The 88280-nt window shown below is 66.7% G+C and carries 82 protein-coding genes, 1 tRNA gene, 1 other RNA gene and 4 pseudogenes (1 of these 88 cut by a window edge); 41 read left to right on the plus strand and 47 right to left on the minus strand.

All coding sequences use genetic code 11. The features are described from left to right. Positions 1-1242, plus strand: partial view of an ATP-dependent DNA helicase gene (locus A5759_RS10055; protein ID WP_068196891.1) — the 3' end only. 1992 nt of this gene lie to the left of the window's left edge; the window shows 1242 of its 3234 coding nt (coding positions 1993-3234); its start codon lies beyond the left edge, outside the window; its stop codon occupies positions 1240-1242. A gap of 13 nt (positions 1243-1255) precedes the next feature. On the opposite strand, the gene A5759_RS10060 is transcribed toward A5759_RS10055, so the two are convergent. Continuing rightward, on the minus strand, positions 1256-1651 hold the full coding sequence (locus tag A5759_RS10060; RefSeq protein ID WP_064394341.1) for a hypothetical protein: 396 nt from the start codon (positions 1649-1651) through the stop codon (positions 1256-1258). A gap of 48 nt (positions 1652-1699) precedes the next feature. Between A5759_RS10060 and A5759_RS10065 the strand changes: the two genes are divergently transcribed. Both A5759_RS10065 and nudC read left to right on the plus strand, forming a co-directional pair. Beyond that, a complete protein-coding gene (locus tag A5759_RS10065; protein WP_068196893.1) occupies positions 1700-2776 on the plus strand; it encodes a TrkA family potassium uptake protein in 1077 nt (358 codons plus the stop codon). A 10-nt stretch (positions 2777-2786) separates the two neighbouring features. Further along, the gene (gene nudC, locus A5759_RS10070; protein WP_068197112.1) at positions 2787-3713 is read left to right on the plus strand and encodes an NAD(+) diphosphatase; all 927 of its coding nucleotides are present in this window, start codon (positions 2787-2789) and stop codon (positions 3711-3713) included. Positions 3714-3717: 4 nt separating this feature from the next. Here the strand turns inward: nudC and A5759_RS10075 are convergent, their stop codons facing one another. Beyond that, positions 3718-3969, minus strand: a complete 252-nt coding sequence (locus A5759_RS10075; RefSeq protein ID WP_064417252.1) for a mycoredoxin — start codon at positions 3967-3969, stop codon at positions 3718-3720. 83 nt (positions 3970-4052) lie between these two features. Between A5759_RS10075 and A5759_RS10080 the strand changes: the two genes are divergently transcribed. The 3 genes from A5759_RS10080 (at position 4053) to A5759_RS10090 (ending at position 6947) form a co-directional block, all read left to right on the plus strand. Further along, the gene (locus tag A5759_RS10080; protein WP_068197116.1) at positions 4053-6176 is read left to right on the plus strand and encodes an ATP-dependent DNA helicase UvrD2; all 2124 of its coding nucleotides are present in this window, start codon (positions 4053-4055) and stop codon (positions 6174-6176) included. 157 nt (positions 6177-6333) lie between these two features. After that, the gene (locus tag A5759_RS10085; protein ID WP_068196897.1) at positions 6334-6525 is read left to right on the plus strand and encodes a hypothetical protein; all 192 of its coding nucleotides are present in this window, start codon (positions 6334-6336) and stop codon (positions 6523-6525) included. Positions 6526-6665: 140 nt separating this feature from the next. Continuing rightward, on the plus strand, positions 6666-6947 hold the full coding sequence (locus tag A5759_RS10090; protein WP_068196900.1) for a WhiB family transcriptional regulator: 282 nt from the start codon (positions 6666-6668) through the stop codon (positions 6945-6947). 131 nt (positions 6948-7078) lie between these two features. Here A5759_RS10090 and A5759_RS10095 read toward each other — a convergent pair whose 3' ends face one another. From A5759_RS10095 to A5759_RS10105, 3 genes are all read right to left on the minus strand, one after another. Further along, complete coding sequence (locus tag A5759_RS10095) at positions 7079-8419, minus strand: AarF/ABC1/UbiB kinase family protein (protein ID WP_068196903.1); 1341 nt, start codon at positions 8417-8419, stop codon at positions 7079-7081. A 42-nt stretch (positions 8420-8461) separates the two neighbouring features. Further along, entirely contained in the window at positions 8462-9292 is an 831-nt protein-coding gene (locus A5759_RS10100; RefSeq protein WP_068196906.1) for a cyclodehydratase, read from the minus strand. 104 nt (positions 9293-9396) lie between these two features. Beyond that, positions 9397-10785 carry a zinc-dependent metalloprotease gene (locus tag A5759_RS10105; RefSeq protein ID WP_068196909.1) on the minus strand — a complete coding sequence of 463 codons (1389 nt, stop codon included), beginning with the start codon at positions 10783-10785 and terminating at the stop codon, positions 9397-9399. Between the two features lie 163 nt (positions 10786-10948). Here A5759_RS10105 and A5759_RS10110 point away from each other — a divergent pair, with 163 nt between their 5' ends. From A5759_RS10110 to A5759_RS10135, 6 genes and pseudogenes are all read left to right on the plus strand, one after another. Beyond that, a complete protein-coding gene (locus tag A5759_RS10110) occupies positions 10949-11971 on the plus strand; it encodes a PDZ domain-containing protein (RefSeq protein WP_068196911.1) in 1023 nt (340 codons plus the stop codon). A 77-nt stretch (positions 11972-12048) separates the two neighbouring features. Then, positions 12049-15060, plus strand: coding sequence for a UPF0182 family protein (locus A5759_RS10115; RefSeq protein WP_068196919.1), 3012 nt, complete (start codon positions 12049-12051; stop codon positions 15058-15060). A gap of 204 nt (positions 15061-15264) precedes the next feature. Continuing rightward, positions 15265-15338, plus strand: a tRNA-Met gene (locus A5759_RS10120). A gap of 163 nt (positions 15339-15501) precedes the next feature. Beyond that, the gene (locus A5759_RS10125; RefSeq protein WP_068196922.1) at positions 15502-16245 is read left to right on the plus strand and encodes an MBL fold metallo-hydrolase; all 744 of its coding nucleotides are present in this window, start codon (positions 15502-15504) and stop codon (positions 16243-16245) included. A gap of 123 nt (positions 16246-16368) precedes the next feature. After that, a pseudogene (gene mbtM / locus A5759_RS10130) lies at positions 16369-17888 on the plus strand (long-chain-fatty acid--ACP ligase MbtM). A gap of 30 nt (positions 17889-17918) precedes the next feature. Continuing rightward, a complete protein-coding gene (locus tag A5759_RS10135; protein WP_068197119.1) occupies positions 17919-18671 on the plus strand; it encodes a S9 family peptidase in 753 nt (250 codons plus the stop codon). On the opposite strand, the gene A5759_RS10140 is transcribed toward A5759_RS10135, so the two are convergent. Continuing rightward, the gene (locus A5759_RS10140; protein ID WP_068197122.1) at positions 18672-19643 is read right to left on the minus strand and encodes an NADPH:quinone oxidoreductase family protein; all 972 of its coding nucleotides are present in this window, start codon (positions 19641-19643) and stop codon (positions 18672-18674) included. Positions 19644-19788: 145 nt separating this feature from the next. Here A5759_RS10140 and A5759_RS10145 point away from each other — a divergent pair, with 145 nt between their 5' ends. Then, positions 19789-20757, plus strand: a complete 969-nt coding sequence (locus tag A5759_RS10145; protein ID WP_068196926.1) for an alpha/beta fold hydrolase — start codon at positions 19789-19791, stop codon at positions 20755-20757. On the opposite strand, the gene A5759_RS10150 is transcribed toward A5759_RS10145, so the two are convergent. After that, on the minus strand, positions 20758-22128 hold the full coding sequence (locus tag A5759_RS10150; RefSeq protein ID WP_068196929.1) for a flavin monoamine oxidase family protein: 1371 nt from the start codon (positions 22126-22128) through the stop codon (positions 20758-20760). It lies immediately after the preceding gene. 19 nt (positions 22129-22147) lie between these two features. Here A5759_RS10150 and A5759_RS10155 point away from each other — a divergent pair, with 19 nt between their 5' ends. Together A5759_RS10155 and A5759_RS10160 are read left to right on the plus strand one after the other, a co-directional pair. Next, positions 22148-23137, plus strand: coding sequence for a TIGR03617 family F420-dependent LLM class oxidoreductase (locus A5759_RS10155; protein ID WP_068196932.1), 990 nt, complete (start codon positions 22148-22150; stop codon positions 23135-23137). Between the two features lie 40 nt (positions 23138-23177). Next, the gene (locus tag A5759_RS10160) at positions 23178-24674 is read left to right on the plus strand and encodes an NAD(P)/FAD-dependent oxidoreductase (protein WP_068196935.1); all 1497 of its coding nucleotides are present in this window, start codon (positions 23178-23180) and stop codon (positions 24672-24674) included. A gap of 69 nt (positions 24675-24743) precedes the next feature. Here the strand turns inward: A5759_RS10160 and A5759_RS10165 are convergent, their stop codons facing one another. Both A5759_RS10165 and A5759_RS10170 read right to left on the minus strand, forming a co-directional pair. Next, positions 24744-25856, minus strand: a complete 1113-nt coding sequence (locus tag A5759_RS10165; RefSeq protein WP_068196941.1) for a hypothetical protein — start codon at positions 25854-25856, stop codon at positions 24744-24746. Further along, positions 25856-26989, minus strand: coding sequence for a phosphotransferase family protein (locus A5759_RS10170; protein ID WP_068196943.1), 1134 nt, complete (start codon positions 26987-26989; stop codon positions 25856-25858). The genes A5759_RS10165 and A5759_RS10170 overlap by 1 nt, the downstream gene beginning before the upstream one ends. A gap of 43 nt (positions 26990-27032) precedes the next feature. On the opposite strand from A5759_RS10170, the gene A5759_RS10175 reads away from it, so the two are divergent. After that, on the plus strand, positions 27033-27635 hold the full coding sequence (locus tag A5759_RS10175) for a TetR/AcrR family transcriptional regulator (RefSeq protein ID WP_068196945.1): 603 nt from the start codon (positions 27033-27035) through the stop codon (positions 27633-27635). A gap of 4 nt (positions 27636-27639) precedes the next feature. Then, entirely contained in the window at positions 27640-28320 is a 681-nt protein-coding gene (locus tag A5759_RS10180; protein WP_068196947.1) for a PIG-L deacetylase family protein, read from the plus strand. Between the two features lie 213 nt (positions 28321-28533). On the opposite strand, the gene A5759_RS10185 is transcribed toward A5759_RS10180, so the two are convergent. After that, positions 28534-29307: an enoyl-CoA hydratase gene (locus A5759_RS10185; protein ID WP_068196950.1), complete on the minus strand. Its 774-nt coding sequence runs from the start codon at positions 29305-29307 to the stop codon at positions 28534-28536. A 78-nt stretch (positions 29308-29385) separates the two neighbouring features. Here A5759_RS10185 and A5759_RS10190 point away from each other — a divergent pair, with 78 nt between their 5' ends. Both A5759_RS10190 and A5759_RS10195 read left to right on the plus strand, forming a co-directional pair. After that, the gene (locus tag A5759_RS10190; RefSeq protein ID WP_068196953.1) at positions 29386-30840 is read left to right on the plus strand and encodes an FAD-dependent monooxygenase; all 1455 of its coding nucleotides are present in this window, start codon (positions 29386-29388) and stop codon (positions 30838-30840) included. Further along, the gene (locus A5759_RS10195) at positions 30837-31442 is read left to right on the plus strand and encodes a TetR/AcrR family transcriptional regulator (RefSeq protein WP_068196955.1); all 606 of its coding nucleotides are present in this window, start codon (positions 30837-30839) and stop codon (positions 31440-31442) included. The genes A5759_RS10190 and A5759_RS10195 overlap by 4 nt, the downstream gene beginning before the upstream one ends. Here the strand turns inward: A5759_RS10195 and nuoN are convergent. The 17 genes from nuoN to A5759_RS10280 form a co-directional block, all read right to left on the minus strand. Next, positions 31439-33013 carry an NADH-quinone oxidoreductase subunit NuoN gene (nuoN, locus tag A5759_RS10200; RefSeq protein ID WP_068196957.1) on the minus strand — a complete coding sequence of 525 codons (1575 nt, stop codon included), beginning with the start codon at positions 33011-33013 and terminating at the stop codon, positions 31439-31441. The two genes, A5759_RS10195 and nuoN, sit on opposite strands and share 4 nt — an antisense overlap. Next, on the minus strand, positions 33010-34575 hold the full coding sequence (locus A5759_RS10205; RefSeq protein WP_369816185.1) for an NADH-quinone oxidoreductase subunit M: 1566 nt from the start codon (positions 34573-34575) through the stop codon (positions 33010-33012). Before A5759_RS10205 ends, nuoN begins: the two co-directional genes overlap by 4 nt. Next, positions 34572-36452: an NADH-quinone oxidoreductase subunit L gene (nuoL, locus tag A5759_RS10210; RefSeq protein WP_068196960.1), complete on the minus strand. Its 1881-nt coding sequence runs from the start codon at positions 36450-36452 to the stop codon at positions 34572-34574. Before nuoL ends, A5759_RS10205 begins: the two co-directional genes overlap by 4 nt. Before the next feature lie 7 nt (positions 36453-36459). Continuing rightward, positions 36460-36759: an NADH-quinone oxidoreductase subunit NuoK gene (nuoK, locus tag A5759_RS10215; RefSeq protein WP_064394367.1), complete on the minus strand. Its 300-nt coding sequence runs from the start codon at positions 36757-36759 to the stop codon at positions 36460-36462. Continuing rightward, positions 36756-37526, minus strand: a complete 771-nt coding sequence (locus A5759_RS10220) for an NADH-quinone oxidoreductase subunit J (RefSeq protein ID WP_066849982.1) — start codon at positions 37524-37526, stop codon at positions 36756-36758. The genes nuoK and A5759_RS10220 overlap by 4 nt, the downstream gene beginning before the upstream one ends. Next, positions 37523-38068: an NADH-quinone oxidoreductase subunit NuoI gene (nuoI, locus tag A5759_RS10225; protein WP_066849980.1), complete on the minus strand. Its 546-nt coding sequence runs from the start codon at positions 38066-38068 to the stop codon at positions 37523-37525. Before nuoI ends, A5759_RS10220 begins: the two co-directional genes overlap by 4 nt. Continuing rightward, complete coding sequence (nuoH, locus tag A5759_RS10230; protein WP_068196963.1) at positions 38061-39302, minus strand: NADH-quinone oxidoreductase subunit NuoH; 1242 nt, start codon at positions 39300-39302, stop codon at positions 38061-38063. The genes nuoI and nuoH overlap by 8 nt, the downstream gene beginning before the upstream one ends. Further along, complete coding sequence (locus tag A5759_RS10235; RefSeq protein ID WP_068196967.1) at positions 39299-41689, minus strand: NADH-quinone oxidoreductase subunit G; 2391 nt, start codon at positions 41687-41689, stop codon at positions 39299-39301. Before A5759_RS10235 ends, nuoH begins: the two co-directional genes overlap by 4 nt. Before the next feature lie 51 nt (positions 41690-41740). Then, entirely contained in the window at positions 41741-43057 is a 1317-nt protein-coding gene (gene nuoF, locus A5759_RS10240) for an NADH-quinone oxidoreductase subunit NuoF (protein ID WP_068196970.1), read from the minus strand. After that, a complete protein-coding gene (gene nuoE / locus A5759_RS10245; protein ID WP_068196973.1) occupies positions 43054-43917 on the minus strand; it encodes an NADH-quinone oxidoreductase subunit NuoE in 864 nt (287 codons plus the stop codon). Before nuoE ends, nuoF begins: the two co-directional genes overlap by 4 nt. Next, entirely contained in the window at positions 43914-45275 is a 1362-nt protein-coding gene (gene nuoD, locus A5759_RS10250) for an NADH dehydrogenase (quinone) subunit D (RefSeq protein WP_068196976.1), read from the minus strand. Before nuoD ends, nuoE begins: the two co-directional genes overlap by 4 nt. Continuing rightward, positions 45275-45991, minus strand: a complete 717-nt coding sequence (locus A5759_RS10255) for an NADH-quinone oxidoreductase subunit C (protein ID WP_068196980.1) — start codon at positions 45989-45991, stop codon at positions 45275-45277. Before A5759_RS10255 ends, nuoD begins: the two co-directional genes overlap by 1 nt. After that, entirely contained in the window at positions 45988-46542 is a 555-nt protein-coding gene (locus A5759_RS10260) for an NADH-quinone oxidoreductase subunit B family protein (protein ID WP_015305533.1), read from the minus strand. The genes A5759_RS10255 and A5759_RS10260 overlap by 4 nt, the downstream gene beginning before the upstream one ends. Further along, the gene (locus tag A5759_RS10265) at positions 46533-46907 is read right to left on the minus strand and encodes an NADH-quinone oxidoreductase subunit A (protein ID WP_064394376.1); all 375 of its coding nucleotides are present in this window, start codon (positions 46905-46907) and stop codon (positions 46533-46535) included. The genes A5759_RS10260 and A5759_RS10265 overlap by 10 nt, the downstream gene beginning before the upstream one ends. Before the next feature lie 166 nt (positions 46908-47073). Beyond that, a complete protein-coding gene (locus A5759_RS10270; protein ID WP_064394377.1) occupies positions 47074-47475 on the minus strand; it encodes a response regulator transcription factor in 402 nt (133 codons plus the stop codon). Between the two features lie 15 nt (positions 47476-47490). Continuing rightward, complete coding sequence (locus A5759_RS10275; RefSeq protein ID WP_068196983.1) at positions 47491-48024, minus strand: YceI family protein; 534 nt, start codon at positions 48022-48024, stop codon at positions 47491-47493. Positions 48025-48079: 55 nt separating this feature from the next. Further along, positions 48080-48472, minus strand: a complete 393-nt coding sequence (locus tag A5759_RS10280) for a nuclear transport factor 2 family protein (RefSeq protein ID WP_068196985.1) — start codon at positions 48470-48472, stop codon at positions 48080-48082. Between the two features lie 48 nt (positions 48473-48520). On the opposite strand from A5759_RS10280, the gene A5759_RS10285 reads away from it, so the two are divergent. Further along, a complete protein-coding gene (locus tag A5759_RS10285; protein ID WP_068196987.1) occupies positions 48521-49147 on the plus strand; it encodes a class I SAM-dependent methyltransferase in 627 nt (208 codons plus the stop codon). A gap of 55 nt (positions 49148-49202) precedes the next feature. On the opposite strand, the gene A5759_RS10290 is transcribed toward A5759_RS10285, so the two are convergent. The 11 genes from A5759_RS10290 to A5759_RS10340 form a co-directional block, all read right to left on the minus strand. After that, positions 49203-49556 (minus strand): DUF6285 domain-containing protein, encoded by a 354-nt coding sequence (locus A5759_RS10290; protein WP_068196990.1) that lies wholly within the window; start codon positions 49554-49556, stop codon positions 49203-49205. Continuing rightward, entirely contained in the window at positions 49553-50524 is a 972-nt protein-coding gene (locus tag A5759_RS10295) for a phosphotransferase family protein (protein WP_068196993.1), read from the minus strand. The genes A5759_RS10290 and A5759_RS10295 overlap by 4 nt, the downstream gene beginning before the upstream one ends. Then, complete coding sequence (locus A5759_RS10300; protein WP_068196996.1) at positions 50521-51759, minus strand: acyl-CoA dehydrogenase family protein; 1239 nt, start codon at positions 51757-51759, stop codon at positions 50521-50523. Before A5759_RS10300 ends, A5759_RS10295 begins: the two co-directional genes overlap by 4 nt. Positions 51760-51779: 20 nt before the next feature. Next, positions 51780-52400: a TetR/AcrR family transcriptional regulator gene (locus A5759_RS10305; RefSeq protein WP_068197005.1), complete on the minus strand. Its 621-nt coding sequence runs from the start codon at positions 52398-52400 to the stop codon at positions 51780-51782. Between the two features lie 6 nt (positions 52401-52406). Beyond that, on the minus strand, positions 52407-53315 hold the full coding sequence (locus tag A5759_RS10310; RefSeq protein WP_066849940.1) for a hydroxymethylglutaryl-CoA lyase: 909 nt from the start codon (positions 53313-53315) through the stop codon (positions 52407-52409). Continuing rightward, positions 53312-54517, minus strand: a complete 1206-nt coding sequence (locus tag A5759_RS10315) for a CaiB/BaiF CoA-transferase family protein (protein ID WP_068197009.1) — start codon at positions 54515-54517, stop codon at positions 53312-53314. Before A5759_RS10315 ends, A5759_RS10310 begins: the two co-directional genes overlap by 4 nt. Next, complete coding sequence (locus tag A5759_RS10320; protein WP_068197012.1) at positions 54514-55707, minus strand: S9 family peptidase; 1194 nt, start codon at positions 55705-55707, stop codon at positions 54514-54516. Before A5759_RS10320 ends, A5759_RS10315 begins: the two co-directional genes overlap by 4 nt. Next, complete coding sequence (locus A5759_RS10325) at positions 55704-56810, minus strand: homogentisate 1,2-dioxygenase (protein ID WP_068197014.1); 1107 nt, start codon at positions 56808-56810, stop codon at positions 55704-55706. The genes A5759_RS10320 and A5759_RS10325 overlap by 4 nt, the downstream gene beginning before the upstream one ends. Before the next feature lie 88 nt (positions 56811-56898). Next, entirely contained in the window at positions 56899-57288 is a 390-nt protein-coding gene (locus A5759_RS10330; RefSeq protein WP_064394389.1) for a nitroreductase/quinone reductase family protein, read from the minus strand. A gap of 14 nt (positions 57289-57302) precedes the next feature. Further along, entirely contained in the window at positions 57303-58466 is a 1164-nt protein-coding gene (locus A5759_RS10335) for an acyl-CoA dehydrogenase (RefSeq protein ID WP_068197017.1), read from the minus strand. Positions 58467-58601: 135 nt separating this feature from the next. Then, positions 58602-59159: a TetR/AcrR family transcriptional regulator gene (locus A5759_RS10340; RefSeq protein WP_068197020.1), complete on the minus strand. Its 558-nt coding sequence runs from the start codon at positions 59157-59159 to the stop codon at positions 58602-58604. Between the two features lie 310 nt (positions 59160-59469). Here A5759_RS10340 and A5759_RS10345 point away from each other — a divergent pair, with 310 nt between their 5' ends. Beyond that, complete coding sequence (locus A5759_RS10345; protein ID WP_066849921.1) at positions 59470-60447, plus strand: esterase family protein; 978 nt, start codon at positions 59470-59472, stop codon at positions 60445-60447. 64 nt (positions 60448-60511) lie between these two features. After that, positions 60512-61156, plus strand: a pseudogene (locus tag A5759_RS10350) (zinc-binding dehydrogenase); the annotation flags it as partial. Positions 61157-61247: 91 nt separating this feature from the next. On the opposite strand, the gene A5759_RS10355 reads toward A5759_RS10350, so the two are convergent. From A5759_RS10355 to hisN, 3 genes are all read right to left on the minus strand, one after another. Further along, positions 61248-62462: an acyl-CoA dehydrogenase family protein gene (locus tag A5759_RS10355; protein WP_068197023.1), complete on the minus strand. Its 1215-nt coding sequence runs from the start codon at positions 62460-62462 to the stop codon at positions 61248-61250. A gap of 22 nt (positions 62463-62484) precedes the next feature. Continuing rightward, a complete protein-coding gene (locus tag A5759_RS10360) occupies positions 62485-63876 on the minus strand; it encodes an acyl-CoA dehydrogenase family protein (RefSeq protein WP_068197027.1) in 1392 nt (463 codons plus the stop codon). A gap of 96 nt (positions 63877-63972) precedes the next feature. Continuing rightward, positions 63973-64767 (minus strand): histidinol-phosphatase, encoded by a 795-nt coding sequence (hisN, locus tag A5759_RS10365; RefSeq protein ID WP_068197030.1) that lies wholly within the window; start codon positions 64765-64767, stop codon positions 63973-63975. Between the two features lie 23 nt (positions 64768-64790). Here hisN and A5759_RS10370 point away from each other — a divergent pair, with 23 nt between their 5' ends. Then, positions 64791-65147 (plus strand): hypothetical protein, encoded by a 357-nt coding sequence (locus A5759_RS10370; protein WP_068197033.1) that lies wholly within the window; start codon positions 64791-64793, stop codon positions 65145-65147. Between the two features lie 32 nt (positions 65148-65179). On the opposite strand, the gene A5759_RS10375 is transcribed toward A5759_RS10370, so the two are convergent. Next, entirely contained in the window at positions 65180-66544 is a 1365-nt protein-coding gene (locus A5759_RS10375) for an FAD-dependent oxidoreductase (protein WP_068197036.1), read from the minus strand. A gap of 163 nt (positions 66545-66707) precedes the next feature. On the opposite strand from A5759_RS10375, the gene prfB reads away from it, so the two are divergent. Continuing rightward, the gene (prfB, locus tag A5759_RS10380) at positions 66708-67814 is read left to right on the plus strand and encodes a peptide chain release factor 2 (RefSeq protein WP_066849904.1); all 1107 of its coding nucleotides are present in this window, start codon (positions 66708-66710) and stop codon (positions 67812-67814) included. Here prfB and A5759_RS26565 read toward each other — a convergent pair. Continuing rightward, positions 67794-67946 (minus strand): annotated as a pseudogene (locus tag A5759_RS26565) (hypothetical protein); the annotation flags it as partial. The gene prfB and the pseudogene A5759_RS26565 overlap by 21 nt on opposite strands. On the opposite strand from A5759_RS26565, the gene A5759_RS10385 reads away from it, so the two are divergent. The 9 genes and pseudogenes from A5759_RS10385 (at position 67882) to ssrA (ending at position 75917) form a co-directional block, all read left to right on the plus strand. Next, positions 67882-68784, plus strand: coding sequence for a mechanosensitive ion channel family protein (locus A5759_RS10385; RefSeq protein WP_369816187.1), 903 nt, complete (start codon positions 67882-67884; stop codon positions 68782-68784). The pseudogene A5759_RS26565 and the gene A5759_RS10385 sit on opposite strands and share 65 nt — an antisense overlap. Beyond that, positions 68781-69197, plus strand: a complete 417-nt coding sequence (locus A5759_RS10390; protein WP_068197048.1) for a hypothetical protein — start codon at positions 68781-68783, stop codon at positions 69195-69197. The genes A5759_RS10385 and A5759_RS10390 overlap by 4 nt, the downstream gene beginning before the upstream one ends. A 36-nt stretch (positions 69198-69233) precedes the next feature. Then, entirely contained in the window at positions 69234-69923 is a 690-nt protein-coding gene (gene ftsE, locus A5759_RS10395) for a cell division ATP-binding protein FtsE (protein WP_064346044.1), read from the plus strand. Then, on the plus strand, positions 69923-70819 hold the full coding sequence (ftsX, locus tag A5759_RS10400) for a permease-like cell division protein FtsX (RefSeq protein ID WP_064394402.1): 897 nt from the start codon (positions 69923-69925) through the stop codon (positions 70817-70819). The genes ftsE and ftsX overlap by 1 nt, the downstream gene beginning before the upstream one ends. A gap of 2 nt (positions 70820-70821) precedes the next feature. Next, complete coding sequence (smpB, locus tag A5759_RS10405; protein WP_064394403.1) at positions 70822-71328, plus strand: SsrA-binding protein SmpB; 507 nt, start codon at positions 70822-70824, stop codon at positions 71326-71328. Positions 71329-71420: 92 nt separating this feature from the next. Next, a pseudogene (locus A5759_RS10410) lies at positions 71421-72203 on the plus strand (EamA family transporter). Between the two features lie 87 nt (positions 72204-72290). Beyond that, positions 72291-74555, plus strand: coding sequence for a bifunctional diguanylate cyclase/phosphodiesterase (locus tag A5759_RS10415; RefSeq protein ID WP_231984606.1), 2265 nt, complete (start codon positions 72291-72293; stop codon positions 74553-74555). A gap of 34 nt (positions 74556-74589) precedes the next feature. Then, a complete protein-coding gene (locus A5759_RS10420; protein WP_068197054.1) occupies positions 74590-75435 on the plus strand; it encodes a maleylpyruvate isomerase family mycothiol-dependent enzyme in 846 nt (281 codons plus the stop codon). A 112-nt stretch (positions 75436-75547) separates the two neighbouring features. Beyond that, positions 75548-75917: a transfer-messenger RNA gene (gene ssrA, locus A5759_RS10425) on the plus strand. Between the two features lie 104 nt (positions 75918-76021). Here ssrA and A5759_RS10430 read toward each other — a convergent pair. Further along, positions 76022-76207, minus strand: a complete 186-nt coding sequence (locus A5759_RS10430; RefSeq protein WP_064417181.1) for a hypothetical protein — start codon at positions 76205-76207, stop codon at positions 76022-76024. 466 nt (positions 76208-76673) lie between these two features. Between A5759_RS10430 and A5759_RS10435 the strand changes: the two genes are divergently transcribed. The 5 genes from A5759_RS10435 (at position 76674) to A5759_RS10455 (ending at position 79664) form a co-directional block, all read left to right on the plus strand. After that, a complete protein-coding gene (locus tag A5759_RS10435) occupies positions 76674-77447 on the plus strand; it encodes an SDR family NAD(P)-dependent oxidoreductase (RefSeq protein ID WP_068197057.1) in 774 nt (257 codons plus the stop codon). 77 nt (positions 77448-77524) lie between these two features. Next, complete coding sequence (locus tag A5759_RS10440; protein ID WP_068197060.1) at positions 77525-78325, plus strand: alpha/beta fold hydrolase; 801 nt, start codon at positions 77525-77527, stop codon at positions 78323-78325. Positions 78326-78366: 41 nt separating this feature from the next. Beyond that, complete coding sequence (locus tag A5759_RS10445; RefSeq protein WP_068197126.1) at positions 78367-78738, plus strand: hypothetical protein; 372 nt, start codon at positions 78367-78369, stop codon at positions 78736-78738. 37 nt (positions 78739-78775) lie between these two features. Beyond that, positions 78776-79279, plus strand: coding sequence for a DUF2505 domain-containing protein (locus tag A5759_RS10450; protein ID WP_068197066.1), 504 nt, complete (start codon positions 78776-78778; stop codon positions 79277-79279). Positions 79280-79412: 133 nt separating this feature from the next. Further along, positions 79413-79664 (plus strand): hypothetical protein, encoded by a 252-nt coding sequence (locus A5759_RS10455; RefSeq protein ID WP_068197069.1) that lies wholly within the window; start codon positions 79413-79415, stop codon positions 79662-79664. Positions 79665-79694: 30 nt separating this feature from the next. Here A5759_RS10455 and ponA2 read toward each other — a convergent pair whose 3' ends face one another. Both ponA2 and A5759_RS10465 read right to left on the minus strand, forming a co-directional pair. Further along, entirely contained in the window at positions 79695-82142 is a 2448-nt protein-coding gene (gene ponA2 / locus A5759_RS10460; protein ID WP_068197072.1) for a transglycosylase/D,D-transpeptidase PonA2, read from the minus strand. Between the two features lie 90 nt (positions 82143-82232). Further along, positions 82233-83045, minus strand: a complete 813-nt coding sequence (locus tag A5759_RS10465) for a DUF1906 domain-containing protein (protein WP_068197075.1) — start codon at positions 83043-83045, stop codon at positions 82233-82235. Positions 83046-83225: 180 nt separating this feature from the next. Here A5759_RS10465 and A5759_RS10470 point away from each other — a divergent pair, with 180 nt between their 5' ends. Beyond that, positions 83226-84776 carry a serine hydrolase gene (locus tag A5759_RS10470; RefSeq protein ID WP_068197131.1) on the plus strand — a complete coding sequence of 517 codons (1551 nt, stop codon included), beginning with the start codon at positions 83226-83228 and terminating at the stop codon, positions 84774-84776. Between the two features lie 11 nt (positions 84777-84787). Beyond that, positions 84788-85513 carry a TIGR02206 family membrane protein gene (locus tag A5759_RS10475; RefSeq protein WP_068197079.1) on the plus strand — a complete coding sequence of 242 codons (726 nt, stop codon included), beginning with the start codon at positions 84788-84790 and terminating at the stop codon, positions 85511-85513. A gap of 430 nt (positions 85514-85943) precedes the next feature. Here A5759_RS10475 and A5759_RS10480 read toward each other — a convergent pair whose 3' ends face one another. Next, positions 85944-86708 (minus strand): SDR family NAD(P)-dependent oxidoreductase, encoded by a 765-nt coding sequence (locus A5759_RS10480; protein ID WP_068197082.1) that lies wholly within the window; start codon positions 86706-86708, stop codon positions 85944-85946. 162 nt (positions 86709-86870) lie between these two features. Here A5759_RS10480 and A5759_RS10485 point away from each other — a divergent pair, with 162 nt between their 5' ends. Further along, positions 86871-88100, plus strand: a complete 1230-nt coding sequence (locus A5759_RS10485) for a TerC family protein (protein WP_068197085.1) — start codon at positions 86871-86873, stop codon at positions 88098-88100. Positions 88101-88280 lie beyond the last annotated feature (180 nt).

Raw genomic sequence — 88280 nt, forward strand, 5'->3', positions numbered from 1 at the left:
CAGGTGGTCGCCGTTCCGCACCTCAGCGGCCGCGTCTTTCCTTCGACCGGCACCGCCCGCACCTGGCTGACCGACGCCGGCGACCTCCCTCCGCTGCTGCGCGGCGACCGGGCCACGCTCTCCGAGCACGGCGTCCCGGTGCTCGACACCAGCGACGTCAACGACCGCAAGCGATTGTCCGACGTGATCGGCGAGCACAAGAGAAGCCTCGAACAGCGCCGCATCGACGAGGAACGCCGCTTGCTCTACGTGGCGCTCACCCGCGCCGAGGACACCCTGTTCCTGTCGGGCCACCACTGGGGAGCCTCGGAGAGCAAGGCCCGCGGCCCGTCGGAGTTCCTCTGCGAGCTCAAAGACATCATCGACAAGTCCGCCGACGAGGGCGAGCCCTGCGGTGTGATCGAACACTGGGCGCCCGCCCCACCCGATGGCGAACCGAACCCGTTGCGAGACAAGGTGGTCGAAGCCGTCTGGCCCGCAGATCCTGCGGGTGTGCGCCGCGCCGACGTGGCGCGCGGGGCGACGCTTGTGGCTGAGGCGATGGCCAACGCCCACGATGACGAACCCCTCGACTCCGCAGAAGGGTGGGAGGCCGATGTCGACGCGCTCATCGCCGAACGCACCCGGGCCGTCGAACCGTCGGCGCCTCCGCTTCCTCTACAGGTGTCGGTCAGCACCATGGTGGAGCTCGGCAAGAACCCCGAAGCCGTCGCGCAGCGGCTGCGCCGTAGGCTGCCGACGCGTCCGGATCCACATGCGTTGCTGGGCACGGCATTTCACGACTGGGTGCAGCGTTTCTATCACGCCGAGCGGTTGTTCGACCTCGACGACCTGCCGGGTGCGGTCGATCATGACGCCGCCGTGGCCGAGGAACTCGCCGAGTTGCAGGCGGCGTTCGCGGTGTCGCCGTGGGCGGCGCGCACCCCGGTCGACGTCGAGGTGCCGTTCGACATGGTGATCGGCGGCCGGGTGGTCCGGGGACGTATCGACGCGGTGTTCGTCGACGACGACGGCGGAGCCACCGTGGTGGACTGGAAGACGGGTGAGCCGCCGAGCACCGCGGAAGCCCTACAGCACAACGCGATTCAGCTCGCGGTGTACCGGTTGGCGTGGGCCGCGCTGCACGGATGTCCGGTCGAGTCGGTGCGGGCGGCGTTTCACTATGTGCGCAGCGGTGTCACCGTCACCCCCGAGACGCTGCCCGGCGTCGACGAACTCGCGGGCCTGCTGGAGGCGGCCTAACGGCCTGGGAGGCCTACGACTCGCGGTAGACCTTCACGGCCTGGACGATCATCGGAATCTGCAGCGGTAGGCGCGCGATCGCGACCAACCGCATCGGCAGCGGCTTGTCCCACCACAGCCGGACCATGTTGACGTTGCCCGGGAACACCGCGACGAACAGCGCTACCGCGGCCAACGCACCGAAGCGTCGCGTCTTCGGCGCCAGCAGCAGGCCCGCCACCCCGAGCTCGGCGACGCCCGAGGCGTATGTGTAGAACCGCGGACTGCCGGGCAGCTCGGCGGGAATGATGTCGTCGAACGGCTTGGGCGCGACGAAGTGCAACGTTCCGATACCCAGCAGGCCGGCCGCCATCCGGTAGGCGCGCGACGGGCTGGCCATTTGCTGCAGTTCGGGCGGGGGAGAGGTCATGATTACATTGTGGCGTGCACACCCCTGCGGGACCGGTAACGGGTCCTCGTGGCAAAAGGTAGGTTGCGGCGCCGGCTCGCCGCTATCGAGCAGGACCTGACTACACAGCCCGACTCGCGGCTCGTCGACATCCTGCGGATCCCAGAACCGTTCATCAGCCCGACCGAGCGGATCATCCGCCGCGTCGTCTACGCGACGCTGGCACTGATGGCCGCCGTGCTCATCGTGTATCTGGACCGCGACGGCTACCGCGACGTTCAGGACAACCAGCTGTCGTTCCTGGACTGCCTGTACTACGCGACGGTCTCGCTGTCGACGACCGGCTACGGCGACATCACCCCGTTCACCCCCGAAGCCCGGTTGATCAACGTCCTGGTGGTCACCCCGCTGCGTGTCGCCTTCCTCATCGTTCTCATCGGCACCACCGTCGAAACGCTGACCAGCCAGTCGCGCGCGGCATTGAAGATCCAGCGATGGAGGAGCAAAGTGCGCAACCACACCGTCGTCATCGGCTACGGCACCAAGGGCAGGACCGCGGTCGCCGCGATGGTCGGTGACGAGGTCGCACCCGCCGACATCGTCGTCGTCGACGAGAACGCGGGTGCTCTCGAACGGGCCCGCAGCGCCGGGTTGGTCACTGTCCACGGCGACGCGACCAAGGCCGACATCCTGCGCCTGGCCAGCGCCCAGCACGCGAAGTCGATCATCGTCGCCACCGACGACGACGCCAGCGCGGTGCTGGTCACCCTGACCGCGCGCGAACTGGCACCCAAGGCCAAGATCATCGCCGCGGCCCGCGAGTCCGACAACCAGCACCTGCTCAAGCAATCGGGCGCCGACTCGACGGTGGTATCGTCGGAAACCGCTGGCCGACTGCTCGGCATCGCCACCCAGACCCCCAGCGTCGTGCAGATCATGGAAGACCTGCTGACGCCGGACGCCGGTTTCGCGATCGCCGAGCGGGAGGTGACGCCCAAAGAGGTGGGCGGATCCCCACGACACCTGCACGACATCGTCCTCGGCGTCGTCCGCGGAGGGGAGTTGCTGCGCGTCGACTCACCGGAGGTGGACACGGTCGAGCCCGGCGATCGGCTGCTCTACATCCGCAATGCGGATGCCGAGTGACAGCCGAAAGATGACGCCGTTTCGTCTCCGCAACATACCGCTGCTGTCCCGAGTCGGCGCCGACCGCGCCGACGCCCTGCGTACCGATATCGACGCCGCTCTGGCCGGATGGCCCGACGCGCTGGTGCTGCGCGTCGACCGCCGCAACCAGGTGCTGATCGCCGACGGCAGCGTCGTTCTCGGCGAGGCATCCAAGCTGGGCGATCGGCCGCCGGAGAACGCGGTCTTCCTCGGCCGGCTCAACGACGGCAGGCATGTGTGGGGGATCCGCGGTGCGCTCGAGGGACCGGAGGACCCCCACACCGAAACCGAGGTGCTCGACCTGCGTCGGGCCGGGCAGGTGTTCGACGACGTCAGCGCGCAACTCGTCGCCACCGCAACGGCGTTGCTCAACTGGCATGACGGCGCGCGGTTCAGCCCCGTGGACGGTGCGCCGACCAAGCCCGTCAGGGCGGGGTGGGCGCGGGTCAACCCGCTCAACGGCCGCGAGGAGTATCCCCGCATCGACCCTGCGGTCATCTGCCTGGTGCACGACGGACACGACCGCGCGGTGCTGGCCCGCCAGGCGGTGTGGCCCGAGCGGCTGTTCTCGATCCTGGCCGGCTTCGTCGAGGCCGGTGAGTCGTTCGAGACCTGCGTGGCCCGCGAGATCTCCGAAGAGATCGGGCTGACGGTCACCGACGTGACCTACCTGGGCAGCCAGCCGTGGCCGTTTCCGCGGTCGTTGATGGTCGGGTTCCACGCCATCGGCGACCCCGAGCAGGAGATGTCGTTCAACGACGGCGAAATCGGCGAGGCCAGCTGGTTCACCCGAGCCGAGATCCGCGAGGCCCTCGACCACGGCGACTGGAGCAGCGACTCGCCGTCACGGCTGCTGCTGCCCGGGTCGATCTCGATCGCGCGGGAAATCATCGAGTCCTGGGCCGCGCTCGACTGATCCCTCAGCCGCCGAGCTTCGCCTTGACCTCACGTGCGGTCGGGTTCGTCAAGGTCGAACCGTCGGGCAGCTTCAGCGTCGGCACGGTCTGGTTGCCGCCGTTGGCGTTGGCGACGAACTCCGCAGCCGCGGGGTCCTTCTCGATGTCGACCTCGGCGAACGCGATGCCCTCGGCCTGCAGCGCCTTCTTCAGACGCACGCAGTAGCCACACCAGGTGGTGGTGTACATGATCACGGGAGTCTGTGCTGCGCTCATAAGGCGTTCAACGTATCCGATGAACCGAACATGCCCGACGCCATACCGGTCATTTGTCACCGGCCCCTGCCAAGATGGACCGCATGTCGGTAGAGGTCGCTTCGGTGGGTAGCCGCCCGGACACCGTCGACGACCTCGACGACGAGCAGCGGGAGGCGGTGCTCGCCCCGCGCGGTCCGGTGTGCGTGCTCGCCGGCGCGGGCACCGGTAAGACCCGCACGATCACCAGGCGCATCGCCCACCTGGTCGCGGCGGGCCACGTCGCTCCCGGGCAGGTTCTCGCGGTCACCTTCACCCAGCGCGCGGCCGGTGAGATGCGGGCCCGGTTGCGTGCGCTCGACGCGGCCTTCGGCGGCGTCGGCACCGGTTCGGTGCAGGCGATGACGTTTCACGCCGCCGCGCGCCGCCAGCTGTCTTACTTCTGGCCCCGCGTCGTCGGCAACACCACGTGGGAACTCCTCGACACCAAATTCGCGGTGGTGGCCCAAGCCGCCAACCGGGCCCGGCTGTCGACCAGCACCGACGACGTGCGCGACCTCGCCGGCGAGATCGAGTGGGCCAAGGCGTCGCTGATCAGTCCCGAGGACTATCCGGACGCGGTCGCACAGGTCGGCCGCGACATCCCGTTCGACGCGGCGAAGGTGGCCGCCGTCTACACCGGCTACGAGGCGCTCAAGGCCCGCAGCGACGGGACCACGCTGCTCGACTTCGACGACCTGCTGCTGCACACCGCCGCGGCAATCGAGAACGACGCCGCGGTGGGCCAGGAGTTCCGCGATCGCTACCGCTGCTTCGTCGTCGACGAGTACCAGGACGTGACGCCCCTGCAGCAGCGGGTGCTTGACGCCTGGCTCGGCGAGCGCGACGACCTCACCGTCGTCGGCGACGCCAACCAGACCATCTACTCCTTCACCGGCGCCACCCCCCGCTACCTCCTCGACTTCTCCCGGCGCTTCCCCGACGCGGCGGTGGTCCGCCTGGAACGCGACTACCGCTCGACCCCGCAGGTGGTGTCGCTGGCCAACCGGGTCATCGCCGGTGCGCGCGGCCGGATGGCGGGCAGCAAGCTGCACCTGGTCGGGCAGCGCGATCCCGGCCCCGCGCCCAGGTTCGCCGAATATCCCGACGAGGTCGCCGAGGCCAAGGCGGTGGCCAAGAACATCAAACGGCTTCTCGAATCCGGCACCGAACCGGCCGAGATCGCGGTGCTCTACCGCATCAACGCCCAGTCGGAGGTCTACGAGGAGGCGCTCACCGAAGCCGGCGTCCCGTTCCAGGTGCGCGGCGGCGAAGGGTTCTTCAGCCGCCAGGAGATCCGCCAGTCGCTGGTGGCGTTGCAGCGCGCGGCCGAACGCGACCTCGACGGACCCCTACCCGAGGTCGTGCGGACGGTGCTCGAACCGCTCGGGCTCACCGCCGAGCCGCCGCCGGGCACCAAGGCGAGGGAACGATGGGAAGCGCTGACATCGCTGGCCGAACTCGTCGACGAGGAAGTTGCGCTGCGTCCCACCCTCGACCTGCGCGCACTGCTCGTCGAACTGCGCCAGCGCGCCGACGCGCGCCACGCTCCGGTCGTGCAGGGCGTCACGCTCGCCTCGCTGCACGCGGCGAAGGGCTTGGAGTGGGATGCGGTGTTCCTGGTCGGCCTCGCCGACGGCACGCTGCCCATTTCCCACGCCCTCGCACACGGTCCCGACAGCGAGGCGGTCGAAGAGGAACGCCGGCTGCTCTACGTCGGAATTACCAGGGCGCGTGTGCATTTGGCGCTCAGCTGGGCGCTCGCCCGGGCTCCCGGCGGACGGCAGAGCCGCAAACCGTCGCGGTTCCTCAACGGCATCGCGCCGCAGTCGTCGAACACCAGCGACATGACGACCAAACCTCGACGTGCGCGCGGCGCCACCCCCCGCTGTCGGGTGTGCAACAGCGTGTTGACCGCACCGGCCGCGATCATGTTGCGCCGCTGCGAAACCTGCCCGTCCGACATCGACGAGCAGCTGCTCAGCAACCTCAAGGACTGGAGATTGCGCACCTCCAAGGAGATGAGCGTGCCGGCGTATGTGGTGTTCACCGACAACACACTGATCGCGATCGCCGAGACGCTGCCCACCGACGACGCCGCGCTGGTCGCGATCCCGGGCATCGGGGCACGCAAGCTCGAGCAGTACGGCGCCGATGTGCTCGCCCTCGTCAAGAGCCGGACCCGGTAGGCGGGCGAGGACAGGCCGGCGACACACACGGCCAAACGTCGTAAAGATCGCGCCAAACCCGCTGGTCAAAAAATCAATTGTCAGCCGCCGCTGTTACGCTTAGCCTCAACATCACACCGCTTGGGTGTCTTTTTGTGCGAAAGGAGGGACCGACATCATGGGTAGCAACTACGCGATCACCGGCGTAGCCGTTGCTGGCATGACGCGGACCCTCCATGTCGCCGCCGCTGCGGCGCATCCCGCGTTCGCCGCCGCGCACCCCGCCGGTGCCGCCGCTGCCATCACCCCGCAGCGCAAGCGCCGCGCCGCCGCCGCGACTGTGTCGTCCGTCGATCGGGGCACCACCTAGGTAAGCCCACGATTTCGCCGAGAAGGCCACGGACCCGCAGTCGGATCCGTGGCCTTGGTCTTTTGGACACCACGCCAAAGCCCTGGTCCCGGATCCAGCAAGGAAAAGATTCGAAACCCACGACCAGGGAAGGACTGGACATGTCACTCGGGACATGCCGAGAGAAGACGAAGCTGGCGGTGCCGTGTCACAGGGGCGATCCCGATATGTGGTTCGCCGAGAATCCCGTCGAACTCGAACGCGCCAAGGCGCTGTGCGCAGAGTGCCCGATCCGGCGTGAGTGCCTGGCCGCAGCGCTGGAACGGCAAGAGCCGTGGGGTGTTTGGGGCGGCGAGATCCTCGAACGGGGCACCGTCATCGCGCGCAAGCGCCCACGTGGCCGGCCGCGCAAGAACGGCGTCGGGAACCCGGCAGCCGCATAGCCGCACACGGGCGACCTGCGCGCGCTCGATTGTGAATCTGGCGACGCTCAACCCACGAAATGCGTCGTCAGATTCACGATCCGTACCGAGGGCGGGCTGGGCGCATCCGACGCGCGCGGGGAGGCGGGGCGTCAGGCGGCTTCGTCGGCGAAGCCCGGAATCAGTTCGGTGGCAAGCCTTCTGGCCGGAACGTGCGCATCGAGCTGGCAGGCGATCGCGACGTTGGACGCGATCACCCGCATCGGAATCGCGAGCTTGGCCGGGATGTCCATCTGCCGTGCGGCCTTGATCTGGCCTGCGGCGCGCTCGGGGCGCATGTTGGCGGTCGTGATCCGCTGCAGCCACTTGCGGTTGTAGTGGAAGACCTCGACCTCGAGCGGTTCGACGTACTGGCGCATCATGTCGTCCATCTCGCGCTTGGACACCTGCTCACCCTTCTGGATGAAGCCGATGCTCTGCATCGTGGTGAGCAGGTTGTCGTAGTCGTCGTTGAGCGCATAGCGCGTCGCCAAACCGATCTCGATCGGAATACCGCCGGGCATCGGGGCCACCGCGCCGAAGTCGATGACACCCATCTTCTCGTCGGGCAACAGCATGAAGTTGCCGGGATGGGTGTCCCCGTGCATCATCTCAAGCCGGCGAGGCGCGTCGTAGGTCAGCTCGAAAAGCCTGGTGCCCATCAGGTCTCGTTGTTCTTGGGTGCCCTCGCGGATGATCACCGACATCGGCACACCCTCGATCCACTCCTGGATCACGACCTTGGGCGCGCTGGCCACGATGCGGGGAACCACGAAGCGCGGGTGGCCTTCGTAGGCCTTGGCGAACGCGCGCTGGTTGTCGGCCTCCAGCCGGTAGTCGAGCTCCATCTCGGTGCGCTCGATGAGCTCTTTGACCACACTGTCGACGTCGGCGCCCGGGGACAGTTGCTTGAGCACGCCCACCATGCGCTGCATCGTTTTCAGGTCGGCCCGCAGCGCCTCGTCGGCGCCGGGGTACTGGATCTTGACCGCGACCTCGCGGCCGTCCGACCACACCGCCTTGTGGACCTGGCCGATGCTGGCCGCCGCCACTGGCTTGTCATCAAACGACGCGAACCGCTCCCGCCACTTGGTGCCCAGTTGCGCGTTGAGCACCCGGTGCACCTTGGCGGCGGGCAGCGGCGGGGCTTCCCGCTGCAGCTTGGTCAGCGCCTCGCGGTACGGCTTGCCGTACTGCTCGGGGATCGCGGCCTCCATCACCGACAGCGCCTGCCCCACTTTCATCGCGCCGCCCTTGAGCTCGCCGAGCACGGTGAAAAGCTGCTGAGCGGCCTTGTCCATCAGTTCGGCGTTGACCTCGTCTTTCGACCGTCCGGTCAATCGTTTGCCGAAGCCCAAGGCGGCCCGGCCGGCCATACCGACGGGCAAGCTCGCCAGCTTGGCGTTGCGCGCGGCCCGGCCCCGCTTGATCTCACTCACCAGACCATCATCCATGACGCGGTTGCCCGCAGCGCAACGACTTGCCAACGGCCGATGTCAACATGCGCAGCGCGGATGCCGCGACCACCGCCGCGCCACCACCGAACCCACATTGACGTCGAACTCCAACGTGGTGTCCAGCGTCGGCGGCGGTTCGGGGGAGTCGTCGACGTCGACGCCGCCCTGCACCGCGGCAAGGACCCGGTCGACCTGGTTGAGCGCCAGCGCCGCGGTGGCCAGCACCGTGGCCCGGTCGGCGCTGCCGACGGTGTGGCGCAGCTGCGCCGCGACGGCAGGCCACGCCGCGTCCCGGTCGCTGCGATGCAGGTCCGCGCAGGCCAAACAACTCGTCACACCCGGAAGGACCAGCGGCCCGACCAGCCCGACACCGTCGCGCACACGCACGGGCAGGTGCGCGACCCCGACCGCATGCAGTTCGCGCACCATACGCGGATCGGCCACCAGATAGTCGGTGAGAACCACGAGATCGGTCGGCTCCGACGGCGCACCGGTGTCGGTACGGGTGCTGAGGCTCAGGCGCGCACCCGAACAACGCAGCGCCGCGGCGAGCAGATCCGACAACGGCCCGCGCCCGTGAATGCGGACCGCGGCCGAACGGCCACGCCGGCGGGCGGCGGCGGTGACGACACCGGCGTCGACCAACGACGTCAGCAGGTTCTTGACGACCGCGCCGTCGGGGGCGAGCGCCGCAAGGTCGGCCACCCGTGCACCGGACTGCAGGCGGCGCAGCATGTCGGCCAGCGTCGCCGTGGGCAGTCCGGCCGGCGGGCGGATCACGACGGCGCGCCGCGGGTCCCAGCCCACCTGCACGGCACCGTCGGGGCGTAGCAGCACCGGCGTCGCGGCGCTCAACGCATAGCGCGTCATCGATCGAGCGTGCCACGCCGGCGGCCGGTCACCGCCGGTTATCCACAGGCGCGATTTGGGTGCGCGTGGTGGCGCTGGGCGCGACGGACTACACCCGAACCGAGCTAGCGGTCTTCGTCCTTGCCGTTCTCCGGTTTCTGGATGTCTTTCTCGAGATCGGCGATCGCCTCCTCGATGGCGCTGTCCATCCCGCTGGTGTCGCCGCCGATCATCCGGTCGATGAACCCGGCCGGTTCGTCGAGATCCTTTGCGCTGGGCAGCAGGTCGGGGTGCTGCCACACTGCGTCGCGGCGGTCGGAGCCGACGGCCTCGGTCAACCTCTCCCACAACGCGGCGGCCTCGCGCATCTTGCGCGGACGCAACTCCAGGCCGACCAGGGTCGCGAACGTCTGCTCGGCGGGCCCGCCGGTGCCGCGGCGTCTGCGCAGCATCTCCGCCAGCGCCGACGTGCCGGGGATGCGGTCGCCGAGCGCGTCGGAGACGACGGTCTGCACCCAACCCTCGATCAGCGCGAGCAGCGTTTCCAGCCGCTCGAGCGCCGCGGTCTGCTCCGGCGTCGCCTTCGGCTCGAAGATGCCCTGGTTGAGCAGCTGTTCCATCTGAGCCGGGTCGGTCAGCGCGGCAGGGTTGAGGCCGGATGCCAGTTCCTCGATGCCGCTCATGTCGATCTTCATCCCGCGGGCGAACGCCTCGACCGCGTTGAGCAGCTGGCTGGCCAGCCATGGCACGTGGCTGAACAGGCGGTGGTGTGCGGCCTCGCGGGCGGCCAGGAACGTCAGGATCTCGCTACGCGGCTGCTCGAGACCCTCCGACAGCGACTCGACCGCCTCGGGCATCAGCGCGGCCACGCCCTTGGGGCCCAAGGGCAGCCCGATGTCGGTGGAGGTCAACACTTCTCGCGACAGCTTGCCCAGCGCCTGACCTAGCTGTGAGCCGAACGCCATGCCGCCCATCTGCGTCATCATCGACAGCAGCGGACCAGCCATGGTGCGCGCCTCCTCGGGAAGCGCCGACACCCACACCGTGGAGATCTGTTCGGCGACCGGGTCGCACAGCCGCTTCCACCTGTCGAGGGTGTTGTCGATCCAGTCCGTCGGCGTCCAGGCCACCGATTTGCTGGTGCCCGCGGGAAGTGCTGTCACGCCGTCGAGCCAGGTCTCGGCCAGGTGCACGGCGTCGACGATCGCCGCGGAGGTCTTCTCCGGAATTGGCGCGACGAAACCGATCTGGCTCGACGCCAACTGGCGGGCCAGGTCGTAGTTCACCGGTCCCGATTGTTTGCCGCCGGCCATCGCGCTGCCGGCGCCGCTGAACATCTCGCCGAGCTTGCTGAAGATCTGCCCCAGCTGGGACATGTCGAATTCGGATCCGCCTTGAAACCCCATGCCGAACGGGTCGCCGGGCCCCCCGGATCCGGAGTCGGGATCCTTCTTGCGCTTGTCGCGCTCGGGGTCGTCGTCGCCGGCGGAGAAGCCGAAAGGCACGTCAGCCATGCCCCCAACGGTACCCACCAGGGCGGGGCCTCGTGGGTGGGCGCCTCACGCTGACAGCGAACCCGCCCTGGACCGCCCGTTTCCGGGTTGCGGCGGGATGACAGGCCCGCCGACGGACGTCGTGGGCACGGTCGCGTGCAGTGCAACCTTTAGATTGGGCGGCGTGAACAGGCGGACTTTGACGTTGATCGTCGCGCTCGTGCCGATTCTGGTGTTCGGCGTGCTGGTGTCGGCGGTGACGGTGCCCTTCGTCTCCCTGGGTCCTGGGCCGACGTTCAACACGCTCGGCGAGTTCGACGGTAAGCCGGTCGTCGAGATCGAAGGCACCGATGTCTATCCGACCTCGGGGCACCTGAACATGACGACGGTGTCGCAGCGCGATCAGCTCAGGCTGGGCGAGGCGATGGCGCTGTGGCTGTCGGGCCGCGAACAACTCGTCCCACGTGACCTGGTCTACCCGCCGGACAAGACCCGCGAAGAGGTCGACGAGGCCAACACCACCGATTTCCGCAACTCCGAACGCAGCGCCGAGTACGCCGCACTGCATTTTCTGGAGTTCCCGATGGCGGTGACGGTGGAAAACGTCAACAATCCGGGCCCGTCGGCGGGAAAGCTGCGCGACGGTGACGCGATCGACGCCGTCAACGGCACGCCGGTGACCACACTCGAGGAGTTCCAGGCCCTCTTGAAGGACACCAAGCCCGGCGACACCGTGAAGCTGGACTACCGCCGCAAGGACGCGCCGTCCGGCGTCGCCACCATCACGCTGGGCAAGCACCCCGATCGCGACCAGGGTCTCCTCGGCATCGGTGTGCTCGACGCGCCGTGGGCTCCGTTCTCGATCGACTTCAACCTCGAAAAGATCGGCGGCCCGTCGGCGGGCTTGATGTTCTCGCTGGCGGTGGTCGACAAGCTGACCACCGGCGACCTCAACGGCGGGAAGTTCGTCGCGGGCAGCGGCACCATCAGCGGAGACGGCGAGGTCGGCTCGATCGGCGGCATCACCCACAAGATGCTGAGCGCGCGCGAGGAGGGCGCCACCATCTTCCTGGTGCCCGCCGACAACTGCGAAGAGGCCAAGACCGCGCCGCAGGACGGTATGGAACTGGTCAAGGTCGACACCCTGTCGCAAGCCGTCGACGCGTTGAAGACCTTGTCCGCCGGTGGCGAACGCCCCCATTGTTAGGTCACCGGCGAAACGCCGTTGCGTAGAGTTGGGGCCACGTCGAGCACGACGTACAGGAACTGGACTGGAGTCAACGAGTGGGTATGCGGCCCGCGGCACGAATGCCGAAGCTGACACGACGTAGCCGAATTCTCATCGCGCTGGGAGCCGTGATCGTGCTCCTGTTGTTGATCGGCCCGCGGCTGATCGACACCTACGTCGACTGGCTGTGGTTCGGCGAACTCGGCTACCGCTCGGTCTTCACCACGGTGCTGTTCACCCAGATCCTGCTGTTCCTCGTCGTGTCGCTGGTGATCGGTTCGATCCTGTTCGCGGGGCTGGCGCTGGCCTACCGGACCCGGCCGGTGTTCGTGCCGACCAACGGCCCCAACGACCCGGTCGCGGCCTACCGCACCGCGGTGATGGCGCGGCTGCGCCTCGTCGGCTTCGGGGTCCCCGCGCTCATCGGCTTGTTCGTCGGGTTGTTCGCGCTGGGCCAGTGGGAGACCGTCCAGTTGTTCCTGCACGGCAACAGCTTCGGGATCACCGACCCGCAGTTCGGCAAGGATCTGGGCTTCTACGCCTTCGACCTGCCGTTCTACCGGATGGTCCTGAACTACCTGTTCGTCGCGACCTTCCTGGCCTTCATCGGAAACCTGTTGGGCCACTATCTGTTCGGCGGTATCCGGCTCTCGGGCCGCGCCGGTGCGTTGAGCCGTGCCGCGCGCATCCAGTTGATCACCCTGGTCGGCATCCTGATGCTGCTCAAGGCGATCGCGTACTGGATGGACCGCTACGAGCTGCTGAGCCACACCCGCGGCGGCAAGCCGTTCACCGGTGCGGGCTACACCGACATCAACGCGGTGCTGCCCGCCAAGCTGATCCTGATGGCGATCGCCGTGATCTGCGCGGCCGCGGTGTTCTCGGCGATCGTGCTGCGCGACCTTCGGATCCCGGCGATCGGCGTGGTGCTGTTGCTGCTCTCGTCGCTGGTTGTCGGCGCGGGCTGGCCACTCGTCGTCGAGCAGTTCAGCGTCAAACCGAATGCGGCGCAGAAGGAAAGCGAATACATCGGCCGAAGCATCTCGGCGACCAGACAGGCCTACGGGCTCACCGACGACGTGGTGAGCTATCGCGACTATCCGGGTAACGCCCCCGCGACCGCAGCCCAGGTGGCCGCTGACCGCGCCACGACGTCGAACATCCGCGTGCTCGACCCCAACATCGTCAGCCCGGCATTCACCCAGTTCCAGCAGGGCAAGAACTTCTACTACTTCCCCGACCAGCTGAACATGGATCGGTACCGGGATGAGGACGGCAACCTGCGCGACTATGTGGTCGCCGCGCGCGAACTCAATCCCGACCGGTTGATCGACAACCAGCGCGACTGGATCAACCGCCACTCGGTCTACACCCACGGCAACGGTTTCATCGCCTCGCCGGCCAACACCGTGCGCGGCGTGGCCAACGACCCCAACCAGAACGGTGGCTACCCGGAGTTTTTGGCCAGTGTGGTCGGCGCGAACGGTGAGGTGATCTCACCCGGACCCGCCCCGCTGGCCCAGCCCCGCATCTACTACGGCCCCGTCATCGCCAACACCCCGGCCGACTACGCCATCGTCGGGGAGAACGGTGCGCCGCGGGAGTACGACTATGAGAACAACGTCGAGACCCGCAACTACACCTACACCGGTGAGGGCGGCGTTCCGATCGGGAGCTGGCTGACGCGCAGCGTGTTCGCCGCGAAGTTCGCCGAGCGAAACTTCTTGTTCTCCAACGTGATCGGAGAGAACAGCAAGCTCCTGTTCAACCGCGACCCGGCCAAGCGGGTCGAGGCGGTGGCGCCGTGGCTGACCACCGACACCGCGGTCTACCCGGCCATCGTCAACGAGCGCATCGTCTGGATCGTCGATGGCTACACCACGCTGGACAACTACCCGTACTCGGAGTTGACGACGTTGTCCTCGGCCACCGTGGACTCCAACGAGGTGGCGCTGAACCGGCTGCAGCCCGACAAGCAGGTGTCCTACATCCGCAACTCGGTCAAGGCCACCGTCGACGCCTACGACGGCACGGTGTCGCTGTACGCGCAGGATGAAGACGATCCGGTGCTGCAGGCGTGGATGAAGGTGTTCCCGGGCACGGTCAAGCCCAAGAGCGAGATCTCCGATGAACTGCAGGAGCATCTGCGCTATCCGGAAGACCTGTTCAAGGTGCAGCGCGCACTGCTGGCGAAGTACCACGTCGACGACCCGATCACGTTCTTCTCGACGTCGGACTTCTGGGATGTTCCGCTGGATCCCAACCCGACCGCGAGCAGCTATCAGCCGCCGTACTACATCGTGGCCAAGGACCTTGCGGCCAACGACCGTGCGGCATCGTTCCAGTTGACCAGTGCGATGAACCGGTTCCGCCGCGACTTCCTGGCCGCGTTCATGAGTGCCAGTTCCGACCCGGACACCTACGGCAAGATCACCGTGTTGACGATCCCGGGACAGGTCAACGGTCCCAAGCTGGCGTTCAACGCGATCAGCACGGATACCGCGGTGTCCCAGGACCTCGGTGTCATCGGCCGCGACAACCAGAACCGCATCCGGTGGGGCAACCTGCTGACGCTGCCGGTCGCCGAGGGTGGATTGCTGTATGTCGCACCGGTATACGCCTCACCCGGGGCCAGCGACGCCGCGTCCTCGTACCCGCGCCTGATCCGCGTGGCGATGATGTACAACGACAAGGTCGGCTACGGCCCGACGGTGCGCGACGCGCTGATCGAGTTGTTCGGTCCCGGCGCGGACGCCACGGCCACCGGCCCCGCGCCGATCGCGGGCACCGGCGGCGAGCAGCCCGCGGCGCAGCCACCGGCCGACGGTGAAGTTCCGACGGCTCGCCCGCCGGCCAACCAGCAGGGCCGGACGCCGCCGCCGCCGGCGGCGGCGGTGCCGCCGGGCGGACCGGTCGAGCTGTCGGGTGCGAAAGCCGCTGCGCTGCAAGAGGTCAACACGGCGCTCGATGGGCTGCGCCAGGCACAGCAGGGCGGTAACTTCGCCGAGTTCGGCGAGGCGCTGCAACGCCTCGACGATGCGATGGAGAAATACCAGTCCGCGAGCTGACACACGCCAAGCCGCTAGCGCTCTCTTGCCGCGCCGCGACCGGCCGTGTTTGCACCGCGACACGCCGACATAGTGCGTACATTTGCGGTCGCTCGCGGGGCGCCAACGGCCCATGCAATCGCAGGCGTGACGCGATTCACCACCATCGGTGACCGCGCGATTTGGAACTGCGCGAGCGCCTTCGGTAACGTTGCGTTCACCCGACGCGGGGTGGAGCAGCTCGGTAGCTCGCTGGGCTCATAACCCAGAGGTCGCAGGTTCGAATCCTGTCCCCGCTACTAGGTGGAACGGCCCTCGGAGGACACTCCGGGGGCCGTTTCTATTGGCTTCTCACTGGCTTCTTGATGGCTACGCCACCCCCGCAACCGTCGGCCCGATGCTTGCCGCAGGAGAGTCCCGCACCGCACACTTCTCACGTGGACCCCACCGAAGGATGCTGCGATGGCGTTGGTCGTTGATCCGCTCGACGACATCGGGGTGATCCGCCTCTCCCGGTGGATCTTCAACTGCTACCTGATCCGTGGCGACCGCGGCGTTGTCGTGGTCGACGCGGGCATGCCCGGCAGCGCCGACGACGTCGCGGGCGTGCTGTCGGTCTACCGCGGCACCGTCAGCGCGGTCGCGGCCACCCACGGCCACAGCGACCACGTCGCCGGGGCGCCGCGACTGGCCGCCGAACACAGCGTGGCGCTACATCTTCCCGAGGTCACTCTCAGCTATCTGGACGGTACGCGGCAACCCCGCACCCCGGCGCTGAACAAGATCGTCCAGATCTGGCCGACCCTGATCAGCCAGCCGATGGACCTGACCGGGCTGCGCGGCTTCGCCGACGGTCCCCGCATCGCCGGGTACGGCGGAAGTAAGGGGATGGTCGGTGACGCCCTTGGCGGGGCGCGACCGCTGGCAGACGGTCAGCAGCTGCCCGGCGCGCCGGGCTGGGAGGTGCTGCACGTGCCCGGCCACACCGACGACTCGACCGCGTTCTGGCATGCCGACAGTCGGACCCTGATCTCCGGCGACGCGGTGCTCAGCGCGGGCGGGCAAGCCTGGTTCACCCCCGAGACCGTCGACACCGCCGCCGCGAAACTCAGCGAGCAGCGCATGCGCGAGCTGCCCGTCGAACACCTACTGCCCGGCCACGGTCTGCCGGTGCACCGGGTCGACGTCTGGGCCGATGCCCGCTGAAGCTGGCCTAGGAACGAAGCCTCCCACCCCGTAGGATCACCGCAAATTCCCGTAAGTTAGCTTAGGCGATATTTACTAGACCGAAAATCGCGAATTGAGCGGGTAAGTACTGCGAGGTTATCTATGAAATCGTTGGCTGCGACCTTTGCCGAGCGGTTGACCAGCTCCGATAACAGCCTCTACGTCTTCGACGACGGCACATGGACGCGCCAGCCGTGGCCGGAAGTGCACGCCCGCGCGGAGAACGTCGCCGACTGGCTGCTCAACGAGGAAGTGGCCGCGCTCGGCCTGGCGAACGAGCCCACCGTCGAACTCATCGCGGCCATCCTCGGCGCCTTCCAGGCCGGCGTGCCGGTGACCATCGCGCCCGGCCCCGTCCGCGGCGCCGACGCCGACAAGTGGGCGCAATCCACGGTGGCCCGGTTCGCGGGCATGGGCGTCAGCCACGTGCTCAGCCGGGGGCGTCAGCTGGAGCAACTCGGCCTCGTCGACAGCGGTCCGATCGTCAAGGAACTGGTTCGGTTGCCCCGCTAACCCGATCGACGAACTTCCGGCGACCCGACCGAGCCGCCGACATCGCGATCCTGCAGGGCACAGCAGGCTCCACAGGCGTGCCGCGCGCGGTGCAGCTGTCACCGGGCGCGGTGCTCGCCAACCTCGACGGTCTGAACACGCGGATCGGGGTCGGGCCGGGTGACGTCGGCTGTTCCTGGCTGCCGCTGTACCACGACATGGGTCTGAGCTTCGTGCTCGCCGGGGCGTTGGCCGGCATCGACGTGTGGCAGGCACCGACCGCGGCGTTTCAGGCCTCGCCGTTTCGGTGGCTGAACTGGCTCACCGAGGGCCGCGCCACGATCACCGCTGCGCCGAACATGGCCTACGGCCTGATCGGGAAGTACTCGCGACGCGTCACCGACGTCGACCTTTCTGACCTGCGGTTCGCGCTCAACGGCGGCGAACCCGTCGACTGCGCGCTCACCGCGCGCTTCGCCGAGGAGATGGCCCGATTCGGATTCGACGCGGGCGCGCTCGCGCCCTCCTACGGCTTGGCCGAATCCACCTGTGCGGTAACGGTTCCCGAACCCGGTAGCGGGCTGATCGTCGACGACGCCGGTCATGCGCTACTGGGCGAGCCGATACCCGGCATGGCGGTGCGCGTCGATGAGCGCGGGGACGACAAGGTCGGCGAGATCTTGATCCGCGGTACCTCGATGATGACGGGCTACCGCGGTGACGCACCGTTGCATCGCGACGACTGGTTCGCCACAGGCGATCTCGGCTACCTCGTCGACGGCAGCCTCGTGGTGTGCGGACGCGCCAAGGAACTGATCACCGTCGCCGGCCGCAACATCTTCCCCGCAGAGGTCGAGCGGGTGGCCGCCGGTGCGTCCGGTGTGCGCGAAGGCGCCGTGGTGGCCGTCGGCGTGGGGGAGCGCTCGATCCGTCCGGGTGTCGCGATCGTCGCGGAGTTCCGCGGGCCCGACGAGGCGGGGTCGCGCGCCGACCTCATCGAGCGCGTCGCATCCGAATGCGGTGTGGTGCCCACCGAGGTCGTCTTCGTCAAACCCGGTACTCTGCCGCGAACCTCGTCGGGCAAGCTGCGCAGGCTCGAGGTGAAACGCGACCTGCTGCAGCAGCAGTGAGCTCGCGGGCCACGTGACAGGATGACGCGCGTGGGTGAACGCGTCAGCTTCGCAAGCGCCAGTGGACCCGCACTGGCGGGCGTGCTCGATCTTCCCGACGGTGACGTACGCGGCTGGGGCGTCTTCGCCCACGGGTTCACGCTCGGCAAGGACTCGCCGGCGGCCAGCCGGATCTGCAAGCAACTCGCCGCCGGGGGCATCGGCATGCTGCGGTTCGACAACCTCGGTCTTGGCGACTCGGAGGGCGACTGGAGCGACGGGTCGTTCTCGCACAAGGTCGCCGACACCGTGCGCGCCGTGGAGTTCATGAACTCCGAGGGCCGCGAGGTGCGCCTGCTGGTCGGACATTCCTTCGGCGGCTCGGCCGTCATCGCCGCCGCCCACGACTGCCCGACGGTGAAGGCGGTCGCCACCATCGCGGCCCCCTACGAACCCGCCCACGTCGAACGGATCTACGACGCGGTCGTGGAGCGGATCGAGGAAGAGGGGGAGGCGCAGTTCCGCATCGGCGGCAAGGCGCTGACGCTGAAGCGGCACTTCGTCGAAGACGTCCGCAATGCCGACCTCCGCGAGCGCATCCACAACCTGCGCCGAGCCCTTCTGGTGATGCATTCGCCGACCGACAACACCGTGGGCATCGCCAACGCCAGCGAGATCTTCCAGTGCGCGCGTCACCCGCGCAGCTTCGTCTCACTCGAAGGCGCCGATCACCTGCTCACCGAAAAGGATCAGGCAGCACGTGCGGCGCGGATCGTCAGCGCCTGGGCCGACCCTTACCTGTAGTCACCGGACGGCGACGACGACCTTGCCCTTCGCCGAGCGATCCTCGAGCGCGGCGATCGCGTCGGCGGCCCGCTCTAACGGGAACACCTGCGGTTGCGGCGCCGACACCTTGCCCGACGCCAGGAGCGGTTCGAGTTCGGCCCACTGCTCGGCGAGGTAATTGGGATGGGTGAAAGTCCAAGCGCCCCAACCGACTCCGACCGCATCGACGTTGTTGAGCAGCAACCGGTTCACCTTGACGGTGGGAATCTCGCCGCCGGTGAAGCCGACCACGAGCAGCCGTCCGCCCGGGGCCAGCGAGCGCAGCGAGTCGGTGAACCGATCCCCGCCGACCGGATCGACGACGATGTCCACACCGCGGCCCTCGGTCAGCTCCTTGACCTTGTCCTTGAACCCCTCGACCGGCACGACGTCGGTCGCGCCTGCCGCCGTGGCCACCGCACCCTTCTCCTCGGTGCTCACCACCGCGATCACCCGAGAGGCACCCCATGCCGGCGCCAACCGCAGCGTCGACGTGCCGATGCCGCCTGCGGCCCCGTGCACCAGCACGGTCTCGCCCTCGGCCAGCCGGCCGCGGGTACGCAACGCGTGGTGCATCGTGAGGTCGTTGAAGAGCAGGCCCGCACCGGCCTCGAAGGAGACGTTGTCGGGCAGCTTGAAGACGCGCTCGGCGGGCAGTGCGACGACCTCGGCCATCGCGCCGCAGAGCATCGTCAACGCCGCGACGCGATCGCCGGCCTTCACATGTGCGCCGTCCGGCGCGCTGCGCACCACGCCGGCGACCTCACCGCCCGGCGTGTAGGGCAGCTCCGGCTTGTACTGATAGAGCCCGCGCGACTGCAGCACATCGGGAAACGCGACCCCGGCCGCGTGCACCTCGATGACGACCGCGCCGTCGCCGTCCGGCTCGTCGACCTCGACGAGTTTGGCGGCTTGTGGTCCGTCGAGGCTGGCAATCTGAATCGCGCGCATGCCCGCCATTTAACTCGACTCGACTGCCGGGCCTCCGCCGCGGCACCGATAGTCGCCAAAACGCGGCGGGGGGTGCCGCAGGAAGCGCACACTGTTAGATAAGCTCACTTATCCGGCAACGTTGCCGAGTTCGAACGGAGCGCACATGAGCAGTGGTCCCCGCAGCCGGTCGAGGGTTTCGGCCTTCGCCCCCGCTCAGTCCCTCCCGCCCGGACGCGCCGTGGAGGTGCGCTCCAGGGACGGCATCCGCCTGCACGCCGAGGTCTTCGGCCGCGAGGACGGTTATCCGATCGTGTTGGCGCACGGCATCACCTGTGCGCTGCGGGTGTGGGCCCATCAGATCGCCGATCTGTCGCGGGACTACCGCGTGATCGCGTTCGACCACCGCGGCCACGGCCGCAGCGCGGTGCCGGTGCGCCGCGGCGCCTACAGCCTCGACCATCTGGCCGCCGACCTCGACTCCGTGCTGGATGCGACGCTGGCCCCCGGTGAACGGGCGGTCATCGCCGGCCATTCGATGGGCGGCATCGCCATCACCTCGTGGGCCGAGCGCCACGCCGAGCGGGTGACCGAACGCGCCGACGGCGTTGCGCTCATCAACACCACCACCGGCGACCTGCTGCGCAACGTCAACTTGCTGCCGGTGCCCGCGCCGCTGGCCAACGTCCGCGTCCGCACCGCGGGGACCTTTCTGAAGACGTTCGGTGCGACGCCTCTGCCGCGCGCCATCTACGGACCGAATCAGCGCTTCGTCTCGATGCTGGCGGTCGGCCGCGACGCCGATCCCGCGATCGCCTCGTTCGTACATGAACTGTTCGCGGCGACCTCGCCGGTCGGCCGCGGCGGCTGGGCCCGCACGCTGGTCGACCATCTCGGACCGCAACACATCGGGCTGAACAACCTGGTCGTGCCGACGCTGGTGATCGGCAGCCGCAAGGACCGGCTGCTGCCGCTGACGTCGTCTCGTCGGATCGCCGAGGTGGCGCCCAATCTGAGCGAGTTCGTGGAGTTGGCGGGCGGGCACTGCGCCATCCTGGAGCGTCCCGACGAGGTGAACATGCATCTGCGTGGCCTGATCGAGTCGGTGACCGCCGAACGCCGCGTCAGTTCCTGATCAACTACTCAGCGCGCGATGCACTTCGTCTGCGGCGCGCCTGCCGGACCGGACGGCGCCGTCCAGGAAACCCGTCCACGCGTCAGCGGTTTCGGTTCCCGCCCAATAGATCCCGTCGATCGGCTTGCGCAGCCACGGGCCGTATGTCGTCCACGAGCCGGGCGGAACGGCCGCCGTCGGCCCTCCCGGCGCGAAATCCTCTGCACCCCAACAGTGGTCGAGATAGTCGATCGGGTCCAGCGCGGCGTTGCCGAACAGCCCCGCGAACCCCGTAAGCGCCCGCTCCCGGCGCTGCTCTGCCGGTAGCGAGTCGAACGAGCGTGAGTCGACGAAACCCAGCAGGATGCCGGGTCCGCCCCCGTTGCCGGACCCATCGTCGGAGGGGCTGACGTCGAACGTGATGAACACCGGTCCTTCGTCGGAAAGCGCCTCTCCCGAAAGCCCTTTCGCGCGCCAGAACGGCTTCTCGTACGCGGCGTACGCCTTGCTCAGATTGCCCTGGGGCCAGTGCTGCGCCAGCTTGCCGTACTCGGCGGGCAGTTCGGGTGAGAATTCGATCGCCTGGCGGTGTTCGGGCGGGATGGCGACGACGACGGCCTTGGCGCACACCGCACCCCGATCGGAGGTCACGGTGAGCGTGCCGTCGCTGTGGCGTTCGATGCTGCGCACGGCGGCGTCGAGTACGACGCGCGAGCCCAACTCCTCGGCCATCCGGATCGCGATCTGCTGGGTGCCGCCAGGGAACCGGCTCTGCTGGGCGCCGCCTTCGACGTCGAGCATGCGGTCGAGCCCGCCTGCGGCCCTGACGTAGCGCACGGCGTGCAGCATCGACACCGCGTCGGGCTCACAACCCCAGGTCACCCGAGACATGATCGCCATCAGGTCCCGCGTTCCGGCGCTCGCGTGCACCGACTTCAACCAGCCGTCGAGCGACAGAGAGTCCAGGGCGTGCGCGTGCGGGGCGGTCCACGGCGCCTCGACGGCCACCCGCCGACATGCGCGCTCGAAGCGCCACTGGATGCGCGACACGTCGAGCAGTTCGATGATCGACAGCCGGGGAATCGTGCTGCGATACGAGCGGACCCGCCCCCGCCACCGGATCAGGTTCTTACCACCGCTGAAGGTGGGCACCGTCTCACAGCCCAGTTCGGCAGCGAGTTCTTCCACGGCGTCCTGCGTGGGTCCGATGAAGGTACCGCCGAGGTCGACGGGCACGCCGGCGATCGTCGCCGTCGACGACCGCCCGCCGACCCGGTCGCGACCTTCGAGGACGACGACGTCGTAGCCGAGCCGATCCAACTCGCGCGCCGCCGCCAAACCGGCGAATCCGGCGCCCACGACGACCGCGTCGGCACTGGCTTGGATGGTCACGCGATTAGGCTCTCACGCCGTGAAGGTCATGACAGCGTTGTTCGGTCCAACCGATGCGATCGAGCGGGCGCAAGCACTGCGCGACGCGGGGGCCAGCGGGGTGTTCACGTTCGAAGGACCCCACGACGTGTTCGCGCCGCTCACGTTGGCGTCGACGGTGGGCGGTCTGGACCTGATGACCAACGTCGCCATTGCGTTTCCGCGCAACCCGATTCAGCTCGCCCACCAGGCCTACGACCATCAGGTGCTGGCCGAGGGCCGCTTCACGCTGGGTCTCGGAACGCAGGTGCGCACGCAGGTCGAGAAGCGATACGGCGCGGCGTTCGATCGCCCGGTCGCCCGCATGAAGGAGATGGTCGCCGCGCTGCGGGCGGTGTTCACCGCATGGGAGACCGGCGAACGTCTCGACTTTCGGGGCGAATACTTCCGGCACACGCTGATGACACCGACGTTCAACCCGGGCCCGAACCCGTATGGCCCTCCGCCGATCTATCTCGGCGCGCTCGGCCCGAAGCTGACCCGCGCCACCGCAGCGGTCGCCGACGGCCTGCTGGTCATGCCGTTCGGCTCGAAGCGGTTCCTGCACGAGGCGACGATGCCCGAGGTGCGCGCAGGCCTGTCGGAGTCGGGACGCTCCCTCGACGACTTCGCGCTGGTGCCCGAGATCATCGTGTCGGTCGGTACGCGCGATGCCGACCACGACGCCGCGCGCCGGCTGTTGGCGTTCTACGGCTCCACTCCGGCCTACCGCCCGGTGCTCGACGTGCACGGCTGGGGCGAACTGCAGCCCGAGCTCAACGCGCTGTCCAAACAGGGCCGGTGGCAGGAGATGGGCACCCTGATCGACGACGAGATGCTGCACACCATCGCGGCGTGCGGCACCCCGGCCGAGATCGCCGCCCACATCCGCGACCGCGTCGACGGGGTGTCCGACCGCGTCTGCCTCTACCAGCCCGGACCCATCGCGATCGATGCGTTGGCCGAGATCGTCGACGCACTGACAGGTTGACTCCTATGGTGGTACTCAGCGGGACCAAAGGAGGTTGCGGATGAGTGCCAATGGGCGCGAAGAGCGTGTTGACGACTACTCCGATGTGCTGATCATCGGGGCGGGCATCTCGGGGATCGGCGCGGCCTACCGCCTGCAGGAGAAGAACCCGCACACGTCCTACAAGGTGCTGGAGCGGCGGGCACGCATCGGCGGCACCTGGGATCTGCACCGCTATCCGGGCATCCGGTCCGACAGCGACATCTTCACGCTGAGCTACCCGTTCGAGCCGTGGACCCGGCCGGAGAACGTGGCCGACGGGCCCGACATCCGCGAGTACCTGGTTCAGACCGCCCGCAAGCACGGCATCGACGAAAACATCCGGTTCAACACCCACGTGTTGTCGGCCGACTGGGACTCGTCGACCGATACGTGGACGGTGCAGACCGAACAGGACGGGACACCCAGGACGTACCGGAGTCGCTTCCTGTTCTTCGGCACCGGTTACTACAACTACGACGAGCCCTACCGTCCGGATTTTCCCGGCCTCGACGAGTTCAGCGGCAACGTCGTGCACCCGCAGCATTGGCCGGAGTCGCTGGACTACAGCGGCAAACGCATCGTGGTCATCGGCAGCGGCGCGACGGCGGTGAGCATGATTCCGTCGCTGACTGAGAAGGCCGGCCACGTGACCATGCTGCAGCGCTCGCCCACCTACATGCTGAGCGGACCGCGGATCAACCCGATCGTGCAGGCGCTGCGCAAGGTGCTGCCCGGCCGGGCCGGTTATTGGGGTGCGCGCATCTACAACACCATCTTCACGGTGTTCATCTATGCGTTCGCCAAAGCGGCGCCCAAGCTCAGCAGGCGCTATATCCGCAACTACGCCAAACGCAATCTGCCCAAGGGTTATCCGGTCGACAAGCACTTCAAGCCGCGTTACGACCCGTGGGACCAACGGTTGTGCGCGATGCTCGACAACGACTTCTACGACGCGATCAACACGGGCCGCCTCGACGTGGTGACCGACCGGATCGACCACATCGATGCGTCCGGCGTCGTGCTGCGGTCCGGGCAGCGGATTGACGCCGACGTGCTCATCACCGCGACCGGCATCCAATTGCAGGCGCTGGGCGGGGTTTTGATCAGCATCGACGGTGAGGAGGTCAAACCGCAGGACCGGTTCGTCTACAAGGAGCACATGCTCGAAGACGTGCCCAACCTGGCCTGGTGCGTCGGCTACATCAACGCGTCGTGGACATTGCGCGCCGACCTGACCGCTCGGGCTTTCGCAAAGCTGATCTCCTACATGGACTCTCACGGCTATACGCACGCATACCCGCATCTCGGGGACAAGCCCATGGCGGAAAAGCCCGCGTGGAACATCAACGCCGGCTACGTACAACGTGCGGGCCATGTGTTGCCGAAGTCGGGCACGCACCGGCCGTGGAACGTCCGGCACAACTATGTGCTCGACGCGATCGACCACCGCCTCGACCGGATCGAGGAGTCGATGGTGTTCGGCCGCGCGCCGGTGCGGGTGACGCCGGTCGCCTGAGAAGCCTGCGATTTCGGCGCGCTACTGATCGCGCAGCGACGGTGAGCGCACCGGCACCGCTCAGTCGGCTCAGTCGGCCAGGGTCAACCAGTCCTTGAAGCCCGACGGATCGTGCCTGCCGAGCGCACCGTGTTCGAACAGGCCCCAGCCTTCGCTGGTCTTGCCCCCTTCGGTGCACTCGGCGCGGCCGACGTGGTCGATGACGCCGAACATACTGCGGCCGTTGACCGCCGGATCGGTCATGTCGTAGGTGAGGCGTTCGCTGAACTTGTCGCCCTTCCACACCCCGTGCAGCCAATCCGAGTCACCGCCGTACCCGCCGCCGATGTGGATCGGTACCGCCAGCTTCGACTCGACCTCGAACACCACCGGCGACCCGTCCGGGGTGGTCGCTTCGATGGTGGCGCCGTAGGGGATTCGGGTGCCCGAGGTGTAGTGGATCTTCACCCGCGGCCAGCCGAGTTGTTCGACGCGGCCGTCGCGCCAGATGCGGGTGCAGTCGTTGAGGCTGCGGAACCCGGTCGGATCCTCCTGGATGATCAGGCAGATTCCGAAGTCGTCGAACGCCATCGGCACGTACAGCCACCACATGCCCTCGAACGGGGGATCGGCGGGGCGGCCCGCGGGTACGGCCTCGCCGATGGGGCGGATGCCCCACGACCGGTCGCGGCTGCCGATCCACACGTCCGGGTCGACGGTGATCTCCTCGCCATCGATCGAGATCACCCCGCTCCAGGACCCGACCTGCGCGAACCGCTGGGCGTCCAATGTGATTCGGGTGCCGGTGCGCAGGACGTGCCGCTGCTCCTGGATGGCGTCGAACAGTCCATTCCAGGTCAGGTCGACGGCGATGCCCTCGGTCTCCTCGAGCACGACCCGCAGTTTGCGCAGCGGTTCGGTGACCTCGACGCGGTAGCCGAGCACGTGCTGGTTGAGCCGGTCGGAGTCGATGCCGTCCGACAGATGCACGGCGGTCTGGGTGTCGCCGCGCCTGGCCAGGACGAAGGCGTCCTTCACGCCCAGGTTCGGGTAGTACCCGATGCCGGTGATCACGAAGATGTCGCCGGTGCGGTCATGGGCGTTGAAGTAGGACCGGTCGTAGAAGTTGCGGTCGGACGATCCCGGCCACGCGATCGGTTGGGGGATCTGGTGAATCGGGAATTCGTCGGTGGGACCGAGCATCAGGAGTCATCTCCAATGAGTCGTTTCAGCAGCGCGCCGTGATAGAACAGCGATTCGACGTCGTCGGGTTGTTCGATCTCGCCGAACCGCACTCGCCGCGCGCTGGTGCGCATGAACACACACGCCCAGATCACGCCGGAGTAGACGTAGAACCAGTTCAGGTCGCCGAGTTCGACCCCGGTCAGCGCCGCATAGGTCTTCTTGACGTCCTCCTCGCGCATGAAGTCGGGCAACCCCGGCAATCCGGCAAGGCCGGCCAGCTCCTGGAAGACGTTGTGCGCGAATATCATCCACGCCGCATCCATCTCGCGCGGCCCGAGTGTGGCCATCTCCCAGTCGAGGACGGCCACCGGTTGGTAGCCGGTGTACAGCACGTTGCCAACGCGGGAGTCGCCCCAGACCAGGACGGGGTCGTTCGCTGCGGCGTCGGCGGGCCAGTTGGCCTCCAGCCAGTCGAGCGCGCGCTCGACCAGCGATGAGCGCCCGATGTCGGGGACGGCGAACTGATACCAGTCCTGGAGCCAGTTGAGGTTGCGCCGCAACGCATTCTGATCGGATTCGTCGTCGAGAAATCCGAACACCGCCTCGGGATGGGGAATCGAATGCAGTTTTGCGATCACGCCGACGGTGGCGTCCTGCAGTTCGCGGCGTTGTTCGGCGGGGGAGTCGGCGAACCAGTTCCCGCCGAACGTGTACGGCATGACATCGGGCGGTACTCTGCCCTCGACGTAGTCCATCAGGAAGAACGGCGTACCGAGCACGTCACCGCTGTTCTCCAGCCAACGCACCTGCGGCACCGGAACGTCCGTTTTCTCCTGCACCAACCGGATCACGTCGAATTGGTGATCCATCCGGTACGACGAGAACACCGGAACGTCCTCGGTGGTCGGCGCCACCCGCGCCACCCATTTCTGGGTCTGCGGTTGCCCGTCGACGGACCATCGTCCGGTCAGGATGATCGTCTCCGAGGACATCCCATTGGCGTCGACGCCACTTTCCACGGTGATCTCCGGTGCCGCCCCGTCCGGCAGGACGGTCGACAGCCATCGGGACATCACACCGGGCAGGGTGGACAGATCGCGACTTGAATGTTCGAGGCGGCTGACGTCTTCGACAGCCGGTTCGTTGGCCACAGCCTCTTCTTTCGCCGATAATTACGATACGGTGGGTAGCGTTATGAAACCAGACGCGTCATCTGTTGACAAGACCCCGGGCGCCGGGCGGCCCCGGGATCCACGCATTGACGCTGCCATATTGCGCGCGACGGCGGATCTCCTTGCGGAGATCGGATATTCGAATCTGACGATCGCCGCGGTGGCCGAGCGGGCGGGCACCACCAAGACCGCGCTGTACCGCCGGTGGTCGAGCAAGGCCGAGCTGGTGCACGAAGCGGCGTTCCCCGCCACGCCGACCGCGATCGCGACCCCGCCGGGGGACATCGCCGCCGACATCCGCGCCATGCTCACCGCCACCCGCGACGTATTCGCCTCTCCGGTCGTGCGGGCGGCGTTGCCCGGTCTGATTGCCGACATGGTCGCCGACGACGAGCTCAACGTCCGTGTGATGGACCGGTTCACCGGTGTGTTCGCGGCCGTGCGCGACCGGGTGGCCGACGCGGTTCGGCGGGGTGAGGTCTATCCCGATGTGGACCCGGACCGGTTGGTCGAGGTGATCGGCGGGGCGACGCTGCTGCGGATGCTGCTGCGGCCGGGCGAGCCGCTCGGCGACGACTGGGTTGAGCAGACCACCGCCATCGTCGTGCACGGTGTGGTGGCATAGAGGCGTGTTTGACGCGTTCCCCTCCGATTGGCGTTCCGCGTTGGTGCTGGTGCCGCACCCCGACGATCCCGAGTACGGGTGCGCCGCGGCGGTGGCGAAATGGACTTCTGAGGGCAGGCGGGTCCATTACGCACTGGCGAGTCGCGGCGAAGCGGGCATCGCGGGGATGGCCCTCGAACAGGCCGGCCCGCTGCGAGAGCACGAACAGATGCGATCGGCAGCGGTCGTCGGTGTGGCCGACGTCCGGTTCTGGGAGTTTCCGGACGGCGAGATCCGCAACAGCCCCGAACTGCGGGCCAGGATCGTCCAGGCGATCAGTGAACTCCAGCCCGATGTGGTGATCAGCATCTACGGAGGTCCCGAGTGGTCGCCCGGCGCGCCCAACCAGCGCGATCACATCGAGTTCGCCGCGGCCGTCGTCGAGGCCTACGACAGCCTGCCCCACCCGCCGCGCTGGCTGTTTCAGAACGGGCCGCAGGCAACGCACGTCGAGGTGATCGACGACGGAGCCTTCGAGCGTGCGGTCACGTCACTTGCCGAGCACAGGGTTTACCTGTCGGTGCTCGACCCGCACATCCCGATCACGGTGCACGCGCGCAAACAGCTGGAGTCGACGACGGCCCCGCGCCCCGAGCTCGGCGGCAGCCGCACAGTCGAATTCATCCTGCTGCGCCAACGCCGCTAACCCCCTGTTGTGCCCGTCGCGCCCGTCCCCCCTCTCGTGGCGCGAGCGTGCGGGTCTGCACATGACACGCCGCGAAAACTCGACACTTTGCGCACGTTCGACGCCCGCGAGCGTGCGAAAACCGTCGCAGAACGCCCGCGTGTCGTCAGCAGACACGCACATTCGCGGCACGGAAGGCGCAGAAGGCACAGAAGGCGCAGAAGGTACAGAGGGTCAGCTGTCGATCTGGCGCTTGTTGCGCTCCAAGATGGCCTGGAACCGGTCGCCGAGGCCGGCGAAATCGCGGTGCTGGGCGAACGCGATCTTCTCCTCGGCGGCCAGCGCGGGATCGATCACCGCGGCCGCGCCCGCCGTGTATATCTCCTTCAGGCCGAGCATGACTGACGCAGGCACCTCGGCGATCTGCGCAGCCAGTTCGACGGCACGGTCGACCAACCGGTCGTGGGCGACGACCTCGGTGACCAGGCCGATGCGCTCGGCGCGCGCGGCATCGACGACCTCACCGGTCATCGACAGCCGCCGTGCCATCGCCAGCCCGACCACCTGGGGGAGTCGGGCCGTCATGCCGCCTCCGGGCAGGATGCCGACCCTAGCGTGCGTGTCGGCGAACACGGCGCGTTCGGAGGCGATGAGGAAATCGCAGCCCAGCGCCATCTCCAGCCCGCCGGTGAAGGTCGCGCCGTTGATGGCGCCGACGATCGGTGTGCGCATCTTGCCCGTCGCGGCGATGCAACTCTGCGACCGGAAATCCTCGAAATAGCTCAGGCCGTCCCGTTGCGCCTCCTTGAGGTCGACGCCGGCGCAGAACGCGGGGTCTGTGCCGGTGAGGACCACGGCGTTGACGGACTCGTCGGCGTCGGCCTCGGTGAGCGCGCTGTAGGTGGCCTTGATCAGTCCGCGACTCAAGGCGTTTCGAGCCTCCGGCCGGTTGAGGGTCAGCACCCGCACGGGACCACGGTCGTCGACGAGCACCAGCGGTTCGGTCATGGGAACCGAATCTAGCGTGCGGCCGGGTTATCACCTACAGTATTTACGAAACGTTACCGTAACGGAAAGAGGGAGGCGATGGTTTCCGACGTTCTCGTGGTCGGGGCAGGGCCGACGGGTCTGGCGGCCGCGTGTGGTCTGCTGCTGCAGGGTGTCCGTGTCCGGGTGATCGATGCGGCGGCCGCGCCCGCCACCACGTCGCGCGCCAACTTCCTGCACGCCCGCGGCTCCGAGGTGCTCGACCGTCTGGGTGCGCTCGGCGACCTTCCCGAAAAGTCGGTGCGGGCGATGAGCATCCTGACCTACCTGGGCGACAAGCCGATCATGCGCATCCGCTTCGGCGACCCCGGTATGGATACCGCCGCACCACCGATGGTGATCTCCCAAGCGGCGGTCGAGGCCGCTCTCCGGGACCGGTTCACCGAACTGGGTGGCCAGATCAGCTGGGACACAGAGCTTACCGATGTCCACCAGCACGGCGGGACCGTCACGGCCGTCCTCGCCGGTGGGAACGACCTCACCGTCGACTGGCTGATCGGCTGCGACGGGGCGAGCAGCGCCACCCGCCGCGCCGCGGGTATCGACTTCCCCGGAGTGCGCCTCACCGAACGCTTCCTGCTCGCCGACCTCCGCATCGACTGGGATCTCGACCGCTCAGGCACGACCGGCTGGCTACATCAGGACGGCATGCTCGGAGCGATGCCGATGCCCGATGGTCTGTGGCGCATCATCGCCTACGATCCGCATTCGGGGCAGCAAAAGCCCACGGACGACGAGATTCTCGCGCGGTTGAACCGGATCATTCCCGAGCGCACCGGCCGCTCTGCGCCGATCGAGCACGCGGAATGGCTGTCGATGTTCAGCGTGCACCGCCGATTGGCGAGAACCTACCGGCGTGGCCGGGTGCTGATCGCAGGGGACGCGGCGCACACGCATGCGCCGTTCGGCGGACAGGGGATGCTGACGGGTCTCGGGGACGCCGAGAACCTTGCGTGGAAACTGGCGCTCGTCACGGCGGGCGCCGCCGACGAGAAGCTGCTCGACTCATACGAGGCTGAACGACGTCCGCTCGCCACGGAGGTGTTGCGCAACACGAGCGCGGTCACCAAAGTCAATGTGGCGCAGAGCAGCATCGGCCGCTTCATTCGCGACCGTGTCGTGGTCCCGGTGATGAACCTGCCCGCAGTGCAGCGTTGGGTGACCTACCGGACCTCGCAGTTGTGGGTGACGTACCGCCGGGGTCCGTTGGCGGATCGGTCTTGCCGGTTGTCAGGCCTGCGTCCGGGGGACCGCGTGCCCGGGATTTCGGGCGACGAACTGCACGGGTGCTGGGGGCTTTTGGGGGCCGACGACAATCTGGCGAGGATCGTGACCGAGCACCTCGGCGAGACCCGGGTCGCCGTCATCGATCGGCGCATCGATGGCGATCCGATGCTGGTGCGCCCCGACGGCCACCTCGCCTGGCGTGGAAGACAGCCAAAGGCGTTGCGCCGATGGTTGAGTCGTGCGCTGGCAACAGGCAGCGTGCGATGACGACGCCGGGTCCGGGCCGGCCACGCAGCAAGGACCTCGACACCACCATCTTGCGGGCGGCGCTCGACGTGTTCGTCGAACGCGGGATCGCGGGTATGAGCATCGAGCAGGTGGCCAAACGCGCCGGCGTCGGCAAACCCACGATCTACCGCCGTTGGTCGGGAAAGGAGCAACTCGTCGCGGATGCGATCGAAACGCATGTGAGCACGGACATACAGTGGCCCACCCGCGAGGAGATCACCGCCGGTGGCATCCATGATCTGGTGCGACACAACATATCCGGAGCCGCTCGCACGGCGACCGATCCTCGCTTCCGCGCATTGATCGCGCAGATCTACGGGTCAGCCGTCACGCATCCGGAGCTGTTGCGGACGTACTGGGACCGCTACATCCAGCCCCGCCGTGACCTTGCCTTCGCCATGCTCGAGCGCGCGCAGCGCGACGGCGCGGTCGACGAGGACGCCGACCTCGACGTTCTCGTGGACATGCTGGCCGGCGCGGTGACCTATCGGGTTCTGCAACCGAATCCGCTGACCGAGCGGCAGATGCGGCGCTACCTCGAATCCGCCTACCGTCAGGTCGGCCTGCTGTCCCGCGACTAACGCAGGAACTGGTCGGCGTTGTTGGCCAGATCCAGAAGCGGTTGCGGCAGCGCGCCCAGTGCGAACGTGACCGCCGCGGTCACCGTCACGACCGTCGTGCTGAGCGCACTCGGCACTACCAGCGTCGGGGGGTTCTCGGGCGGATCGGTGAAGAACATCAACACGATCACCCGCACATAGAAGTACGCGGCGATCGCGCTTGCGAGGACGCCGACAACCACCAACGGCATCGCTCCGCCCTCGCCGGCTGCCTTGAACACCGCGAACTTCGCCACGAAGCCGCTGGTCAGCGGGATCCCGGCGAACGCGAGGAGGAACAGCGAAAACACCACGCCCACAATGGGGTATCGCCGCCCGAGGCCGGCCCACCGGGCCATCGCGGTGTCCTCTTCGCCGGCACCGTCGCGAACCAGGCCGACCACGGCGAACGCTCCCACGGTGCTGAAGCCGTACGCGAACAGATAGAACAGCGTCGACGACAGTCCCGCTTCGTTCGCGGCAATCACACCGGTGAGGATGAAACCGGTGTGCGACACCGCCGAATACGCCAGCATCCGCTTGACGTCGGCCTGGGTCACCGCTGCCACAGTGCCGACCACCATCGTCAGGATCGCGATCGCCCACAGCACGGGTCGCCAGTCGTCGCGCATTTCGGGCAGCGCGACGTAGAACACGCGCAGCAGCGCGCCGAATGCGGCGATCTTCGTCGCCGCAGCCATGAACGCCGTGATCGGAGTCGGCGCACCTTGATACACGTCGGGAACCCAGCTGTGGAACGGGACGGCACCGACTTTGAACAGCACGCCGACCAGTACCAGTCCGATCCCGATCAGGGCCAGCGATGTCTTACCCGATCTCGCGGCGACGGCCTCCGCGATACCGACCAGATCCAACGTACCGGCGTATCCGTACAGCATGGCCACGCCGTAGAGGAAGAACGCCGACGAGAATGCACCCAGCAGAAAGTATTTCAGCGCTGCCTCTTGGGATAGCAGGCGACGCTTGCGCGCCAGACCGCACAACAGGTACAGCGGCAGCGACAGGATCTCCAGCGCGATGAACATGGTCAGCAGGTCATCGGATGCCGGGAACAGCAGCATGCCGCCGATGGCGAACATCGTCAGCGGGAAGACCTCGGTCTGGATCACGCCGGCCTTGGTGGCCACTTGTTCGGCGACGCTGCCGGGTACGGCCGACGCCTGGGGCGTGAATCCGTCCAGGCCGCGGCGACCACCGTCGGCGACCTCGGTGCCGACCTGTCGCTCAGCGATCAGCAGGACGCCGAGCACGCCGACGAGCAGGATGGTGCCCTGCAGGAACAGCGCGGGGGCGTCGATGACGACCGCACCCATCACGGCCGAGCGGCCGATGGAGCCGTGCAGGCTACGTGCGAGCACCACCACGGCGACCAGGGCGGCCGCCAGGCCCCCGAAGCAGAGCACCAGTTGGCTCGCGTACCGGTGCTTCCGCGGCAGGAACGCCTCGACGAGGACGCCCGCGATGGCGACCCCGAACACGATCAGCATGGGGCAGACTAGACCATATTCGACGGTCGGCGGGGTGAGGGTCATGGTCTCGGCCCTTCCGCGACTCTGGGTACGGGATCAGGTTGGTCGATGGTCGTCAGGGTGTGATCGACCGCGGGGTTGATGACGTCGAGTGCGGGTTTCGGATACACCCCCAGCACGATCAGCAGGGCGATCAGCGGTGCGACGACGACGAGTTCGCGCGGCACCAGGTCGCGCACCCGCTCGTTGCCCTCGGTGACGGCTCCGGTCATCATCCGCTGGTACATCCACAGGATGTAGATCGCCGACAGCACCAGCGCCGTGGCCGCGAACACCGCCAGCACCGGGTACCGCGTGAATGTGCCGATGAGCACCAGGAATTCGCTGATGAACGGCGCCAGACCAGGCAGCGACAGCGTCGCCAGTCCGGCAACGAGGAACGTGCCCGCCATCACCGGTGCCACCTTCTGGACGCCACCGAACGCCCGGATCAGTCGAGTGCCCCTGCGCGACACCAGGAACCCGGCGATCAGGAACAGGGCGGCCGTCGACAGACCGTGGTTGATCATGTACAGCGTCGAACCGGACTGGCCCTGGCTGGTCATCACGAAGATGCCCAGGATGATGAACCCGAAGTGGGAGATCGACGTGTAGGCGATCAACCGCATCACGTCGGTCTGGCCGATCGCGAGGATCGCGCCGTAGACGATGCCGATCACCGCCAGCGTGACCACCAGGGGTTGGAAATACGTTGACGCGTCGGGGAACAACTGCAGGCAGTACCGCAGCATCCCGAAGGTTCCGACCTTGTCCATGACCGCCATCATCAGCACCGCGCTGGCCGGGGTGGCCTCGACGGCCGCATCGGGCAGCCAGCGGTGGAACGGCCACAACGGCGCCTTGACCGCGAACGCGAACATGAAGCCACCGAACAGCAGGTTCATTACCGCGGGGTTGACGGCGAACTCGCCGCTGGACACCGCGGTGACGATCTCGCGGAAGTCGAACGTGCCCGCGGCGAACGCGTCGCTCGAGGCCGTCACCACGTACAGCCCGATCACCGCGGCCAGCATGATCAGGCCGCCGAACAGGTTGTACAGCAGGAATTTCACCGCCGCCTTGCTCCGGTTCTCGCCGCCGAAGCCGCCGATGAGGAAGTACATCGGAATCAGCATCGCTTCGAAGAACACGTAGAACAGCAGGATGTCCAGCGACACCAGCGACATCAGGACCATGCCCTCGACGGCCAGCGTCAACGCGAGGTAGGTCTGCACCGACCGACCGCGCAGGCCGGTCTGGGCGTCGGCGTCGTTCCAGCCCGCGATGATCAGCAGCGGCACCAGGACCGCGGTGAGCACCACTATCGCCAGTGCGATGCCGTCGACACCGAGGATGTAGCCGGTGCCGAATGACGGGATCCAGCGGTGGGATTCGACGAACTGGTACTGCTCACCACCGGGTTGGAAGCCGACTGCGACAACGGCGGTGATCGCCAGGACCGCGATCGAGACGGCCAACGCGAACCACTTGGCCAGCACCCGCTGGGCGGCAGGCAGCAGGATCGTCAGGGCGGCGCCGACGGTGGGCGTCGCCCACAGCACCGTGAGCCAGGGGAAGTTGTTCACCAGAGTTGCACCGCCAGGATCGCCGCGACCACCAGAACCGCACCTGAAAGCATCGAAAGCGCATAGGAGCGGGCATAACCCGTCTGTAGGCGCCGCAGACCCGTCGACAGGCGGTTGACCAGCCCTGCCAACCCGGTGGCCGCGCCGTCGACCGCCTCCTCGTCGATCTCGACGAGCCCGCGGGTCAGCAGTTGGCCGGGCCGCATCAGCGCCGCCTCGTTGAACGCATCGCCGTACAGATCGTTGCGCGCCGCGACGGCGAGCGCCGAACCGTCCGGGACGTCCTCTGGCACAGGCTTTCTTCCGTACATGCGGTAGGCGACGAGAATGCCGACGGCGACGACGGTCAGGATCACCGTCGTCACCACCCAGACGGGTGCGACGTGGTGTACCTCGTGCGCACCGACGACCGGTTCGAGCCAGTGCTCCAGCGTGCCGCCGATCGCGAACGCCGCTCCCGAGCCCACGGAGCCGATGGCCAGAAGGATCATCGGCCAGGTCATCACCGCCGGCGCTTCGTGCGGATGCGCATTGGGAGCCCAACGCTTCTCGCCGAAGAACGTCATCAACATCACCCTGGTCATGTAGAACGCGGTGATACCTGCGCCCAGGATCGTCACGCCGCCCAGGATCAAGCCCTTGACGCCGCCGGCGCCGAGCGCCGCTTCGATGATCCCGTCCTTGGAGAAGAACCCGGCCAGCGGCGGCACCCCGATGATCGCGAGGTAGCCCAGGCCGAATGTGACGAACGTGATCGGCAGCGCTTTACGCAGGCCGCCGTAGCGTCGCATGTTGACCTCGTCGTCCATCGCATGCATCACCGAACCGGCGCCCAGGAACAGGCCGGCCTTGAAAAAGCCGTGGGTGAGCAGGTGCATGATCGCGAACGCGTAGCCGACCGGGCCGAGTCCGGCGGCCAGCACCATGTAGCCGATCTGCGACATCGTCGACGCTGCAAGCGCTTTCTTGATGTCGTCCTTCGCGCAGCCGATGATCGCGCCGAACAACAGGGTGACGGCGCCGACGATGACGACGCCCAGTTGCGCGGTGGGTGCGAGGTCGAACACCGGTCCGGAGCGCACGATGAGGTACACACCCGCGGTGACCATGGTGGCGGCGTGGATCAACGCCGAAACCGGTGTCGGACCCTCCATCGCGTCGCCCAGCCAGGACTGCAGCGGCACCTGCGCCGACTTACCGCACGCGGCCAGCAGGAGCAGCAGGCCGATCGCGGTCAGCACGCCCTCGCCGGCGTTCGGCGCGGCGGCGAAGACGCCCGCGTAGGAAATGGAGCCGATGTAGGCGAACATCACCATCATCGCGATGGCCAAGCCCATGTCGCCGACGCGGTTGACGACGAACGCCTTCTTTGCCGCCGTCGCGGCCGACGGTTTGTGCGCCCAGAAACCGATCAGTAGGTAGGACGCCAGACCGACGCCCTCCCAGCCGACGTAGAGGCCGAGGTAGTTGTCGGCGAGCACCAGAAGCAGCATCGCCGACAGGAACAGGTTCAGGTACGCGAAAAACCGTCGCCGCCCGGGGTCTTCGGCCATGTAGCCGATCGAGTAGATGTGGATCAACGAGCCGACACCGGTGATCAGCAACACGAAACACATCGACAGCGGATCGAGTTGCATCCCGAAGTCCACCTGCAGCCCGCCGACCGGAACCCAGGAGAACAACGCCTCGTGGATCGCGCGCTGTTCGGCGTCACGGCCCAGCATGTCGACGAAGAGCACGGCGCCGACCACGAACGACCCGATGGCCGCGGCACAGCCCAACAGGTGGCCCCAGGCGTCGGTCCGTCGTCCCCCGAGGAGCAGGATCGCCGCGCCGGCCAGCGGCAGCGCGATGGTCAGCCAGACAGGAATCGTCATCGCGCCTCTAGTTCTTCAGAAGGCTTGCGTCGTCGACCGAAGCCGACCGGCGGGTACGGAAGATGCTCATGATGATCGCCAGCCCGACCACCACCTCGCAGGCGGCGACCACCATGGTGAAGAACGCGACCACTTGGCCGTTGAGGTGGCCGTGCATGCGGGAGAACGAGACGAACGCGAGGTTGGCCGCGTTCAACATCAGCTCGACGCACATGAACACCACGATCGCGTTGCGGCGCAACAACACTCCTGCCGCGCCTATCGTGAACAACAGCGCCGACAGATAGAGATAGTTGTCGGGATTCACTCCCCGCCTCCTCGGCCGTTCGTCACGGTGACGGTCCGCTTCTGCAGGATGGGGCTGACGGACAGGTCCGAACCGGAACCGTCAGGTAGGCGGGCGGCGATGTCGACGGCGTTGTTGCGCGCGAAGACACCGGGATTGGGCAGCGTCGTCGGATAGCCGCCCGGTTTGAACCGTTCTTCGGCGAGTTCGCGCTGGGTCTTGCGGCGTCCGAAGCGTTCCCGGTGTGCCAGCACCATCGCACCGAGCGCGGCGGTGATCAGCAGTGCACTGGTCAACTCGAACGCCCACAGGTAGCGCACGAAGATGAGCGCCGCCAAGCCCTCGACGTTGCCACCCGCGTTCGCCTGCGCCAGGCCGGTGAAGCCGCCGACCGAGACGTTGCCGATGCCCGCGATGAGCAGCAGACCGAAGCCGACACCGATGACGACACCGGCAACCCGTTGTCCGCGAATCGTTTCCACGAGCGAGTCCGACGAGTCGACACCGATGAGCATCAGCACGAACAGGAAGATCATCATGACGGCACCGGTGTAGACCACCACCTGGACCACGCCGAGGAACAGCGCACCCTGGGCGATGTAGAACACCGCCAACACGATCATCGTCATGGCCAGAAACATCGCGGAGTACACCGCTTTCGGTGCGGCGATCACCCCGAGCGCACCGACGACCGCTACGATCCCCAATACCCAGAACAGCACGGCCTCGGTGGTCGTGGTCTGCCCTGGGTTGTCGGCGGCCACGGCCGCGAGCAGGTCGAGCCTCATCGAACGTCCCCGGTGACCTTCTGGGTTTCCTGCTCGACGGGTCCGATGTTGCCCAGGTAGTAGTCCTCGTCGGTGGCGCCGGGGGCCATCGGATGCGGCGGCGGCAGCATGCCGGACCGCAACGGCGCCAACAACTTGTCCTTACCCCAGATCAGGTCGGCGCGGTTGTCGTCGGCCATCTCGTAGTCGTTGGTCATCGTCAACGCCCGGGTGGGGCAGGCCTCGATGCACAGGCCGCAGCCGATGCATCGCAGATAGTTGATCTGATAGACGCGCCCGTAGCGCTCACCGGGGGAATACCGTTCGTCCTCGGTGTTGTCGTCGCCCTCGACATAGATGGCGTCGGCGGGGCAGGCCCAGGCGCACAGTTCGCAGCCGATGCATTTCTCCAGACCGTCCGGGTACCGGTTCAGTTGGTGCCGGCCGTGATAGCGCTTGGCGACGGGCCCCGGCTTTTCCGGATACTCCTCGGTGATCGGCTTTTTGAACATGGTTCCGAAGGTGACCCCGAAACCTTTCAGCGCGTCGAGGAACTTAGGCATCGGCTGGCTCCTTGGTTGCGGTCTGCGTGCTGCTCGGCAGGGGCGGGGTGGGGAAGATCTCCGGATCCAGGTTCTGCCGTGGGATGGCGCGAACGTTGCGTCGGCGCGCCGACCGCCACAGCGCCACGGCGATCAGCAGCACCGCGATGGCGCCGAGCGAGGCGAGCGTCGTCGTCACCTGACTGAAGCCCTCGTTGCGGAGCGCGCGCGCCGTGGCGACGATCATGATCCAAGCCAACGAGAACGGGATGAGCGCCTTCCATCCCAGCCCCATGAACTGGTCGTAGCGCATTCGGGGCAACGTGGCGCGCAGCCAGAAGAACAGGAACATGAACCCCCACACCTTGGCAACGAACCACAGCAGTGGCCACCACCCGGTATTGGCGCCATCCCACATGTTGATGGGCCACGGGGCGTGCCAGCCGCCCAGGAACATCGTGGTCGCCAGCGCGGAGACGGTGGTCATGTTGACGTACTCGGCGAGCATGAACATCGCGAACTTGATCGACGAGTACTCGGTGTGGAAGCCGCCTACCAGTTCACCCTCGGCTTCGGGGAGATCGAAAGGCGCACGGTTCGTTTCGCCCACCATCGAGACCATGTAAACCAGGAACGACGGCAGCAGCAGGAAGATGAACCAGGTGCCGTCCTGGGCGGCGACGATGCCGGAGGTCGACATCGTACCCGCGTAGATGAACACCGCCACGAACGAGAGCGCCATGGCGATCTCATACGAAATCACTTGCGCGCTCGAGCGAATGCCGCCCAGCAGCGGATACGTCGACCCCGACGCCCACCCGGCCAGCACGATCCCGTACACGCCGATGGAGGTCGCCGCCAGGATGTACAGGACGGCGACGGGCATGTCCGTCAGCTGCAATGCGGTGCGGTGGCCGAAGATCGAGACCTCGCCGCCCATCGGGATGACGGCGAAGGCGATGAAGGCGGGCACCGCGGCGATCACCGGTGCCGCAAGGTAGACGAACTTGTCGACTCCCGCCGGGACCAGACCCTCCTTGAGCGCGAGCTTGACGCCGTCCACCAGCGACTGCAGAAGTCCCCTGGGGCCCACACGGTTAGGTCCGAACCGCATCTGCATGCGGCCCAGCAGTTTGCGCTCGATCAGGATCGCCGAGAGCACCGACAGCATCAGGAACGCGAAAATCGCGAGCGCCTTCGCGAGGATCAGCCACCAGGGGTCATGACCGAACAGGGTGGGATCGGGATGGATCACGGTTCGGCCCGTCCGATCGACACGACATCACCGGTGGACACCCCGAGGCTTCGATGCACCGCCGAACCCGGCGAGTTCAGGGGGAGCCAGATCACGCGGTCACCCATGTCGGTGATGGCCAACGGCAGCGTGATCGTTCCTCGCGGCGTCCTCGCGGTGACCAGATCGCCCTCCGCGGCGCCGATTTCGGCCGCGGTGGCGGCGGAAAGCCGTGCCACCGGGGCACGGGCGGTGCCCGCCAGATGCGGTTCGCCGTCTTGTAGTCGGCCTTCGTCGAGCAGCATCCGCCACCCCGCGAGCACGGCTTGCCCCTCGGCCGGCGCCGTGCGCTTCGGCGGAGCAACGTTCGGTGCCTCGGGCCGTCGACCCGCCCAGATGCCCAAGCGCGATATCTCGTCCCCGGCGGCCGCTGCGGTCGGCAGGTTTAACGCGACACCGATCTCGTCGGCCAGGAAGGTCAACACCCGCAGATCGGGGATGGCGTTGGTCTCCAGTGACGGCTGGAACGGACGAAGTCGGCCCTCCCAGTTCAGGAATGAACCGGCTTTCTCCACCACGGGCGCGATGGGGAAGACGACGTCGGCGACCGCTGTCACCGCGCTATCCCGCAGTTCGAGGCTGACGACGAACGGTGTGGACTCGATCGCGGCCAGTGCCGCTTCGGGATCGGGTAGGTCATCGACCTCGATGCCACCGACGAGCAGGGCGCCCAGTTCGCCACTGCGCGCTGCCTCCAATATCGCGGTGGTGTCGCGACCAGGTTCGGTGGGTAGCTCGCTGACGTGCCATGCCGCCGCAGTCTGCTCGACGGCCACGCTGTCGGCGATCGGCCTGCCACCGGGGAGCAGGTTCGGTAGTGCGCCGGCCTCAGCCGCGCCTCGTTCGCCTGCCCGTCTCGGCACCCACGACAGCCGGGCGCCGGTCGCTTCGGCCAATCTGCTTGCCGCAGAGAGGGCTCCGGGCGATGTGGCCAGACGCTCGCCGACCATGATGATCGCGCCCGGCAGCCGCAGCTGCGGGTCGTCGGCCAGCGCGTCGAGGGCGGCGGCCTCGTCGCCCGGGGCCGCGGTGACCAGGCGGCCGCGCAGCTTGGTCAGGGCGCGGGTGGAGAAGGGGGCGACGGAGATGACCTGCAGCCCCTTGTTGCGCGCGGCCTTGCGCAGCCGCAGGAACACGATCGGGGATTCCTCTTCCGGCTCGAACCCCGCCAGCAGCACCGCCGGCGCATTCTCCAGATCGGTGTAGGTCACCGACATCGGCTGTCCCGCGACATGGGCGGCCAGGAAGTCGGCCTCCTCGGCGCTGTGCGACCGGGCCCGGAAGTCGATGTCGTTGGTGTTGAGCACGATCCGGGCGAACTTGGAGTAGGCGTAGGCGTCCTCGACGGTCATCCGGCCGCCGACCAGCACGCCCGCGCTTCCGGCGGCGGCCGCCAGCCCGGTGCCGGCGACCACGAGAGCCTCCGACCACGAGGCGGGGCGCAACTTGCCATCCTCGTCGCGGATCATCGGGGTGGTGATGCGGTCGCCCTGGGTGGTGTAGGTGAAGGCCCAGCGACCCTTGTCGCAGTTCCATTCCTCGTTGACCTGGGGTTCGTCACCGGCCAAGCGGCGCATGACCTTTCCGCGCCGATGGTCGGTGCGCTGGGCGCATCCCGATGCGCAGTGCTCGCACACGCTGGGGCTCGACACGAGGTCGAACGGCCGGGCCCGGAAGCGGTAGGCCGCCCCGGTCAGCGCGCCAACCGGGCAGATCTGCACGGTGTTGCCAGAGAAGTAGGACTCGAAGGGTTCATCGGTCGCGATGCCGACCTGTTGCAGCGCACCGCGCTCGAGCAATTCGATGAACGGATCGCCGGCGATCTGCTCGGAGAAGCGGGTGCAGCGCGCGCACAGCACACAGCGCTCGCGGTCCAGCAGCACTTGCGAGGAGATGTTGATCGGCTTCGGGAAGGTGCGTTTGACGTCTTCGAAGCGAGTTTCGGCGCGGCCGTTGGACATCGCCTGGTTCTGCAGCGGGCATTCGCCACCCTTGTCGCACACCGGGCAGTCCAGCGGATGGTTGATCAGCAGGAACTCCATGATGCCCTGCTGCGCCTTATCGGCCTCCGGTGAGGTGTACTGCGTGCGCACCACCATGTCCGGGGTGCAGGTCGTCGTGCACGACGCCATCGGTTTGCGCTGGCCCTCGACCTCGACCAGGCACTGCCGGCAGGCCCCCACCGGGTCGAGCAGTGGATGGTCGCAGAATCGCGGGATCTGGATGCCGATCAGTTCTGCGGCCCGAATCACCAACGTGCCCTTCGGAACGCTGACGTCGAAGCCGTCGATGGACAACTGGACCATCTCGACTCCGGTGTCTGCCCCGGTGTCAGCGGTCTGCGTCATTGCGCCCCCTTTTCGCCGCGAACGTGCGGCCACTGCAGAAAATCGCCCCCATCAGGCCCCGACCCCTTCCGTCGCCATCAGCGTGGAGGCGTGCGGATCGAACGGGCACCCGCCGTCGAGGTGGGCGATGTACTCGTCGCGGAAGAACTTGATCGACGACATGATGGGTGCCGCCGCGCCGTCACCCAAAGCGCAGAACGCCTTTCCGAAGATGTTGTCGGAGATGTCGAGCAGCTTGTCGATGTCGGCCTCGGTGCCCGCGCCCGTCTCCAGACGCTCGTAGATCTGAGCCAGCCAGTAGGTGCCCTCGCGGCACGGCGTGCACTTGCCGCACGACTCGTGGGCGTAGAAGTCGGTCCAGCGGCGCACGGCGCGCACCACACAGGTGGTCTCGTCGAAGATCTGCAGCGCCTTGGTGCCGAGCATGGTGCCGACGCCGGCCATGCCCTCGTAATCCAGTGGTACGTCAAGGTGTTCATCGGTCAGCAGGGGAGTGGAGGAGCCGCCGGGGGTCCAGAACTTCAACCGGTGCCCGGAACGGACTCCGCCCGCATACTCCAGAAGTTCGCGCAGCGTGATGCCCAGCGGCGCCTCGTACTGTCCGGGGTTGGTGACGTGGCCCGACAGCGAATACAGCGTGAAGCCCGGAGACTTCTCCGAACCCATCGACCGGAACCAGTCGATGCCGTTGAGCAGGATGGGCGGAACGCTGGCGATCGACTCGACGTTGTTGACCACGGTCGGACAGGCGTACAACCCTGCGACGGCGGGGAACGGCGGCCGCAACCTCGGTTGTCCGCGTCGGCCTTCGAGCGAGTCCAGCAGCGCGGTCTCCTCACCGCAGATGTAGGCGCCCGCCCCGGCGTGCACGATCAGTTCCAGGTCGAAGCCCGACCCTTGGATGTCGTTGCCGAGGAAACCGGCCTCGTGCGCTTCGGCGACCGCGGCGTGCAGCCTGCGCAACACCGGCACCACCTCGCCGCGCAGGTAGATGAAGGCGTGATGCGCCCGGATCGCGTAGGCCGCGATGATCGCACCCTCGATGAGGAAGTGCGGGGTCGTCAGCATCAGCGGAATGTCTTTGCACGTACCGGGTTCCGACTCGTCGGCGTTGACCACCAGGTAGTGCGGCTTGGCGCCGGCGCCGGTGTCGCTCTGCGGGATGAACGACCACTTCGTGCCGGTGGGAAAGCCCGCGCCGCCGCGACCCCGCAGGCCGGACTCCTTCACCAGGTTGATGAGCTCGTCCGGGTCCATCGCCAGGGCCTTCTCCAGGGCGCGGTAGCCGCCGTGGCGGCGGTAGGTGTCCATCGACCATGGTTCCGGCTCGTCCCAGAACCGGCTGAACACGGGTGTCAGGTCTGTCATGCGCGGGAATCCGTTGTGTCTGGGTCGGTTTCGACGGTTTCTGACTTCGGCGGGACGGTCGCCGACGGGCCGGGCGCGGACGCGTTCCTGGTGGCCTCGACACCCGCCGTTTGGTCGTCGAGCGTCTCGGTGGAAGCGGCGGAGGCGTCGGCGTCGGGCGCCTGCATGCCGCGTTCACGCGCCACCCGCAGGCCCGCCAACGTGGCGCCGCCGACGTTGTTGCCGCCCGAGCGTGGGTCGGGCAGACCCGCGAGTGTGCGCGCGGTCTCCCGGAATGTGCACAGCGGCGTTCCCCGCGTGGGTTCGGGAGGTTGACCGTCGCGCAGCGCGTCGACGAGGTCGCGCGCCGAGGACGTCGTCTGGTTATCGAAGAACTCCCAGTTGACCATTACCACCGGCGCGTAATCACACGCCGCGTTGCACTCGATGTGTTCGAGGGTGACGCGTCCGTCCGGCGTCGTCTCACCGGCATGGACACCCAGATGTTCCTGCAGCGCTTCGAGAATCGCGTCGCCGCCCATCACCGCGCACAGGGTGTTGGTGCACACGCCGACGAGGTACTCGCCGGTCGGCGTCCGCCGGTACATCGAGTAGAAGGTCGCCACCGCGGTGACCTCGGCGTCGGTCAGGCCCAACTGCTTGGCGCAGAACGTGATACCGGCGGGGGTCAGGCATCCGTCCTCCGACTGCACAAGGTGCAGCAACGGCAGCAGCGCCGAACGCGACTGCGGGTAGCGCGAGATGATCATCTCGGCGTCGGCGGTGAGCCGTGCTACGACGTCGTCTGAATATGACACCGGCCCGTTGATCGGCGGGCCGGGTTCCTCGGGTCGCTGACCGAGCTCGAGGAATACGCTCACCTGTCCACGCCTCCCATCACCGGGTCGATCGACGCCACCGCGGTGATCAGATCGGCGACCATGCCGCCTTCACACATCGCGGCGACGGCCTGCAGGTTGTTGAACGACGGGTCCCGGTAGTGCACCCGGTAGGGCCGGGTGCCGCCGTCCGAGACCATGTGCACGCCGAGTTCGCCTCGCGGAGACTCGACGGCGACATAGACCTGCCCTGGCGGGACCCGGATTCCCTCGGTGACGAGCTTGAAGTGGTGGATCAGCCCCTCCATCGAATGACCCATGATCCTGGCGATGTGCTCGGGCGAGTTACCCAGCCCGTCCGGGCCGACCTTCAGATCGGCCGGCCAACCCAACTTCTTGTCCTCGATCATCACGGGCCCGGGCCGGAGTCGGTCCAGACACTGCTCGACGATCTTCAGCGACTCGTGCATCTCCTTGACCCGGATCAGATACCGGCCGTAGGAGTCACAACCCTCGTCGGTGATCACATCGAAGTCGTATGTCTCGTAACCGCAATACGGTTGGGTCTTGCGCAGGTCGTGCGGCAGCCCGGTGGAACGCAGACAAGGCCCGGTGATCCCAAGCGCCATGCACCCGGTCAGATCGAGATAACCGACGCCGACCGTGCGGCCCTTCCAGATGTAGTTCTCGTTGAGCAGGTCCTCGAGGTCCTTGAGCCGCTTGGGCATCAGCTCGAGCACCTCACGGATCTGCGGCACCGCCTCGTCGGGAAGGTCCACCGCCACCCCGCCCGGACGAACGTAGGCGCTGTTCATCCGCAGGCCCGTCACCGTCTCGAACACCGACAGGATCTGCTCGCGCTCACGGAATCCGTAGAACATCGCGCTCATTGCGCCCAGTTCCATCCCGCCGGTCGCCAGTGCGACAAGATGCGAGGAGATCCGGTTGAGCTCCATCATCATCACGCGGATGACGCTGGCGCGCTCGGGGATCGCGTCGGTGACGCCCAGCAGTTTCTCGACGCCCAGACAGTAGGCCGTCTCGTTGAAGAACGGCGACAGATAGTCCATTCGCGTGACGAACGTGACGCCCTGCGTCCAGTTGCGGAACTCGAGGTTCTTCTCGATTCCGGTGTGCAGGTAGCCGATTCCGCAGCGGGCGGAGATGACCGTCTCACCCTCGATCTCGAGGACCAGCCGAAGCACGCCGTGGGTGGAGGGGTGCTGCGGACCCATGTTCACGACGATGCGTTCGCCTGCGTGGGCCGCGGCCGCATCCTTGGCGGCCTGGACCACTTGGTCCCAATCCTGGCCGCCGACAACGATTACCGTCTCGTTGTTGTCCGACGCGGCCGAGGATGAAGCGCCGCCCTGCGTGGGCGGGACGTGCGAAATGCTCATCAGCTGTAGGCCCTCCGTTGATCGGGCGGAGGAATCTCGGCGCCGTGATACTCCACCGGGATGCCGCCCAACGGGTAGTCCTTGCGCTGCGGGTGCCCCACCCAGTCGTCCGGCATCTCGATCCGGGTCAGGGCGGGATGCCCGTCGAAGATGATGCCGAAGAAGTCGTAGGTCTCGCGTTCGTGCCAGTCGGTGGTGGGATAGACCTCGAACAGCGACGGGATGTGCGGGTCATCGTCGGGTGCGGCGACCTCGATCAGGATCCGCCGGTTGTGGGTGATGGACATCAACGGATACACCGCGTGCAGTTCGCGCCCGACTTTGTCGGGGTAGTGCACCCCACTGACCCCGAGACACAACTCGAAACGCAACTGCGGATCGTCCCGCAGCGCACGGGCCACGATAGGCAGCTGATCACGCTGCACCTCGAGGGTCAGCTCGTCGCGGTGCACCACGACCCGCTCGATCGATGCCGCGTAACCGTCCTCGCCGAGCACCTCGGCGAGCCGATCGACGACCTCGTCGAAATAGCGGCCGTAGGGACGTGGTGAGCTGCCGGGCAGCGCGACGGGTCGCACCAGGCGCCCGTAGCCGGAGGTGTCGCCCGATCCCTTAACCCCGAACATTCCGCGGCGGACACTGATGATCTTCGGTGCGTCCGCTTCGGCGCCGTTGCCGTTCGTCGCGTTCTGCTCGTCACCCGGGCCGCTGGTCATCGCAGCAGCCCCTTGAGCTCGATGGTCGGCGTGACAGCCAGCGCGGCCTGCTCGGCCTCGCGGATCGCCTCTTCGCGGTGCACGCCGAGCGGCATCTCCTGAATCTTGTCGTGCAGCTTCAGGATCGCGTGCAGCAGCATCTCGGGGCGCGGCGGGCAACCGGGCAGGTAGATGTCCACCGGGACGACGTGATCGACACCCTGGACGATCGCGTAGTTGTTGAACATCCCGCCCGAGGACGCGCACACCCCCATTGCCAAAACCCACTTCGGCTCGGCCATCTGGTCGTAGATCTGCCGCAGCACCGGCGCCATCTTCTGGCTGACCCGCCCCGCGACGATCATCAGGTCGGCCTGGCGGGGCGTGGCCGAGAACCGCTCCATGCCGAACCGGGAGATGTCGAACCGCGGGCCTGCCGTGGCCATCATCTCGATCGCGCAGCACGCCAGCCCGAACGTCGCAGGCCACAGCGAGCCCTTGCGGATGTAACCCGCCACCTTCTCGACCGTGGACAGCAGGATCCCGCCCGGCAACTTCTCCTCTAGTCCCATGCCAGACCTCCCCGTCGCCACACATAGGCGTAGGCCACGAACACCGTCGCCATGAACAGCAGCATCTCTATCAGCGCAAACAGTCCGAGATTGTCGAAAGCAACCGCCCACGGGTACAGGAACACGATCTCGATGTCGAAGATGATGAACAACATCGCGGTCAGGTAGTACTTGATCGGAAACCGCTGGCCGGTCGGCTGACCGGACGCACCCCCGTGCGGCACCGGCTCGATGCCGCATTCGTAGGCCTCGAGCTTGGCCCTGTTGTAGCGACGCGGACCGACCAGCAGAGCAATGGCAACCGAGCCGACCGCGAACGCCGCCGCAATAGCGCCAAGCACCAGGATTGGCGTGTACAAATCCATACCGAGCAAACGCTCCCTCGTGGGCTGTTCGATGTGAGCTTACCCACACCCTAGCGCCCTTTGGGATGCGCGCCACACCTTTTGGTTAGTATCGCTATTGGCAACGCGTGGCTATGTCGTCATGCCTCGAATAGGCAAGTGCGACAGGGGTTTACGTGTTTTCTGGCTATTGCACCAGGGTGCGCAGCAGCGAGGCCACGGCGTCGCCGAGTCGGATCGGATCGATCGGGTGGGGAACCGCGGCTTCCGCGCGCGACCAGCGGGCCAGCCACGCGTCATCGGGACGGCCGGTGAGCACCAGGATCGGCGGGCAATCCTCGATCTCGTCCTTGAGCTGCTTGGCGATTCCCATCCCGCCGACGGGGGTGGCCTCGCCGTCGAGGATCACCAGATCGAACCCGCCTTCATCCATCTGGCGGATGACCATGGGGCCCGTCGCCACCTCGACGTAGGTCAGCTCTGGCAACTCCGGATGCACCCGCTTACCGAGCGCGAGTTGTACCTCCTCTCGGGTCCTGGGGTTATCGCTGTAGACGAGGACCCGCAGCGGACGCGATGACTCGGCCATGTCGTGATCGTACGGCTAGCGAGTGTGCCGGAACACCAAGTCGCCGGAGATCGTCGACTTGTCACCGATCATGCCCACCAGGTTGCCGTCGACGCCGAAGTCTCGCCGGCTGACGGTGGCCTCGGTGACCAGCCGCATCCCGCCGTCGCCGACCGGTGTGACCTTGGTTCGCAGCGTCAGGGGTTTGGTCGTGCCCTTGATGGTCAGTTCGGCACGCAGGTCGATGGTGTCGCCGTCGATCGCGTCGGCCCCGGTGATGAGCACGCTGATCTCCGGATGGGTTTCTGCGCCAAAGAAATCGGCGGAGTGCAGATGTTCGTCACGCTTGCGGATACCGGTGCGCAGCGACGCGGCGTTGATCTCGATGTGCCCGGAAACCGTTTGCGGAGCCGATAATTGGCCGTCACCGCTGAACTCGGTGAACCGGCCCTTGACGGGTACCAGGCCCCACATCGACTTGCTGCGCACCCCGATCGTGGACTGAGCCGGGTCCAGCGTCCACGTTCCTGTCGAGGCGGGATCGCTGAAAAGCTCGCTCAGGCTTACCATGTCGTCTCCTAGCTCGGTTTGTCGGATCGGCTTGTGGCCGGTGTGGCCGGTCGGGTCACGTGGTGGGCTCGAGCAACGGAGCGATCTCCGCTGGGTCGAAGTACTCGTCGATTCGGCTGATCAGCCCGTCGGTGCCCAGTCTGATGATGATGCCCACGCGCATCGCGATGACGCCGCCGTTGTGTCCTGTCGCGTGCAGGATGTGCTGCTGGACCAGCCCTCCGTCGAACAGCTGACGATCGATGACCTCGTATCGGCGTTGTGAGGTGGTGTCGATGAACCAGTGCAGGACTCGAAGCGCCCGGTCCTTATCACGGTCGCGGTCGGCGACCTTCCAGACCACGACGTCGTCGTGCCACAGCCGCGAAATGGCGTCGCGGTCGCCGGTCTCGATCGCCGCGAACAAGCGATCCGCCACGTCGGTGACAACGTCGTGGGCAACGGTCACGTGATCCTCCTTGACCTCAACATCGATTGAGGTTGAACACTGGCGGGCATGGATGTGACACCTACTCTCTCGCTATTCGACGACGCCTACAAGAGCGGAACCGCACCGTGGGTGATCGGCGAGCCGCAGCCGGCGATCGTCGACCTGGAACGCGCGGGCCTGATCAGCGGCGCGGTGCTCGACGTCGGCTGTGGCGCCGGTGAGCACACAATCCTGCTCGCCGGCCTGGGCTACGACGTGCTCGGCGTCGACTACGCACCCTCGGCGGTCGAGCATGCCCGCAGAAACGCCGAGGCCAAGGGCGTCGACGCGCGGTTCGAGGTCGCCGACGCGATGGATCTCGGGGAGGCCGCCTACGACACCATCGTCGACAGCGCGCTGTTCCACATCTTCGACGACACCGACCGCGCCAGGTACGTGCGCAGTCTGCACGCGGCGTGCCGGCCGGGCGGGCTGGTCCACGTGCTCGCGCTCTCCGACCGCGGTCGCGGGTTCGGCCCTCAGGTCAGCGAATCCGACATCCGCGGCGCGTTCGGAGACGGGTGGGTCCTCGAGTCGCTGGGGGAGACCACCTACCGCGGCATCGTTCAGCCGGCTCAGGCCGACGCGATCGGATCGGCGCCCGGAACTCTCGTCGACGAACCGGCGTGGCTGGCCCGAATCCGCCGCCCCTGACGCGATTTGTGCACGATCAGGAGCGCTCACCGCTCCTCGATGTGCACAAATCGCGTCAGTAGCCGGGGTGGTTGACGTCCAGGCGGTGCCGGACGATCGTCCGCAGCACCGGCAACAGCTCTGCGGCGCGGCCGTCGAGCTCACCCGAGCGGATCGCCGCGGCCAGTTCGGGTTCGTCGTGGTAACCGATCTCGCGCAGAGCGTCGGTGACCTCCCCGGACGACGTGTCGAGTAGTTCGCGTTCGACGATGCGCAACACATTGGCCGCGACGCGGGCGTGGAAGTTGACCTGGCCGGCATCGGCCACCCCGCTGTCGGGGCCGGTGATGTTGCGGACGTCGTTCTCGAGGAAGCCGGCGACGGCGGCGATGAGTTCAGCCGCCGTCGGGCGGCCGTACAGCCAGGTCATCGCGGTCCTCCTCCTTCGAGCAGATCCAAAACGTCCCATTCGGTTTCGCTGACGCGCCGTCCGATCGCGGCCAGCTCGACCGACTCGGTCTGCCCCGACAGATGGCGTTCGGCCTGGTACCGGCAGATGACGCCCCACCGCAGCGTGGCAACGGTCAACCACCACCGGAACGCCTCCCGGTCGAGCGTCGTGTTCGCGGCGGACTCATAGGCGGCCAAAAAGTCCTCGACGCTGCCCAACCCGCCGGCACCGTGATGCTCCGGCGCGCCGAAACGCCATGCCCGGATACAGAACCAGGCCAGGTCTTCGTAGATCTCGCCGACGTGCACGAGCTCCCAGTCCAGCACCGCGGCCAGCCCGTTGTCGTCGACGATCACGTTGCCCATCCGGAAGTCGCCGTGCACCAGCACGTGCGGGGACGGAGCCGGCCGGTTGGCCTCAAGCCAACGGAAGGCCCACTCGAACGTCGCTGTGGTGTCGCCCATTTCGTCGAGCCGGGCCCGCCACTCCGACAGCTGGTCCGAGGGAGGCACGTCGATACCCTGATAGTCCGCACGGTGAATGGCGGCCAGCGCCTCGGCGCACTGATGCAGCAACCGTTGGCGGCCGGAGTCGTCGAGTGAGCGATAGATTCTGCGCACGATGGTCTCGCCACCGATGGCGTCGCAGATCAGGTACGGATTGCCCAGAGCGGCAGGGGAGTTGTCGGCGGCGAGAATGTGGGGCACCGGCGCCCCCGCGGCGGCCGCCCGCTGCTGAACGGCGGCTTCCAATTCCATGCTCGCGTGGACGTCGTCGGGCGGGCCCGTACGCAGGATCAGGGCGCGACGCGTATCGGTGACCGCATCGAACGCCCACGTCGTGCGGCTCGCACCGCCGGTCAGCGCGTGCAGATTCTCGACGGTCACGCCCTCGCCGAGCACCGGCCCGAGGACGCCGGTGAGGCCTTCGGCGAGTTTGCGGTTCAACGCTTGCCGAACCCGAACAGCCGCTGTGCCACCCGCCGGATCTGAATCTCCTCGGCCCCCTCGGTGATCCGGTAGCGCCGGTGATGCCGGTAGATGTGTTCGAACGGTTCGTGTCTGCTGTAGCCGACGCCGCCGAACACCTGCATCGCGCGGTCGGCCGCTTCGCAGACCAGCCGGTTGGCGCGGTAGTTGGCCATCGACACCTTGTCCGAAACCTCCATGTGGTGGTTGCGGTCCAACTCCGTTGCCGCGTAATACACCAGCAGGCGCACCATCTGGGCCTCGGTCTGTAACTCCACCAGCGGCCACTGCACGGCCTGGTTCACCGCCAGCGGCTTGCCGAAGACCTTGCGGTCGTTCGCGTATTGCACGGCGCGGTCGATGCAGTACTGCGCGGCGCCCAGGCTGCTGGCGGCCTGGCGAATCCTGTTCTCGTGCAGGAATGTCTGGCCCACCTCCAGGCCTCGGTCGATCTCACCGAGCACCGCGTCGGCGGGCACCCGGACGTCCTTCAGCTCGACCTCGCCGTGGTCGGTCGGCATGTTGAACGACCACCAGTAGTACGGCACCGTGAATCCGGGGGCGTCGGTGGGCACCAGGAATGCGGTGATGCCGCGGGCCTGTCCGGCTTCGCCGGAGGTGCGGGCGAACACCAGATCGTGGGTGGCGCGGTGCACACCGGTGTTGAATCGTTTGGCGCCGTTGATGACCCACTCGTCACCGTCGCGCACCGCGGTGGTTTCCATCCAGGTGGCGTCCGAACCGTGTGCGGGTTCGGTGAGGCCGAAGGCCATCGACCGTTTTCCGGTGATCAACGCCTCGGTCCACTCGGCCTTCTGCGCGTCGGTGCCGAACCGGTCCATCATGATGACCTGCGGGAAGTTGCCGACGATCGACGACTCGTTCTGCAGGTCGTTGTGCAGCCCGAGGCCCTTGTGCGCCAGATGTTCGCGGATGACGGCCATGTCGATGTTGCTGCCGTCGCGGCCACCGAACCGGGACGGCAGCCCGTAGCGCAGCCAGCCCGCCGCGTCCGCGCGCCTGCGCATCTCGTCGAGCAGGTCCTCCCATTCCCGCCGGGGGATCCCGTCGTTGTCCCAATCCGTACGGGCATGTTCGCGACGCTTGTCGAAGTACTGGATGTTCTCGCGTTCCAGCGGTTTGATCTCCGCCTCGATGAAGGCGTCCATCTCGGCAAGGAGTGCGGGCAGATGGTCGGGCAGGGCGAAATCCACGGTGATTTCCTTTCCGGGGTTCAGAAACCGTACAGCGTCTTCTTCCAGATCCTCGACAGCGTCGCGATCGCATCCTCGTCGGTCAGCTCGATGCCGAGGCCCGACGTTCCGACGAAGACGGTGGTGAAGTTCTCGAACAGCAGCGCGATGGCCGCCGCGGTGTGCTCGGGGTTGAGCTCGGCACCGTAGCCCTGCCCCTGTGCGCGCCGCACCGACGCGGCCACCACATCCATCCCCAACCGGCGAAACTCGTTCTGCACCGCCGCGAATCGCGGTTGGGTCGTGGCCAGCTGTGCGACGGCGATCATGATCCCGATGTTCTGTTTGAACATGTTCCAGTAGCCGGTGACCACGGTGCGGAAGAACGCGTCGTCATCCGGCGATTCGGGTAGGTCGAGTGCTCCGCCGGACGGTGCCACCACCTCGCGCAGAAACGACTGTGCGAGCACCGCCAACAGGTCTTCCTTGTCCACGAAGTAGCGGTAGAACGAAGCGGGTGACTTACCGGCTGCCGAAGTGATGTCGCCGAGCGTCGTACCGTGGAAACCGCGTTCTGCGAACAGTTTCCGCGCGGCCTTCTCGATGGCCTCGCGGGTCTGGCGGCCCTTGGCGCTCAGTGTCGGCGACGGTCCGGTGGGCACGTCTGCTCAGTTCAGGATTCGGTCGCCGGCGCGTAGCAGCGCGCTCGGAAGATCGTGTCCGACCAGGCGCTGCGCCACGCCGGCCGCCTCGATCGCGGTGTCCAGGTCCACGTCGACCCCGATCCCGCTGTCGCGCAACAGGTATACCAGGTCCTCGGTGGCGATGTTGCCGCTCGCACCGGGCGCGAACGGGCAGCCGCCCAGCCCGCCCACCGACGCGTCCAGCCGGGTGATGCCCGCCGTGACCGCCGCATAAGCACTGGCCAACCCGGCGCCGCGGGTGTTGTGGAAGTGGGCGCCCAGCGGGATCTCACCGACCAGCGGACGCAACGCCTCGATCGTCTCGGTCACCCGCCGGGGGGTGGCGGTGCCGATGGTATCGGCGATCGCCAACCGGTCGACCTCGCTCGACAACGCGGTCGTCATCACATCGACGACGCGCTGATGGGGCGTCGGGCCGTCGAACGGGCAGTCCCACGTGGTGGCGACGATGACCTCCACGCTGGCCCCGCTGTCGTGCGCGATCGAGATGATCTCCGGAATCAACGCCGTCGCCTCTGCGGAGGTGCGGCCCACATTGGCCTGGCTGTGACCGTCGGCGGCCGAGACCACGTACTCGATCGACGACAACCCCGCCGCGATCGCGCGTTTGGCCCCGTTCGGGCTGGCCACCAGCGCGGAGAACTCGATGCCGTGTGAGTCGCGGTACTCCTGCAGATGCGTGGCGAGGTCGGCGGCGTCGGCCAGGGCGGGCACCTTCGACGGCGAGACGAACGCCGTCGCCTCCATCTCGCGGACCCCGGTGGCGGCAACGGCGGCCAACAGTTCGAGCTTGGCCGACAACGGAATCGGGTCCTCGATCTGCAGTCCGTCACGCAGCGAAACATCCCGTATCTGCACGTGTTCCTGGTTCACAGCACTCCTTCCGCCCTCAGCGCGTCGAGTTCGGCGGAGCTCCTGCCGAGCAGGCTGCGGTAGACCTCGTCGTTGTGTTGACCGGGTGCGGCGGGCCCGGCGTAGCGCACGGTCCCGGGCGTCTCCGAGAGCACCGGCACGACGCCGGGACCCAGGACGGACCGTCCGACCCGCTCGTCCCAGTGCTCGACCAACATGTCCCGGGCCCGAAGCTGCGGATCTTCGACGACTTCGGCGACGGTGTTGATCGGCCCGGCGATCACGCCTGCGGCACTGAGGGTTTCGATGATCTCATCGGGTTGGCGTTCGGCGGCCCAGTCACCGATGATCTTGTCCAGTTCGTCCTGGTTACGGCCGCGCGCAACGTGATTTTCGAACCGGTCGTCGGTGGCAAGTTCGGGACGACCCATCGCCTCACACAGCCGGCGAAAGACGGTGTCCTGGTTGGCCGCGATCACCACCCAGCTGCCGTCGGCGCTGCGGTAGATGTTCGACGGGGCGATGCCCTCCAGTCGCGTCCCCGACGGGCCGCGCACCACACCGCCGACGTCGTAGTCGGGGATGGTGGATTCCTGGACCGCCAGGCACGCCTCGGTGAGCGCCGCGTCGACGACCTGGCCGTCGCCGGTCACCGAGCGGCGGTACAGCGCCGCCAACGCGCCCTGTGCGGCGAACATGCCCGCGAGGCTGTCGCCCAGCGACAGCGCCAGCCGGGGCGGCGGGCCGCCGGGAAAGCCGTTCATATGCCGCAGGCCGCTGGCCGCCTCGGCGACCGAGGCATATCCGGCCTTGTGCGCCTCGGGTCCGGTCTGCCCGTAACCGGACACGCGGACCAGGATGATGCCCCGATTGCGCTCGCGCAGCACGTCGTAGCCCAGGCTCCACTTCTCCAGCGTGCCCGGCCGGAAGTTCTCGACGATGATGTCGGAGTGCTCGACGAGGTCGAGGAACAGGGCGCGGCCAGCTTCGGTCCGCAGGTTCAGCGTGACGGCTTTCTTGTTGCGCGCGTGCACGGTCCAGAAGAAGTGATGCCCGTCGAGCTCGGCCTGGCCCCACGTGCGCAGCGGATCCGGGGCGCCCGGCGGTTCGATCTTGATCACTTCGGCGCCCATGTCGCCGAGCAGGCGTCCTGCGAACGGCCCCGAGATCAGCGTGCCGACCTCGATGACTCGGATGCCGTCCAGCGGACCCGTCACGCTCATAGCGAGAAGCCGTGCCTGTGCAGCCAGTCGGTGACGACGCCGACGGCTTCGCGCAGTTTGTCGCGCTGGTCGGCGCCGGCGTAATAGTGGTTCGCGCCCGGAATCTCGTGCATCTCCTTGTCATGATGCCCGATCGCCTCGTACAGCCTGCGCGTGTGGCTCGGTGTACATGCGTCGTCGGCGAGGTTGCCGATCACCAGAGTCGGCACCGCGATGTCCGGGCCGCACGCCACGGCGTCGCCGTTGGCGTCGTCGTAGCTCCACTGCGACAGCCAGCTGCGCAGTGTGCAGAACCGAGCCAGCCCGACCGGGCTGTTGTTCACCACCTGAGGGTCACCCAGGTAACAGGTCCCGGGGGTGCGTTCGTTCGGGTCGACGGCGGGGTCGAGCCAGCGGGGGTCGGCCATCGTGCTGTGCACGACGAACGCGAACTCGTCCTCGGGCCGCCCCGCGGCCTTCAGCTCGTCCAGTTTGTCCTTGACCCACTTAGTGATTCGGCGGTTGCGGTCGATCTGCGCCTCGCGGTAGCGGTCGAGGAACTCCTGCGAGTAGGGCGGCTGGTTCGGATTGTCCGGGTTGTACAGATCCAGTTCCGGATCGCGCTTGGTGGGATCGGACTCGTCGAGGATCGACGCGTCGAGCCACTCGGTCAGGGTGCCGTGGCGGCTGATGTGGGCGGCCAGCAGCATCAACCCGTCGGCGGGTATGAGGCCGAGCTTGGTCAGATCCGGCCCGTCACCCGACGGGCTGGCGGTGATCGTGGGGTGCTGGGCCTGCTGCTGGTAGAAGGCCGACAGTGAGCCACCGCCGCTCCATCCGGCCAGCACCACCTTCGAATAGCCCAAGCGGTTCTTGGCGTCCTTGATGCATTCGCCGAGGTCCTCGACGACCTTCTCCATCAGCAGCGCGGAGTCGGTGCCGCGAAATCGGCTGTTGCAGTAGATGACATGGTGTCCCGCCCGCGCGAGCCCGTTCATCATCGGCAGGTACGCGCCGCCGCCGATCGGATGCATGAACACCAGCACGGTATCGGAGGGTTTGTCCTTGGGCCGCAGCAGGTGGCTTTCGAGCACCACCAATTCGGCCACCCCACCGTAGACGTCGCGCACACCCGAAGTGTTCTGGTAGGCAACGAGATAGGGGATGCGGTCGTATTCGTAGCGCACCGGCGCTTCGGTCGTCCGGGTCATGCGTGCTGGCCCAGATCGTTGGCGAGCACCTCTGCCGACGGCGTCAGCCGCCGGGTCGTGTCGACGGAGATGACGTACCAACCGACGCGGTCCTGTTCGTCGAACTTGCGCCGCGCACGCTCGCGGGCCTTCTCCGGTGCGCCGTGGTGTACACCCTGCGGGGCGTGGCTGACCAACCCGGGCGGCATCGGGATACCGAACAGGTCGCCGCCGTGAAAGAAGGAGACCTCGTCGAAGTCGACGTTGCGGTGGTACCACGGCGGACGCTCGGTGCCGGGGACGCTCTCGGCGGGCCGGGGCAGGAAGTTCATCACCGCCACACCCGTCGCCTCCATGAACAAATGCACGGTCGGCGGCAGGTGCACGCTCTCGCTGGCGATCACGTTGTAATCGGCGATGTTGAAGGTGAACGGGAAGTTGTCGCCGCGCCATCCTTCGACGTCGATCGGGTTGTGTTGGTAGAACAGCGATGTCGGCCCACCCTCGTGGACGAGGCGAACTTCGTATTCTCCGTTGACTTGTGGGCCGTGGCCGTCGTCGAGCGGCTGCGGTTCGGGCACCGTCGTCTGTGACGGGTCGAACGGGAAGTGCCTGCCGAGCGGCCCGGGCGGTGGGACGCGGAACTCGGCGGTGGCCTCGATCATCAGCAACGTCGTTTCCTCGTCGGGAACCTGGCGCCACGTCGTCGCCTTCGGCACGTAGACCCAGTCGCCCTCTCGGTAGCGCAGCGGTCCGAACTCCGTCTCGAGCCGACCAGAACCCCGGTGCACGAACGACAACAGGTCCCCGTCGACGTGCCGCACGTAGAACGGCATCTCCTCGCTGCGCCGGCTCAACGAGATACGGCAGTCGGGGTTGCTGAACAACAGCAGCGGCGTGCCCGCGGCGTCGGTGGCGTCGCTGGGCTTGAGCTCGCTGGTCATCACATCGACCGGCCGCAGCGGTCCCGACGCCCGGTATGCGGTGGGGTCGTGGCGGCGGTAGATGTTGGCGGTGCGGCCGACGAATCCGCCACGGCCGAGTTCGTCGTCCTTGAGGCCGTCGAGGTCGGCGTGCAGACGCTTGGGAGTGCGGCCTTTGCGCAGGTGGACAAACGATTCCATGATTGGCTCCATCGACGATGACGGCGGGGCGCGGGGGACGCCCGCGACCAAGAACTAAAACTGACTTTAGTTTTACTTACGCCGCCAGTCAATCCTCGAGATCGACGCGGATGGTGAGCAGGTTGGTGCCGAAGGTCCGCACGCCGAAGCTGTTGAACTGCGGCAGCGAGCGCAACCGCTCACGCGCGTCATCGTCGGCGACGATGTGTGCGGTTCCCTTGTGCCACTTGCCGTTCAAGCGAACCCGCACGGCGGGATCGGCCTGAATGTTCTTGACGTATTGCGACTTCTCGCCAAACTCGGAGACGAACCAGAACTCATTGCCCACCCGCCGCCCACCCAGCGGAGTGCGACGAGGTTGGCCGCTCTTGCGACCCGTCGTCTCCAGCAACGTCTGGAACGGCAGGAGCCGCATCATTGGGTTCATGACGTTCTTCTGGAACATCTTGGTGACTTGGTCGCGCAAGTCCTCGGCCATGGGTTCCCCTCCGATCACACCATCGCGGTTCGTGACACTTTCATTCCCAATCTCAAGGCTCCTGCGAGCTCTCGGCTCGTGTCGTAGTCGAAGACCACGTGCCCGGCCACCACGTCGACGTCGCGCTTGATCCGTTGCAGCGGGTTGTCGACGAAATGCGCGCTGGCACCCGAGGCCTCGAGCAACAGCCCGATCACGTGTCGCGACTCGTGGACGATGTGCGCCGCGGCCATCCGGGCCGCCCCGCGCACCGGTCTCGGTACCGCATCGCCGGTCGCGACGATGGCCTCGATCTCTGCGATGGTGTCGGCCAGAAGGCCGCGCAGCGCCCGCAGACGCACCTCGGCCTCTCCGAGGCGGGCCTGCGCGATCGGCTTGTCCTTCTGCATGACGCCCTCATACGCCAGCACCCGTTCCGACAACCGCTCGGCGTAGATCTCGGCGACACGTTCGGCGCCGCCCAGCGCCGGCATCGCCGCCAACAGCGCCAAGGCGGGCACCATCGGCCAGCGGTAGGTGTTGGCATCGTGCAGCGCCGCGCCGGGCGCGGTACCGGTGTAGATGTCGACGACGCGGACCAATCGGTGTTCCGGGACGAACGCGTCGCTGATCACGACGTCGTTGGAGCCGGTGGCGCGCATGCCGTCGGTGTGCCACACGTCCTCAATCGCGACGTCTTCGATGGGCAGCAGCGCGAGCGCCGGGAAGATCGCGTCGTCGGGGCCACACAGCGCGCCGACCATGATCCAGTTGCCGTGCATCACGCCAGTGGCCCACGACCAGCGGCCGCTCAGTCGCATCCCGCCGTCGGTGGGCAGCCCTCGACCGGTCGGCGCCAGGGGAGCGGGGGCGAGAAACGGTCGGGCCGCGAAGGCCTCTTCCTGGGCCCGCTCGTCGAACAACGCCATGATCCAGTTGTGCAGGACATAGAAGCCGATGGTCCACGCGCTCGACGCGCAGCCGTGTGCCATTCGTCGGACCGGATCGAAGATCGCAGGCAGCGGCGCCTGCATGCCGCCGTATCGCGCGGGCACCAGCAGGTCGGTGAGCCCCGATGCGGTCAGTTCATCGACCGTCGCGTCCGGCAACTGGCGCAGCCGCTCGGCCTCCGGTGCCCGCTCGGCGAGCCGACCGACGAACCCGGCGTCGACAAGGGGGAGAGCCGGAGCGGCCGTCATGGTCCGAACGCTACCATACTTTTTTGTATGGAACGCGGCCCCCGCCCTCGACCGGCCGAGCGGGCATGTCTGCACCCGACACGCCGCCGAATCGCGACATCATGCGCACGCTCGTCGCGCACCGACGTGCGCGAACTACCGCGCCAGCATGATGTCGAGGAACCGTTCGCGCCGCGCCGCAGCCTTGCTGCTGGCTCTCGCGCCGGACAGGTGCAAGAAGCCGATCCCCGCCGCGAAGGTGGCGTTCGCGCGCAGATCGGCCTCGTCGGGGTCGAAGCCGTCCTCGACGAACGCCTCGCGCACCGCCTCGAGGACCCGCCGATCCGACGCCCGTACCCCCGCGGCGACCTCTTCGTCGGTTCGCGCCCACTCGCGCATCGCCCGTTCCAGCGTCCGATGTCGGGCATCCACCAGCGCACTCATCATTTGCGAGAGCCGCTCGCGCGGCGGCAGGTCGCTCAGCGCCGCGAAATGGCGCCGGTCGTCGTCGCGCACCTCGCCCCACGCCCGGACCAGCGCGGACCGATAGCCGGCCATATCGGGGAAGTGCCAGTAGAAGCTGCCCTTGGTGGCGCCGACGCGCTCGCACAGCGCATCCAGCTTGAGCGCCTTGATGCCCTGCTCGGCGAGAATCTCGTATCCGGCCTGAATCCAGTCGTCGACCGACAGTCGCGGCGTGCGGGCCGGTGCCATGACCGCAGCCTACGGGTGCCGTGATCGGCCCATCGATACCCGGTCGGAGCCATTTCCGACCGTCGTGTCAGTGGTAATTTGCTCGCAAAATCCGGCGCGCCAGACGGCCCTGGGTTTCTCCTGCGCTGATCATCATGTTTTACTGCACACGCGACAACTGAAATTTTCTCGGTCCGCTCGACGGCCCCGGGCTCAGTCGAGCGGGCATGACAACGCAGTGCACACATTGCTGCGGTGTCGATGGCGATCGCTCGATCGCGGACGGAACGGCCTCCAAAGTGGCAAACCGGAAGATGGATGGACTTGCAGTATGAGCTTGATTGACAAGATTCGCGGCCCATGGGCGCGGCGCTTCGCGGTGGCGGCCATCGCGGCGGCCCTGCTACCGGGATTCGTGAGCCTGGCCGGCCAGTCAGCCACCGCTGGGGCGTTCTCCCGGCCCGGCCTGCCGGTCGAGTACCTGATGGTGCCGTCCCCGTCGATGGGACGCGACATCAAGGTGCAGTTCCAGAAGGGCACCGGCTCCAAGGCGGTGTACCTGCTCGACGGACTGCGTGCTCGCGACGACTACAACGGCTGGGACCTGGAGACCCAGGCGTTCGAGTGGTTCTACGAGACGCCGCTGTCGCTGGTCCTGCCGGTCGGCGGCCAGTCGAGCTTCTACTCCGACTGGTATGCGCCGGCGTGCGGTAAGGCCGGCTGCCAGACCTACAAGTGGGAGACGTTCCTCACCAGCGAGCTGCCCCAGTGGCTGTCCGCCAACAGGGGCGTGTCGACGACGGGCAACGCCGCCGTCGGCCTGTCGATGTCCGGCAACTCCGCGATGATCCTCTCGGTCTACCACCCCGACCAGTTCGTTTATGCCGGGGCACTGTCGGCGTTCCTCAACCCGTCCGAGGGCCAGTGGCCGTTCCTGATCAACATGGCCATGGGCGACGCGGGCGGTTTCGACGCCAACGACATGTGGGGCCGCACCGAGGACCCGAACAGCGCGTGGAAGCGCAACGACCCGATGGTTCAGATCCCGGCTCTGGTGGCCAATGGCACCAGGCTCTGGGTCTACTGCGGTAACGGCACGCCCAACGAGCTCGGTGGCGCGAACCTGCCCGCCGAGTTCCTCGAGGGCCTGACCATCCGCACGAACATCACGTTCCGTGACAACTACATCGCCGCGGGCGGCAACAACGGTGTGTTCAACTTCCCGCCCTACGGCACGCACAGCTGGGAGTACTGGGGTGCTCAGTTGCAGGAGATGAAGCCTGACCTGATCTCGCATCTCGGTTCGTAAGACACGTCAGGAGTCCCTGGACGCGACCCGCGTCCGGGGACTCTTGCGTTCCCCGGCTTGCGGGTTGACGACGGCGGAGGCCGCCGCGATCGGCACAGCCGGCTTCACCGCGGCCATGAGCGTCAACGCAATTCGCGACCACGGTGTGCGACCGCAGGACGGGCCCGTACTGGTCACCGGTGCGACCGGAGGCGTCGGCAGCATCAGTGTCGACCTGCTGGCCGCTCTGGGCTACGAAGTGATCGCATCCACCGGGAAGGCCGAGGCGCACGACTATCTCATGGGCCTGGGCGCCTACCAGGTGATCGGACGCCTACCCGAGGAAGGGGAGAAGGTCCGCCCGCTGGGTAAGTCGAAATGGGCCGGCGTCGTCGACAGCGTCGGGGGCGACACCCTCGCATACGCGCTGAGCACCCTCAATTACGCGGGTGTCGCGGCGATCTCGGGGTTGGCCAGATCGGCCGACCTTCCCACAACCGTGATGCCGTTCATCCTGCGCGGCGTCACCCTGGCGGGCATCGACTCCGTACAGCTCGCGATCGGGCCGCGTCGCGAGATCTGGAAGCAGATCGAGGGCGAGCTCAAGCCGAAGCATCTCACCGACATCACCAAAGACGTCCCGGTGCTCGAGGCGCCGCACACCTTGCGCACGATCATCGGCGGCGGCGTCACCGGCCGCACCCGTGTGGTCGTGCACGACGGGTTCTAGAGAGTTCTAGGCCGGTCATGTGCCAATTGTGAAATCAGCGACGCTTTTTCGGGATTTCCGTCGCCAGATTCACAAACGGTGCGCCGGCCGCCTACTTGAGTTCGGCCGACGACAAGCCGAGCAGCCGGCGCGCCACGACCAACAGCTGAATCTGCTGGGTGCCCTCGAAGATGTCGAGGATCTTGCTGTCGCGGGCCCACTTCTCCAGCAGAGTGACCTCCGAGTACCCGACGGTGCCGGCCAGTTCGACCGCCTTCAGCGTGATGTCGCTGGCCACCCGGCCGGCTTTCGCCTTACCCATCGACGCTTCCTTCGAGTTCGGAATGTCGTTGTCGGCCTGCCACGCCGAGCGCACCATCAGCAGATACGCCGCCTCCCAATCGGATTCCATCCGCAGGAACTCCGCCGCGGGTGCGCTCTGCGCGTGCGACGGCTTGTCGTAGGAGATCTCGATGCCGGCCTCGGTGAGGATCTTGCGCAGCTCCTCGAGGGCGGCGCGGGCAATGCCGACGGCCATCGCGGCGACCACGGGCCGAGTGTTGTCGAAGGTCTCCATGACCCCGGCAAAACCCTTCTCCACGTGGATCTCCGGGCTACCCAACAGGTTGTCCTTGGGGATCCGGGCATTGTCGAACCGGATCACCGCGGTGTCGGAGGCCTTGATGCCGAGCTTGTCCTCGAGTCGCTCGACCGTCACCCCTGGATGTTCGCGCGGAACGATGAACGACTTGATCGCCGCACGGCCCAGCGACTTGTCCAGCGTCGCCCACACCACGATGTGGGTGGCGCGGGATCCGGCCGTGACAAAGATCTTCTCGCCGTTGATCACGTACTCGTCGCCGTCCAGCCTCGCCGTCGTCGACACCGCCGCTGAATCGGAGCCGAAGTCCGGTTCGGTGATCGCCATCGCGGCCCACACGTCCTTGCCCAGACGCTCGAGCTGTTCGGGCGTGGCCACGCTGGAGATCGCCGCGTTACCGAGCCCCTGGCGCGGCACCGACAGCATCAAAGCCACGTCGCCCCAACTGATCTCCATCACGTTGAGTACGGCCGACATGTTCGCGCCGTTGTGGTTGGCGCCCCTGGGCTCGTCACCGCCCGCGAACGCCTCGGCGCCTGCGAACGCGAACGCCTTCGCGTCCTGGATGCCCTCGAACAGGGTGGCCAGGGTGTCCAGCTCCACCGGATACTCGTGCTCACGCAGATCCCACTTGCGAGAGATCGGGCGCAGCATCTCCGCGGCCCCCTGATGGGCCTTCTCGATGACCGCCTCGAGCTTGCGCGGCAGCTCCAAATTGATTGCCATGATTCGACTTCCGCTCGTGAGACTAGATAACTACGACACCCTCGGCGACGCCGATGGCGCGCAGATCGCGATACCACCGCTCGACGGGATGTTCCTTGGTGTAGCCGTGGCCGCCGAGCAGCTGCACACCGTCCAGGCCGATCTGCATGCCCTTGTCGGTGCCCAGCCGTTTGGCCAGTGCGGCCTCGCGGGCGAACGGCAGACCCTGATCGGCTCGCGACGCGCCGCGCCACGTGATCAAGCGCAGACCGTCGAACTCGATCGCCATGTTGGCGCACATGAACGCGACCGCCTGACGGTGCGCGATCGGTTCACCGAACGCCTTCCGTTCCTTGACATAGGGGACGACGTAGTCGAGCACCGCGTGGGCGGTGCCGACGGCGAGCGCCGCCCAGCCGAGCCGCGACAGCGCGAGCGCCTCCGAGTAGTCCTCGTCAGTTGCGCCGTCCTCGCCGAGGCGCGCCGACAGCGGCACCGTGACCCCGTCGAGTGCGACCTGGCCGATCGCCGCTCCGCGGATACCCATACCCGGGTCGGGCGTGATGCTCAGACCCTTCGACGACGACTCGACGATGAATAGCGCGGGCTTGCCGTTGAGTTGCGCTCCGACGATGAACAGTTCGGCATTGGCGGCGGCCGGCACAAGCGACTTGACCCCGTCGAGGCGGTACCCGCTCGGGGTGCGGACCGCGGTGGTCTTCAACGCGGTGGCATCGAACAGCGCTCGCGGTTCGGCGATCGCCACGCAGGACTGCGGAACATTCTCGCCCGCAAACTCTTTCAGATAGGTGGCCTGCTGATCGGCGCTGCCCCAGTGCGTGAGCGCCGACGCGACACCCGCGGGAGCCAGGATGGGCAACGCGAGGCCCATGTCGCCGTACGCCAGTGCCTCGGCGACCAACACATTGGTGACGGCTGCGCGGTGCGCGGCGATGCCCTCGAAGTCCTCGGGAACGTTGATCGCGGTGATGCCGAGTTCGGATGCCTTCGCCACGAGGTCGACGGGGTAATCGGCGGACTCGTCGGCCTCGCGCGCCGCGGGACGGATAACCTCCTCGGCGAACTCGCAGACCGTCTCGACGATCATCTGTTGTTCGTCGTCGGGGGTGAGGTCGAAGTAATCCGAACCGCTCTTCTTCAGTCGCGTCGGTCCGCTCTGGTTACCCGACACCCGCTTGAACTGCCTGCTGGCCGCGCCCGCGAACGAGAACACCTGCTTGACGCCGTACTTCAAGCCACGGTTGAGCGGATCGCGCAGGTTGTAGCGGTCCAGGAACTCCTGGCCGACCAGGGGAGTGACCAGCGCCAGACCGAGATCGGTCGCCGACCGCTTGTGCTTCTTCAGGCCGACCGCGCTTTCTTTGTCGCTTCGCTTCGACTTGGATCCGTTTTTCGACGGCAGGGCTTTACTCATTTCGACTGCCTCGCTTCGATTTGTGACGTCCGAACTCGTCGAACTGACTCCAGAGTAAGGTATCGGAACTGACTCGTCGGTAAGTTGTTGTCGAACTCACAGCTCAGGTGCCGACAAGCTGCGCAGCACGGCGTCATGCAGCAGTCCGTTGGTCGCGACCGCGCTGCCGCCGTGCGGGCCGGCCTCACCTGTGAGGTTGGTGAAGCGGCCGCCGGCCTCGCGCACCAGGACGTCGAGCGGCGCCAGGTCCCACGTCGAGACTTCGGGCTCCATCGCGATGTCGACGGCCCCCTCGGCGACCAGGCAGTAGTTGTAGAAGTCGCCGTAGCCTCGCACCCGCCACACCGCGTCGGTCAGCGCGACGAACCGGTCGCGGATGCCGCGGTCGGCCCACCCGGAGAGGCTGGAGAACGCCAGGCTCGCCGAGCCGAGGTCCTCGATCTTCGACACGCTCAGCCGTCGCTGCGGTTGCCCGGACACCTGCGCGTACGCACCCCGCCCGGACACCGCCCACCACCGTCGGTGCAGCGCGGGTGCACTCACCACGCCGAGCACGGGTACGCCGTCGCGCAGCAACGCGATCAGCGTCGCCCACACCGGTACCCCGCGGACGAAGTTCTTGGTGCCGTCGATCGGGTCAACGACCCACTGCCTGCCCACGAACTCCTTCGTGCCGCCGAACTCCTCGCCGAACACCGAATCGGCCGGGCGCTGCTCGCCGAGTCGCTCCCGGATCATCGATTCGACTTCGAGGTCGGCATCGGTGGCCGGCGTCAGGTCGGGTTTGGTCTCGACGACGAGGTCGACCGCGCCGAAGCGGGCCGTGGTCCGAGCATCGGCTGCATCGGCCAGAGCGAGCGCCAATGCCAGATCGTCCGCCTCGGGATCCATGCCTGTCGTCCTACCATGTCGGGATGTGGGAATTCGCGGTGATACTGCTGATCGTCGGTGCGCTGGTGCTGCTGGCCCGACCGATGCTGATGCGCCGTCGCGGCACCCCGCCTGACTGGCCGTCGGGTCAACTGCTGGTCACCGGCGTCAGCCCCCGGCCGACCGACGTCATCGGGCCGCAGTACGTCACGATCACCGGCGTCATCAACGGGCCCACGGTCAACGAGCATGTCGTCTACCAACGGCTCGAGGTCGACGTCGACGACTGGCCGACGATGGGCCAACTGTTTCCCGTCGTCTACTCGCCGAAGAACCCGGACAACTGGCGATTCGCGCCGCAGGCCCCGCCGCCCGAGGCGCCACCACCGCCCTACTCCTGAGGCTTCAAGCGTGGTGCACGACGAGCCGATGCTCAGCCGTGCCCGATCCTCAACATCGCGGCCACGGTGGTCAGCTTCACGCGCGGGCGCCCGTGCGGTTCGCCTGCTGACCGCTCGTACTCGTCGATCAGCCGCCAGTGGTCATCGGTGATCACCTTCGGCTGCCGTTCGACCAACCACTCGGCCAGCCGCCGCGAATGGTCCTCGGCGAAGTCGGCGAGTTGCGCTGCCGACAGGTCGGCGATCAGCGTGTCCACGGTCTCCTGCGAATCGCTCTTGTTGCTGCCGATGACACCCGTCGGCCCCCGCTTGATCCAGCCGACCACGTACTCGTTGCGGCTGCCTTCGACGCGCCCGTGGGTGTGCGGGATCGTGCCGCTGCGCTCGTCGAACGGCAGGCCGGGCGTCGGAACCCCGCGATAGCCGACCGCGCGCACCACGAGCTGGGCCGGCACCTCCTCGCGTTCACCGGTGTCCTTGGCCACGATGCGGCCGTTCTCCTCGACCAGCTCGTTGCGGCCGAGCACGATCGATTCGACGTGACCGTCCCCCTTGATCTCGATCGGGGAGGTGCGGAAACGGAAGACGATGCGCCGCTTGGCGTTCTTCGGTGTCTGTTCCCCATAGCCGCGCAGCACCTTGATGTTGTTGCGCACGGTCTTGCCCGCCGCTTCGAGGTCGTCGTCGGTGATGTCGGCGAAGTCGGCGGGATCGATGATGACGTCGACGTCGCCGAGCCCCTCGAGGTGCCCGAGTTCGCGCAGCTCCAACGTGGTGAACGGCGCCTGCAACGGCCCCCGTCTCCCGATGACGAGGACCTCCTCCACCCCGCGGTCGTGCAGTGACTTCAGCGCGTGGTCGGCGATGTCCGTCGCGGCCAGCACGTCGGGATCGGTGACCAGAATCCGCGCCACGTCCAAAGCGACGTTGCCGTTGCCGATCACGACGGCGCGACCGCTGGAGATGTCCGGTGCGATCTCCTCGAAATGCGGGTGGGCGTTGTACCAGCCCACGAAATCGACGGCGGCGACGCTGCCGGGCAGGTCCTCACCGGGGATCCCCAGCGCCCGGTCGGATTGGGCGCCGACGGCGTAGATCACCGCGTCGTACTGTTCGGACAACTCGGCGGGGTGCACGTGCTCGCCGACCGCGACGTTGCCGAAGAAGCGGAATCGCGGATCCAACGCGGTCTTTTCGAACTGGGCGCTGATCGACTTGATCTTCGGATGGTCGGGTGCCACACCCGAGCGCACCAGCCCCCACGGGGTCGGCAACATCTCGAGCATGTCGACGCGCACGTCGGCGTCGTCCTGGGAATCGGCGAACTTGAGTAACGACGCCGCGGCAAAGTAACCCGAAGGCCCTGAGCCGACGATCGCCACGTGGTAGGGGCGCATGGACACCTTTGGTCGAAGCTTCCTTCTCGCTGCCCGGCCTCGCGCAAGGGGCTGTCGCGTCGGGGCCGGCTGGTTACGCATCCGATGCTAGAACGCGGACGGGCCTCGTTGCCGCCAGTCGCGAGAACCGGCGCGTGTCGGCTCACAGGTAACCTGAACTCCCGTGGATCCTGACCGTCAAGCCGACCTCGCTGCCCTCGACTCCACCCTGACCACGGTGGAGCGGGTGCTCGACGTCGAAGGCCTCCGCGGTCGCATCGAAAAGCTCGAGCACGAGGCCTCCGACCCGAACCTGTGGGACGACCAGACGCGCGCTCAGAAGGTCACCAGTGAGCTGTCGCACACCCAGGGGGAGCTTCGGCGCGTCGAGGAACTCCGGCAGCGCCTCGACGACCTGCCGGTGATGTACGAGCTGGCCGCCGAAGACGGCAGCGAGGAGGAACTCGCAGAGGCCGACGCCGAGCGGGCCAAGCTGCGCGAGGACATCGAGGCGATGGAGGTGCGCACCCTGCTGTCCGGCGAGTACGACGAGCGCGAGGCCGTCGTCACGATCCGCTCGGGCGCCGGCGGGGTGGACGCCGCAGACTGGGCCGAGATGCTGATGCGCATGTACATCCGCTGGGCCGAACAGCACGACTATCCCGTGGAAGTCTTTGACATCTCCTACGCCGAAGAGGCGGGGATCAAGAGCGCGACGTTCGCGGTGCACGCACCGTTCGCCTACGGCACCCTGTCGGTCGAGCAGGGCACCCATCGCCTCGTGCGCATCAGCCCGTTCGACAACCAGAGCCGCAGGCAGACGTCGTTCGCCGACGTCGAAGTGCTGCCGGTGGTGGAGACCACCGACCACATCGACATCCCGGAAAGCGATGTGCGCGTTGATGTCTACCGCTCCAGCGGCCCCGGTGGCCAGTCGGTCAACACCACCGACTCGGCGGTCCGGCTGACCCACATCCCGACAGGCATCGTGGTGACCTGTCAAAACGAGAAGTCGCAGTTGCAGAACAAGGTTTCGGCGATGCGGGTCTTGCAGGCAAAGTTGTTGGAACGCAAGCGCTTAGAAGAGCGCGCCGAGATGGATGCCCTCAAGGGCGACGGTGGCAGCTCGTGGGGCAACCAGATGCGGTCCTACGTGCTGCACCCCTACCAGATGGTCAAGGATCTGCGCACCGAGTACGAGGTCGGCAACCCCGCCGCGGTGCTCGACGGCGACCTCGACGGGTTCCTCGAGGCGGGCATTCGTTGGCGCAAGAGTCAAGACGATGGATAACAGTCTGATCGCACTGTCCCTGGGGGAGCGCTGGGGAGGGTTCTGGAAGGGCAACATCGGCAACTGGATTCTCGACCGCGGTGTGACGATCGCACTGCTGTTGATCGGCGGACTGCTCGCAGCGCGGTTCATCAACTGGGCGGCACAGCGGATCGTGAGCCGCATCGACGCCGAATATCTGGAAAGCGATCAGCTGGTGCGTTCGGAGAGCGCCAAGCACCGGCAGGCCGTCGCTTCGGTGATCTCGTGGGTCACGGTCGCCTTGTTGTTCATCATCGTGGCAGTGCAGATCACCGACACGCTCGCGATCCCGATCGGGTCGCTGGTCGCGCCTGCCGCGGTGCTGGGCGCCGCGCTGGGCTTCGGTGCGCAGAAAGTCGTCCAGGACCTGCTGGCAGGTTTCTTCATCATCACCGAAAAGCAGTACGGCTTCGGCGATCTGGTGCAGCTCAGCATGGTCGGTGCACCCGAGGAGTCGCTCGGAACGGTCGAAGAGGTGACGTTGCGGGTCACCAAACTGCGCACCGCCGAAGGTGAGATGTACACCATCCCCAACGGCAACATCGTTCGATCGCTCAACCTGTCGAAGGACTGGGCGCGCGCGGTCATCGACATTCCGGTGCCGACGGGGTCCGACCTCAACGAGGTCAACGAGCTCCTGCACACCGTCGCGCGCAAAGCAACAGACGATCCGCAACTCAGCGCACTCATGCTCGACGCGCCCCAGCTGATGGGTGTCGAGAGCATCGGGCTCGAGACGGTGAACCTGCGGATGGTCGCGCGCACACTTCCCGGTAAGCAGTTCGAAGTCGGCCGGCGCATTCGCGTGTTGGTGGTCGCCGAGCTACGCCGCGCCGGGATCGTGTCGCCGACCGACAGTGTGACACCGACGGTGGGCGCCATCGTCCACCCGGCGACAGACGGCGGCGCCGGCAATGAGACGCAGGGCTCCGCGGAGCAGAAGAAGTGAGGAACTGGCTGAGCGCCCGTTTCGGCCGGATGCGGGTGTCGACGGTGGTGCTCATCGCGGCGTTCGTGGCGCTGTTCTGGGTGAACCAGACGTTCGAGCCCAAGCCGCCCGAACCGGCCGCGCCCGCCCCTGCGGTCGTCCCCCCGGGGTTCGTGCCCGACCCGAACTACACGTGGGTGCCGCGCACCAACGTGCGCCGGACCACCGAACCGCCAACGACGACGACCACGACCACCACGACCACCCCGCCGACGACCACCACGACGAGCCCGACCGAGACCACACCGACCAGCCCGACGACGCCGACAACGCCGCTGATCGGGCCCGAGGGGCCGCCCACAACGACGGATACGCCGCTGGTGCCCCCGGTTCCGCAACTGCTGCCGCCACCGACGGCGACTCCGCCCAGCTAGGGCGGCACTGTTTCACCGCTACACTGGCGACCCGTGATGATCACCCTCAACAACGTGACCAAGCAGTACAAGTCGTCAGCGCGGCCCGCGCTCGACAACGTCTCGGTCAAGATCGACAAGGGTGAGTTCGTCTTCCTCATCGGACCGTCGGGCTCGGGCAAGTCGACGTTCATGCGGCTGCTCCTGGCTGAGGAGACTCCGACCCACGGCGACATCCAGGTGTCGAAGTTCCACGTCAACAAGCTGCCCGGGCGCCACATCCCCAGCCTGCGTCAGGTGATCGGCTGCGTGTTCCAAGACTTCCGGCTGCTGCAACAGAAGACCGTCTTCGAAAACGTCGCATTCGCCCTCGAGGTCATCGGCAAGCGCGCCGAGACCATCAACCGGGTGGTGCCCGACGTGCTGGAGATGGTCGGCCTGTCGGGCAAGGCCAACCGGTTGCCCGCCGAACTGTCCGGTGGCGAACAGCAGCGCGTCGCGATCGCCCGCGCATTCGTCAACCGGCCGCTGGTGCTGCTCGCCGACGAGCCCACCGGCAACCTGGACCCGGAGACCAGCAAGGACATCATGGATCTGCTCGAGCGGATCAACCGCACCGGGACCACGGTGTTGATGGCCACCCACGACCACCACATCGTCGACTCAATGCGCCAGCGGGTCGTCGAACTCGAACTCGGCCGGCTGATTCGCGACGAGCAGCGCGGCGTCTACGGAATGGATCGCTAGTGCGCTTCGGCTTCCTTATCAACGAGGTCCTCACCGGATTTCGTCGCAACGTCACCATGACCGTGGCGATGATCCTGACGACCGCCATCTCGATCGGCCTGTTCGGCGGCGGCCTGCTCGTCGTCCGGCTGGCCGATCAGTCCCGCAACATCTACCTGGACCGCGTCGAAAGCCAGGTCTTTTTGACCAACGACGTCTCGGCCAACGACCCATCGTGTGACGCCGACCCGTGCAAGGCGCTGCGCCAGCAGATCGAGGACCGCGACGACGTGCGCTCGGTGCGGTTCCTCAACCGCGATGAGGCCTACGAGGACGCGATCACGAAGTTCCCGCAATACAAGGACGTCGCGGGCCGTGACGCGTTTCCGGCCTCGTTCATCGTCAAACTCGATGACCCCGAGCAGCACAAGGAATTCGACGAGGCGATGGTCGGCCAGCCCGGCGTACTCAACGTGCTCAACCAGAAGGAGCTGATCGACCGACTGTTCGCGGTCCTCGACGGCATCAGCAACGCCGCGTTCGCGGTGGCGTTGGTTCAGGCGGTCGGCGCGGTCCTGTTGATAGCCAACATGGTTCAAGTCGCGGCGTACACCAGACGCACGGAGATCGGCATCATGCGCCTGGTCGGGGCCAGCCGCTGGTACACCCAGTTGCCGTTCCTGGTGGAGGCGATGCTTGCCGCCTTGATCGGTGTGGTCATTGCGATCATCGGGTTGATCGTGGTGCGGGCGCTGTTCCTGGAGAACGCGCTCAACCAGTTCTATCAGGCGAACCTGATCGCCAAGGTCGACTACGCCGACGTGTTGTACTTCAGCGCTCCGCTGATGCTGTTCTTGGGGTTGGCGATGTCGGGTATCACCGCCTACGTGACACTGCGGCTTTACATACGAAGGTAGCCATGGCAAAACAGGGCGCCAAGAAAGCCGACCCCTCCCGGTCCAGTAACAACAAGGTAGTCGCGACCAATCGCAAAGCACGACACAACTATTCGATCCTGGAGACGTTCGAGGCGGGGATCCAGCTCGTCGGCACGGAGGTGAAGAGCCTGCGCGACGGGCAGGCGTCGCTGGCCGACGCCTTCGCCACCGTCGACGACGGCGAGGTGTGGCTGCGCAACCTGCACATCCCCGAGTATCACCACGGCAGCTGGACCAATCACGTGCCGCGGCGCAACCGGAAACTGTTGTTGCACCGCAAGCAGATCGATCAGCTGATCGGCCGCATCCGCGACGGCAACCTCACGCTCGTGCCGCTGTCCCTGTACTTCACCGACGGGAAGGTGAAGGTGGAACTGGCACTCGCCCGCGGTAAAGAGGCCCGCGACAAGCGGCAGGACCTGGCGCGTCGTGACGCGCAACGCGAGATCACCCGCGAGCTGGGCCGCCGCGCCAAGGGCATGACCTGATCGGAGTCGCGCTCGCGCTGGCGTCGGCGCTGGGCTACGGGATCAGCGACTTCGTCGGCGGGCTGGCCTCGCGCCGCGTCGCCGCGTTGCGCGTGGTGTTGGTCTCCTATCCGATCGCGTTGGTGGTGCTCGCGGTACTGGCGGTTCCTATCGGCGGGGACGTCTCGCAGGGCGCAGTGGTCTAGGGCGTGTTGTGCGGGGTCGCGCAGGCGTTCGGCGTGTGGTGGTTCTACGCCGCGTTGGGTTCGGGTCCGATATCGGTGGTGTCTCCGCTGACCGCGATCCTGGTGGCGGGCATCCCGGTGGGCGTCGGGCTGGCGCTGGGGGAGCGGCCCGGGCTGATCGCCGGCGTGGGCGTGGCGCTGGCGTTGGTGGCGGTGGTGCTGGTCAGCCGGGAGGCGTCCGACAAGGACGTCACGGAGCACAGGTTCACCCCGACGGTGGCGTGGTTGACGGTCGGCTCGGGCGTGGCGTTCGGGTTGAATTTCGTGCTGATCGATCAGGCGCCGGTGGACGCGAAGTTGTGGCCGTTGGTGTTCGCCCGCGCGTCGGCGACGGCGCTGGTGGTCCTCATCGCACTGCTGAGCCGCAACCTGCGACCGCCGTCGGGAACCCCGCTGCGGTTGGCGGTGCTCGCGGCATTCATCGACGTCGGCGCGAACATCGCGATGCTGCTGGCACTTCAGGCGGCGCTGCTGTCGCTGGCGGGCGTGCTGATGTCGCTGTACCCGGCGGCGACGGTGTTGCTCGCGATCGTGGTGCTGCGCGAGCGGGTGACACGCTGGCAGGCGCTCGGCATGGTGTTGGCGCTGGCTGCGGTGGCCATGATCAGCCGCAGGCTGAAAGACGCGAGTATTTGGGCCGAGCCGACATAAGCATTTCGTTGAATAAGGCATCATGACGAACGGAAAGGCGGGGAAGGCGTGTTGCTCAGGGGTCATCGTTGGCGTTACGGCGTCGTCGTGGCCCTGCTTCTCTCAGTCGTGGTGAATGCACTGGCCCCATGGGGATACGACCGCGCCGAGGCGGGGATGATCGCGGTGCAGGCGATCTTGGGCGCCGTGATCGTTGTCCGCGGCTTCGTGGTTGCTCGGAAGGTCGACGGCACAGCTCGACGGTGGCGGGTCCTGATCGCGGCCTCGTGCTTGAGCTGGCTCATCGGTGAACTGCTGTGGTGGACGGGCGGAGGCGCAGACGACGGTCGAGTGGCCGGTGGGAGGGAGATCGTCGCGTATCTGCTCCCCGCGGTGCTCATCTTCTCGGCAGTGGTCGTGTTGGGGCGGGTGGGCGTCGGGCGCACCAACACCCCCGACCCGGTGCGCCAGTACTCGCTTGTCGCCTCCGTGCTCGACGCGATCGTGGCGGCCATCTCGTTTTCGCTGCTGTCCTACATGGCCGGATATGGTGCACTGGCCGCAGCGGCATTTCCCCGGTCGGACAATCCGCCCATCCTGGTCACCTATTCGCTGCTCCAGCTGTGCGCGGTGGTGGCGGGGGTCTTCTTCGCCAGTCTCTATCGGCCAGGCCGGCCATATCGAGCGGACTGCCTGCTGTTGACCGGCGGTGTCATGTTGCTCGCGTCCGCCGACCGGATGGTGGCCTACTTCCGGACTGTGGCCTTGCAGAACGGTGATTTGTGGGGCGGCGGCGCGTTCATCATCGGGCTGATACTGGTGATCTACGCGCTCGCCACACCGACGCCGCAGTCAGAAACCGCCGCGCAAAGCAGCGATCGGGTGATGGACTGGGTGCAGTTGATCTTGCCGTTCGCCGGATTCGCTGGAATCGCAATGCTTTACGGCTACCACGTGATGATCGGCAAAGAGCTCGACGGCGTGCTGGTCGTCGGAGCGGTGGTGATGGTTCTGCTCGTCGCCACGCGCCAGGTCTTCGCGATGCGCGCGCAGCACAGGTTGACGCTGCGGCTGTTCGACGCCCAGCACCGGCTCGCGCACCAGGTTCATCACGACGCCTTGACCGGGCTGCCGAACAGGCTGTTGTTCGGCAAGGAGCTCGAAACAGCCGCAACCAGAGGCGGTTTCGTGCTGATCTTCGTCGACCTCGACGACTTCAAGGTCGTCAATGACCGGTTCGGCCACGCGGGCGGCGACGAACTGCTGCGTGCCGTGGGCGAACGCCTCCGTCGATGTGTGCGGGATACCGACACCCTGGCACGCATCGGCGGTGACGAGTTCGCGATTCTGATCAACAGCGACGCGGCGGCACCTGAAGTCGTCGCCGACCGCGTCCGGGCGGCGCTTCGGGAGCCGTTCGCGGTGCACGGCTCGAGCGTGCGGGTCCGCGCGAGTATGGGCCTGGTGCGGCCGCATGCCGGTGACGACAGCCAGACCCCGGACGACCTGCTGCGTAAGGCCGACCACTCGATGTATGAGGGCAAACGCCTAGGAAAAGACATCGCCGTCGTCTACCCGTCGATGATCGGCCGGGCAGTGGACTTTCCCACCGCGTTACGTCACGCCGACGGCGATCCGCCGGCCGGGTTCAGCCTCGTCTATCAACCCATCGTTCGGCTACCGGAGGAGGCTCCGGTCGCCATCGAGGCGCTGGCGAGGTGGACCGCACCCGACGGCACGCAGATACCGCCCGAGACGTTCGTGGCCGCCGCCGAGGCCGCGGGGCTCGGCGATGCCTTCGACGCGATGGTGCTCGACCAGAGTTGCCGGGAAGTCGCCGCGGCCGGTTCGGGTATCGATTTGCAGGTCAACATCGGGGCGGGACGCTTGCGCGACGGCGGATTCCGCGACGTGGTGGCCGGGACGCTGGCGCGCTACGGCATGGAACCCAGCCGGCTGACGTTGGAGATCACCGAGACCGTGCCGGTCGTCGATCTCGACGAGACAGCCGCACAAATACGGCGGCTCAGGGCTATTGGCGTCAAGGTGGCCCTGGACGATTTCGGTGCCGGGTACAACTCGCTGACTTATCTGCACGCGTTACCCATCCAGATCGTCAAGCTCGACCGCAGCCTGTTGGCCGGACCCGAACGCGCTCAGGCCGCCACGCTGTACCGATCGGTGATCGCGGTGTGCGATCCGTTGGGCCTGGAAGTGATCGCCGAGGGCATCGAGACGGTGGAGCAGGCCGAGATGGTGTTCCTCGCGGGCTGCTCGCTGGCTCAGGGGTATCTGTTCGGGTCGCCCACTGCGATCACCGATCTGCCGCCGAACCTCATGCCGCCGACACACCGTAGCGTCGCGGGTTCCTAGCACGGTCGTCGGTGACGAGCGGTACGGTCGGGCGGTGAGCAGCCCCTTGCGTCCGGTCACCACGCTCGACAAGACTGCGGTCCTGGATGCCTTGTTCGCCGAATGGCAGACGATCGGTGACCTGTTGGCGGGCCTGGGCGAATCGGACTGGCAGACCGCGACGTCGCTGCCCGGTTGGACGGTGCACGACGTGACGGCCCACATGGTCGGCACGGAGTCGATGTTGGCGGGCATGGACATGCCGCAGCCGGATGTGGATGTGTCGGTGTTCGAGCACGTGCGCAACGACATCGGTGTGCTCAACGAGCGGTGGGTGCTGGAGTTGCGGACGATCAGCGGCGCGGAGTTGAGGGACCGTTTCCAGGCCGTCACCGCCGAGCGTCGTGCGGCGCTGACCGCGATGGGCGACGACGAGTGGAACCAGGTGACCGCGACGCCGGCCGGCCCGGACAGTTACGGCCGGTTCATGCGGGTCCGGATCTTCGACTGCTGGATGCACGAGCACGACATCCGTGATGCGCTGGGGCGGCCGGCGTCCGACCCGACCGGCGCGCCCGCGGTGTTCGCGCTCGACGAGATGGCGGCCAGTATGGGCTTCGTGGTCGGCAAGCTGGGAGGGGCGCCCGACGGGTCTCGGGTGTCCATCGTGCTGACGGGACCGCTCAGCAGGACGATCGACGTCGCGGTCGAGGGCCGGGGCAAGGTCGTCGAGGACTTCGGCGACGAGGAACCGACGGCGACGATCACGCTCGATGCGCTGCTGTTCGCGCGATTGGCCGGTGGGCGGGTCGCGTTGGCCGAGCATGCCGACGACATCGGCTTCGGCGGTGACGAGGAGGTCGGCAGGCGTGTCGTCGATCACCTCAACTACGTGATCTGACCAGCGTTAACGGGTGGCCGAGGGCATAAATACGTGGTGTGGGGTGTTGTAGGTCGCGTAAGATGAAATGTCCTGCCGTAGATCGGCGGGCGCGTTGTTAGACAACTACACAGGGGCTGAACGGTTTCGACTTCGAGTGTCGAATCAAGGGAAGCGTGCCGGTGCAGGCAAGAGACCACCGTTAAGCGTCGTTGCAACCAATTAAGCGCCGATTCCAATCAGCGCGACTACGCTCTCGCTGCCTAAGCGACAGCTAGTCTGTCAGCCCGGGAGAGCCCTCGACCCGGTGTCTGGCATCAGCTAGAGGGATAAACCGGTGAGTTCGGTCGCGGGACTCATCGGGACATCAAACAGCGACTGGGATCGTCATCCTGACTTGTTCGCGTGATCAGGAGATCCGAGTAGAGGCATAGCGAACTGCGCACGGAGAAGCCTTGAGGGAACGCCGTAGGACCCGGGTTCGATTCCCGGCAGCTCCACAAGAGAAGGGCCGCAGAAATGCGGCCCTTTTTCTTTGCTCGACCCGGCCCCGCTGGTCTGACTGCGACGCGAAGCGAAATTCAGCGAAGCAAGCAGTTCACTGCCGCTAGGCAGTCAGCTGCACCGACGGGGTTGCTTGTTCGACCCGGATGATGGCGTCCCCAGGGAAATGCTCGCGATGAGTCTCGGCTGCGTCGGCGGGATCTCCGGCGATTACGACGCGTAAAGTGTGGATCTCGCAGGCGTGGCTGATAACGGTGTAGTGATCGTGTACCGGATTGGCGTCTGTCATCGGATGTTTCCTTTCTAAGTGTGATGCAGTGACGACTCCGTCATGAAGTTACTGATGGTCCGAGCCTGGACGCGTCGGCTGATCGGCCCGTGATGTGGAGGAGAGACGTTCAACTGATTGGGGGATATGGCTCGAACATTCGCTGCCAGTTCCGAGGTCAGTAGAAAGACGCTGCCACGGTTTCGGTGATCGCCTTCAGAGGTCGTGATTTTTAGTTCCCCATGCGTCAGCACCCGGACGATGACTGCGCTTGACGCCGTCAGGGGTCGAAAACGAATCCGCAGCTCTGTGCGTGGACATAAGCTTTGCGCGTCCAACACCGAGGAACTGCCCTGATCGCGATCTCTCCCAGACATTTCCATTTCGAGATCGCACGACCGCCAGGTCGAGCTTGGCATCTACCGCGTCGACAACTTCGGCGCACAAAGGAGGCTGGAGCATTGTCGACCAAGCTGACGGCCCAGCTGTGACCCCAGAACTAGGGCGTCTCCACGGAAAGTCCGCCGTGATCACTGGGGCGGCGTTCGGGATCGGCCGGGCGACGGCCGTGCGCTTCGCGCGCGAAGGAGCCCGGTTAGTCCTCACCGACATACAAAGCGAGCCGCTGCTCGCGCTGGCCGATGAACTGCGGCACGACGGGACGGAAGTCGACACAGTTGTCGGGGACGTCTCGGTCGAAGGCGATGCGCAGCGGATGATCACAGCGGCGACCGACCGCTACGGACGGCTCGACGTGCTGGTCGCCAACGCCGGGATCATTCCGCTCGGCGATGCGCTGGAGGTCTCCGCCGCCGATTGGGACGAGGTGATGGCCATCGACGGCCGCGGAATGTTCCTGACGTGCAAGTTCGCGATCGAGGCGATGTTGCCCACAGGGGGCGGCGCCATCGTCTGCCTCTCCTCGATCTCCGGACTGGCAGGCCAGAAGCGACAGGCCGCCTACGGGCCCGCCAAGTTCATCGCTACCGGCATGACCAAGCACCTGGCGGTCGAGTGGGCCGACCGCGGCATCAGAGTCAATGCCGTTGCGCCCGGGACGATTCGAACCGAGCGAGTCAAGCAGCTTCCCGATGAGCCGGGTGGCTCGGAGTATCTGGCGGCGATCGAGCGTATGCACCCGATCGGCCGCATCGGCGAACCGGCCGAAGTCGCCAGCGCCATCGCCTTTCTCGCGTCCGACGACGCCTCGTTCATCACCGGAGCGGTGTTGCCCGTCGATGGGGGATACCTAGCGCAATAGTGCTCGAACTCCAAGACTGTCGTGAAATACCGTCGGCCACAAGACAATACCTCCGTTCAAGCGAAGGAGCTCCGTGGATGCGAGTGACACGAACCGGCTCCGGTGGGCCGCCCTTGGTCTTCGTGCACGGGCTTGCTTGCGACGGTACGGACTGGCAGGCGCAGGTCGACTGGTTCGAGACAAGAACCACCGTCGTCGTATGTGAGTTGCCGGGGCACGGTTCCAGCACGGCCGCACCAGAGGACTGCACAGTCGAGGCGTACGGCGCCGCGGTAGCCCGAGCCATGACGGAGTTGTCGCTGCCGCCGGCGATCGTCGTGGGCCACAGCATGGGATGTCGCGTCGCTCTTCAGGCGTGCCGGGTAGCGCCCGACGCCGTGGCCGGGCTCGTACTCGTCGACGGCAGCCGAATCGGTGACGGTGATCCCGCCGTCGCCGAGCAGGCCATGGCCGACGAACTCGCCGGCGACGGCTACGGCCGATTCATGCAGGGATTCTTCCAAGGGATGTTCTTCGGATCGAGCGACCCCGATCTGGCAAAGCGGATCATTGACCGAGGTGTTCGTTTTCCCGCGCCAATTGGAAGAAGGCTGCTGACGAGTCTGGTCGGTTGGGACGCCCGCGAGGTGGAGAGCGCACTCGAGTCTGTCCGCGTGCCGCTGCTGGCGATTCAATGCACGACCCTCGATGCGGCACGCGAACGTGTGTCGCTCGAATCGGGACAGAGTGCACCCTGGATCGACCTGGTGCTTGCTCATGTGCCCCAAGCCACCGCCGCGATGTTGCCCGGTTCTGGCCACTTCCCGCAGGTCGAACAGGCCGCGGAGGTCACCGCGCTGATCGCCGACTTCTGCGACGCCATTCAGCGTCATCAATGACGCCTGTCCTCAACTCCGTCGCCCCGACCCGAGGAGTCACGATGTCCGAGTCCATCGAACGCCTGATGGAAAGCAACCTGCTGCGGGTCTTCAACGAGCGCGATGCCGATCGCCGCCGAGCGGCCATCGCGGACACCTATTCACCGGATGTTCGTTGGGCCGACAACGAAGGCGTATCGGTCGGGCACGATGCGCTCGATGCGAAAGCCCAAGCGCTGCAAGACGGACAGTTGGCCGGGCTGTCGTTCGTCAAGGCAGGGCTTGTCCATCACACGCGGGGGTTCGTGTACCTCGCCTGGAATGTCGTTGCTCCGGGCAGCACTACGCCGCTCGTCTCGGGATTCGACGTCGCGCTCGTCGCCGAGGTCCGAATCACCGACCTGTTCACCGTGATCACCGGGGCACCGCAATGATCGGACGGCCCAAGTTCATAGCGATATCCTTCTGAACATGCCAAAGTCTTTCGACTGCTCCGTCGAAACTCCGGTCAGCATTGAGCAAATTCACGCCGTGTATTGCCAGAGGGACTACTGGGAAGCACGGTTGGCGCCCCATAAGGACGTGGTTGAACTCCGCTCATTCGACGTTGACGCAAGCGGCACGGTGCGCACCACAGTGGTTCAGGACCTGCGAAACGTCGTCCTGCCCCCTCCATTTGGGAAACTGTATCCGCGCGGTTTGGAACTCGTCCAAAGCGAGACCTGGGCCGTCGATCATGACGCGACAGTGCGTGGAGACATACATGTAAAGGCTCATGGAGCCCCAGGCTCAGGACGCGGCCGCGTTGTGATTACCCCTTCCCGCGACGCGAAACGCCTCGAGTGCAGCGCAACCGTTCAAGTCAAAGTCCCCCTTGTAGGGGGCAAACTCGAGAACCTCTACGGCCGTCAGATGATCGATCAGATCCCGGACACACTTCGCTCCATTAAAGAGTGGATCGACGAGAGCGCCTGACCCTACCTCCGGAGCCGACGAGCTACCGCCGCTGTCCGCAAAGAGAAGATTTCTCCGAAATCCCTGCTCGGCCGGGATCGATCGTGGTTCACTGACCTCCACGCAAATTCTTGACGGGCGTCAGGGGGTATCGGTGGCTGATCAAAGCGTCGACGATCGGGAGCAAGGCCACGACTCGGAGTTGGCCGTGGACATCCGTGTCCGCGTCCACCCGGACACGGACGCAGAGGCACGTGGGGTCATCGTCGAAGACTTCGGTGAGATGACCGCCGTGGCCGTCGATATCGGCTCCAACCACATCGCGGATCCCGCCCGTCGCTGGGCAGTGATGCTCGACGAGGGCACGCTGCTGTTCGCCGACTCCGAACAACTCACACCCGAGTAGCTCCCGGTAAGCCTCTGATCCCACCCGTCCTCAAGCAGGCGGGGGAGGCGGTGGCGGCGGTGGCGGCCCGAAAATGAACGGCAGACCGGGAATCGGCATCGCCATCGGATCGGGTGGCGGTGGCGGTGGCGGCGGCACACCCGGCGGAGGCGGGGGTTCCTCCCGACGCGGCGGCGGTGCCGGCGCGATCCCCGTGCTGGTGTTGATCGTGACGATGGACCCCGGGATGGTTCGACCACTCGGCGTGGTCCCGACCACCGCACCGTAAGCGGCCCCGCTGTTGACCGGCGTCGTCTTCTCGGCCACCTGGAAGCCGGCGTCCTTCAGTCGCTGCCGGGCCCGGTCGACATTCATGCCCGTCACGTCCGGCACCTCGCTGCCGGGACCGCCCTCGACGAAGCGGGGATCGGTCGGCGGCAGACGCACCTCGCCGAGATCGGTCGCGATCGGCTTCATCGCCTCGAACCAGATGCGCGCCGGCTCGTTACCCCCGTACAGGTCCCCGCTGTAGCACTTGCGAAGCGGGAACGAGCAGATCCCCGACGGTGAGTTGGAGTCGTCGAAGATGTAGACGGCACCCGCGAGCTGGTTGGTGAATCCCAGGAACCCGGAGGACCGGTGTGACTCGGTTGTGCCGGTCTTACCGGACATCGGCAGATCCCAGCCCACCGAACCCGCGGCTCCCGCGGCCGTACCGCCCCCCTTGTCGTCCTTGCTCAGCGCGTTCGCGAGCGTGTTCGCCAACCCCTCCGGGACCGCTTGGTCGCACTTCTCCGCGGTGAACGTCACCTCGTTGCCACGACGGTCGATGATCTTGTCGATCGGGTTGGGCGGACACCACGTGCCGCCGGAACTCAACGTCGCGGCCACATTCGACAACTCGAGGGCGTTGAGCTGGAACGGCCCCAGGGTGAACGATCCGGCGTTCTGCCGCTTGATGTACTCGGCGAGGCTCTCATTGCTTCCCCGGTCGTACGGTCGCGCCGTTCCCGGAAGGGCATAGGAGCGCAGCCCGAGCCGCACGGCCATGTCGACTGCGCGAGGCACGCCCACCTGCTGGATGAGCTTGGCGAACGCGGTGTTAGGAGAACTGGCCAGCGCGTCGGTGACGTTCATCGACCCGCGGTAATTCCCGGCGTTCCTCACACACCACGTCTCTTTCGGGCAGCCGGGGGTGTCGCTGCTGCCGAGTCCACGGGCTTGGAACGATCCGGGGACGGCGAGTTCGGCGTTGATGCCCATGCCCATCTCGAGCGCCGCGGCCGTGGTGAAGACCTTGAAGATCGAACCTGCGCCGTCGCCTACGAGTGAGAACGGTTGCGGCTGCACCGTCTGCCCGGCGTCCTTGTTCAAGCCGTAATTCCGGTTGCTGGCCATCGCGAGCACCCGGTGCGAGTCCTTGCCCGGCCTGATGACGCTCATCACGCTGGCGATTCCGTCCAGCGTGGGGCTCGCGACCTTGTCGATCGCCCGTTTCACCGACGACTGGACCGTCGGGTCGAGCGTGGTGCGGATCAGGTACCCGCCCCGGGCGACCTGTTCCTTGTTGATTCCCGCATGGGCCAGATAGGCCAGCACGTACTCGCAGAAAAAGCCGCGGTCACCGGCGGCGATGCATCCGCCCGGAAGTTCTTTGGGGCGGGGCAGCACACCGAGCGGCGCGGACTTGGCGGCTCGCAGTTCGTCGGTGTGCTGGGGGAGGTGTTCGATCATGGTGTCCAACACCAGGTTCCGACGCTGCAGGGCCCCCTGAGGGTTGACGTAGGGATCCAGCGAGGTGGGCGACTGGACCAAACCGGCCAACAGCGCCGCCTGCTGCCAGTTCAACCGCGAGGCGTTGATCCCGAAGTAGGTCTGCGCGGCGTCCTGAACACCGAACGCCCCGTTTCCGAACCCCACGAGGTTCAGGTAGCGCGTGAGGATCTCCGCCTTGGTGAACGTCTTGTCCAGCGTCAACGCCATCCGCATCTCGCGGAGCTTGCGCGCCGGAGTCAGTTCGACCGCGGCGCGCCTCTCGGCGTTGGTCTGCGCGGTCACCAGCAACTGGAAGTTCTTGACGTACTGCTGCTCGATCGTCGAACCGCCGCGGGTGTCGAGGTTGCCCGACAGATAACCCGACAGGCCGGTGAGCGTGCCTTGCCAGTCGACGCCCGCGTGTTCGGCGAACCGCTTGTCCTCGATCGAGACGATGGCCAGCTTCATGGTGTTGGCGATCTGCTCGCTCTTCACCTCGAACCGGCGCTGGCTGTAGAGCCAGGCGATCGGCTTCCCTGCGGCGTCGACCATCGTCGTCACCTGGGGGACGTCTTCCTCCACCAGCTGCGCCGACCCGTTGGCGACGACGTCGGAGGCTCGGTTGGACAACAGGCCGAATCCGCCCGCGAACGGGAACATCAGCGCCGCCACCAACACCCCGGCCAGCGTGCAGCACAAAATCAGCTTGATGACCGTCCCCCCGGCCGGTGAGCGCTCCGGCATGTCAGCAGAGTATTAAATGCGGTCTCGCGACGAACACTCCCGCGCCGATTTCATCGCAACGACGGCGAAACGCTCTGGTAACGGGCACGGTCAGCTTCGGTCCAGATCCCACTGGCCGAAGTCGGGTGCGAGGACCTCGTCGACGTCGACGTGGGTGTCTCCGATGGGCACGCCGGGCTCGGACGGGCCGATCACCACGGCCTGATAGAGCACGGCCCGGGGCTCGCGCTCACCAGCTGACCAGGCCTTGGTCTGCCACACCCACCAATGTCCGTCGCTGGTCGAGCGGCCGACGACGCCGTCGCCGATCGCCCACGAGCACGCCCGCGCGTGGCCGTAGAGGCCCGTGCGTTCCACCCCCAGCACCGAATTGATTCCGCGGTACCACTCGAGCGCGACGTTCTCCCACGTCTCAGCGTCGATGTCCTCGTCAACGCTGAAGAAGATGGGTGCCGAATCAGGACCGCCCGCGGCATTGTGCAATCGCTGCGCGGTCAGGGCGTCCGCGACACCACCGTCGTATCCGCGTGTGTAATCGGACGGCGTGGGCCAGCCGGGCTTGCCGTACTGATAGCAGCTGACGACGTGCAACCCCTCGGCCCGCAGCGAGTCGGCATACTCGCGCGTCACCGGTTTGAAGTCGAAGTCCGCGCCCGGCCGCAGTTCGGAGACGTAAACGAGCGCCCCGTCGAAGCCCGCCGCCTTGAGCTGATCGGCCGGGACCTTGCGGTGCGCGAAGTCGACGAGACGCAGCGGCGCCGCCGACGCACTCGGGCCCGAAATCGTCGCTGCCGCTGCCCCGAGGAAGAACAGCGGCGGCGCCGCGACGGCATACTTGAGGAGTTCGCGTCGGGAAGGAGAATTCCCTCCGCCACGACCGGGTGACCTCGGGGAGTCCTGCACGGCGCGATGCTAACAACATTGACGACGCACGGGTGCCGGTCGATTGATTCCTCTGTGCCTGATTCCTCGGTACCGAAACGCCCCCGCCCTATGCTGATGACCGATACGCAGCTGGACACGGCGGCGTCGCACCCGCACCTTCGACCGGACGGGGTGGCCATGCCCGCAGACCGACTCGCCATGCACGGCAAGCGGTCCTTGGCGAGGTGGCTTTCCATCGCCACAATCGTCCTCGCTCTGACAGCGTCTGCGGCGTGCGGTGGCGGGGTCGATCATCCGCCGGCCGATTCCGGTGCGCCGGCGACACCGCCGCCCCCGTCGGTCGCAACGCCCACCCCGACCATCCCGGCGCCCGGGCTGGCGCCGGTCGACGAGTTGATCAACACCGCGATTGCCGCCCACGAATTGCCCGGCGCGGTGGTCGCGGTCGGACACCGCGGCGAGCTCGTCGTCCACCACGCGTACGGCTCACGGAAGCTGTCGGGCGAACCCGGGCTCGACGGTGCCCCGGCACCTGCCGAGCCGATGACCGAGGACACGATCTTCGACGTTGCGTCCCTGACCAAGAGCCTCGCTACGGCGACCGCCGTCATGCAGCTCTACGAACAAAACAAGGTCGGACTCGACGAACCGGTGCAGAACTATCTGCCTGCCTTCAACAGTGCGCGCGATCCGCAGCGGGCCCAGGTGACGCTGCGCATGTTGCTCACCCACACTTCGGGCATCGCAGGCGATATCGACCTGCGGGATCCGTGGGGCCTGGCCGCCCCCGACAGCGGGGAAGGAATCCGCCGCGCGCTCGCCACGCCACTGCAATTCGAGCCAGGAGAAGTGTTCCGCTACTCCGATATCAACTTCATCCTGCTCGGGGCGCTGATCGAACAGATCACCGGCCAATCAGAAGACGTCTACGTCCAGCGGAACGTGTTCGCGCCCCTCGGCATGGAGGACACCCGCTACCTCCCTCCGGCCAAGACGTGCGGCCCGCACAAGATCAGAGGGGCCGCGGTCGCGTGGGCACCCACATCGGAGCCGCCTGCGCCGACCGGCTGTCCCGACGATGCCTGGAACACCGACGTTTTGGCCCGGATCGCGCCGACCGCCCTCGACGAGGAAGGCAGAGCCCAACCGGGCGCCAACCCCGATCTCGACTTCCCGCTGCGAGGCACGGTCCACGATCCGACAGCACGGCGCATGGGTGGCGTCGCCGGGCATGCCGGGGTGTTCTCGACCGCACGTGACATCGGCCTCTACGCGCAGGCGCTGCTGGACCGATTGGCGGGCCGTCCCAGTGCGTTTCCGTTGACGCAGGAAACTCTTCGGCTGATGACGACGCCCCAGCAACCGGGGCACTCGCCCGGACAGGTCGATGCGGCCAACGAAGCGGTCCGAGAGGCCATCGCCGCGGCACCCAACCCGAATCCGCTTCTTGCCCCGAACTATCCGGGGATACCGGGTCAAAACCTGCGCGGGCTCGGTTGGGATATCGACACGGGCCATTCGAAACCACGCGGACTGCTCTTTCCCGTCGGCAGCTTCGGGCATACGGGTTTCACCGGGACGTCGATGTGGATAGATCCTGCTTCTGACACGTATGTGATCCTGCTGACGAACGTCATCCACATCCGCGGCAGCAGACCGCTTTCGAACCTACAAGGAGAACTCGCCACGGTGACCGCCCGAGCGCTGGACCTGTACACCGACACGCAACCGGCCCCCAAACCCCGCTGAACGAGTAGGAAATGACCGAGTTGTACTACGCGCAAAGACAGTTCGAGGCGTACGGGCCATCGCACCTGGTGGTCCTCGCGATCTTCGCGGTAGGCGCGGCACTGCTGATCTGGTTGGGCCGTCGACAGACCGAAGCGCAGGCGCGGGTGTTCTCACGCGTATTCGCGTTGCTGATCGTCGCGGCGTTCGTGGTGGCGTTGGTCTACAAGGTGATCCGACCCGACATCCAGACGTCCATACCGATCCAACTGTGCGACATCGCCGAACTCACGGCCGCCTATGCGCTTTGGTCACAACGACATTGGGCTTTCGCGCTGACGTACTACTGGTGTCTGCTCCTGAGTTCGCAGGCGTTGCTGACGCCCGACGTGGGAACTCCCCGCGAGGGCGCACCGGATTTCCCGCATCACCTGTTTCTCACGTTCTTCGTGCTTCACGTCTTCGCGGTCTGGGCGGCCATCTACCTCACGTGGGGACGGGGGAATCGCCCGCGATGGCGCAGCTACCGCTTCACCATCGTCGTGACCCTGATCTGGGCAGCGGCGACCTTCACCTTCAACGCGATCGTCGGCACGAATTATGGCTATCTGAACAGGAAGCCCCCGACAGCGTCGCTGTTGGATGTGTTCGGGCCGTGGCCGATGTATCTGGCGGTCGAAGTGGCGATCATCGTCGCCGCATGGGCACTGATGACGTGGCCATGGGAGCGGAAGCGACGACACGCCGAGGCGGCTTAGCGGCCTATCGGGAGCCGGCGCCGTCGAGGCGGCGGCGAAGGAAGGCAAAGTCGGGTCAACGACTGGGTCCAGGCGCGCCGAAGGACGGCGCGGGTTCCGGCGATGACGTGGTGCCGTCCTAAGACGGTCGCGCCGGCCAGGAATCCACACATAGCGCCCAGAAGAAGGATGCGCCGCGTATGTCGCTTGCTCCGCCGCATGGCCGTCGACGCGGCGAATCCGCACAAGGCGCCCAGGGCCGCGACCACGACCAGCAGAGCCACCCAAAACGGCAGTCCGAGCGAACCCATAAGCAACCTTCCGGCCCGTCATCCGCGAGCCGCTGTGGGTCAATGGAATCACCGACACTGCGGGGCTGGCGCTCCTGTACGCGATTCGTGACCGAAGCGAACGCGAAGCGTTGCAGGACGCCTACCTGGTTTCGCGACGCCTACGTGATCGTGACGCCGCCGTCCACCACGATGGTCTGACCGGTGACGTAGCCACCGGCCTCGGATGCGAGCCAGACGACGGCGGCCGACAGCTCATGCGGCTCACCCAAGCGCTTGAACACGACGCGGTCGGCCAGGGTGCGGTCCAGATAGCCCGGCTTGTACTCGTCGGTCATCTCGGACTTGAAGAAGCCCGGTGCGAGAGCGTTGACGCGGATTCCTTTGCGCTCGCCCCACTGTTGGGCGAGGTCGCGGGTGAGGCCGACGATCGCGGCCTTGCTGGCGCTGTAGGCGGCCTGGGGGAGCGCCGCGGTGGTCAGACCCAAGACGCTGGAGATGTTGATGATCGAACTACCCGGCTGCATCACCCGCCCACACGCTTGGGCGGCCCAGTACGAGCCGTTGAGGTTGACATCGACGACCTTGCGGAACTCTTCAGGCGTTTCCCGAGTGGCAGGCACGGCGGTGCCGACTCCGGCGTTGTTCACCAACACATCGACGCGGCCGAACTCCCGCATTGCCGCCTCGACGAGCGCCGTGCACTGATCGGGGTCGGCGACGTCGGTCTGGACGTTGAGAGCGCGCCTGTCGGCGGCCCTGACGAGTTCTGCTGTGGTTTCCAGCTTTTCGGCACGTCGGGCGGCCAGCACCACATCCGCACCGGCTTGTGCAACCGCCTCGGCGAACGACACTCCAAGCCCGGACGATGCGCCGGTGATGACGACGACCTTGTCGTCGAGTCGGAAGCGGTCCAGAATCGTCATCTCCGACGTTCCCCTGTCTATCGTGGTAGCTGTGCTCGACCAACCGTAATGTGTGGGGTTCGTCGCGTCGGCCGGGCGGTGCTCGCCCGGTCGAGGGTTCGAACCGGCCATTGCGGGCACCACTAGGGGCAGTCGGTTCCGGTAAGGGATAGCGAGTAACGCATGGTTGTACCCGGGTGGGTGTGGGCGTTGACAATCGTCGCCATCGTCGGACTCTTGGCGTTCGACTTCTTCTTCCATGTACGCAAGGCCCACGTCCCGACCCTCAAGGAGGCGGCGATCTGGTCGGCGTTGTACGTCGGGATCGCGGTGCTGTTCGGGATCGGTGTGTTGATCTTCGGGGGCGTCGACCCCGGTGGCGAGTATTTCGCGGGATATATCACCGAGAAAGCTCTGTCGGTCGACAACCTCTTCGTCTTCTTGATCATCATCAGCAGCTTCCGCGTGCCACGCGAGGACCAGCAGAAGGTGCTGCTGTTCGGCATCGTGTTCTCGTTGATCGCGCGGACCGGCTTCATCTTCCTCGGCGCTGCGCTGATCAACACCTTCGCCTGGGTCTTCTACGCGTTCGGGTTGATCCTTCTGATCACCGCGGGCAACATGCTGGCGCCGAACAACAGCGACTCGGAGACCGCCGACAACTTCATCATTCGGCTGGCGCGGAAGCTCTTTCACACCACCGAGCACTACGACGGCGACAAGCTGTTCACGACTGTGGACGGCAAACGCGCGATGACGCCGATGCTGCTGGTCATGGTTGCCATCGGCGGCACCGACATCCTTTTCGCTCTCGACTCGATCCCGGCGATCTTCGGTCTGACCCAGAACGTCTACATCGTCTTCACCGCGACGGCGTTCTCGTTGCTGGGCCTTCGGCAGCTGTACTTCCTCATCGACGGCCTGCTCGACCGGTTGGTCTACCTTTCCTACGGCCTCGCGGCGATCCTGGCGTTCATCGGTGTGAAGCTGATTCTGCATGCGCTGCACGAGAACAACGTGCCGTTCATCAACGACGGAGAACCTGTCACGGTCGTGGAGGTCAGCACCGGCCTCTCGCTCTCGGTGATCATCGGAGTGCTCGTCGTCACCGTCGTCGCATCGCTGTTCAGTAAGAGGGGATCGGCCCAGACTGCGATCGCCAACGCTCGCCGGCACGCTCGGGCCTATCTCGATTCCGAGTACACAAGCAGCGCCGCGGAACGCGAACGCATCTTCAAGGCGCTCCTTCGCGAGCGTGATCAGATCCTGGCGCTCGGCCCCAAGTACCGGCAGCTGGTTCGTGACGAAGATGCGCTCATCGAGCTGCTCGATCGCGCGGCCGCCAAGCACGACGAGGCGGTCGACCGTGGCGAAGCTGAACCCTTCACCCGCAAGGGGCTCACAGCCCCATAGCGCTCGGGAAATCACTTGTGTCTCTTTGGTTTCAGTAGTCACAAGTAGGCCTGGTTTGTCGGTGGGCGGGGTTAGCGTTGCCACGTGGAATTCGAACATATGAGCGGCTCCTCACGTTCTCGTGGGTAGCTGAGGGTGTAATCCGCCGAGGCAGAGGTAGATCATTGAGCTCAGTGTTTG

This window comes from Mycobacterium sp. 852014-52144_SCH5372336 (assembly GCF_001665615.1).
Lineage (GTDB): Bacteria > Actinomycetota > Actinomycetes > Mycobacteriales > Mycobacteriaceae > Mycobacterium > Mycobacterium neumannii_A.

Excerpts from the sequence above, each read along its gene's own strand:
- nuoI (WP_066849980.1), bottom strand. The coding sequence starts at position 38,068 with ATGCCTAAGTTCCTCGACGCGCTGAAAGGTTTCGGGGTCACCTTCGGA.
- A5759_RS10260 (WP_015305533.1), bottom strand. The coding sequence starts at position 46,542 with ATGGGACTAGAGGAGAAGTTGCCGGGCGGGATCCTGCTGTCCACGGTC.
- ponA2 (WP_068197072.1), bottom strand. The coding sequence starts at position 82,142 with ATGCCGGAGCGCTCACCGGCCGGGGGGACGGTCATCAAGCTGATTTTG.
- A5759_RS10265 (WP_064394376.1), bottom strand. The coding sequence starts at position 46,907 with ATGGATTTGTACACGCCAATCCTGGTGCTTGGCGCTATTGCGGCGGCG.
- A5759_RS10360 (WP_068197027.1), bottom strand. The coding sequence starts at position 63,876 with ATGAGTAAAGCCCTGCCGTCGAAAAACGGATCCAAGTCGAAGCGAAGC.
- A5759_RS10190 (WP_068196953.1), top strand. The coding sequence starts at position 29,386 with ATGGTTTCCGACGTTCTCGTGGTCGGGGCAGGGCCGACGGGTCTGGCG.
- ftsE (WP_064346044.1), top strand. The coding sequence starts at position 69,234 with ATGATCACCCTCAACAACGTGACCAAGCAGTACAAGTCGTCAGCGCGG.
- A5759_RS10430 (WP_064417181.1), bottom strand. The coding sequence starts at position 76,207 with ATGACAGACGCCAATCCGGTACACGATCACTACACCGTTATCAGCCAC.
- A5759_RS10085 (WP_068196897.1), top strand. The coding sequence starts at position 6,334 with ATGGGTAGCAACTACGCGATCACCGGCGTAGCCGTTGCTGGCATGACG.
- A5759_RS10105 (WP_068196909.1), bottom strand. The coding sequence starts at position 10,785 with ATGGCTGACGTGCCTTTCGGCTTCTCCGCCGGCGACGACGACCCCGAG.
- smpB (WP_064394403.1), top strand. The coding sequence starts at position 70,822 with ATGGCAAAACAGGGCGCCAAGAAAGCCGACCCCTCCCGGTCCAGTAAC.
- A5759_RS10060 (WP_064394341.1), bottom strand. The coding sequence starts at position 1,651 with ATGACCTCTCCCCCGCCCGAACTGCAGCAAATGGCCAGCCCGTCGCGC.
- A5759_RS10125 (WP_068196922.1), top strand. The coding sequence starts at position 15,502 with ATGGCGTTGGTCGTTGATCCGCTCGACGACATCGGGGTGATCCGCCTC.
- A5759_RS10315 (WP_068197009.1), bottom strand. The coding sequence starts at position 54,517 with ATGAGCGTGACGGGTCCGCTGGACGGCATCCGAGTCATCGAGGTCGGC.
- A5759_RS10235 (WP_068196967.1), bottom strand. The coding sequence starts at position 41,689 with ATGACGCAGACCGCTGACACCGGGGCAGACACCGGAGTCGAGATGGTC.
- nuoL (WP_068196960.1), bottom strand. The coding sequence starts at position 36,452 with ATGACGATTCCTGTCTGGCTGACCATCGCGCTGCCGCTGGCCGGCGCG.
- A5759_RS10340 (WP_068197020.1), bottom strand. The coding sequence starts at position 59,159 with ATGGCACCGGCCCGCACGCCGCGACTGTCGGTCGACGACTGGATTCAG.
- A5759_RS10195 (WP_068196955.1), top strand. The coding sequence starts at position 30,837 with ATGACGACGCCGGGTCCGGGCCGGCCACGCAGCAAGGACCTCGACACC.
- A5759_RS10165 (WP_068196941.1), bottom strand. The coding sequence starts at position 25,856 with ATGCTCGGTCCCACCGACGAATTCCCGATTCACCAGATCCCCCAACCG.
- A5759_RS10255 (WP_068196980.1), bottom strand. The coding sequence starts at position 45,991 with ATGACCAGCGGCCCGGGTGACGAGCAGAACGCGACGAACGGCAACGGC.
- hisN (WP_068197030.1), bottom strand. The coding sequence starts at position 64,767 with ATGGATCCCGAGGCGGACGATCTGGCATTGGCGCTCGCTCTGGCCGAT.
- A5759_RS10275 (WP_068196983.1), bottom strand. The coding sequence starts at position 48,024 with ATGGTAAGCCTGAGCGAGCTTTTCAGCGATCCCGCCTCGACAGGAACG.
- A5759_RS10270 (WP_064394377.1), bottom strand. The coding sequence starts at position 47,475 with ATGGCCGAGTCATCGCGTCCGCTGCGGGTCCTCGTCTACAGCGATAAC.
- A5759_RS10175 (WP_068196945.1), top strand. The coding sequence starts at position 27,033 with ATGAAACCAGACGCGTCATCTGTTGACAAGACCCCGGGCGCCGGGCGG.
- A5759_RS10370 (WP_068197033.1), top strand. The coding sequence starts at position 64,791 with ATGTGGGAATTCGCGGTGATACTGCTGATCGTCGGTGCGCTGGTGCTG.
- A5759_RS10100 (WP_068196906.1), bottom strand. The coding sequence starts at position 9,292 with ATGACGCGCTATGCGTTGAGCGCCGCGACGCCGGTGCTGCTACGCCCC.
- A5759_RS10140 (WP_068197122.1), bottom strand. The coding sequence starts at position 19,643 with ATGCGCGCGATTCAGATTGCCAGCCTCGACGGACCACAAGCCGCCAAA.
- A5759_RS10480 (WP_068197082.1), bottom strand. The coding sequence starts at position 86,708 with ATGACGATTCTGGACCGCTTCCGACTCGACGACAAGGTCGTCGTCATC.
- A5759_RS10335 (WP_068197017.1), bottom strand. The coding sequence starts at position 58,466 with ATGACGGCCGCTCCGGCTCTCCCCCTTGTCGACGCCGGGTTCGTCGGT.
- A5759_RS10220 (WP_066849982.1), bottom strand. The coding sequence starts at position 37,526 with ATGAGGCTCGACCTGCTCGCGGCCGTGGCCGCCGACAACCCAGGGCAG.
- A5759_RS10090 (WP_068196900.1), top strand. The coding sequence starts at position 6,666 with ATGTCACTCGGGACATGCCGAGAGAAGACGAAGCTGGCGGTGCCGTGT.
- nuoF (WP_068196970.1), bottom strand. The coding sequence starts at position 43,057 with ATGACAGACCTGACACCCGTGTTCAGCCGGTTCTGGGACGAGCCGGAA.
- A5759_RS10355 (WP_068197023.1), bottom strand. The coding sequence starts at position 62,462 with ATGGCAATCAATTTGGAGCTGCCGCGCAAGCTCGAGGCGGTCATCGAG.
- A5759_RS10450 (WP_068197066.1), top strand. The coding sequence starts at position 78,776 with ATGCCAAAGTCTTTCGACTGCTCCGTCGAAACTCCGGTCAGCATTGAG.
- A5759_RS10145 (WP_068196926.1), top strand. The coding sequence starts at position 19,789 with ATGAGCAGTGGTCCCCGCAGCCGGTCGAGGGTTTCGGCCTTCGCCCCC.
- nuoD (WP_068196976.1), bottom strand. The coding sequence starts at position 45,275 with ATGAGCATTTCGCACGTCCCGCCCACGCAGGGCGGCGCTTCATCCTCG.
- A5759_RS10375 (WP_068197036.1), bottom strand. The coding sequence starts at position 66,544 with ATGCGCCCCTACCACGTGGCGATCGTCGGCTCAGGGCCTTCGGGTTAC.
- A5759_RS10075 (WP_064417252.1), bottom strand. The coding sequence starts at position 3,969 with ATGAGCGCAGCACAGACTCCCGTGATCATGTACACCACCACCTGGTGT.
- A5759_RS10160 (WP_068196935.1), top strand. The coding sequence starts at position 23,178 with ATGAGTGCCAATGGGCGCGAAGAGCGTGTTGACGACTACTCCGATGTG.
- nudC (WP_068197112.1), top strand. The coding sequence starts at position 2,787 with ATGACGCCGTTTCGTCTCCGCAACATACCGCTGCTGTCCCGAGTCGGC.
- A5759_RS10320 (WP_068197012.1), bottom strand. The coding sequence starts at position 55,707 with ATGACCCGGACGACCGAAGCGCCGGTGCGCTACGAATACGACCGCATC.
- A5759_RS10325 (WP_068197014.1), bottom strand. The coding sequence starts at position 56,810 with ATGGAATCGTTTGTCCACCTGCGCAAAGGCCGCACTCCCAAGCGTCTG.
- A5759_RS10290 (WP_068196990.1), bottom strand. The coding sequence starts at position 49,556 with ATGACCTGGCTGTACGGCCGCCCGACGGCGGCTGAACTCATCGCCGCC.
- A5759_RS10440 (WP_068197060.1), top strand. The coding sequence starts at position 77,525 with ATGCGAGTGACACGAACCGGCTCCGGTGGGCCGCCCTTGGTCTTCGTG.
- A5759_RS10445 (WP_068197126.1), top strand. The coding sequence starts at position 78,367 with ATGTCCGAGTCCATCGAACGCCTGATGGAAAGCAACCTGCTGCGGGTC.
- A5759_RS10185 (WP_068196950.1), bottom strand. The coding sequence starts at position 29,307 with ATGACCGAACCGCTGGTGCTCGTCGACGACCGTGGTCCCGTGCGGGTG.
- A5759_RS10345 (WP_066849921.1), top strand. The coding sequence starts at position 59,470 with ATGAGCTTGATTGACAAGATTCGCGGCCCATGGGCGCGGCGCTTCGCG.
- A5759_RS10470 (WP_068197131.1), top strand. The coding sequence starts at position 83,226 with ATGCACGGCAAGCGGTCCTTGGCGAGGTGGCTTTCCATCGCCACAATC.
- A5759_RS10330 (WP_064394389.1), bottom strand. The coding sequence starts at position 57,288 with ATGGCCGAGGACTTGCGCGACCAAGTCACCAAGATGTTCCAGAAGAAC.
- A5759_RS10080 (WP_068197116.1), top strand. The coding sequence starts at position 4,053 with ATGTCGGTAGAGGTCGCTTCGGTGGGTAGCCGCCCGGACACCGTCGAC.
- nuoN (WP_068196957.1), bottom strand. The coding sequence starts at position 33,013 with ATGACCCTCACCCCGCCGACCGTCGAATATGGTCTAGTCTGCCCCATG.
- A5759_RS10285 (WP_068196987.1), top strand. The coding sequence starts at position 48,521 with ATGGATGTGACACCTACTCTCTCGCTATTCGACGACGCCTACAAGAGC.
- A5759_RS10475 (WP_068197079.1), top strand. The coding sequence starts at position 84,788 with ATGACCGAGTTGTACTACGCGCAAAGACAGTTCGAGGCGTACGGGCCA.
- A5759_RS10485 (WP_068197085.1), top strand. The coding sequence starts at position 86,871 with ATGGTTGTACCCGGGTGGGTGTGGGCGTTGACAATCGTCGCCATCGTC.
- A5759_RS10095 (WP_068196903.1), bottom strand. The coding sequence starts at position 8,419 with ATGGATGATGGTCTGGTGAGTGAGATCAAGCGGGGCCGGGCCGCGCGC.